At 64.6% G+C, this 111,755-nt stretch carries 107 protein-coding genes, 1 tRNA gene and 2 pseudogenes (2 of these 110 only partly in view); 48 read left to right on the top strand and 62 right to left on the bottom strand.

Going from position 1 to position 111,755, the window contains the following annotated elements:
* Positions 1-103, top strand: partial view of an XRE family transcriptional regulator gene (locus FJ950_RS30190; RefSeq protein WP_015314988.1) — the end only. Its footprint begins 179 nt before the window's first position; the window shows 103 of its 282 coding nt (coding positions 180-282); the start codon falls outside the window, past its left edge; its stop codon occupies positions 101-103.
* A gap of 18 nt (positions 104-121) precedes the next feature.
* Here the strand turns inward: FJ950_RS30190 and FJ950_RS20920 are convergent, their stop codons facing one another.
* A complete protein-coding gene (locus FJ950_RS20920; protein WP_015314987.1) occupies positions 122-328 on the bottom strand; it encodes a DUF1737 domain-containing protein in 207 nt (68 codons plus the stop codon).
* Positions 329-365: 37 nt separating this feature from the next.
* The gene (locus FJ950_RS20915) at positions 366-1,253 is read right to left on the bottom strand and encodes a CoA ester lyase (RefSeq protein WP_140618286.1); all 888 of its coding nucleotides are present in this window, start codon (positions 1,251-1,253) and stop codon (positions 366-368) included.
* Positions 1,254-1,538: 285 nt separating this feature from the next.
* Between FJ950_RS20915 and FJ950_RS20910 the strand changes: the two genes are divergently transcribed.
* Genes FJ950_RS20910 through FJ950_RS20895 form a run of 4 tightly spaced genes read left to right on the top strand, consistent with a single transcriptional unit; the run spans position 1,539 to position 6,571 of the window.
* The gene (locus tag FJ950_RS20910) at positions 1,539-3,074 is read left to right on the top strand and encodes a DUF4173 domain-containing protein (protein WP_140618284.1); all 1,536 of its coding nucleotides are present in this window, start codon (positions 1,539-1,541) and stop codon (positions 3,072-3,074) included.
* Between the two features lie 3 nt (positions 3,075-3,077).
* Entirely contained in the window at positions 3,078-3,770 is a 693-nt protein-coding gene (locus tag FJ950_RS20905) for a response regulator transcription factor (RefSeq protein ID WP_140618283.1), read from the top strand.
* On the top strand, positions 3,761-5,377 hold the full coding sequence (locus FJ950_RS20900; RefSeq protein WP_140618281.1) for an ATP-binding protein: 1,617 nt from the start codon (positions 3,761-3,763) through the stop codon (positions 5,375-5,377). The genes FJ950_RS20905 and FJ950_RS20900 overlap by 10 nt, the downstream gene beginning before the upstream one ends.
* Before the next feature lie 27 nt (positions 5,378-5,404).
* Positions 5,405-6,571, top strand: coding sequence for an FAD-binding oxidoreductase (locus FJ950_RS20895; protein WP_015314982.1), 1,167 nt, complete (start codon positions 5,405-5,407; stop codon positions 6,569-6,571).
* 232 nt (positions 6,572-6,803) lie between these two features.
* On the opposite strand, the gene FJ950_RS20890 is transcribed toward FJ950_RS20895, so the two are convergent.
* The 5 genes and pseudogenes from FJ950_RS20890 to FJ950_RS20870 all read right to left on the bottom strand — a co-directional run bounded on the left by FJ950_RS20890 (position 6,804) and on the right by FJ950_RS20870 (position 9,453).
* A complete protein-coding gene (locus FJ950_RS20890; protein ID WP_140618280.1) occupies positions 6,804-7,535 on the bottom strand; it encodes a DUF72 domain-containing protein in 732 nt (243 codons plus the stop codon).
* 71 nt (positions 7,536-7,606) lie between these two features.
* Positions 7,607-8,095, bottom strand: a complete 489-nt coding sequence (locus tag FJ950_RS20885) for an SRPBCC domain-containing protein (protein ID WP_140618278.1) — start codon at positions 8,093-8,095, stop codon at positions 7,607-7,609.
* A gap of 41 nt (positions 8,096-8,136) precedes the next feature.
* Positions 8,137-8,583, bottom strand: a pseudogene (locus FJ950_RS20880) (SRPBCC family protein).
* Complete coding sequence (locus FJ950_RS20875; RefSeq protein ID WP_015314978.1) at positions 8,583-8,900, bottom strand: metalloregulator ArsR/SmtB family transcription factor; 318 nt, start codon at positions 8,898-8,900, stop codon at positions 8,583-8,585. Before FJ950_RS20875 ends, FJ950_RS20880 begins: the two are co-directional and overlap by 1 nt.
* Before the next feature lie 82 nt (positions 8,901-8,982).
* A complete protein-coding gene (locus FJ950_RS20870; protein ID WP_140618277.1) occupies positions 8,983-9,453 on the bottom strand; it encodes a GNAT family N-acetyltransferase in 471 nt (156 codons plus the stop codon).
* Positions 9,454-9,607: 154 nt separating this feature from the next.
* On the opposite strand from FJ950_RS20870, the gene leuD reads away from it, so the two are divergent.
* The 6 genes from leuD (at position 9,608) to leuB (ending at position 14,521) form a co-directional block, all read left to right on the top strand.
* Entirely contained in the window at positions 9,608-10,213 is a 606-nt protein-coding gene (gene leuD / locus FJ950_RS20865) for a 3-isopropylmalate dehydratase small subunit (RefSeq protein WP_015314976.1), read from the top strand.
* 50 nt (positions 10,214-10,263) lie between these two features.
* The gene (locus tag FJ950_RS20860; protein WP_015314975.1) at positions 10,264-11,199 is read left to right on the top strand and encodes a hypothetical protein; all 936 of its coding nucleotides are present in this window, start codon (positions 10,264-10,266) and stop codon (positions 11,197-11,199) included.
* A gap of 159 nt (positions 11,200-11,358) precedes the next feature.
* Complete coding sequence (locus FJ950_RS20855; RefSeq protein ID WP_140618275.1) at positions 11,359-12,363, top strand: L,D-transpeptidase; 1,005 nt, start codon at positions 11,359-11,361, stop codon at positions 12,361-12,363.
* Positions 12,364-12,487: 124 nt separating this feature from the next.
* Positions 12,488-12,871 carry a RidA family protein gene (locus tag FJ950_RS20850; RefSeq protein WP_140618274.1) on the top strand — a complete coding sequence of 128 codons (384 nt, stop codon included), beginning with the start codon at positions 12,488-12,490 and terminating at the stop codon, positions 12,869-12,871.
* A gap of 13 nt (positions 12,872-12,884) precedes the next feature.
* Positions 12,885-13,235, top strand: a complete 351-nt coding sequence (locus tag FJ950_RS20845) for a VOC family protein (protein WP_015314972.1) — start codon at positions 12,885-12,887, stop codon at positions 13,233-13,235.
* A 182-nt stretch (positions 13,236-13,417) separates the two neighbouring features.
* Positions 13,418-14,521: a 3-isopropylmalate dehydrogenase gene (gene leuB, locus FJ950_RS20840; protein ID WP_140618272.1), complete on the top strand. Its 1,104-nt coding sequence runs from the start codon at positions 13,418-13,420 to the stop codon at positions 14,519-14,521.
* Here leuB and FJ950_RS20835 read toward each other — a convergent pair whose 3' ends face one another.
* From FJ950_RS20835 to FJ950_RS20820, 4 genes are all read right to left on the bottom strand, one after another.
* Positions 14,522-14,971: a MarR family winged helix-turn-helix transcriptional regulator gene (locus FJ950_RS20835; protein WP_015314970.1), complete on the bottom strand. Its 450-nt coding sequence runs from the start codon at positions 14,969-14,971 to the stop codon at positions 14,522-14,524.
* On the bottom strand, positions 14,964-15,392 hold the full coding sequence (locus FJ950_RS20830; RefSeq protein ID WP_015314969.1) for a polyketide cyclase: 429 nt from the start codon (positions 15,390-15,392) through the stop codon (positions 14,964-14,966). Before FJ950_RS20830 ends, FJ950_RS20835 begins: the two co-directional genes overlap by 8 nt.
* Before the next feature lie 138 nt (positions 15,393-15,530).
* Positions 15,531-16,259, bottom strand: a complete 729-nt coding sequence (locus FJ950_RS20825; RefSeq protein ID WP_140618271.1) for a DUF805 domain-containing protein — start codon at positions 16,257-16,259, stop codon at positions 15,531-15,533.
* 215 nt (positions 16,260-16,474) lie between these two features.
* A complete protein-coding gene (locus FJ950_RS20820; protein WP_140618269.1) occupies positions 16,475-18,343 on the bottom strand; it encodes a DEAD/DEAH box helicase in 1,869 nt (622 codons plus the stop codon).
* A gap of 458 nt (positions 18,344-18,801) precedes the next feature.
* On the opposite strand from FJ950_RS20820, the gene FJ950_RS20810 reads away from it, so the two are divergent.
* Positions 18,802-19,836, top strand: a complete 1,035-nt coding sequence (locus FJ950_RS20810; protein ID WP_023774477.1) for an aspartate-semialdehyde dehydrogenase — start codon at positions 18,802-18,804, stop codon at positions 19,834-19,836.
* 217 nt (positions 19,837-20,053) lie between these two features.
* Here FJ950_RS20810 and FJ950_RS20805 read toward each other — a convergent pair whose 3' ends face one another.
* Positions 20,054-20,461 carry an ACT domain-containing protein gene (locus FJ950_RS20805; RefSeq protein ID WP_140618266.1) on the bottom strand — a complete coding sequence of 136 codons (408 nt, stop codon included), beginning with the start codon at positions 20,459-20,461 and terminating at the stop codon, positions 20,054-20,056.
* A gap of 172 nt (positions 20,462-20,633) precedes the next feature.
* On the opposite strand from FJ950_RS20805, the gene FJ950_RS20800 reads away from it, so the two are divergent.
* The 3 genes from FJ950_RS20800 to FJ950_RS20790 all read left to right on the top strand — a co-directional run bounded on the left by FJ950_RS20800 (position 20,634) and on the right by FJ950_RS20790 (position 22,495).
* Complete coding sequence (locus FJ950_RS20800; protein ID WP_140618264.1) at positions 20,634-21,539, top strand: bestrophin family ion channel; 906 nt, start codon at positions 20,634-20,636, stop codon at positions 21,537-21,539.
* Positions 21,540-21,641: 102 nt separating this feature from the next.
* Positions 21,642-22,052 carry a DoxX family protein gene (locus tag FJ950_RS20795; RefSeq protein ID WP_140618262.1) on the top strand — a complete coding sequence of 137 codons (411 nt, stop codon included), beginning with the start codon at positions 21,642-21,644 and terminating at the stop codon, positions 22,050-22,052.
* Positions 22,053-22,231: 179 nt separating this feature from the next.
* On the top strand, positions 22,232-22,495 hold the full coding sequence (locus tag FJ950_RS20790) for a YMGG-like glycine zipper-containing protein (protein ID WP_015314961.1): 264 nt from the start codon (positions 22,232-22,234) through the stop codon (positions 22,493-22,495).
* Between the two features lie 108 nt (positions 22,496-22,603).
* On the opposite strand, the pseudogene FJ950_RS20785 reads toward FJ950_RS20790, so the two are convergent.
* A pseudogene (locus tag FJ950_RS20785) lies at positions 22,604-23,358 on the bottom strand (acyl-CoA thioester hydrolase/BAAT C-terminal domain-containing protein).
* On the opposite strand from FJ950_RS20785, the gene FJ950_RS29860 reads away from it, so the two are divergent.
* A complete protein-coding gene (locus FJ950_RS29860; protein WP_246681360.1) occupies positions 23,260-23,484 on the top strand; it encodes a hypothetical protein in 225 nt (74 codons plus the stop codon). The pseudogene FJ950_RS20785 and the gene FJ950_RS29860 overlap by 99 nt on opposite strands.
* Before the next feature lie 90 nt (positions 23,485-23,574).
* Here FJ950_RS29860 and rpsP read toward each other — a convergent pair whose 3' ends face one another.
* The 6 genes from rpsP to FJ950_RS20755 form a co-directional block, all read right to left on the bottom strand.
* A complete protein-coding gene (gene rpsP, locus FJ950_RS20780; RefSeq protein WP_023774471.1) occupies positions 23,575-23,976 on the bottom strand; it encodes a 30S ribosomal protein S16 in 402 nt (133 codons plus the stop codon).
* Positions 23,977-24,024: 48 nt separating this feature from the next.
* Entirely contained in the window at positions 24,025-24,351 is a 327-nt protein-coding gene (locus FJ950_RS20775) for a chorismate mutase (protein WP_015314959.1), read from the bottom strand.
* Between the two features lie 7 nt (positions 24,352-24,358).
* A complete protein-coding gene (gene ffh, locus FJ950_RS20770) occupies positions 24,359-25,960 on the bottom strand; it encodes a signal recognition particle protein (RefSeq protein ID WP_140618261.1) in 1,602 nt (533 codons plus the stop codon).
* 294 nt (positions 25,961-26,254) lie between these two features.
* Entirely contained in the window at positions 26,255-27,211 is a 957-nt protein-coding gene (locus FJ950_RS20765; protein WP_140618259.1) for a type II CAAX endopeptidase family protein, read from the bottom strand.
* 178 nt (positions 27,212-27,389) lie between these two features.
* Positions 27,390-27,989: a DUF1236 domain-containing protein gene (locus FJ950_RS20760; RefSeq protein WP_015314956.1), complete on the bottom strand. Its 600-nt coding sequence runs from the start codon at positions 27,987-27,989 to the stop codon at positions 27,390-27,392.
* A 62-nt stretch (positions 27,990-28,051) separates the two neighbouring features.
* A complete protein-coding gene (locus FJ950_RS20755) occupies positions 28,052-29,149 on the bottom strand; it encodes a putative zinc-binding metallopeptidase (protein ID WP_140618257.1) in 1,098 nt (365 codons plus the stop codon).
* A gap of 331 nt (positions 29,150-29,480) precedes the next feature.
* Here FJ950_RS20755 and FJ950_RS20750 point away from each other — a divergent pair, with 331 nt between their 5' ends.
* Positions 29,481-30,278, top strand: coding sequence for a lytic transglycosylase domain-containing protein (locus tag FJ950_RS20750; protein ID WP_015314954.1), 798 nt, complete (start codon positions 29,481-29,483; stop codon positions 30,276-30,278).
* Between the two features lie 48 nt (positions 30,279-30,326).
* Here FJ950_RS20750 and FJ950_RS20745 read toward each other — a convergent pair whose 3' ends face one another.
* Together FJ950_RS20745 and FJ950_RS20740 are read right to left on the bottom strand one after the other, a co-directional pair.
* Positions 30,327-30,848 (bottom strand): hypothetical protein, encoded by a 522-nt coding sequence (locus FJ950_RS20745; RefSeq protein WP_140618256.1) that lies wholly within the window; start codon positions 30,846-30,848, stop codon positions 30,327-30,329.
* Positions 30,849-30,853: 5 nt separating this feature from the next.
* Positions 30,854-32,077: an argininosuccinate synthase gene (locus FJ950_RS20740; RefSeq protein ID WP_140618254.1), complete on the bottom strand. Its 1,224-nt coding sequence runs from the start codon at positions 32,075-32,077 to the stop codon at positions 30,854-30,856.
* A 325-nt stretch (positions 32,078-32,402) separates the two neighbouring features.
* On the opposite strand from FJ950_RS20740, the gene FJ950_RS20735 reads away from it, so the two are divergent.
* Positions 32,403-33,044 (top strand): LysE family translocator, encoded by a 642-nt coding sequence (locus FJ950_RS20735; protein ID WP_015314951.1) that lies wholly within the window; start codon positions 32,403-32,405, stop codon positions 33,042-33,044.
* Here the strand turns inward: FJ950_RS20735 and FJ950_RS20730 are convergent.
* The 3 genes from FJ950_RS20730 to rlmN are packed head-to-tail and all read right to left on the bottom strand — an operon-like array spanning position 33,016 to position 35,167.
* The gene (locus FJ950_RS20730; RefSeq protein ID WP_140618252.1) at positions 33,016-33,489 is read right to left on the bottom strand and encodes a hypothetical protein; all 474 of its coding nucleotides are present in this window, start codon (positions 33,487-33,489) and stop codon (positions 33,016-33,018) included. The genes FJ950_RS20735 and FJ950_RS20730 overlap by 29 nt on opposite strands.
* Positions 33,486-33,935, bottom strand: a complete 450-nt coding sequence (locus FJ950_RS20725; RefSeq protein WP_140618250.1) for a hypothetical protein — start codon at positions 33,933-33,935, stop codon at positions 33,486-33,488. Before FJ950_RS20725 ends, FJ950_RS20730 begins: the two co-directional genes overlap by 4 nt.
* On the bottom strand, positions 33,932-35,167 hold the full coding sequence (gene rlmN, locus FJ950_RS20720; protein ID WP_140618248.1) for a 23S rRNA (adenine(2503)-C(2))-methyltransferase RlmN: 1,236 nt from the start codon (positions 35,165-35,167) through the stop codon (positions 33,932-33,934). Before rlmN ends, FJ950_RS20725 begins: the two co-directional genes overlap by 4 nt.
* Before the next feature lie 278 nt (positions 35,168-35,445).
* On the opposite strand from rlmN, the gene FJ950_RS20715 reads away from it, so the two are divergent.
* A complete protein-coding gene (locus tag FJ950_RS20715) occupies positions 35,446-35,745 on the top strand; it encodes a hypothetical protein (protein WP_140618246.1) in 300 nt (99 codons plus the stop codon).
* A gap of 81 nt (positions 35,746-35,826) precedes the next feature.
* Here FJ950_RS20715 and FJ950_RS20710 read toward each other — a convergent pair whose 3' ends face one another.
* Positions 35,827-36,384 (bottom strand): DUF305 domain-containing protein, encoded by a 558-nt coding sequence (locus FJ950_RS20710; RefSeq protein ID WP_015314946.1) that lies wholly within the window; start codon positions 36,382-36,384, stop codon positions 35,827-35,829.
* 126 nt (positions 36,385-36,510) lie between these two features.
* Here FJ950_RS20710 and FJ950_RS20705 point away from each other — a divergent pair, with 126 nt between their 5' ends.
* Positions 36,511-37,866 (top strand): chloride channel protein, encoded by a 1,356-nt coding sequence (locus FJ950_RS20705; RefSeq protein ID WP_140618244.1) that lies wholly within the window; start codon positions 36,511-36,513, stop codon positions 37,864-37,866.
* A gap of 54 nt (positions 37,867-37,920) precedes the next feature.
* Here FJ950_RS20705 and FJ950_RS20700 read toward each other — a convergent pair whose 3' ends face one another.
* From FJ950_RS20700 to FJ950_RS20690, 3 genes are all read right to left on the bottom strand, one after another.
* A complete protein-coding gene (locus FJ950_RS20700) occupies positions 37,921-38,424 on the bottom strand; it encodes an invasion associated locus B family protein (protein ID WP_015314944.1) in 504 nt (167 codons plus the stop codon).
* A 286-nt stretch (positions 38,425-38,710) separates the two neighbouring features.
* The gene (locus FJ950_RS20695) at positions 38,711-39,073 is read right to left on the bottom strand and encodes a YkvA family protein (protein WP_015314943.1); all 363 of its coding nucleotides are present in this window, start codon (positions 39,071-39,073) and stop codon (positions 38,711-38,713) included.
* A 138-nt stretch (positions 39,074-39,211) separates the two neighbouring features.
* Complete coding sequence (locus tag FJ950_RS20690) at positions 39,212-39,508, bottom strand: 4a-hydroxytetrahydrobiopterin dehydratase (RefSeq protein WP_015314942.1); 297 nt, start codon at positions 39,506-39,508, stop codon at positions 39,212-39,214.
* Between the two features lie 50 nt (positions 39,509-39,558).
* Here FJ950_RS20690 and FJ950_RS20685 point away from each other — a divergent pair, with 50 nt between their 5' ends.
* Positions 39,559-40,077 carry a low molecular weight protein-tyrosine-phosphatase gene (locus FJ950_RS20685; protein ID WP_015314941.1) on the top strand — a complete coding sequence of 173 codons (519 nt, stop codon included), beginning with the start codon at positions 39,559-39,561 and terminating at the stop codon, positions 40,075-40,077.
* Here FJ950_RS20685 and thpR read toward each other — a convergent pair.
* Together thpR and FJ950_RS20675 are read right to left on the bottom strand one after the other, a co-directional pair.
* The gene (gene thpR, locus FJ950_RS20680) at positions 39,981-40,577 is read right to left on the bottom strand and encodes an RNA 2',3'-cyclic phosphodiesterase (protein ID WP_140618242.1); all 597 of its coding nucleotides are present in this window, start codon (positions 40,575-40,577) and stop codon (positions 39,981-39,983) included. The two genes, FJ950_RS20685 and thpR, sit on opposite strands and share 97 nt — an antisense overlap.
* 139 nt (positions 40,578-40,716) lie before the next feature.
* Complete coding sequence (locus FJ950_RS20675) at positions 40,717-41,361, bottom strand: arylesterase (protein ID WP_015314939.1); 645 nt, start codon at positions 41,359-41,361, stop codon at positions 40,717-40,719.
* Between the two features lie 85 nt (positions 41,362-41,446).
* Here FJ950_RS20675 and FJ950_RS20670 point away from each other — a divergent pair, with 85 nt between their 5' ends.
* The 4 genes from FJ950_RS20670 (at position 41,447) to FJ950_RS20655 (ending at position 46,376) form a co-directional block, all read left to right on the top strand.
* On the top strand, positions 41,447-42,142 hold the full coding sequence (locus FJ950_RS20670) for an ABC transporter ATP-binding protein (RefSeq protein ID WP_140618240.1): 696 nt from the start codon (positions 41,447-41,449) through the stop codon (positions 42,140-42,142).
* Positions 42,142-44,691: an ABC transporter permease gene (locus FJ950_RS20665; protein ID WP_140618239.1), complete on the top strand. Its 2,550-nt coding sequence runs from the start codon at positions 42,142-42,144 to the stop codon at positions 44,689-44,691. The genes FJ950_RS20670 and FJ950_RS20665 overlap by 1 nt, the downstream gene beginning before the upstream one ends.
* A 227-nt stretch (positions 44,692-44,918) precedes the next feature.
* Positions 44,919-45,692, top strand: coding sequence for a Bax inhibitor-1/YccA family protein (locus FJ950_RS20660; RefSeq protein WP_015314936.1), 774 nt, complete (start codon positions 44,919-44,921; stop codon positions 45,690-45,692).
* A gap of 105 nt (positions 45,693-45,797) precedes the next feature.
* A complete protein-coding gene (locus FJ950_RS20655) occupies positions 45,798-46,376 on the top strand; it encodes a GNAT family N-acetyltransferase (RefSeq protein ID WP_140618237.1) in 579 nt (192 codons plus the stop codon).
* Between the two features lie 75 nt (positions 46,377-46,451).
* On the opposite strand, the gene FJ950_RS20650 is transcribed toward FJ950_RS20655, so the two are convergent.
* Complete coding sequence (locus tag FJ950_RS20650; RefSeq protein WP_015314934.1) at positions 46,452-46,832, bottom strand: DUF2794 domain-containing protein; 381 nt, start codon at positions 46,830-46,832, stop codon at positions 46,452-46,454.
* A 529-nt stretch (positions 46,833-47,361) separates the two neighbouring features.
* Here FJ950_RS20650 and FJ950_RS20645 point away from each other — a divergent pair.
* The 6 genes from FJ950_RS20645 to FJ950_RS20620 are packed head-to-tail and all read left to right on the top strand — an operon-like array spanning position 47,362 to position 53,327.
* Positions 47,362-48,021 (top strand): XRE family transcriptional regulator, encoded by a 660-nt coding sequence (locus FJ950_RS20645; RefSeq protein WP_015314933.1) that lies wholly within the window; start codon positions 47,362-47,364, stop codon positions 48,019-48,021.
* A 35-nt stretch (positions 48,022-48,056) separates the two neighbouring features.
* Positions 48,057-49,127, top strand: a complete 1,071-nt coding sequence (locus FJ950_RS20640) for an extracellular solute-binding protein (protein WP_181171355.1) — start codon at positions 48,057-48,059, stop codon at positions 49,125-49,127.
* A gap of 23 nt (positions 49,128-49,150) precedes the next feature.
* Positions 49,151-50,014 carry an ABC transporter permease gene (locus tag FJ950_RS20635; RefSeq protein WP_015314931.1) on the top strand — a complete coding sequence of 288 codons (864 nt, stop codon included), beginning with the start codon at positions 49,151-49,153 and terminating at the stop codon, positions 50,012-50,014.
* Positions 50,014-50,811 (top strand): ABC transporter permease, encoded by a 798-nt coding sequence (locus FJ950_RS20630; RefSeq protein WP_015314930.1) that lies wholly within the window; start codon positions 50,014-50,016, stop codon positions 50,809-50,811. The genes FJ950_RS20635 and FJ950_RS20630 overlap by 1 nt, the downstream gene beginning before the upstream one ends.
* Positions 50,808-51,920: an ABC transporter ATP-binding protein gene (locus tag FJ950_RS20625; protein ID WP_140618235.1), complete on the top strand. Its 1,113-nt coding sequence runs from the start codon at positions 50,808-50,810 to the stop codon at positions 51,918-51,920. Before FJ950_RS20630 ends, FJ950_RS20625 begins: the two co-directional genes overlap by 4 nt.
* A 21-nt stretch (positions 51,921-51,941) precedes the next feature.
* Complete coding sequence (locus FJ950_RS20620; RefSeq protein WP_140618233.1) at positions 51,942-53,327, top strand: FAD-binding oxidoreductase; 1,386 nt, start codon at positions 51,942-51,944, stop codon at positions 53,325-53,327.
* A gap of 58 nt (positions 53,328-53,385) precedes the next feature.
* Here FJ950_RS20620 and FJ950_RS20615 read toward each other — a convergent pair whose 3' ends face one another.
* Entirely contained in the window at positions 53,386-54,195 is an 810-nt protein-coding gene (locus FJ950_RS20615; RefSeq protein WP_140618231.1) for a thioredoxin family protein, read from the bottom strand.
* Between the two features lie 376 nt (positions 54,196-54,571).
* Complete coding sequence (acnA, locus tag FJ950_RS20610; RefSeq protein WP_015314926.1) at positions 54,572-57,262, bottom strand: aconitate hydratase AcnA; 2,691 nt, start codon at positions 57,260-57,262, stop codon at positions 54,572-54,574.
* Positions 57,263-57,547: 285 nt separating this feature from the next.
* Between acnA and ccmA the strand changes: the two genes are divergently transcribed.
* The 4 genes from ccmA (at position 57,548) to FJ950_RS20590 (ending at position 59,741) form a co-directional block, all read left to right on the top strand.
* The gene (gene ccmA, locus FJ950_RS20605; protein ID WP_015314925.1) at positions 57,548-58,156 is read left to right on the top strand and encodes a heme ABC exporter ATP-binding protein CcmA; all 609 of its coding nucleotides are present in this window, start codon (positions 57,548-57,550) and stop codon (positions 58,154-58,156) included.
* 49 nt (positions 58,157-58,205) lie between these two features.
* Complete coding sequence (gene ccmB, locus FJ950_RS20600; RefSeq protein WP_023774435.1) at positions 58,206-58,871, top strand: heme exporter protein CcmB; 666 nt, start codon at positions 58,206-58,208, stop codon at positions 58,869-58,871.
* 130 nt (positions 58,872-59,001) lie between these two features.
* Positions 59,002-59,169 carry a heme exporter protein CcmD gene (gene ccmD / locus FJ950_RS20595; RefSeq protein ID WP_015314923.1) on the top strand — a complete coding sequence of 56 codons (168 nt, stop codon included), beginning with the start codon at positions 59,002-59,004 and terminating at the stop codon, positions 59,167-59,169.
* Positions 59,166-59,741 carry a DsbE family thiol:disulfide interchange protein gene (locus tag FJ950_RS20590; RefSeq protein ID WP_015314922.1) on the top strand — a complete coding sequence of 192 codons (576 nt, stop codon included), beginning with the start codon at positions 59,166-59,168 and terminating at the stop codon, positions 59,739-59,741. The genes ccmD and FJ950_RS20590 overlap by 4 nt, the downstream gene beginning before the upstream one ends.
* Before the next feature lie 78 nt (positions 59,742-59,819).
* Here the strand turns inward: FJ950_RS20590 and FJ950_RS20585 are convergent, their stop codons facing one another.
* The 4 genes from FJ950_RS20585 to FJ950_RS20570 all read right to left on the bottom strand — a co-directional run bounded on the left by FJ950_RS20585 (position 59,820) and on the right by FJ950_RS20570 (position 62,536).
* Positions 59,820-60,059: a Trm112 family protein gene (locus FJ950_RS20585; protein ID WP_140618229.1), complete on the bottom strand. Its 240-nt coding sequence runs from the start codon at positions 60,057-60,059 to the stop codon at positions 59,820-59,822.
* Positions 60,060-60,162: 103 nt separating this feature from the next.
* A complete protein-coding gene (locus FJ950_RS20580) occupies positions 60,163-60,834 on the bottom strand; it encodes an LON peptidase substrate-binding domain-containing protein (RefSeq protein ID WP_015314920.1) in 672 nt (223 codons plus the stop codon).
* Positions 60,835-60,940: 106 nt separating this feature from the next.
* Complete coding sequence (gene trxA, locus FJ950_RS20575; RefSeq protein WP_140618228.1) at positions 60,941-61,954, bottom strand: thioredoxin; 1,014 nt, start codon at positions 61,952-61,954, stop codon at positions 60,941-60,943.
* Positions 61,955-62,038: 84 nt separating this feature from the next.
* A complete protein-coding gene (locus FJ950_RS20570; protein ID WP_015314918.1) occupies positions 62,039-62,536 on the bottom strand; it encodes a prolyl-tRNA synthetase associated domain-containing protein in 498 nt (165 codons plus the stop codon).
* Between the two features lie 211 nt (positions 62,537-62,747).
* Between FJ950_RS20570 and FJ950_RS20565 the strand changes: the two genes are divergently transcribed.
* Positions 62,748-62,822 (top strand) — tRNA-Gly (locus FJ950_RS20565).
* Positions 62,823-62,918: 96 nt separating this feature from the next.
* On the opposite strand, the gene FJ950_RS20560 is transcribed toward FJ950_RS20565, so the two are convergent.
* From FJ950_RS20560 to FJ950_RS20545, 3 genes are all read right to left on the bottom strand, one after another.
* Entirely contained in the window at positions 62,919-63,212 is a 294-nt protein-coding gene (locus FJ950_RS20560) for an adenylate cyclase (protein WP_210242362.1), read from the bottom strand.
* Between the two features lie 300 nt (positions 63,213-63,512).
* The gene (locus FJ950_RS20550; RefSeq protein WP_140618224.1) at positions 63,513-63,713 is read right to left on the bottom strand and encodes a DUF2934 domain-containing protein; all 201 of its coding nucleotides are present in this window, start codon (positions 63,711-63,713) and stop codon (positions 63,513-63,515) included.
* Between the two features lie 90 nt (positions 63,714-63,803).
* Positions 63,804-64,607: a SapC family protein gene (locus FJ950_RS20545; protein WP_140618222.1), complete on the bottom strand. Its 804-nt coding sequence runs from the start codon at positions 64,605-64,607 to the stop codon at positions 63,804-63,806.
* Positions 64,608-64,872: 265 nt separating this feature from the next.
* Between FJ950_RS20545 and FJ950_RS20540 the strand changes: the two genes are divergently transcribed.
* Together FJ950_RS20540 and FJ950_RS20535 are read left to right on the top strand one after the other, a co-directional pair.
* Complete coding sequence (locus tag FJ950_RS20540; protein WP_015314847.1) at positions 64,873-65,148, top strand: hypothetical protein; 276 nt, start codon at positions 64,873-64,875, stop codon at positions 65,146-65,148.
* A gap of 12 nt (positions 65,149-65,160) precedes the next feature.
* Complete coding sequence (locus tag FJ950_RS20535) at positions 65,161-65,745, top strand: 2OG-Fe(II) oxygenase (protein WP_140618220.1); 585 nt, start codon at positions 65,161-65,163, stop codon at positions 65,743-65,745.
* 3 nt (positions 65,746-65,748) lie between these two features.
* On the opposite strand, the gene FJ950_RS20530 is transcribed toward FJ950_RS20535, so the two are convergent.
* From FJ950_RS20530 to FJ950_RS20510, 5 genes are all read right to left on the bottom strand, one after another.
* Positions 65,749-66,261: a GNAT family N-acetyltransferase gene (locus FJ950_RS20530; RefSeq protein ID WP_140618218.1), complete on the bottom strand. Its 513-nt coding sequence runs from the start codon at positions 66,259-66,261 to the stop codon at positions 65,749-65,751.
* Between the two features lie 7 nt (positions 66,262-66,268).
* On the bottom strand, positions 66,269-66,796 hold the full coding sequence (locus tag FJ950_RS20525; protein WP_015314844.1) for a tail fiber protein: 528 nt from the start codon (positions 66,794-66,796) through the stop codon (positions 66,269-66,271).
* 11 nt (positions 66,797-66,807) lie between these two features.
* The gene (locus FJ950_RS20520; RefSeq protein ID WP_015314843.1) at positions 66,808-67,311 is read right to left on the bottom strand and encodes a tail fiber protein; all 504 of its coding nucleotides are present in this window, start codon (positions 67,309-67,311) and stop codon (positions 66,808-66,810) included.
* Positions 67,312-67,323: 12 nt separating this feature from the next.
* A complete protein-coding gene (locus FJ950_RS20515) occupies positions 67,324-67,836 on the bottom strand; it encodes a tail fiber protein (protein WP_140618217.1) in 513 nt (170 codons plus the stop codon).
* Positions 67,837-68,040: 204 nt separating this feature from the next.
* Positions 68,041-80,487 (bottom strand): hypothetical protein, encoded by a 12,447-nt coding sequence (locus tag FJ950_RS20510; RefSeq protein ID WP_140618215.1) that lies wholly within the window; start codon positions 80,485-80,487, stop codon positions 68,041-68,043.
* A gap of 328 nt (positions 80,488-80,815) precedes the next feature.
* Between FJ950_RS20510 and FJ950_RS20505 the strand changes: the two genes are divergently transcribed.
* Both FJ950_RS20505 and FJ950_RS20500 read left to right on the top strand, forming a co-directional pair.
* Positions 80,816-81,343 carry an invasion associated locus B family protein gene (locus FJ950_RS20505; RefSeq protein ID WP_246681356.1) on the top strand — a complete coding sequence of 176 codons (528 nt, stop codon included), beginning with the start codon at positions 80,816-80,818 and terminating at the stop codon, positions 81,341-81,343.
* 307 nt (positions 81,344-81,650) lie between these two features.
* On the top strand, positions 81,651-82,895 hold the full coding sequence (locus tag FJ950_RS20500; RefSeq protein ID WP_140618211.1) for a Xaa-Pro peptidase family protein: 1,245 nt from the start codon (positions 81,651-81,653) through the stop codon (positions 82,893-82,895).
* A gap of 281 nt (positions 82,896-83,176) precedes the next feature.
* On the opposite strand, the gene FJ950_RS20495 is transcribed toward FJ950_RS20500, so the two are convergent.
* The 5 genes from FJ950_RS20495 to FJ950_RS20465 all read right to left on the bottom strand — a co-directional run bounded on the left by FJ950_RS20495 (position 83,177) and on the right by FJ950_RS20465 (position 89,311).
* A complete protein-coding gene (locus FJ950_RS20495; RefSeq protein ID WP_140618209.1) occupies positions 83,177-84,613 on the bottom strand; it encodes an amidase in 1,437 nt (478 codons plus the stop codon).
* 349 nt (positions 84,614-84,962) lie between these two features.
* On the bottom strand, positions 84,963-86,054 hold the full coding sequence (locus FJ950_RS20485; RefSeq protein ID WP_140618207.1) for a Gfo/Idh/MocA family oxidoreductase: 1,092 nt from the start codon (positions 86,052-86,054) through the stop codon (positions 84,963-84,965).
* Between the two features lie 354 nt (positions 86,055-86,408).
* The gene (locus FJ950_RS20475; protein WP_140618206.1) at positions 86,409-87,572 is read right to left on the bottom strand and encodes an ABC transporter substrate-binding protein; all 1,164 of its coding nucleotides are present in this window, start codon (positions 87,570-87,572) and stop codon (positions 86,409-86,411) included.
* A gap of 72 nt (positions 87,573-87,644) precedes the next feature.
* Positions 87,645-88,487, bottom strand: coding sequence for an ABC transporter permease (locus FJ950_RS20470; RefSeq protein ID WP_140618204.1), 843 nt, complete (start codon positions 88,485-88,487; stop codon positions 87,645-87,647).
* Positions 88,484-89,311 carry an ABC transporter ATP-binding protein gene (locus FJ950_RS20465; RefSeq protein WP_140618202.1) on the bottom strand — a complete coding sequence of 276 codons (828 nt, stop codon included), beginning with the start codon at positions 89,309-89,311 and terminating at the stop codon, positions 88,484-88,486. Before FJ950_RS20465 ends, FJ950_RS20470 begins: the two co-directional genes overlap by 4 nt.
* Before the next feature lie 313 nt (positions 89,312-89,624).
* On the opposite strand from FJ950_RS20465, the gene FJ950_RS20460 reads away from it, so the two are divergent.
* Positions 89,625-90,563, top strand: coding sequence for a MurR/RpiR family transcriptional regulator (locus FJ950_RS20460; RefSeq protein ID WP_140618200.1), 939 nt, complete (start codon positions 89,625-89,627; stop codon positions 90,561-90,563).
* A gap of 114 nt (positions 90,564-90,677) precedes the next feature.
* A complete protein-coding gene (locus FJ950_RS20455; protein WP_140618199.1) occupies positions 90,678-92,468 on the top strand; it encodes an NAD(P)/FAD-dependent oxidoreductase in 1,791 nt (596 codons plus the stop codon).
* 207 nt (positions 92,469-92,675) lie between these two features.
* Here the strand turns inward: FJ950_RS20455 and FJ950_RS20450 are convergent, their stop codons facing one another.
* Both FJ950_RS20450 and FJ950_RS20445 read right to left on the bottom strand, forming a co-directional pair.
* On the bottom strand, positions 92,676-93,911 hold the full coding sequence (locus FJ950_RS20450; RefSeq protein ID WP_140618197.1) for an amidohydrolase/deacetylase family metallohydrolase: 1,236 nt from the start codon (positions 93,909-93,911) through the stop codon (positions 92,676-92,678).
* A 32-nt stretch (positions 93,912-93,943) separates the two neighbouring features.
* A complete protein-coding gene (locus tag FJ950_RS20445) occupies positions 93,944-94,309 on the bottom strand; it encodes a RidA family protein (RefSeq protein ID WP_140618195.1) in 366 nt (121 codons plus the stop codon).
* Between the two features lie 220 nt (positions 94,310-94,529).
* Here FJ950_RS20445 and FJ950_RS20440 point away from each other — a divergent pair, with 220 nt between their 5' ends.
* The gene (locus tag FJ950_RS20440; protein WP_140618193.1) at positions 94,530-95,015 is read left to right on the top strand and encodes a hypothetical protein; all 486 of its coding nucleotides are present in this window, start codon (positions 94,530-94,532) and stop codon (positions 95,013-95,015) included.
* A gap of 72 nt (positions 95,016-95,087) precedes the next feature.
* On the opposite strand, the gene FJ950_RS20435 is transcribed toward FJ950_RS20440, so the two are convergent.
* Positions 95,088-95,723 (bottom strand): isoprenylcysteine carboxylmethyltransferase family protein, encoded by a 636-nt coding sequence (locus FJ950_RS20435; RefSeq protein ID WP_140618191.1) that lies wholly within the window; start codon positions 95,721-95,723, stop codon positions 95,088-95,090.
* A gap of 245 nt (positions 95,724-95,968) precedes the next feature.
* Between FJ950_RS20435 and FJ950_RS20430 the strand changes: the two genes are divergently transcribed.
* The 3 genes from FJ950_RS20430 to FJ950_RS20420 all read left to right on the top strand — a co-directional run bounded on the left by FJ950_RS20430 (position 95,969) and on the right by FJ950_RS20420 (position 98,965).
* A complete protein-coding gene (locus FJ950_RS20430) occupies positions 95,969-96,760 on the top strand; it encodes a hypothetical protein (protein WP_140618189.1) in 792 nt (263 codons plus the stop codon).
* Between the two features lie 103 nt (positions 96,761-96,863).
* Positions 96,864-97,547, top strand: a complete 684-nt coding sequence (locus FJ950_RS20425; protein ID WP_140618187.1) for a winged helix-turn-helix domain-containing protein — start codon at positions 96,864-96,866, stop codon at positions 97,545-97,547.
* A gap of 47 nt (positions 97,548-97,594) precedes the next feature.
* Positions 97,595-98,965, top strand: a complete 1,371-nt coding sequence (locus FJ950_RS20420) for an ATP-binding protein (RefSeq protein WP_140618185.1) — start codon at positions 97,595-97,597, stop codon at positions 98,963-98,965.
* Positions 98,966-99,031: 66 nt separating this feature from the next.
* On the opposite strand, the gene FJ950_RS20415 is transcribed toward FJ950_RS20420, so the two are convergent.
* Positions 99,032-99,460 carry an Lrp/AsnC family transcriptional regulator gene (locus FJ950_RS20415; protein WP_140618184.1) on the bottom strand — a complete coding sequence of 143 codons (429 nt, stop codon included), beginning with the start codon at positions 99,458-99,460 and terminating at the stop codon, positions 99,032-99,034.
* A gap of 44 nt (positions 99,461-99,504) precedes the next feature.
* Here FJ950_RS20415 and FJ950_RS20410 point away from each other — a divergent pair, with 44 nt between their 5' ends.
* Complete coding sequence (locus FJ950_RS20410; RefSeq protein ID WP_348641174.1) at positions 99,505-100,686, top strand: saccharopine dehydrogenase family protein; 1,182 nt, start codon at positions 99,505-99,507, stop codon at positions 100,684-100,686.
* 292 nt (positions 100,687-100,978) lie between these two features.
* Here the strand turns inward: FJ950_RS20410 and lpdA are convergent, their stop codons facing one another.
* The 4 genes from lpdA to FJ950_RS20380 form a co-directional block, all read right to left on the bottom strand.
* Positions 100,979-102,376 (bottom strand): dihydrolipoyl dehydrogenase, encoded by a 1,398-nt coding sequence (gene lpdA / locus FJ950_RS20400; RefSeq protein WP_140618180.1) that lies wholly within the window; start codon positions 102,374-102,376, stop codon positions 100,979-100,981.
* Positions 102,377-102,649: 273 nt separating this feature from the next.
* Complete coding sequence (locus FJ950_RS20390; RefSeq protein WP_140618179.1) at positions 102,650-103,978, bottom strand: dihydrolipoamide acetyltransferase family protein; 1,329 nt, start codon at positions 103,976-103,978, stop codon at positions 102,650-102,652.
* 17 nt (positions 103,979-103,995) lie between these two features.
* Positions 103,996-105,009: an alpha-ketoacid dehydrogenase subunit beta gene (locus FJ950_RS20385; protein WP_140618177.1), complete on the bottom strand. Its 1,014-nt coding sequence runs from the start codon at positions 105,007-105,009 to the stop codon at positions 103,996-103,998.
* 3 nt (positions 105,010-105,012) lie between these two features.
* Positions 105,013-106,245 (bottom strand): 3-methyl-2-oxobutanoate dehydrogenase (2-methylpropanoyl-transferring) subunit alpha, encoded by a 1,233-nt coding sequence (locus FJ950_RS20380; RefSeq protein WP_140618175.1) that lies wholly within the window; start codon positions 106,243-106,245, stop codon positions 105,013-105,015.
* Between the two features lie 802 nt (positions 106,246-107,047).
* Here FJ950_RS20380 and holA point away from each other — a divergent pair.
* Complete coding sequence (holA, locus tag FJ950_RS20375; RefSeq protein ID WP_140618173.1) at positions 107,048-108,091, top strand: DNA polymerase III subunit delta; 1,044 nt, start codon at positions 107,048-107,050, stop codon at positions 108,089-108,091.
* 284 nt (positions 108,092-108,375) lie between these two features.
* On the opposite strand, the gene FJ950_RS20365 is transcribed toward holA, so the two are convergent.
* From FJ950_RS20365 to mnmG, 4 genes are all read right to left on the bottom strand, one after another.
* A complete protein-coding gene (locus FJ950_RS20365) occupies positions 108,376-109,260 on the bottom strand; it encodes a ParB/RepB/Spo0J family partition protein (protein ID WP_140618171.1) in 885 nt (294 codons plus the stop codon).
* Between the two features lie 67 nt (positions 109,261-109,327).
* The gene (locus FJ950_RS20360; protein ID WP_031251964.1) at positions 109,328-110,128 is read right to left on the bottom strand and encodes a ParA family protein; all 801 of its coding nucleotides are present in this window, start codon (positions 110,126-110,128) and stop codon (positions 109,328-109,330) included.
* A 54-nt stretch (positions 110,129-110,182) separates the two neighbouring features.
* The gene (rsmG, locus tag FJ950_RS20355) at positions 110,183-110,815 is read right to left on the bottom strand and encodes a 16S rRNA (guanine(527)-N(7))-methyltransferase RsmG (protein WP_140618169.1); all 633 of its coding nucleotides are present in this window, start codon (positions 110,813-110,815) and stop codon (positions 110,183-110,185) included.
* A protein-coding gene (gene mnmG, locus FJ950_RS20350) for a tRNA uridine-5-carboxymethylaminomethyl(34) synthesis enzyme MnmG (RefSeq protein ID WP_140618167.1) crosses the window boundary here: on the bottom strand, positions 110,812-111,755 show its 3' portion. The gene runs 940 nt beyond the window's last position; only the last 944 of its 1,884 coding nucleotides appear in the window; its start codon lies off the right edge, out of view; the stop codon is at positions 110,812-110,814. The genes rsmG and mnmG overlap by 4 nt, the downstream gene beginning before the upstream one ends.

Below are 111,755 nucleotides of genomic sequence, written 5' to 3'. Positions count from 1 at the left end.
CCTCCTGCGGGGCAGGATCACGAATTTCAGTCTGGACACGTTGATCAATCTTGCCGCGCTGGCCGGACTTACCGTGCGTCTTGATATTGTCGAGGCCGCCTGATGCTCTCCTTGCCAGCGGCTACCAGTCGCTGAGCTTCGTATCCGGCCCGTATTCCTGGCCATCGACATCCTTCACCACGGCCTGGCCGCAGCGCATGGTCTTGGTCTTCTTGTCGTAGGCGTAGGTCGGCGAGCCGAACAGGTGCCAGCCCTTGTTCAGCGCCGCCGTCACCTTATGGCAGAAGCTGGCGTCGTCCGGGGCGGTGAGAAAGCGGTAGAGTTTCATCGTCCAATTCCTGTCGTGTATCCCAAATCGGCGAATATCATGCGCCGATGGCGGCCGCTTTCGCCAGAAGTTTTTCAGCTTGCGCCAAGTGCAACCGCTCGACCATCCTGCCATTCAGCGCGATGACCCCCTTGCCACTGTTTTGCGCAAGCGCGAAGGCATCCTTCACCGCGCGCGCCTCGGCCAGCGCCTGCGCCGACGGGGCGAAGGCACGGTTGGCCGCCTCGACCTGCGATGGATGGATCAGCGTCTTGCCGTCGAAGCCCATGGCGGCGGCCTGCGTGCACTCACGCGCGAACGCATCCGGGTCGCGGAAATCGTTGAACACCCCATCGAGCATGTCGATCCCGCCGGCGCGTGCCGCCAGCAGCATCTGCATCAGCCATGGCAGCAGATAGGCGCGATCCGGCGTCGCCAGCACGCCGGTATCCTTGATCAGGTCATTCGTTCCGGCGATGAAACAATCCAGGCGCGAGGCGGGGTCGCGGCCGAGTTCGGCGATGGCGCCGATGTTGAGCATGGCCTTGGGCGTCTCGATCATCGCCCATAGTTTCACGCTGTCCGGGGCAAAATTATCGTCCAGCACATCGCCGACTTCGAGCACGTCACGCGGCGTGTCGACCTTCGGCAGCAGGATGCCGTCCGGCTCCGCCTTGGCCACGGCCGCAAGATCGTCAGTGCCCCATTCGCTGGACAGCGCATTGACGCGTACCACCATCTCGCGTCGCCGGCCATTGGCATCAGGGCGGTTGGCGAAAATGCCGGCCAGTTTTTCGCGCGCGGCGATCTTGTCGGCGGGGGCGACGGCGTCCTCGAGGTCGATGATGACGGCGTCGCAGGCAAGCTGCGCGATCTTGGCCAGCGCCTTGTCGTTGGAGGCCGGGACATAGAGCACGGAGCGGCGCGGGCGGTAGATTTCGGTCATGCCAGATCTATGCCGTGTGTGATTGGTCGAGGCAAGCCGCCAGCCCTGCACGAAAACTGCACGCGCCTGCCGAAAACCTCCTCCGATCCGCCGCATCGCTTTCCCGCAGGCCTGCGACACAGGCGGCATGCACAAGCGAGCAAAACCCCGTCTGCCTTACCGACTTCGCAGCGAAGGCTGGTGGCTGGTCGACCCGCAACGCGCCAACCCCGCTGCAATTCCCATCCCATTTGTCCGCAAGAGCCCGCCGCCATCGCGAAGGAACGCCATCAGGAAGATCAGGCCGTGACCTCTTTCTTCCGCGCCGCGCCAAGCTATTGCAGCCGCTTCGGCGTCGCCGTGCTGCTGGTCGCGCTCGCCGATTTCCTGTTCTACGGCCAGCCCGCCGGCATCACGGTTCTGCTGTTCGCCATCCTGATTGCCGCCGCGATGGTTGCCGTGCATCCCGCCGCCTTCAGCGACGGCAAGGTGTGGCTCAAGTCGGCCACCTTGCTTGTCGCGCTGTTGCCGCTCGCCGAGACTGTCAGTCCCTTGTCCGTCTCGGTCGCGCTTGCCGCGCTGGTGGCCTTCGCGCTTTCGCTGCGCGGCCGCCCGTGGCACGGCATGGCGCGAATTGCCGGCCAGATCGTGCTGTTCGGACTGGCGGCACCGGTCCGGTTCCTCGGCGATTTTCTCCAATGGCGAAGAGCGGCGCGGCGGTTCGGCGGACATCGCATAAGGCTGGCGGCAATCGCGGTCTGGGTAATGCCGCTGACGCTGGGCGCGGTCTTCGTCGCTTTGTTCGGCACTGCCAATCCGGTCATCGAATACTGGCTGTCGTTGATCGACATCTTCAAGCTGCTCGACCTGATCCAGCTGACGCGGATTGCCTTCTGGCTATTCGTGCTTGCCGGCGTCTGGGCCTTTCTGCGGCCACGCCTGCCGCGCTTTCAGCGCCGCATCGCCAGGCCAAATCACCCTCCTGCCGATGCCCAGCCAGCGGCCGACAGGCACGCCGTCGAGGATATCGTCTTCGGCAAGGCCGCCATCCTGCGCGCGTTGATCGTCTTCAACATTCTGTTTGCGCTGCAGAGCGGACTCGACGCCACCTATCTGTGGGGCGGGGTCGCGCTTCCCGATGGTTTGAGCTACGCCGCCTACGCGCATCGCGGCGCCTATCCCTTGATCGTCACCGCGCTGCTGGCCGCCGGCTTTGTCCTTGCGGCGCTGAGGCCCGGCAGCGAAACATCGGCCGACCCGCTCATCCGCCGGCTGGTCTATGCCTGGGTGGCGCAGAACATCATGCTGGTCGTCTCGTCGATCCTGCGGCTCGACCTCTATGTCGGCATCTATGCGCTGACCTACTGGCGCGTCGCCGCTTTCGTCTGGATGGGACTGGTGGCGGCCGGCCTTGCGCTGATCGTCGCCCGTATCGCGCTCGGAAAATCCAGTGAATGGCTGCTCTCCGCCAATCTTCTGACGTTATCCCTAACGCTTTATGCCTGCTGTTTCATCAACTTCGCAGCCATGATCGCCACCTACAATGTCGACCATTCCCTCGAAATGAGCGGACAAGGCATCCCGCTCGACGCCTGGTATCTCCGATCGCTCGGGCCGGACGCGTTTCCAGCGCTCGATCGCTTCTTCGATCCTCAGCGCGGGACGGCCAATGCCGGTGCCGTCGGCGAACTGGCAAGGTTGCGCGGTGTCGATGAAGGCTGGTATCGCGGCCTGCAGGAAAACTGGCGAAGCTGGAGCTTCCGCGACTGGCGCCTGCTTCGCTATCTCGACAACAGGCGGCCTATTGTTCCCAGCGCCGCGGAACCCGTGCCGGATCGCTAATCCATGCCGCATCACATCCTCGTCGCCGACGATGACCCGCATATCCGCGAAGTGATCTGCTTCGCGCTGGAAAAGGCCGGCATGAAAACGGCTGCCGTCTCCGATGGCGCCGCCGCCCTGCAAGCAATCGAACGAAGCACACCCGACCTTGTCGTGCTCGACATCGGCATGCCGGAGATGGACGGGCTGGAGGTCTGCCGGCGGCTGCGTCACACATCAGACGTGCCGGTGTTGTTCCTGTCCGCGCGCGACGAGGAGATCGACCGCATCCTCGGGCTCGAAATGGGTGGCGACGACTATGTCACCAAACCGTTCAGCCCGCGCGAACTCGTCGCCCGTGTCAACGTCATCCTGCGCCGCGCCCGTCCGGCGGCGCCGGAACCGGCCGACGACAGGCAGTTCGCGCAGGGAAAGCTCACCCTGGCGTCGGCCAGCCACGCGGCCGCCTTCGACGGCAAGCCGCTCGCCCTGACGGCGATCGAGTTCTCGATCCTGAAAGGGTTTCTGGCGCGGCCCACCCATGTGCTCGACCGCGACGCGGTGATGGCCAACGCCTATGCCGGCAAGATCCATGTCGCCGACCGCACCGTCGACAGCCATATCCGCAACATCCGGGCCAAGCTGGCGGCCGTGGGGTGCCCGGAGGTCATCGAGACCGTGCATGGCGTCGGCTTCCGGCTCGGCCGATGCGGCTGACGACATCAAGCAAATCGATTGGCAGCAAATGGATCGGCCGCAAATGGCGGCCACGCCTCGCCACGGTCGTCGTCGCCATCCTGATCCTGGTGATGGCCCTGCCGCTGGTCGGCCTGTTCTTCTTCCGCCTCTACGAGAACCAGCTGATCCGCCAGACCGAGGCGGAACTGATCGCGCAGGGAGCGGCCATCGCCGCCATCTATGCGCAGGAGGTGCGCGACGCCGGCATTTCGCCGGATAAGCTTGGCGCGCCTGTGCCGCCGGCCAATGGTTATGCGAGCCGAAGCGCCAACCCCGATTCGCCCTATCGGCCGATCGAGCCGCGGCTCGATCTCGCCTCGGACTACGTGCTTGCGACCCGGCCGGCGGGGACCCCTGCAACGGCCGATCCAGCTTTCGCCGCGATCGGCGCGCGGCTGGCGGGGATTCTCGATGCGACGCAGAAGACCACGCTCGCCGGCTTCCGGCTGCTCGATCCTCGGGGTGTGGTGATTGCCGGGCGCGACGAGACCGGGCAGTCGCTCGCCGGGGTCGAGGAGGTGCGCGCAGCACTTGCCGGGCGCTATGCCAGCGCGCTCCGGCTGCGCATCCCCAACCAGCCGGCGCCGCCGCTCTATTCGGTCAGCCGCGGCACCAAGGTGCGCGTCTTCGTCGCTTTGCCGGTGGCCGTCGACGGCAAGGTCGCCGGCGTGGTCTATGTCTCGCGGACGCCCAACAACATCATAAAACATCTCTATGGCGAACGCGGCAAGGTGACGGCGGCGGCGATCGCCATCCTAGGCGGCACGCTGCTCATCGGCCTCGTCTTCCTGCGCACCGTCAGCCGTCCGATCTACGCGCTGATCGACCGCACCCAGCGCATCGCCGCCGGCGAGCGCGACGCGATCCGGCCTCTCGACCACCATGGCACGCGAGAAATGGCGGAGCTTTCCGCCGCCTTTCTCGATATGGCCGAAAAACTGCAGGCGCGCTCGGACGCCATCCAGACCTTCGCCACCCATGTCTCGCATGAACTCAAATCGCCGCTGACGGCGATCCAGGGCGCGGCCGAACTGCTGCGCGATTCAGGCAGCGCGATGGGCGATGACGAGCGGCGGCGCTTCTCCGACAATATCGTCACCGATGCAGGGCGGCTCAACCTTTTGGTCCGGCGGCTGCTCGACCTGGCGCGGGCCGAAAACCTCGCACCCAGCGGCGAAAGCACCTCGGTCGGCGCGGCGCTGGCCTTGCTTCCCGTCGACACCAGGTTGGCGGTTGAAGTCAAGGCCGGTGGCGACCTGGCCTTGCGCATCTCGGCCGAGAACGCGGCGATCGTGCTTGCCAACCTCATCGACAATTCCGCCAGGCACGGCGCGACGCTGGTTTCGATCACCGCCGCAAGCGCCGGCGGCAAGGCGACCGTGCTGGTCAGCGACGACGGCGCCGGCATCTCGCCAAGCAACCAAGCGCGCATCTTCGAGCCGTTCTTCACCACGCGACGCGATACGGGCGGCACCGGCATGGGGCTTGGCATCGTGCTGGCCCTCCTGAAAGCGCATGATGGTACGATCCGGCTGGTTGACTCCGAGCGCGGCACGCGCTTCGAGATCACTTTGCCGGTCGCGTAGATTGCGGGCGGCGGATCGGAGAAAAAAGTGCGCTACGACATCGTCATTATCGGCGGGGCCATCGTCGGGTCCTCGATCGCCTACTATCTGCGCGAGGAAGGGTTTTCCGGCTCGATCGCGCTGATCGAGCGCGACCCGCAATTCGCCCATGCGGCGACGACGCTGTCCATGGCCTCGATCCGCCAGCAATTCTCCATTCCGCAAAACATCCGCCTGTCGCAGTTCACGCTAAAACTGTTCCGGCGGCTGAAGGAAGAATTCGGCACCGACGCCGATATCGGTTTTCGCGAGGGCGGCTATCTCATCCTTGCCGGCGAGGCCGGGCTGCCGATCCTGAAAGCCAACCACGAAGCGCAGGTCGCCGAGGGAGCCGACATCCTGCTCGAGGACGCCGACCAGCTGACGCGCCGCTTCCCCTGGCTGTCGGCCGAAGGCATCACCGCCGGCGCCTATGGCCGGACCGGCGAGGGCTGGTTCGACGCGCATGCGATGCTGATGCTGTTTCGCAAGGCGCTGCGGCAGAAGAAGATCGACTTCATCAGCGCGTCGGTCACCGGCGTCGAGCGGCAGGGTGACCGCGTCACCGGCGTCAGCCTCGACAATGGCGATCGGCTCGAGGCCGGCACCGTCATCAATGCCGCCGGGCCGAATGCCGGCAAGGTCGCCGCCCTTGCCCAGCTTTCGCTGCCGGTCGAGCCGCGCAAGCGCAACGTCTTCGTGTTCGACGCGCGGGACAAATTCACTGACATGCCATTATTGGTCGATCCCTCCGGCATCTATGTCAGGCCGGAAGGCTCGGTCTACCTCACCGGCGGCGCCGAACCGGAAGAGGGCGACGGTCCGGCCGACCCCGGGGACTTCGACGTCGACTGGCCGCTGTTCGAAGAGGTGATCTGGCCGGTGCTGGCAACCCGCATCCCGGCCTTCGAGGCGATCAAGGCGACGCGCGCCTGGGCCGGGCACTACGACTACAACACGCTGGATCAGAACGCCGTGATCGGCCCGCACCCGCAAGTGACGAATTTCCTGTTCGCCAACGGTTTCTCCGGCCATGGCCTGCAACAGGCGCCGGCGGTCGGCAAGGCGCTGGCCGAACTGATCGTGCATGGCGGCTACCGGACGATCGACTGCTCGGCATTTGGCTACGCGCGCGTCGCCGAAGGGCGGGCCTTCCGGGAATTGAATGTGATTTGAGTCAGGGGCTGCCTCGCGGGTTTGCCAGGCGCTCAGTTTCTTCGTCATTCCAGGGCGGAGCAGGAGCGAAGCGACGTCGCGGAGACCCTGGAATCCATGCCGTTACCGTTGTCGTAGTGTTCTAACGGCGCAGAACGAAGGGGGTGCCGATTGGCGCGTATTGTCGCGACAAGTCGACGTCGCGGCATGGATTCTAGGGTCTGCGCCGCGTCGCTGCGCTCCTTGCTTCGCCCTAGAATGACGAAGTCTGGGCCTTGAGCGCGTTGCCCAGCGCATTGCCTCCGGCCGTGTTGTCGAAGATTCCCCAGACCTCGGCACCCGAAGCGGCGGCGGCCTCGACTTGCCGGCTGAACCGGTCGAGACTGTCGGCATCGTAGTCGGAATAGTAGACGCGCGGCGCGCCGTGCCAGCGGAAATAGGCGATGCCGGGCCAGCCGCCCGGCATCGCCGCAGGTGGCACGGGAGCGGGATCGGCGGCAACGCGCGCGATCCGGCGATCGGCCAGAAGTGCTTCAGCACCTGCTTCGAACCAGCTGGGATGGCGCGGCTCGCAGACCACCCTGGTTTCGGTTCGGGTGCCCACCATGTCGAAGAAATCGCTCGCGACATCGGGCTCGAAGGGCAGGCTCGGCGGCAGCTGCACCAGAAGCACGCTGAGCTTTGCGCCGAGACCTTCGACCTCTTGGAGAAAGCTTTGCAAAGGGTCGTTGCAGTCCACGAGACGGCGCTCATGGGTGATCGCCTTCGGCATCTTGACGGCGAAGCGGAAATCCTGCGGCACGGCGCGTGCCCAGCGCTCATAGGTCTCGCGGCGGTGCGGCTTGTAGAAGGACGTGTCGATCTCGACGATCGGAAAGTGCCGGGCGTAGCGTTCGAGATGCGATCCCGGTTGCGGGAAATTATTCTTGTATCGTGTCGGAATGCCCCAGCCAGCCGTGCCTATGAAACATGCCTGTTTTCCCATGCAAGGGATGTGGACCAGAACAGGCGTGGGTCAAGGCGTGCGGAGGGGCGTGACGTCGCTCCGCACGCCGATCAGGCCGCAGCCAGCCTTCCAGCCTCGACATGCGCCTGCAGCCAGGCCAGCACCCGGGCCCAGTCCTCGGCATGTTCAGCCGCCGCCTCTTGCCGCCCGCCAAAGCCGCCATGGCAGATGGTGACGCGCGTGCCGTCGGCGATAGGCTCCAGCAGCCAGGCGACCCTGGTTTGCCGCCGGCCAAGCGTGGGATGGTCCCAGCCATGGGCCCACGTCTGCACGATCCGGCGCGGTGTTTCGATTTCGAGGAATTCGCCGCCGGCCGGCAGGTCCCTACCGCCGGCCGTGCGCACTACAACAGTCCAGCGGCCGCCGACGCGAAGGTCGGCCGACCAGTCGACCATCCGGTAGGTATCGGCTGACCCCCACCATTGCTCGGCTTCGCCGACCAGCGCCCCGAAGACGCGTTCGGGAGGCGCGCCGATCTCGGCCGATGCCATGATCGTCTCGCCATTGGTCATGCTCCGCACCCTGAGAGCGTGCATCATCGATGCCTCCACGTGAAATTTGTTCCGCTAGCGAAACGAGTTCAAGCTTTCGATGGCGGACGCTCGAATCCCTTGCCGGTCTCGAGCAGGCTCTTCAGGCTGGCCAGCACCAGCGGCCAGCCCTTGGCGACATTGCCGATCAGCCTGTGCGGGCCGTCCGCCTCATGGGTGACGGCAAGTTTCATCAGCTCGCCGTCGGGCTCGATGGTGAAGGTGCAGCGCGTGTAGCCGTCTTGCCTGATCTCGGGCATCCATTCATTGCGCCATTTGATGACCAGGCGTCGTGGCGGGTCGATCTCGAGAATCTCGCCACTGTCGGCGACACGGCCGTCCGGGAAGATCAGCTTCCAGCTGGAGCCCACTTTCCAATCGCTCTCCTAATAGGAGCAGAGGAAAAACTGCCGGTTGAACTCCGGGTCGGTCAACGCCTCCCAGAGTTTCTTCGGCGTGGTGCGGATATAGGTCACGTAAACGAAGCTGTTGCTCATCAGTCTTCCCTTTCGAGGCGTTTCTTCAGATCACTCAATGCATCAAGCCGGTGGCGCTCGAATTTGCCGATCCAGCGTTCGGCGATCTCATTGATCGGAACCGGGTTGAGGTAGTGCTCCTTCTCTCGGCCCCGGCGGATGGTGGTGACGAGGTTCGCCTCTTCCAGGATCGCCAGGTGCTTGGTCACCGCCTGGCGGGTCATGGCCATCTCCGCGCACAGCGCATTGAGCGTCTGTCCGTTCCTGGCATGGAGGCTGTCCAGCAATTGCCGGCGTGTCGGGTCGGCCAGGGCGCGAAAGACGGCATCCATGCTCATGGCTTTAATATGCAACCATCTGGTTGCATGTCAAGCGACAAGGTCGCTCACCGTTGACGATGGATGGATCACAGAGGAAAAGTCAGCGCTGGCGGGAGATCCAGAAGGCGTCGGGCACGCGCTTCATGCCGATGCGTTCATAGAATCCGACAGCGTCCGGCATGGAAATCAGGCTGATGGCGACCGACGGTCCGAGCTGCCGGGCCACCTCGTCCATCAGTCCCTTGCCGATGCCCAGGCCTTGCGCCTTGGCCGAGACGGCAAGATCGCTGATGTAGCAGACCCAGGAAAAGTCGGTCAGGCAGCGGGCAACGCCAATCAGCGGCCTGCCTCCCATGTCGAGACCGGCCATGTCGAGACCGGCCCTGTCGAGACGGGCCATGTCGAGACGGGCGGTCACGATCAGGCTGGCGCCCTCCAGCATCGCCTTCAGCCTTGCCTCGTCATCGACGGGCCGGACTTCGCCGAGACCGGATTCCACCAGCACGCGGCGGAATTCGGGAATGCCGAGCGCCAGTTCGCGCGCATAGAGAACGTGGGAGTTTTCCACCATTGGACCAGACTGCACCATCGGGCGGTGAATTCGAAGCTGTTTTGCACAGCGCCCTTGTGCCGGCGCGCACGAACAGTTGCCTTTTATTTGCCCGCGGCTTTGTGTAAACCGAGCCTCAGCAAATCCCCCCGCAACGAAAACACGGGCCAAAGCCATGGAAAAATTCACCAAGCTCACCGGCGTCGCCGCTCCCATGCCGATCGTCAATGTCGACACCGACATGATCATCCCGAAGGATTATCTCAAGACGATCAAGCGCACCGGGCTTGGCACCGGCCTCTTCGCCGAGATGCGCTACAAGGACGACGGTTCGGAAAATCCGGATTTCGTGCTCAACAAGCCCGCTTACCGCAAGGCGCAGATCCTGGTTGCCGGCGACAATTTCGGCTGCGGCTCGAGCAGGGAACACGCGCCATGGGCGCTGCTCGATTTCGGCATACGCTGCGTCATCTCGACCTCGTTCGCCGACATCTTCTACAACAACTGCTTCAAGAACGGCGTGCTGCCGATCACCGTCAGCCCCGAGGACCTGGAGAAGCTGATGGACGACGCATCGCGCGGCTCCAACGCCACCCTGTCGGTCGATCTCGAAGCCAAGGAAATCCGTGGCCCGGACGGCGGCGTGGTCACCTTCGACCTCGACGACTTCAAGCGGCACTGCCTGCTCAATGGGCTCGACGATATCGGCCTGACCATGGAAAAGGCAGGCGCCATCGCCTCGTTCGAGAAGAAGAACGCCGAACTGCGCCCCTGGGCCTGAGCGGCCGCCAGGACCGGCCCTTTCCGGGCCGGGTCGAGGGAGGGACAGTCATGAGACATCAGCTTCTTGCCGGCGTTTGCGGGCTGGCCTTGTTGCTGGCGCCCGCCGCGAGCGGGCTCGCGCAGACCCAGACGCCCGCCGCGCAACAGGCGCCGGCGGTGGAAAAGCCGGCCACCGATCAGGATGCGGGAGCCAACGCCGCCGACGCCGCCGATGACGACAAACAGGCGCCGGTGCCGTTCGAAGGCGGCCACCTCACCATCACGCAGCCGGAGCAGGACGGCGAGAAGGTGCTTGCTTATGACGGTAAGCAGCTGGCCAGCAATTACGATCTCTTCTTCGACAAGATTGTGGAGGTTGGCGGCATCAAGGTGGCCCTGTTCGATGTTGGCGATGGCGGCAATCAATGCGGCCCGGCGACGGTGATCGTCTGGAAGCCGGAAGGCGGCGCCATCCAGAGCACCAAGGTCGAGCAGGACGAGTGCGGAGCGCCGCCCGCGGGAGTGTCCGACAACGCCATCTATTTCGTGCCCTATCTCCTGCCGGGGGACCAGAAGCCGGCCCTGCAGTGGTCGCCGACGGATGGGCTGACGATTTCGGGCAATCTCACCTACATGCCCGAACCCGGCACCGACTGGAAAGACATCGATCCGGAAAAGTACCAGAACATCATCGACGCCTTCCACAATGAGGCTGTCTACAAGGAAGCCGAAAAGCTGCTCGGCAAGGACATGCCCGATATGGCGACCAGCCTGCTGGTCGGCGGCGGCACGGAAAAGACCGCGTCCGGCGCCTTCTTCGCCAGCGGCTGCGTGCCGCATGATTGCGGCGGCAATGACGGCTTCATGGCCGTCGACCCGGCCAAGCACCAGCTCTATTTCGCCCGCCGCGGCGACAATGGCCAACCGAACGCCTGGCCGGCGCTGGCGACATGGCCGGCCGATGTGAAGGAAGCGCTGGACAAGGCGCTGGGGTCGGCGAACTAGCCAGGGCATTTCCGGCGAAAGGGCGGCGCCTCCAGGGCTTTGCCCCTTTGTTTCGCGCAGGACCGCGTCAACCGCGATATTCGCTGGGACAAATGGAACCAGATCGGCCGCGCGGCGTCATAGAAGCAGTTTCGCGCGGCAGTGCCTGGAGTAACATCAATGGTCAGGCTCGTTCTTCTGGCGCTTGTTCTGTTCGCCCTCGCGGCTGGCGCCACAGAGGCGGCAAAGCTGGACGCAGCCGCCGTCAACAACGCCCAATTCACCGACGCCGCAACGAAGGGCGTCGACACGAGCGTGTTGAAGGCACAGGTCCTTCTGGATCGCGCGCGCTTCTCGCCTGGCCTGATTGACGGCCGCCAGGCGGAGAACTTCACCAAGGCGGTCCGGGCATTTCAGGCGGCCAACGCCCTGCCCGCCGATGGCAAGCTCAACCGGGAGACCTGGGACAAGCTGGTCGCAACCTCAACAGGCGCGGTTCTTGTGAACTACGAGCTGACGCGCAAGGACGTGCGTGGACCGTTTACCAAGCGCATTCCGGCCAGTATGGAAAGAATGGCTCGCCTGCGCAGGCTCGGCTACCGCAGTTCGCTGGAACGGATCGCGGAGCACTTCCACATCAGCGAACAATTGCTGCGCAGGCTCAACCCGGGCATCAGCTTCAGGAAGGCGGGCGCAAAGGTGCTGGTGCCGGCTATCGACCGAGGCGATCCGCCCTCAGCCATTGTCAGCGTCGAGGTCGACAAGGCCGCGCGCCAGGTTCGCGTTCTCGACAATTCCGGCAAAGTGGTTTCGGTCTACCCCGCCTCGATTGGAAGCGAAGAGAAGCCGGCGCCGAGCGGCGAGGCACAAGTCACACGCGTGGTCCACAATCCCACCTATCACTACGATCCCCGCTTCGCGTTCAAGGGCGTGAAGACCAAACGACCCTTCACCATCGCTGCCGGACCAAACAATCCTGTCGGATCGATCTGGATCGATCTGTCCATTGAAAGTTACGGCATTCACGGCACGCCCGAACCAGGCAAGATCGGGAAGACCTTTTCGCATGGCTGCATCAGACTGACCAATTGGGATGCCGAAGACCTCGCCCTTGAGGTGCACAAAGGCACAAAGGTTGTCTTCACTGGAGAAACGGCTGAATCGGCCGAGGGCCAACCCGGCTGAGGCATCGCGGGAAGAGGGCTGGCCCGTCGGGACCATAGATTCTGCACCGCCGATCCATCCGCATTGGCCCATGGCAGGATCGGGTTTTCGCTCCAAAGTAGCTGCAACAATGCGAGGCTTCCCCATGCGCAAGCTCATCTCAACCGGCTCGCCGTTCGAAAAGACCGCCGGCTATTCACGCGCCGTGGTGCAGGGCGACTGGTGCTTCGTGTCCGGGACGACCGGCTACGATTACGCCACCATGACGATGCCGGACAGTGTCGAGGCGCAGACGCGCAATTGCCTGGCGACGATCGGCAAGGCGTTGCAGGACGGCGGCTTCGAGATATCCGACGTGGTGCGCGCGCACTACTACATCACCGACCAGGCCTTCGTGGATGTCGTCTTCCCGATCCTTGGCGAGACATTCGGCGACATCAGGCCGGCGGCGACGATGATCGTCTGCCAGCTCAACAAGCCGGAAATGAAGATCGAGATCGAGGTGACGGCGCTGCGGCGTACCATGTGAGGAGACTTCCGCCATGAAGGTCCGGCGTATCGTGGCCAATATCGAAACGCCGGACGTGGCCGCGGCGAACCGTTTCTACCACGACGTGCTTGGCCTCGACATCCTGATGGATCAGGGCTGGATCGTAACCTACGGTTCCGAGGACATGATGGAGCTGCAGGTCAGCTTCATGACGCAAGGCGGGTCCGGTACGCCGGTGCCGGATCTGTCGATCGAGGTGGACGATGTCGATGCGGCATTCGAAGCCATGAAGGGCGCCGGCTTCGCCGTCGAATACGGGCCCGCCGATGAACCCTGGGGCGTGCGGCGCTTCTATGTGCGCGATCCGTTGGGCCGGCTGGTCAACATTCTCTCGCACCGGTGAGCGCATCTTCCGTGGCCACTAACTTGGACATGCCGGCGGGACAGCGGCGACAGGTCCTTCGTCCTCCCCTTGCGCTGCAACCGCTTGGCGTTTAGCAAGGCCGCGTCGCACAGCGCCGCGCGCCTCTTTGGCGCGCGAAGGACGCTGCAAACCGAAACGCATTCTTTCTGGGACGGCTCACCATGGCAACGAAGCATCTTTTCCTGCTCCCCGGCGACGGCATCGGCCCCGAGGCGATGGCCGAGGTCAAGAAGCTGATCTCGGCCATGAACGCAAAGCTCGGCAGTGGCTTCGTCATCGACGAGGGCCTGGTTGGCGGCTGCGCCTTCGATGCGCACGGTGCGGCGATTTCCGATGCCGACATGGAAAAGGCGATGGCTGCGGACGCGGTGCTGTTCGGCGCCGTCGGCGGACCGAAATGGGATGCCGTGCCTTACGAGGTGCGCCCCGAAGCCGGCCTGCTGCGCCTGCGCAAGGACATGGAGCTGTTCGCCAATCTCAGGCCCGCCATCTGCTATCCGGCGCTGGCCGCATCGTCCTCGCTGAAGCAGGAAGTCGTCGAAGGCCTCGACATCCTCATCGTGCGTGAGCTGACCGGCGGCGTCTATTTCGGCGAGCCCAAGCAGATCATCGATCTCGGCAACGGCCAGAAGCGCGGCATCGACACCCAGGTCTACGACACGTTCGAGATCGAGCGCATTTCGGGCGTCGCTTTCGAGCTCGCGCGGACCCGCAAGAACCATGTCACCTCGATGGAAAAGCGCAACGTCATGAAGTCGGGCGTGCTGTGGAACGAGGTCGTCACCCAGACCCACAAGGCACGCTATTCCGACGTCAAGCTCGACCACATGCTGGCCGATGCCGGCGGCATGCAGCTGGTGCGCTGGCCAAAGCAGTTCGACGTCATCGTCACCGACAATCTGTTCGGCGACATGCTGTCCGACATCGCCGCCATGCTGACCGGCTCGATCGGCATGCTGCCGTCGGCCTCGCTCGGCGCGCCTGACGCCAAGACCAAGAAGCGCAAGGCGCTGTACGAGCCGGTGCACGGTTCGGCACCCGACATTGCCGGCAAGGGCATCGCCAACCCGATCGCCATGATCGCCTCCTTCGCCATGTGCCTGCGCTATTCCTTCGGCATGGTCGACGAAGCCGACAAGCTTGAAGGCGCTATCGCCGCCGTGCTCGACCAGGGCCTGCGCACCAAGGATATTTTCTCACCCGGCATGACCGAGGTCGGCACGGTCGAAATGGGCGACGCGATCATCGCCAAGTTCCTGGGATAATCAGCGGATCTCGCCGGCAAGCTGCCGCAGCAGACCGACGAGCCGCGCCTCGTCCACCGGCTCGAAAAACGCTGAGTCGGCGGCCTCGACGGCGACGATCGCTTGCTGGGCGGCCGCCGCCCCGGCGGCGGTGACGCGGATCACCTTGGCCCGGGAGTCCCGGGAATCGGCTTCGCGTGCGATCAAACCCTTGGCCTCCAGCCGGGCGACGACGTCAGAGGTCATCTTCACCTCCGTGCCGGCCTGGGCGGCGAGCTGCACCTGGTTGGGCGGTTCGCCATTGCGGCCAAGCCACATCGCCGAGGCGAGCAGCACGAACTGGACATGCGTCAGGTCGAGCGGCGCCAGCGCCGCCGTCATGACGCGCTGCCAGCGCATGGTGGTTCGCCAGAGCAGTAAGCCGGGGCTCTCCGACGGCCCGCCCTTGAAGCGCGTGTCGAGTTCAGCCATGGTTCGCCAACGCCTCCGCCTGCTCGAACAACTTGGCCATCGACACGTCGAAATCGCCACTGATCTGGGGCCCGAGTTCCGGGCCGACCTCGGCGGCCGAAGGACCTGAGATATCGAGCCGGTGCGTCACCTGCGTGCCGCCTTCGACAGGCACCAGAGTGTGCCGGAACAGCAGCTTGGTGTCGCCGAACGAAGTTTCATCGGCATAGGTCACGTTTTCGACGAGATCGACGATGGTCGATTCGAACGTGTCCTGACCGACCGGCGTCACCGAGACGCGGGTCCCCTTGGCGAATGGCCCATGCAGCACGAAGGTATCGGAGCCTTCATAAGTCAGGCGGCCTTCATGCAAGGCCTTGAGCGCGTTCCAGATGGCTTGCGCAGGAAGGGGGGAAGTCGCGGTGTATTCATTGGTCCACATCGTCTTGCTCCATTCACCTATTTAATCTGCACACAGACTATCTGTGCGCGGATTAAATTGCAAGCGGAATCTTCGTCTGTGATACGACGATCGGCTGAACCGTCGTTCTTTGGAGTGACTTTTCGAGGGATCTGGCTCCTAAACCCTGACTCCCGCCGGTATCGGCCCCCACTGGTTTTCACGCGCCTGGGTCGGGATCAGCGCGAAGACCAAGATGATCAGGCTGCCGATGCTGGGGATCAGGATCACCAGATAGAGCCAGCCCGACAGGCCGATATCGTGCAGCCGGCGCACGGTCATGCCGAGGCCGGGCAGGAGCGTCGCCAGCAGGAAGGTGCCGCAGAGGCCGACCGTCACCACCGCCGAGACATCTGTGTCGAAATTGCCCATTTCGATATCGGTGAAGATGCCGATGCCGCCGACGATCAGCAGGCAGACCACCCAAAACAGGCAATAGCCCCAATATTCCTTGCGGCGGGCGCGGCCGGCGAAGTTGAAGTAGTTCTGCGTCAGTCCACGCCAGAAATAGCCCCAGAGATCACTGGGTTCCGCGGTTGCGCTCTCGCTGGATCGGCCGAAATGCTGCGCCCACCCGCCCGCTGTGGATGCGATGCCGGCTTGGGCCGGTGCCGCATCTATTGCTGCGCCAACCGTCGAGTTCACGGCCGGGCCTGCGGTGGTTTGGCCAGCGATCGAAAAGACGTCGCGCGCCTGGCCGCCGCCCGGCTGGAACTCGACCGCCGTCCCGTTGGGCATGGCGGTTTGCCGACGCAGGTTCTCGCGGGTGAAAGTGTAGCTGCTGCCGTCGGCTCCGGTGATGAAGCCGAAGCCCTGGTTCTCGTCATAGTGAAGCACTTCGCCGCGCATCCGCCCGCCCCTTATAGCCCGTTCCCTGCCAAGATGTGGCACAGGCCCAAGCCCATGGGCAAGCCGCCCATAGCTATGGCAGCCAAGCGTTCCGATGCCTGCCGTGCGTCCCTGGCCGGACACATCGCCAGGCAGCACCGGCCGACACTGGCGTCGGCAAGCTGGGCGGCGGCCATCCGGGCCGGCCTGAAGCAGAGCGCGGCCAGTCTGGATTCCTACGAAGGCCGCTTCTTCGTCTTCTTGTTTTTTGGCGGACCGGCGTTGTCGAATTTCGGCTTGCCCGGCTTCTTCGCCCACGGCTTTGCCTCATGCGTGGTGGCCGGACGCTGGTCGACTGAAGCCGGTGCGCGCTTCTCGAATTTGCGCTTCGGCGCGTTCGGGTCGAACGGCGCCTTGCCGCGATGCGGCTTCTTGTCCGGGCTCGGCGGCTGATAGCCGGCCCGCGACAGGTCCGGCGTGCCGTCCAGCCGCTTGACCACGATGTTGCCCTGCAATTTGCGGTCGGGACCGATCGCGGCGAGAAAGCGCTCCGCCCAGTCGGCGGCGATCTGCACGAACGTCTCTTCCGGCTGCATCTTGATGGCGCCGATCTCGCGCTTGGAAATGCTGCCGGCACGGCACAGCATCGGGATCAGCCAGCGCGGCTCGGCATTCTGGCGGCGCCCCACCGACAGCGAGAACCAGACGCTGTCGCCGAAATCGTCGCGGCGGCTGGGCGCCTCGTCGCGATGAGCGAACTTTTCGCCCGCCGCTCTTTCACGCGATGGCGTGAAAGGCGCGACGTCCATGAGATCCTCGGGCGCCGAGCGGCTGGCGCGGCATTGGCGCACGAAGGCGGCCGCCACCTGTTCGGCGCCATGCCGGCTAAGAAGCGCATCGATGAACTCGCGCTCGTCATCCTTGACCGGTTCGTCGAAAGCCGGGTCGGCAAGAATGCGCTCGTCGTCGCGCCGCATCACGTCGTCGGCCGAGGGCGGGCTCGCCCAGGTCGCCGTCAGCTTGGCGCTTTGCAGCAGCCGCTCGGTGCGCCTGCGGGCGCTGTTAGGCACGATCAGCGCGCTGACGCCCTTGCGCCCGGCACGTCCCGTGCGGCCGCTTCGGTGCAGCAGCGTTTCGGGATTGGTCGGCAGGTCGGCGTGGATCACCAGCTCGAGATTGGGCAGGTCGATGCCGCGCGCCGCGACGTCGGTGGCGATGCAGACTTTCGCGCGGCCGTCGCGCATCGCCTGCAGCGCGTGGCTGCGTTCGTTCTGGCTGAGTTCACCCGAGAGCGCCACGACGGAAAAATTGCGGTTGTTGAAGCGTGCGGTCAGATGGTTGACGGCGGCGCGCGTGTTGCAGAACACCAGCGCGTTCTTGGCCTCATAGAAGCGCAGCACGTTGATGATGGCGTTCTCGCGGTCGGCCTGGGCTACATTCAGCGCCCGATACTCGATGTCGAGATGCTGCTTTTCCTCGCCGGCGGCCGAGATGCGCACGGCATCGCGCTGATAGCCCTGTGCGAGCGTGGCGATGGAGCGCGGCACGGTGGCCGAGAACATCAGCGTCCGGCGCTCGGCCGGTGCGGCATCGAGGATGAATTCGAGGTCCTCGCGAAAGCCGAGGTCGAGCATCTCGTCGGCCTCGTCGAGAACCACGGCCTTCAGCGTCGACATGTCGAGCGAATGCCGCGTGATGTGGTCGCGCAGCCGGCCGGGCGTGCCGACGACGATATGGGCGCCGCGCTCCAGCGCGCGCCGTTCGGTGCGCATATCCATGCCGCCGACGCAGGACGCCACCGTGGCGCCGGTTGGCTCATAGAGCCATTCGAGCTCGCGCGTCACCTGCAGCGCCAGTTCGCGTGTCGGCGCCACCGCCAATGCCAGCGGGGCCGCTGCCGGGCCGAAACGTTCCGCGCCGTCGAGCAGCGTCGGCGCCATCGCAAGGCCGAAGGCGACGGTCTTGCCCGAGCCGGTCTGCGCCGACACCAGCGCGTCGGCCTGGCCGAGCTCCAGCACCGCCTTCTGCACCGGTGTCAGGTCGGAATAACCGCGTTTTTCCAGCGCTTGTGCCAGCGCGGGAACAATACCATCGAAGTTGGACATCTCGTTCTTTCGGAATTCAGGGTTCTGCGCTCATCATGGAGCACATGCCGGGGGGCTGGCGGCGCCAGCCAAACAATCTTGGCCGTTCGTACTTCCTGCCGCCCTTCTTGTACAGGGTGCCGTGAAGGCTATGCGGCGTACCGCCAATTGACTCCTGCCGCAAACCGCGTAAAAGCCCGCTTCGAACGGGATCGTTTTTCGATGCGCGGCCTTTTGATGGCTCTTCTTGCATTCGATGCCCCCAGCCTCAATGCGAACCATTGGGCCGGGCGCGTCTCTGCGTCGCCTCGTTCCGGCAAAACCCCATTCTTGGCCAAGAAAACCACCAAAACCACCACCAAAACGGTGTGATTCCCTTGGCCTAACCACCCTCTCCCGGGTCCGGCCCGGGGGACGGAACCCGCACTTGGCCGGCGGGTTTTCTCCAAAAACCAAGCGGAGAGGGACAGGAGATTTTTATGAGTTTCAAGGTTGCGATAGTCGGCGCCACGGGCAATGTGGGCCGGGAAATGCTCAACATCCTGGAAGAGCGCGGCTTTCCAGTGAGCGAAGTCGTGGCGCTCGCCTCGCGGCGCAGCATGGGCACGGAAGTGTCGTTCGGCGACCGCACGCTGAAGGTCAGGCCGCTCGACCAGTATGATTTTTCCGACACTGACATCTGCATCATGTCGGCCGGCGGCAATGTCTCCAAGGAATGGTCGCCGAAGATCGGCAAGCAGGGCTGCGTCGTCATCGATAATTCGTCGGCCTTCCGTTACGACCAGGACGTGCCGCTGATCGTGCCCGAGGTTAACCCGGACGCGATCTCGCTGTTCACACGCAAGAACATCATCGCCAACCCGAATTGCTCGACGGCGCAGCTCGTCGTGGCGCTGAAGCCGCTGCATGATTTCGCCACCATCAAGCGCGTCGTCGTCGCCACCTACCAGTCGGTGTCCGGCGCCGGCAAGGAAGGCATGGACGAGCTGTTCACGCAGACGCGTGCGGTGTTCGTCGCCGACAGCGTCGACGTCAAGAAGTTCACCAAGCGCATCGCCTTCAACGTCATCCCGCATATCGACGTCTTCCTCGATGACGGTTTTACCAAGGAAGAATGGAAGATGGTCGCCGAGACCAAGAAGATGCTCGATCCCAAGATCAAGCTGACGGCGACCTGCGTGCGCGTGCCGGTGTTCATCGGCCATTCGGAAGCGGTCAACATCGAGTTCGAGAAGCCGATCACCGCCGATGAGGCGCGCGACATCCTGCGTGATGCGCCGGGCTGCCAGGTCTTAGACAAGCGCGAGGATGGCGGCTACATCACGCCGCTGGAATCGGCCGGCGAGGACGCCACCTTCATCTCGCGCATCCGCGAGGATTCGACCATCGACAACGGCCTGTCGATGTGGATCGTCTCCGACAATCTGCGCAAGGGCGCGGCGCTGAACGCCGTGCAGATCGCCGAGCTCCTGGTAGAGCGCGGCCTTATCCAGCCGAAGAAGAAGGCGGCTTAATCCCGCTCACGGGCCGTATCGCCGCTGCCGCGGCTGGCCCTCCGCGAGGGCGCCGGACGACCGGCGGCCCGCCGTCGCGGGCTCGGCCTCCGGCCGTTGGCTCTCTTCACCCCGTCACCATACGGGGAGAAGGTGCCGGCGGGCGGATGAGGGGCGGCGCCGGCCTTGCTAATTTTGGCGCTGCCGACTCATGAGATTAGCCGCTCTGCCCCATTTTTCAGCCCGCGCTATTCCTGGCCAGTTCGCGCAGCACCGCCATCGCCTCCTCCGCCCGCCCAGCCGGCACGAACAGATGGTCGTGGTAAAAACCCGAGACCGGATTGACGCCCATGCCGGCGGCGGCGAGGCGCGCGGTGATGGCGGCGAGGAAGCCGACGGCTTCCAGCGATGAGTGGACGTTCAGCGTGATCATCCGGCAGCGGAACGAGGCGGTCAGTTCCGTGCTCCGGGCGGCTTCCTCCGTCACGATCAGCGTCGTGCCTTCGCGCTCCCGAAACGCCATGACCGGTTCGAGGCCTTCGGGCTGTGGAACGCCAGGCGGCAGCGTGGCGAAGACATAGATGCCATCGCGCAGTTCCGGCGTCATCGACGCCAACAGAGTGCTCAGATCGGTCTCGCCCGTCATTTTTTCTCGCCTGCATCGGGACGGCAGCAGCTTCTCAATATCCGCAAACAGCACACACCGGTAGTCGACACACGGACGACATGGCAATGTCGGCGGCGGCCGGGCTTGCATGACGGCCGCATCGCACAATACAGGAGCTGAGGGCCGACGCCGGTCCGTGAAAGGCTCCCGAATGATCGTTCGTCCGCGCCCCACCTTCCTGCAGCTGTTCTTCATCATGCGCGGTTCGGTGGTGCCACGCATCCTGCCGCAGATTTTCGGCTTCGCGATCTATTCGGCGGTCATCCTCGTCGTGGCACGCCGGTTCCAGCTCGATCTCGGCGTCTTCAACATCACGCCTTTCGGACTGGTGGGCGTGACCTTGTCGATCTATCTGTCGTTTCGCAACAACGCCGCCTATGATCGCTGGTGGGAGGCGCGCAAACTGTGGGGCGCGCTGGTCTTCGAAATCCGCAATCTGGCCCGCGCCACGACAAGCCTCATTCCCGATCGGGCCGAGCAGCGCGCCCTGCTGATGGAAGCGCTGGCCTTCTGTCATTTTCTGCGCGGCCAGTTGCGCAAGATCGACAGCGTCAAGGAGGTCCATGCCTTCATCGAGGCTGAAGCCGGGACGGCCGCTAGTTTCGCCAATCCGGCGGACGAGATGGTCAGGCGCATGGGCCGCCGTGCCAATGCGCAGCGCCGGGCTGGCGACCTCGACACGATCGGTTTCCGCATTCTGGATGAGAGGCTGGCGTCAATCACCGCCATCCAGGCCGGCTGCGAGCGGATCGCCGGCACGCCCTTACCCTTCGCCTACACGCTGCTGGTGCACCGCACGGCCTATATCGTGTGCCTGCTGCTGCCGATTGGCCTGATCTCGACCACCGGTTGGGCAACGCCATTGTTCACGGCGCTGATCGCCTACACTTTCTTCGGCCTCGACGCGCTTTCGGAAGAGCTTGAGGATCCGTTTGGCACCGAAGCCAACGACCTCGCGCTCGACGGCCTGTGCCGGGTCTGCGAAATCTCGGTGTTCGAGGCCTTGGGCGAGACGCCACCAAAGATGCTGTCGGCCGAAAAGTTCTATCTTTCGTAACGCCGCATCGTCAAAAATCCGAACATTTGTCGGATCGACGCCTCATGGAACGTCCTTGGTTCGACCCACCGAAAAAGGGGCTGACCATCAGGAGGACACCCAATGAGCATTTCTCAAACCGCGCCCGTCTCGGCTGGCGCCCTGTGGACCGGCCGGGCGCTCAGCGGCCTCATCGTCCTGTTCATGATCTTCGACGGCGCCATCAAGCTGCCGCCGCTCGACGTGGTCACCCAGACGATGGTGCCGCTTGGGTGGCCAGCCGATCCCAACGTCGCGCGCATGCTGGGCGTCATCGGCCTGGTCTCGACCGCGCTCTACGCGCTGCCGCGCACCTCCGTGCTCGGCGCCCTCCTGCTCACCGCCTATATGGGCGGCGCCATCGCCACCAATGCGCGCATCGGCAATCCGCTGTTCTCGCACATGCTGTTCGGCGTCTATCTCGGCATCATCCTATGGGGCGGCCTCTATCTGCGCGACCCCAGGGTTCGTGCGCTGATCCCGTTCAGCCGATAGCTGTTCCGAGCCAAGAACAGCGTCCACTTCGCCTGCACGCCATCGGGTGGCGATACCGCCGATGCGGTCTGTTTGGGCGAGCGGCGTCGCGATCTTCGTTCTCCTCGGGATCAAATTAGCCGTCTGAGAGTTAAGCACTTGGCGGCAAGACGGCGATCCGCGTGTGAGAGGAACGACAAATGAAGAAAATACTGACCATTCTGGTGCTGACGACGGCACTGGGTGCATGTTCGCAAACGGAAAAAGGGGCTGCCGTGGGCGGCCTGGGCGGTGCTGCGGTTGGCGCGGCCGTGGCCGGAGATCCGGTGCAGGGCGCTGTTGTCGGCGGTGCGGTCGGCGCCGTGGCCGGCGCGCTGATCGGCCATGCCAGCGAAAGCGGCCAATGCCGGTACCGCGATCGCCATGGTCGGGTCTATGTCGATCGCTGCCCAAGCGGTTATTGATCGGCCTCAGTCCAAACATGAAGAGCAAAACGGCGGGGTTTTTACCCGCCGTTTTCGATCGATGAATTGACCGCGACTCGCTTGAGACAGCCGCCGCCGCGAGCCGCGCTACAACAGATCCTGAATGTATCGCCAGGCGTCCCGTCCCAGATCCGCATCGGCGCGGTCATTGCCGCCATGCGCATGCGAGCTTGAGCGCGGGGTGGTTTCGCCAGGCAGGACGATGCGGTGGCCGGCGCCGGGGGCCGAAACCAGGCGCGTGGCCTTTCCGGCGTCTTGCCGACGCTGGACAATCGACGCGGCAAATTCCAGGGACGGCCACAGCGCGTCGTCGCCGCCCGCGATCAGCATGACCGTCGCCGAAATTTCCTCGACGGGAATGGCGGCCCTGTCGGCCTCCTCCTTGAAAGCGGTCAGGCAGTGTTCGAAAAGCCCTCGGTAGGACACGAGGCCATCGACGTAGCTTGCTTTCCAATTTGGGTCGGCTGGAACAAAGGGGCACGGCAGTCCCTTGAGTGTCCACGACGACCGCTCGGGCCAGCTGACGCCGTCGCGGCCCGGCCCGATGTTTCCCCAGACCACCGATGTCGGGCTGATCGCGACAACGGCGTCGATGCGCGGGTCATGCGCCGCCACGAGCAAGGCCGCCTCGGCACCTTTGGACGTGCCGACATAAACGATACGCCGGCATCCCAAACCGACAAGACGGTCGGTCGCGGCGAAAAAAATCTCCAGGGGGATTCGCATATGCCTGGGATCTGGTCTTGGCCGCCAAACCACCGGAGGGCAAGGGCAGAGACGCCCACATCGGCAAACAGCCTGGCGCGCCCGACGTCGACGCGGCCGCTCGATCCGCTCAGCACCACGACACCTGTCGTGGCCTCGGGGCATCGCAACAGGGTTCCGGCGACGAAGCCGGACAGGATTTCCTCCGCGACTGCCCGTTCGTCCATCCGATCCTCAGCCGGAAATCAGAAGCTTTCCAATGAAACAGCAAAGGGCAGGTGAGTGACAAATGCAAACAACAAAACGGCGGGCTTTTGACCCGCCGTTTTGTTCCCGCAATGAATAGGAAGCGATTACTCCGCGGTAGCGGCTTCCGCTTCGGCCGGTGCGGCAGCGGCCGAGGCGACGGCGGCAGCGGCGTCTTCCTGGGCCTTCTTCAGCAGGGCGGCGCGTTCCTGCGCCTTCTTGCCGGGCTCGGCCTTCTTCGGGTTGGAGCGGGCTTCGCGCTTGGCGAGGCCGGCCTCATCGAGGAAGCGCAGCACGCGGTCGGTCGGCTGGGCGCCGTGCGACAGCCAATGCTTGACGCGGTCGGCGTCGACCTTGATGCGCTCGCCGTCCTTCGGCAGCAGCGGGTTCCACGAGCCGAGCGACTCGATGAACCGGCCGTCGCGAGGCGAACGGGCGTCGGCAACGACGACGTGGTAGTAAGGACGCTTCTTCGAGCCCGCACGGGCCAGTCTGATCTTCAGTGCCATTTCTTTTCTCCTAAAAGCTCTGATTTCGTTTGATAAGTCAGGGTTTCTTCAACCCGTTTTCGTCACGCCGTTGGCAGCGGCGATCTGTTCGTGGTGCCGGATCACTTCGCGGACGACGAAGTTGAGGAATTTCTCCGCGAAATCCGGGTCGAGATGCGCGTCATGCGCCAGCTGGCGCAGGCGGGCGATCTGCTGCTGCTCGCGCGCCGGGTCGGCCGGCGGCAGGCCATGCTCGGCCTTCAGCACGCCAACCGCCTTGGTGCAGCGGAAGCGCTCGGCGAGCATGTGGATGAGGGCCGCGTCGATGTTGTCGATCGAGGCGCGGTAGCCGGCCAGGATGGTGCGGGCGTCGGCCATGTCCTTTTCTTCGTTCATAGCGTCCTCACTTTTTCTTGCCGAGACCGGGCAGGCCGCCACCGCCGCCAAGGCCGGGAAGCTTCATGCCGCCGGGCAGGCCGGGCAAGCCGCCGCCGGGAAGACCGCCGGGCAGGCCCTTCATGCCGCCGAGGCCGGCGGCCTGCGCCTGCTTCTGCAAGGCTTCGAGCTGCTTGGGGTCCATCTTCGACAGATCGGGCATGCCGCCGCCCATCATGCCGCCCATTCCGCCACCGGGCATCATGCCGCCGAGGCCCATCTTGGAGGCAAGGCCACCCATCATGCCACGCATCAGGCCACCGCCTTTGCCCTTGCCGCCCATCGCCTTCATCATGTCGGCCATGCCGCGATGCATCTTCAGGAGCTTGTTGATCTCGGCGGCATCGGTGCCGGAGCCAGCGGCGATGCGCTTCTTGCGCGAGTGCTTGAGAATGTCGGGATTGGCGCGCTCGGCCTTCGTCATTGAGGAGATGATGGCGAGCTGGCGACCGAACATCTTGTCGTCGAGGCCGGCGGCGGCCATTTGGTCCTTCATCTTGCCCATGCCGGGCATCATGCCCATGATGCCGCCCATGCCGCCCATCTTCGACATCTGCTGAAGCTGCTGGGCGAGGTCGTTCAGGTCGAACTTGCCCGACTGCATCTTCTTGGCCATCGCCGCCGCCTGCTCGGCATCGATGTTCTCGGCGGCTTTTTCGACCAGGCTGACGATGTCGCCCATGCCCAGGATGCGGTCGGCGATGCGCTTGGGGTGGAATTCCTCCAGCCCGTCCATCTTTTCGCCGGTGCCGATCAGCTTGATCGGCTTGCCGGTGACGGCGCGCATCGACAGCGCGGCACCGCCACGGCCGTCGCCGTCCATGCGGGTCAGCACCAGGCCGGTGATACCGACGCGCTCGTCGAAGCTCTTCGCCAGGTTGACGGCGTCCTGGCCGGTCAGCGAATCGGCGACCAGCAGGATCTCGTGCGGGCTCGACACCTTCTTGATGTCGGCCATCTCGACCATCAGCGGCTCGTCGATATGGGTGCGGCCGGCGGTGTCGAGGATGACGACGTCATGGCCGCCGAGCTTGGCCGCCTGCACGGCGCGCTTGGCGATATCGACCGGGTTCTGGCCTGCGATAACAGGCAGCGTCGCCACCTTGACCTGCTCGCCGAGCTGGCGCAGCTGCTCCTGCGCGGCCGGACGCCGCGTGTCGAGCGAGGCCATCAGGACCTTCTTGTTCTGCCGCTCGGTCAGCCGCTTGGCGATCTTGGCCGAAGTGGTGGTCTTGCCGGAGCCCTGCAGGCCGACCATCATGATGACGACCGGGGCCGGTGCGTTGAGGTCGATGGCGACACCCTCGGCGCCGAGCATGTCGACCAGCTCGTCATGGACGATCTTGACGACCATCTGCCCCGGCTTGATCGACTTCAGCACCGCGGCGCCGACGGCCTTCTCGCGCACCTTGTCGGTGAAGGATCGCACCACTTCCAACGCCACGTCGGCCTCGAGCAGCGCACGGCGCACCTCGCGCAGCGCTGCCGAGACATCAGCCTCCGACAGCGCGCCGCGGCCGGTCAGGCCGTTCAGGATGGAGCCAAGACGCTCCTGCAGCGATTCAAACATTCGTTTTCCTTTTCCCTGGCACCGGATGGTGCCCGAGAGGTAATGCGTTCGCGCCCAGTCTCCAAGCAAAAGCCAGTCCAAGCAAAAGCCCAAAACCAAAAAGCACCCGGGGGCGCACAGCGCTGCCGGGTGTTGGCCTCCAGGATCTGTTTACAGCACTCGGCCTCAAAGAGGTTTCGGCATCCTGGTCGGCTTGCTCGGAGGGATACTCGTCGCGGAATTGGTGGGCTGTAGACAGGAATTTGGCGCGAGAGTCAAGGCAAGGCCGGTGTTGCGATGTTTTCCGGGCAGCGATCAAGCAGCACCCACGGCGTTTGGAACCTCGGCCGTGACCTTCAGCGGCGAGCGCGGATGCAGCAGCAAGACAATCGTCAGCAGGCTGCAGGCAATACCGATGAGCGCAATGAGGATCGCATCCGATATCATCCAGCCCGGCCCTTCGAGCGGCTTTGCGGTGAACAAGGCGAAGGAATTGTAGCTCTCCTGATGCGAGATCAGCAGGAAGCCGGTGAGGTTGTTGCCAAGATGAGCGCCAAGGGCCGCGCCGAGATTGCCGGTGGCGTAGACCACGAGCGTCAGAAGCAGTGCGAAGGCAGCGATCGACACCAGCACGCTGGCGTTGATGGCGGCCGACGAACCGCCGCTCCAGTGCAGCGAGGTGAACAGCAGGCCGGGCAGCAGCGCCCAGACGCACGGGCTTCTGAACCGATTGGCCAGGCCACGCAGCAGGTAGCCGCGAAACAGCACCTCCTCCGACGAAGTCTGCAGCAAGGTGAGCGCGGCGATCGGGATCGCGAACAGCAGCCATGACGACAGGCTGATCGTGCCGCGCGCAATGCCGGGCTGCAGCAGATAGAACAGGATTTCGGACAAGGCCGAGGTGATCAGCACCGCGATCAGCCCCTTGAGGAAGTCCGGTCGCGCTACGCGGCGGCCGGCGCCAAGCAGCGCCGACAGCGGCTCGCCATGCACCCAGCGCATCACGATCCACAGGCCGATCCAGATCCCCGCGAAAGAGGCGAGCGCGCAGAGGATGCCGATGGGCGAGGCGAGAAAACCTTCAATGCCGTATGGCGAAGCCGCCGCCCCCTGCCAGGCGAAGTAAACATGGGTGCCACCGAACAGCACGGCCGCGGTGGTGGCGCCCCAGAACAGGACGACGATCAGCGTTCCCAGCAACAGGCGCGGCAAGGTCGTCCTGGCGGTCGGCGTGTTGCGATAGCGCTCGAAGGCAGTGTCGTCGATCGTCACGCTTGTCCTCGATCCCAATCCATCGCTGCTTGATCCAGCTGATGGTTTCGGGAACCGGAATCGATATCAGCAGGAATACGCGCACTCCGATTGCCCCGGAACGCAGGCGCGGGCCAGCCTGCCGCGGTCGCCAATCCAGGTTTCGCCGGCGGCCGCTTCGGCGACCGCCGGCATCGCGTCAACGCACGACGTACATGATGCGCCGTGTCTGCGGATCGATCAGCGCCCGCTGGCCGTTCACATAGACGTAGCGGTAGTTGTAGTCAGGAATTTCGCGCAGCTCGACCGTATCGGGCAGGGTCGCGCCGGTGACCACCTCGCCGTCGAGATAGACGGGGTCGAGGCGATGGGTGTCGACATAGGTCCGTACCGCGGCCGGCGGCGCTGGAAAGTCGCCAACCACCGGATCGCTGGAAATGATCGCACCGGTATAGTCGGTCGAATAGTTGCCGATGTCGTCCGGCGGCGAGACCACGGCAACGGCGGAGCGGCGCTGCGTCAGCACCACGCGGCTGCCGCCGAAATCGGCGGTGACGTAGTCGGAATAGACCCAGCCCTGGCCGCCAGCTTCGGCGATGGTGCACCATTTGCTGTTTTCGATGCAGCCGTTGAGCGTCGCCGACTGGCCTGCGGCGAGAACGCCAATGACAGGATATTGCGGGCCGGGACCGGCACGCACGTTGAGATCGGTGACTGCCGAGACAGCGGTATCGGCCAATGCCGCGCCCGACATTGCGGTCAGCATCCCGGCTATTGCGGGAAACAATAAGGATTTCATGGGTTCTCTCCGTTTCACAGTCCCTCGGCGGTGACAACGGGACAGCAGCGCATGCGTTCCGGCTAAAATGCGCGAGCCAACTCACGATTTGTTCCGGCCTCCATCGGCAAGCCGGTCAGAAGATCGTGTACGAACGCCAGTTTCCGCGCGGTCGCGTCCGAAATGACGAAGGGGTAGAGGTCGGGTAGGCCCATGCAGCGGTTGATCGAATTGGAGGCTTCCGACAGCACCAGCCAGCGGGCAAGGATCTTGTCGAAGGGCTCGGGTGTGTTGGCGGGCTCCGAGGGTGCTGCCTGCGGCTCGCCCCCGGTATCGCCCCGCGGCAGTTCGTTCGTCTCCACCGTCTCCAGCCGGCCGAGCGGGAAGTTCAGCGCATGGACCATCTCCAGCGTGTCGGTAATGTGCAGGTGGTGGGCCCAGGTCTCGGCCCAGTCCTCCCACGGATGCGAGGTGGCGTAGGCCGAGATGTGGTCTTGCTGCCAGTCGGGTGCCGCGCCATTGGCGTAATAAGCCTTCAGCGCCTGTTCGTAGTCGGCACGCTCGTCGCCGAACAAGGCGCGGAACGCTTCCAGCCTTTGCGGATCGTCGCGGATCAGGCGGTCCCAGTAATAGTGGCCGAGCTCGTGGCGGAAATGGCCGAGCAGCGTGCGGTAATTCTCACCCATCTGGACGCGACGTTTTTCGCGCTCGGCTGAATCGGCTTCGGCGACGTTCAGCGTGATCAGGCCGTTGTCGTGACCAGTGAGAATCCGTTCGCCGCCCGGGCCGCCGCCGATCGGATCGGCGAGGAAGTCGAAGGCCAGCCCGATCTCGTCCGTCGGGCTCTGCTTGGGCGCCACCGGCAGGCCGAAGGCGAGCAGCGAATAGATGGCGCGCTTCTTCGCCGCCTCGACGCGAATCCAGCGGCGGCGATTGCCATCGACCGAGAGATCCGGGATCAGCTGGTTCAGCACGCAGGCCCGGCAGAAGACCTGTCCCGGCTCGGCCATCCAGTTGCAGGCGCATTCATCGGCATTGGTGCACTGGATCGCGCCGTCGACGCCGGACAAGACAAAGCGCGCGCCCTCGGGATCATAGAGCACGAGACTGCTGCAGTTCAGGCACTGGGCATTCTCGAAATAGAGACGGTGGCCGCAATGCGGGCAGTCGAAAAGTTTCATCTCGGTCTCAATTCGTCAGAAGGGATGTATGATTCATCTGAAAGGGATGCATGATTCATAGGAAGGGATCATGGCGGCCCGTGCCCAAACGCGAACCACCGGCCGGTGTTCCGCGGTCCAGCGCGACTATTTTGCTTCGCCGGTCCAGGCGCGCCTGCCCCGGTCCATGGGCGGCATCAGCGTCTTTCATGCCTGACACTCGCCATAATAATCACTTGATCGTAGGCAAATTCCCCGGCATTCGCCAGCATCGCGCCACAGACGGTGACAAATGCGCGTTTCGCTGGCAAATTCGCAAACGGGACGTGAATCAGGCAACCAGGAGAACAACATGGCATTTCGTGCCAAGGGTAGGATTTTAGCGGCGGCGGTGGTGGCGGTGCTGGGGCTGGCAACCGGCGCGCAAGCGGCGGCCAGCTGCGGCAAGACCGGCGCCGGCTTCGACGCCTGGAAACAGGACTTCGCCGCCGAGGCCAAGTCCGAAGGTGTCGGGTCGAGGGGTCTGGCCGCTCTGGCCGGCGCGACCTACGCAACAAGGACGATCTCCGCCGACCGCGCCATCCACAAGGCTTTCAGCGGCTCGGTGGACGATTTCATGAAACGCCGCGGCGGGTCGGCGATCATCTCCAAGGGCCGTTCGCTGAAGAAGTCGAACGCAGCGCTGTTCAACCAGATTGAAGCCAACTACGGCGTGTCGCCGGGCGTGCTGCTCGCCATCTGGGGCATGGAAACCGGCTTCGGTGCTTCCATGGGCAACCAGAACACAGTCTCCGCCATTGTGACGCTTGCCTATGATTGCCGCCGGCCCGACTATTTTCACCCGCATGCCATCGCGGCCCTGAAGCTGGTTGATCGCGGAGCGTTGACCGCCTCGTCGGTCGGCGCCATGCATGGCGAGATCGGCCACACGCAGTTCCTGCCCGGAAATGTCTTGAAGTATGCGGTAGGCAGCGGAAACCTGCGCGACAAGGCGATCGCTTTGGCCTCCACCGCCAACTTCCTCAAGGGTCACGGCTGGCGGGCTGGCGCCAGCGCGCAGTCGAATATGGGCGCGATCGCCGGCTGGAATTCGGCAAGCGTCTATCAGCAGGCCATCGCCCGCATCGCCACCGCGATCGACGCTGATTGATCGATCCGCACGGCCATTGAACGAAAAACCCGGCCACCGCGCCGGGTTTCATTTCACGTCGAGCGCATAGGAACAGCCGGCCAGCGTCCTGCCGGGGTGGGACTCGACGGTCGAGACGTTGAGCGTGATGCGCGTGGCAAGGCTCACGCCGCCGGCGTCCTCGCTGCTTTCGGCCATGACCTTCTCGCCGAGGAACTTGTCCGGCGTCGAGACCGTCGCCGGGACGTCGAGCTGGCGGGCGAGGTCCGGCGCGGCGATGCCATCAAGCACGGCCATCGGCCCTGTCGCGGTAAAGACGATCGTCGCGGTCTCGCGCCCGAAGACATGGACCGGGGCCGACAATCGATACTGCCGCAGGAAGGGATTGCCGGAAGCGACCTCCTTCCAGCCAAGGGTCTGCGCCGCGTCCGGCTCACCGCCCAGCCAGAGGGCAAGACCATTATACGCCGGCAGATCGGCCCTGCATTCGATGAGGGCGGCGAGGTCCAGGGAGGTGGGCGCGAAGTCCCCAGCCATGACCGGCGCCGCCAGAAAGAGCAGCGGCACCGGGCATCGACCGAGACAGCGCATTCCGTCTAGCTGTTGCGGTTGCGCGCGGCCAATGTCCGCAGCCTCAGCGCATTGAGGCGGATGAAGCCGGCGGCGTCCTTCTGGTCATAGGCGCCACGGTCGTCCTCGAAGGTGACCAGCGCGTCGGAATAGAGCGTCTTCCCAGACTTGCGGCCGGTGACCATGACATTGCCCTTGTAGAGCTTCAGCCGCACCGTGCCTTCGACGTCTTCCTGGCTCTTGTCGATCATCGCCTGCAGCATCAGGCGCTCGGGCGAGAACCAGAAGCCGTTGTAGATGAGCTCCGCGTAGCGCGGCATGAACTCGTCCTTGAGGTGCGCGGCACCCCGGTCGAGCGTGATCGATTCGATGGCGCGATGGGCCACGATCAGGATGGTGCCGCCCGGCGTTTCATACACGCCTCGCGATTTCATGCCGACGAAACGGTTCTCGACCAGGTCGAGCCGGCCTACGCCATTGTCGCGGCCGAGATCGTTGAGCGCCGCCAGCATGGTGGCCGGCGACAGCTTCTTGCCGTTGAGCGCGACCGGGTCGCCCTTCAGGAATTCGATCTCGATCTCGGTGACGGCATCCGGCGCGTCCATCGGCGACACGGTGCGCTGGTGCACGAATTCCGGCGGCTCGCTCCATGGGTCTTCCAGCACCTTGCCCTCGGAGGACGAGTGCAGCAGATTTGCGTCGACGGAGAACGGTGCGTCGCCCCTCTTGTCCTTCGGCACCGGGATCTGGTGCTGTTCGGCGAAGTTCATCAGGTCGGTGCGCGATTTGAACGACCAGTCGCGCCACGGCGCGATGACCTTGATGTCGGGGTTGAGCGCATAGGCCGAAAGCTCGAAACGGACCTGGTCGTTGCCCTTGCCGGTGGCGCCATGCGCGATGGCGTCGGCGCCGGTTTCCCTGGCGATCTCGACCAGGTGCTTGGAGATCAGCGGCCGCGCGATCGAGGTGCCCAGGAGATAGGTGCCTTCATAGACGGTGTTGGCGCGGAACATAGGGAAGACGAAGTCGGCGACGAATTCCTCGCGTACGTCGACGACGCGGATGTCCTTGATCCCCATCATCTCGGCCTTGCGGCGCGCCGGCTCCAGTTCGCCGCCCTGGCCGAGATCGGCGGTGAAGGTGACGACTTCGGCGCCGAGTTCGGTCTGCAGCCATTTCAGAATGATGGATGTGTCGAGGCCGCCGGAATAGGCGAGCACGACCTTCTTGACGTCTTTGATCTTGGACATTTCTGCTCCGTCGAAAGGTGGACGCCTGAGGCAAGGCGTCACGGATTGTCGGAGCGCCTTTTAGCAGGAACGGCAAAGCGAGCAAGCGCACGCGGCGCAAGGTTGCTGATCCAGCGCGGCAGTACGACGCCGGGCTTGATCGGGAGGACCGATCCCGGGGCCATGCCGCCGGTTACCAGGCGCTCAAGACCGCCGCCTGTAAGCTGGCGAAATGTAAGCTGGCGAAACTGGCCGAACCGCTCCACTCCACCGGAGGACGCGCTGGCCCCATCTGGCGCCGGCGAGACGGGTCCTGTATAGCCGACGCGTTCCCCCGGGGCCTGCCATGTCCTTCATTCCCGACACCACCACGCTGATCCAGTTCGCCATCGCCACCGTGATCCTGGCGATCACGCCAGGCCCCGACATGACGCTGTTCGTGTCGCGCACGCTGAGCCAGGGCCGCGCCACCGGCTTTGCCTCGATGGCCGGCGCGCTGTGCGGCACGCTGATCCACACCACGCTGGTGGTGGTCGGCGTCTCGGCGCTGATCGTCGCCTCGCCGATGGCTTTTTTCGTGCTGAAGATCTTTGGCGCCGGCTATCTCGTCTTCCTCGCCTGGCAGGCGATCGCCAAGGGCTCGGCTTTCTCGCCGGAAAAGAAGACCGGCCCGCGGATTTCCTTGTTGCGCAGCTGGGCGGCGGGACTCGGCGTCAATTTGCTCAACCCGAAGATCATCCTGTTCTTCATGACCTTCCTGCCGCAATTCGTCTCCGCGCACGATCCGAACGCGCCGGGGAAGCTGTTCTTCCTCGGCTCCATGTTCATCGTGCTGTCGATCCCGGTGACGGTACCGATGGTGCTGGCGGCGGAAAAATTCTCGGCGGCGATGAAAGCCAGCCCCCGTGTGACGCGGGTGGTCGACTATCTCTTCGCCGGCGTGTTCTCGGCGTTCGCGCTCAAGATTCTGACGGCTCAGGCAAAGTAGAGACCTTCCGCCAGCTTCCCGCCCAGCGCCCGGCGGCAAGCCAATAGAAGATCCCACCGACCATGCCGCCACCGAGCACCGCCATGATGGCGCTGGCTTCGGTGACCGCGAAAGGGGAATCGCGGACATTGTCGACGAGGCCGAGGAAAACCCCCGCTACCACCGCGCCGGCGAGCGCGTAGAACAACCAGTCGCGCCGGCCGAGGATTTCGGCAATCAGGATGATGATCGCCGCCGGCATGAAGCCGAAATAGGCGACGAACAGGGCGACGAAGGGAATTGAAAAATAGAGCGATGCCGTTGCCGCCGGATGCGCTTGCGCCGGCGCGTAGCCGAGCGAGGCCAGGAACAGGATGTTGAGGAAGGCGCTCGCCGCCAGCGAGGCGATGGCATAACCGAATAGGATGATGGCGAAGCGCACGATGCAGGCGACGAGACGGTTCATCGGGGATCACTGCCCGTGAGACGACCGGAGCTGCGTCCGGCCAGAAGCCAGTAGACCCAGCCGGCGGCAATGCCGGCGGCGGCCAGAAAACCCAGGAAGCCCGGATTGAAAACGAAGCCTCCGGCGGAGCCCGGCACAAAAACACCAAAGGCGATCGACGTGACCGCGCCCGTGACGGCGAAGTAGAACCATCCTCGCAGCGCCAGCCGTTCGGCGACGAAGATCGCCGGGCCGACGATCAGCAGCGCGCAGATCGCCACGGTCAACACGGCGAGCGGGAAGGAGGCCAGCCAGTCGAATGTGAAAATGATCGACCAGTTGCCGTCCTCGATCCCTGCCAGAAGAACGATCAGCAGTACCGGCACCAGGATTGAGGTCAGCACGGCGGCGAGGTAGCCGACTGCGATCATGGCGAAGCGTGTGAGGCCGGCGGCGAGACGGCTCACACCTCGCCGTGCCCCGCGATCATCATGGCTTCCAGCGCCAGCCGGTCGACCTTGCGCATGCGTTCCGATTCCGACTTCAGCTGGCCGCAGGCGGCCAGGATGTCGCGGCCGCGTGGCGTGCGGATCGGCGAGGCATAGCCGGCATTGTTGATGTAGTCGGCGAACTTCTCGATCGTCTCCCAGTCCGAGCACTGGTAGTTGGTACCCGGCCACGGGTTGAACGGGATCAGGTTTATCTTGGCCGGAATCCCCTTGAGCAGCTTGATCAGCCCCTTGGCGTCCTCGATGGAATCGTTGACGTCCTTCAGCATCACATATTCGAAGGTGATGCGCTTGGCGTTGGAGAGGCCGGGATAGGCGCGGCAGGCGGCGATCAGCTCCTTCAGCGGATACTTCTTGTTGATCGGCACCAGAAGGTCGCGCAGATCGTCATTCGTCGCATGCAGCGAGATCGCCAGCATGACGCCGATCTCCTCGCCGGTGCGGAAAATCTCGGGCACGACGCCGGAGGTCGACAGCGTGATGCGACGCTTCGACAGGGACAGGCCGTCGCCGTCGGAGGCGATCAGCAGCGCCTTCTTCACCGCCTCGAAATTATAGAGCGGCTCGCCCATGCCCATCATGACGATGTTGGACACTTTCCGGCCCTCGGCCGGCACGATGGCGCCATCCGGCGTGTCGCGGTCGGGGAAGTCGCCGAGCCGGTCGCGCGCGGTGAGCAACTGCGCCAGGATTTCTTCCGCGGTCAGGTTGCGCACCAACTTCTGCGTGCCGGTGTGGCAGAACGAACAGGTCAGCGTGCAGCCGACCTGCGAGGAGATGCAGAGCGTGCCACGGCCTTCCTCGGGGATATAGACGGTCTCGATCTCGACCGGCCGGCCGGCGCCGCGGGGCGGAAAGCGGAACAGCCACTTTCGCGTGCCGTCGGCGGAAATCTGCTCCTCGACGATCTCGGGCCGGGCGACGGTGAAATGCTTGTCGAGTTCGGCGCGCAGATCCTTGGAGATGTTGAACATGCCGGCGAAGTCGGAAACGCCACGCACATACATCCAGTGCCAGAGCTGCTGGGCGCGCATCTTTGCCTGGCGCTCCGGCACGGTGCCGGATTCGACAAGAGCGGCGGCGAGTTCCGTCCGCGTGAGGCCGATCAGCGATGGCTTTTCGGTCCGCGCGGCACGGCCGCGCAAGGCGTCACGGGCGCCTTCGGCGGTAAGGTCGAGTGAAAGGGTCATGGTTGCACAGATATAAGCGGTTTGCGGCCGATTTCATCCATCGGCCCGATATGAAGCGCGGCGCATAGCACAGGTTGAGCGCGAAGTCATGCCGTGCACGCCAAACTGGGGTCCGCCGTCGGTGTCCCGATCGCCACCGTCCCCGTGAAGGACGATCGCCGCCGGGGGACGCGATGTCGTTGGCGGCGATCACTTAGTCGTGTTGGCGTAACGATCCCCATCGCGCCTTCGAACCCTGAATGGGGCAACTGTGCCCCTACAGAATGGGAGTATGCAGGATGAAATCGATCAAGCTCGCCGTCGTTGCCGGCTTCGCCGCTCTTTGCGCCTCGCAGGCGTTTGCCGAGGACACGATGGGCACCATGAGCATGATGAAAGGCGGGCAAGTGACGGCGATCATGCCCGACGGGCATATGGGCACCATGACGCCGGACGCGAAGATGGGCGCCGACATGATGAAGATGGCCAAGCCGATCAAGCACTGCATGATGATGATGACCGACGCCAAGGGCAAAGCCTACATGATCGACACCTCGACCAAGAAGACCCAGGCCGAATGTGAAAAAATGGCTATGTGACGATCCCGCAAGGATTTTCCCGCCGGCTTGGAGGCCGGCGGGGACGAGCGGCTTCCATATTCCGCGCGTCCATCCCCGCGCCTACCTGTCGATGGAGAGCGTATCGATCCCGGTGCTCTGGTCGGTTTCCGGCGGTGGCGGCGCGGCCCCGAGGGCTCGGTAGGACGGCAGGTCGGGAGCGCCGGCCGCCACGGGATTGGCGTCGAGCCGCGCGATCAGACGCTTCATTTGCGTGATCTCGCGCACCTGGGCGTCGATGATGCCGTCCGCCAGCTTTCGCACCTCCGGGTCGCGGATATGGGCGCGTTCGCTGGTCATGATCGCGATCGAGTGGTGCGGGATCATGGCCTTCATGTAAGAGACGTCGCTCACGGTTTCCTGGCTCCTGACCAGCCACAAGGCACCAGCGAATACCAGCATGCCGCCGATGACGATGCCGACATTCGCGGCCACGCTCTCGTACATCCCCCACATGAAGCCGATCATGACGATGGCCATGGCGGCGCCCATCACGATGGCCATCCACACCCGGGTCTGGCTGAAGAAAACATGATCCAGCGCATAGGTGTTCAGGTACATGAGCCCGTACATGAGGACCGTGGAAACCAGGATCATCGCGGCGAATCTGACATAGCTCATGACTGCGGGCTCCTTGTTCAAAGGGACACAACCGCGACGGTGGGCTTTTGATCCCGTCGATCGGCAGACTCACACTTGATCGGCGTCATGCCTGTGTTAGGGCTGGGTTTTCCCCCGAGGATAGACATGGCCGGCCAATCGCGAAAACACCCCATGCTGCGGCGTTCGCGCGCCATGTGGGCCTCGCGCCGCGTCTGGCAGCCACGTCTGGTGTTCTGGGCCGGTGCGATCTCGATCGGCTTGATCAGCGTGCTCTTTGCCGTGCTGGCCGACAAGGCGCAGGCGCTGTTTCATGTCGTGATCGGCAATGACGGCGGCTGGCGTTTCTATCTGCCGCTGGCCATCACGCCGCTCGGCTTTGTGCTGTGCGCCTGGCTGGCGCACGCCTTCTTCCCGGGCTCGCAAGGCAGCGGCATTCCGCAGGCGATCGCCGCCCGTCACCTGCGCGACGATGACGACCGCAGCCATATCCTGTCGCTCAGGCTGGTGGCGGGCAAGATCGCGCTCACCCTTGTCGGCCTGTTCTGCGGCGCTTCGATCGGCCGCGAGGGACCGACCGTGCAGGTCGGCGCGTCGCTGATGCTGCAGGCGGCGCGTTGGGGCGGCATGGCGCAGGCGCGCGGCCTGATCCTGGCCGGCTCGGCGGCGGGCATCGCGGCGGCGTTCAACACCCCGCTCGCCGGCATCGTCTTCGCCATCGAGGAAATGGGCCGCACCTATGAGGCGCGCACCAACGGGCTGGTGCTGACCGCGGTCATCCTGGCCGGCCTCGCCTCGCTCGGCGTGCTCGGCAACTACACGTATTTCGGCGTGTCCAAGGAGACGATCTCGTTTGCCGTCGACTGGCCGCTGGTGATCGCCTGCGGCGTCATCGGCGGCGGCTTTGGCGCCTTGTTCTCGTTGCTGGCGTTGAAGGCGACGCGGCGTATCCGACGCTGGAACGCGCTGCAGCCGCTGTGGCGCGCGCTGCTGGTGGCCGCGATCTGCGGACTGGCGGTCGCGGTGATCGGTATCGCCTCGGGCGGGCTGACCTTCGGCACCGGCTACGCGCAGGCGCGCAGCGCGGTCGAAGGCATGCCGCTGCCCTGGTTCTTCTTTGCCGAGAAATTCGCGGCCGGCCTGCTGTCGATGATCTCAGGCATTCCCGGCGGCATCTTCGCGCCCTCGCTGGCGGTCGGCGCCGGCATCGGCAGCTCGCTCGGCCTGATGTTCGGGAGCAGCGCGGGCGTCGCGGCCCTGCTCGGCATGGCGGGCTATTTCGCCGGCGTCGTGCAAGCGCCGATGACGGCTTTCGTCATCATCCTCGAAATGACCGGCAATCACGACAATGTCATCGGCCTGATGCTGGCTTCGATGCTGGGCTACGGCACGGCGCGGCTGATCTCGCACGAGCCGCTTTATCACGCCCTGTCGCGGGTGTTCATCGCCGAGGCGATCCGGCGGCGGCGGGCGGAGGCCGCACCGGAATCAGGGCTGGGCTGAAAAAGCAAAGGCCGGGCGTTACGGCCCGGCCTTCGGTTCAAAAACGAAGATAGCCTATTTGCACTTGGCGATCGAGGACAGCGCCGCCGAAATGCCCTTAAGCGAGAAGACATAGTTCGTGGGATTGCCGCGGCCCGACTTCGCCGACACCTTCATGTCGGTTCCGGTCTTCATCGCGGCGATCAGCACTGGCTCTTCCGCCGCGTTCTCGACCCAGGCCGATTTGCCGCGCGTGAACATCGAGAAGCTCTTCTTGTCGATGGTGACGGTGGCCTTGGAACCTTCCTGGAAATTGTAGCCGGCGATGAACTGAGGCTCATAGGACACTTGCTGGCCGGGCCGCTGGCTGACGAAGAAGAACATGTCGCCATGGTCGAGCGTCGGCGGCTGCTTGTCGGTCGGCACGGTCAGCACGTAGCAGACCTTGCCGCCCGAAGCCTGGTAGCTGTAGGTGCCCCAGGCATTGTGCTGGCCGATCTTGGTCGCCTGCTGCGCCAGCGCCGGCGCCGCCGAGGCCGCCAGGACCAGGCTCGAAACTAGTGCAATCAATCCGCGCATCGTTTTTCCCGTATTCCAAATGGTGCGGAGGCGGGCCGCGTGGCGTCCTGCCGTCGCTTCATTTTGATTTAATCTGGGTTACCAAACGGTGAATTTCCCAAGAGAAAAGGACCTTCACCCCAGGAAACCGCCGCCATTTCCGCGCCGCCGCCTTGTCAGCGACCGGCTCGGTGTCCCTTTGGCGACTTGGAGGCCACGAAAACGGCAAGAGTTTGACTTCTAACCCGCCGCTGAACGCCCCTGTCCAGCGGTCGAGCCGTCGCGGCGGGATTCGGCCGGCGGGACTTCAGCTCTTATCGGCGATGGCGTCCTTGGCGGCTTGCCGGTGCGCGGGCGTGATATGGGCGCTGACGGCGGTGATCGCGGCGGTCAGCACGGCGATGTCGTCGGTGAAGCCGAGACCGAAGATGAAGTCGGGGATGAGGTCGACCGGCAGGACGAAATAGCCGAGCGCGGCCACCAATATGCCCTTGGCGCGCAGCGGCGTCTTCTTGTCCATGGCGCAGTAATAGGCAGCGACGACATCTTCCATGAACGGAATCTGCCGAGCGGCCTTCCTGGCCGTGCGCCAGAACTTTTCGCGCACTTCGCCTTCGCCGGCCAGCTTGTCGCCAAAGCCGAAGAAATCAAAACCGGATTCTTGCGCCATCAATCTCTCCTTGCGGGCCTCATGCGCGTCTCAGCGCACGTCCGCCGATCAAAATGTGGTGAAAGCTTAACCCGGCTGCAAGATGCGGGCGCCGATTTGCCGGGTCCGCGCCGGGCCTGGACGTTGGACAGCCCGTGTTCAGCCGCCGAAATAGCGGTTCATCTTCTTCGCCAATTCGATGTCGAGCGCCGTCACGCCGCCGGCGTCATGCGTATTCAGGGTAACGCTGACGGTCTTGTAGACATTCGACCAATCGGGATGGTGGTCCATCTTCTCGGCGGTCAGCGCCACCCTGGTCATGAAGGCGAAGGCTTCGGAGAAATTGGCGAAGGTGAAGGTGCGGCCGATCGAGGCGCCGTCGTCCGCCAGTGCCCAGCCATCAAGCCCTGTGAGCGCTGCTTCGGCGGCCTCCCTGCCCAGTTTCTCTCTCGTCATGTCCGCTTCCCGTGCTATTGGGCTGAAGTCGTCACCATAGCGCCGGATCCATGATCGCGAAGCCCATAAATTCCATTCTTTTCGTCTGCCTCGGCAACATCTGCCGGTCGCCGCTGGCCGAAGGCATCCTTGGCGCCGTGCTGGCTGAGCGCGGATATGGCGGCGATATCGTGCTCGATTCGGCCGCGACCAGCGGCTGGGAGGTCGGCTCCGCTCCCGACCCGCGCTCGATCGCCATCGCGTCTCACCATGGCATCGACATCTCGCGGCAGCGGGCGCGCAAGATCATGCCGGAGGATTTTCACCGCTTCGACCTGATCTTCGGCATGGACCGGTCCAACGTCGCCGACCTGAAGGCGCTGGCGCCGGCGGCGGTGCGCGACCGTATCCACCTGTTCCTGGAATTCGCCGAGGGAAGGCCGCGCGATGTACCGGACCCCTACTATGAGGACCAGCAAGCGTTTGCCGAGGTCTATCGCATGATCCGCGAGGCGTCGGAGGTGCTGGCGACACGGCTGGCGGCACGCGTATCGACGCCGGACAGCGGCCATGCCTCCTCGACAATATAGGGGCCGCCACCCACCGAATCGCGCGACGACATCAGCACGAAACGGCCGATGCGGAACGGCAGCGTCGAGAAATTGCCGCGCGCCGACAGATATTGGGCGACGTCGAGCGGGCTCGAATTGCGCAGCCGCGCCAGCGTCACATGCGGCATGAACCTGCGCGGATCGGCGGGAATGCCGAGCCGCTGGCAGATGCGCTCGATTTCGGCCTGAAGAGCCGCCATATCGGGCGAGGGCGAAGCGCCGGCCCACACCGCATGCGGCTTCTTCTGGCCGAAAGCGCCGACACCGGACAAGGTCAGCGAGAAGGAAGGGCGATGCACCCGGTCGAGCGCGTTGGCGATCTCGTCGGCGACATGGCCCTGGACGTCGCCGATGAAGCGTAGCGTCAGATGGTAGTTTTCGACGTCGATCCAGCGGGCCCCGGGCAGGCCGCCCCGGAGCAGGGACAGCGAAAGGGCGGCATCACGCGGAATTTCGAGGGCGGTGAAAAGACGCGGCATGAAGAGCCTCCCTTCCTCGAATCGAAACTGTCATCCCTAGCGAATCATCGATAATCAAATGGAGCAAGTGGTTTGTTGGTCGCGGATGCAATCTACATGCAATCTAAAGCTTCCGCGGCGGAACCGGTTCCATCCGACGTCACGATCCGCCTGGCGCCGCCGCCATGGCCTTCTCGACGGTAGGCAGGATGCGTTCGACCATCAGGTCGACGCCGCGAGCACTCGGATGCAGGCCGTCCTCGAGCTGCAGGCCGGGCTGGCCGGCGACGCCGTCGAGGAAGAACGGGTAGAGCGGAACATCGTATTTGCCGGCCAGGTCGGCAAAGATGGCGTCGAAGGCGCTCTGGTAGTCGGCCCCGAGATTGGGCGCCGCCCGCATGCCGGCCAGCAGCACGGCAATCTTGCGCTCTTTGAGCCTGCCTAGCATCTCGTCCAGGTTCCGTTTCGTAATGTCGGGCGCGACGCCGCGCAGCATGTCGTTGGCGCCGAGTTCGAGGATCACCAGCTGCGTGCCCTCAGGCACCGACCAGTCGAGCCGCGCCAGGCCGCCGCTGGAGGTGTCGCCGGAGACGCCGGCATTGGCGACGATGACGTCATGGCCCTTGGCGCGAAGTGCTGCCTGCAATTTGTCGGTAAAGCCCTCGCCCGGGCCAAGGCCGTACCCCGCCATCAGGCTGTCACCGAAGCCGACGATCTTGAAAGGCGCGGCGCGCGCCGACGAAATGCCGCCGCAGATGGCGAGGAAAACGACCAGACCTGCGGCAAAGCGGCGTTTGAAAGACATGCGGCAGGCCCCATATGACAGAGAATTCTTCCGGCGATGGCTTCCGACAGGCAGAGCCTCCCTTTCCATATAGGACGCTTTCATTTTGACAGAAGCCGTCATCGCGCTGAAAGACGTATCCCTGACACTCGGCGAAGGCGCTTCGTCGGTTCATGTATTGAAGGGCGTCAGCCTCGACGTCGCGCGCGGCGAGGCGACGGGCATCGTCGGCCCGTCGGGGTCCGGCAAGTCGACATTGCTGATGGTGCTGGCCGGGCTGGAGCGGGTCGATTCCGGTACGGTGCGCATTACCGGCGAACTGCTCAACGGTAAAAGCGAGGACCAGATCGCTTCGTTTCGCGGCCGAAACATTGGCATCGTGTTCCAGTCCTTCCACCTCATCCCCAATATGACGGCGCTCGAAAATGTCGCCGTGCCGCTGGAACTGGCCGGCCACGCCGATCCCTTCTCGGTGGCGGAGCGGGAACTGGCGGCCGTCGGCCTCAGCGACCGCGTCACCCATTATCCCGGCGAGCTCTCCGGCGGCGAGCAGCAGCGCGTGGCGATCGCCCGGGCGCTGGCACCATCGCCGCGCATCCTGATCGCCGACGAGCCGACCGGCAATCTCGATCAGGCGACGGGGCGGCAGGTCGCCGATCTGCTGTTCGCCAAGGCCGCCGAACGCGGCATGACGCTGGTGCTGGTCACCCACGATCCGGCGCTCGCGGCGCGCTGCTCGCGCCAGGTTTCGATGCGCTCCGGCCGGATCGAGGCGCCGCCGCCGGTCAGGGTCACCGCCTGATGCCGCTGGCGCGGACCCTTAAGCTTGCCATCCGCTTCTCGCTGCGCGAGATGCGCGGCGGCCTGTCCGGCTTCCTCATCTTCCTCGCCTGCATCGCGCTCGGCGTGGCGGCTATCGGCGGCGTCAATTCGGTGGCCCGCTCCATCACCGCCGGTGTCGCCGATCAGGGCCAGACGCTGCTCGGCGGCGATCTTCGCTTCCAGATCAACCAGCGCGACGCCAGCCAGGCAGAACTTGGCTTTCTCGACGGGCTGGGCGTGGTTTCGCATACCGCCGGCATGCGCTCGATGGCGCGCCTGGCTGACGGATCCGACCAGGCGCTGGTCGAGGCCAAGGCTGTCGACGAGGCCTATCCGCTCTATGGCGCGCTGGAAACCGAACCGGTGCTGACGAAGCAGGAACTGTTCGGCAGGCAGTTCGGCGTTTTCGGCGCCGCGGCACCCGATCTCTTGTTCGAACGGCTGCATCTCAAGATCGGCGACCGGCTGAAGCTCGGCACCGCCACGTTCGAACTGCGCGCCAGGCTGGTGGCCGAGCCCGACGCGGTCTCCGACGGGTTCGGCTTCGCGCCAAGGCTGATGATCTCGACCGAGGGCCTGGCCGCCACCGGGCTGATCCAACCGGGCAGCCTGGTCGAGAACGCCTACAAGGTCCGGCTGCCCGCCGGTGCCGACGAGGCGCGGCTCAAGGCCATCCAGGACCGGGCGGCCAAGGATTTTCCGCAGGCCGGCTGGTCGATCCGCACGCGCAGCAACGCCGCACCGGCGCTATCCTCCAATATCGAACGCTTCTCCCAGTTCCTGACGCTGGTCGGGCTCACCGCGCTGGTGGTCGGCGGCGTCGGCGTCGCCAATGCGGTGCGCGCCTATCTCGACGGCAAGCGCGGCGTCATCGCCACCTTCAAGAGCCTGGGGGCGTCCGGCGGCTTCGTCTTTGCCGTCTACCTCGTGCAGATCCTGATCATCGCGGCACTTGGCATCGTGCTCGGCCTGGTGCTCGGGGCGCTGATGCCGTTCGCGGCGAGTGCCGCGCTTCAGTCGGTCATTCCGGTGCCGGCGCAGGGCGGCTTCTATCCCGGCGCGCTCGCCATGGCGGCCCTGTTCGGCCTGCTGGTGACGCTGGCCTTCGCGCTGTTGCCGCTCGGTCGCGCCCGTGACGTGCCGGCAACCGCGCTGTTCCGGGAGATGGGACTGGAAGGCCGGGGCCTGCCGCGCCCCGTCTATGTCGTTTGCGCGCTCGGCATCGCGCTTTTCCTGGCAGCGCTGGCGATCCTGTTTTCGGGCGACCAGCGCATCGCCTCGATCTTCGTCGGCGCCACCGTTTTTGCTTTCCTGGTGCTGCGTCTCGTCGGCGGACTGGTGCAATGGGCAGCCCGGAAAAGCCCGCGCGTGCGCTTTGTCGCGCTCAGGCTCGCCATCGGCAACATCCACCGGCCGGGGGCGCTGACGCCCTCGGTGGTGCTGTCGCTGGGGCTTGGGCTGACGCTCTTGGTGACACTGGCGCTGATTGACGGGAATCTCAGGCGCCAGATCTCCGGCAGCCTGCCGGAGCGGGCGCCGAACTTCTTCTTCGTCGACATCCAGGGCAGCGAAGTCGATGCGTTCTCCTCGCTGATGGCGAAGGAGGTGCCGCGGGGAACGCTGACCAAGGTGCCGATGCTGCGCGGCCGGGTCATGGCTCTCAACGGCGTCGATGTCGACAAGGTCAAGGTGCCTGCCGAGGGCGCCTGGGTGCTGAAGGGAGATCGCGGCCTGACCTATGACACCAGGCAGCCGGAAAACGCGACGCTGACAGAGGGCAAATGGTGGGCCGACAACTATGCCAGCGAGCCGCTGGTTTCGTTTTCCGACAAGGAAGGCAAGGAAATCGGGCTGAAGCTCGGCGACACAATCACCGTCAATGTGCTCGGCCGCAATGTCACCGCCCGCATCGCCAATTTCCGCCAGGTCGAGTGGGAGACGATGGGCATCAATTTCGTCATGGTGTTCTCGCCCAACACATTCGCCGGCGCCCCGCATGGCTGGATAGCCACGCTCACCGAAAAGAACGCCTCGGCGGCCGACGACGCGCGCGTCCTCAACGCCGTCACCCGCGCCTTCCCCGCCGTGACGACGGTGCGGGTCAAGGACGCACTCGACATCGTCAACCGGCTGGTCGGCCAGCTCGGCACGGCGATCCGGGCGGCGGCCGGCGTGGCGCTGATCGCCTCGGTTCTGGTGCTTGCCGGCGCGCTTGCCGCCGGCAACCGGGCGCGCATCCACGACGCTGTGGTGCTGAAGACGTTGGGCGCCACCCGGCGAACGCTGATCACGGCATTCTCTCTGGAATACATGCTGATCGGACTGGCCACCGCCATCTTCGCGCTCGCCGCCGGCAGCGCCGCCGCCTGGTTCGTGGTCGCACGCATCATGACGCTGCCATCGCATTTCATGCCCGAGGTGGCGGTGGCGACGATTGCCTTTTCGCTGGTGATCACGGTCGGCATCGGCCTTGCCGGCACCTGGCGGGTGCTCGGCCACAAGGCGGCACCCGTGCTGCGAAACCTCTGATTCGCCGGCGGGCGCCGCCTGCCCGGGTTAAATCTTGGTAAGAATGCCGTCCGAAACGGCCGGCGAAGCGGCATTTTGGCCTGTCACGAACCGTTACACCCGGTTACGGTCTTGTTCTTGACGCGAATAACCATCATATTCCGCGCAGGCATGCTGGAGCCCCCCAGCGGCGCCTGGGTCCGCAAGAGGCCCGACACCGGACGGGGCAGAAGCAACGAGGATTTCCAATGGCTGATCCCATTCGCAACTATCAGACGTCGGCGGTGCCCGGCGTCCGCGCCGACATCGACCAGGGTCTGCGCGCCTACATGATCAAGGTCTACAATCTGATGGGGCTTGGCCTGCTCATCACCGGCCTTGCCGCCGTCGGCACGATCATGCTGGCCACCACCACCGATCCGGCTTCGGCCGTCGCGACGCTGCCGAGCGGCGAGATGCTGACCTCGTTCGGCTACGCGATCTTCGGTTCGCCGCTGCGCTGGGTTGTCATGCTGGCTCCGCTGGCCGCCGTGTTCTTCCTGTCGTTCAGGATCCAGTCGATGAGCGTCGCCGCCGCGCAGACCACCTTCTGGGTCTATGCCGGTCTGGTCGGCCTGTCGCTGTCGTCGATCTTCCTGGTCTACACCACGGCCAGCATCTCGCAGACCTTCTTCGCCACCGCCGCGGCCTTCGGCGCGCTGTCGCTGTTCGGCTACACCACCAAGCGCGACCTGTCGGCGATGGGCTCGTTCCTGATCATGGGCGTGTTCGGCATCATCATCGCCTCGGTGATCAACATCTTCCTGCAGTCGTCGGCACTGACCTTCGCCGTCTCGGCGATCGGAGTGCTGGTCTTCGCCGGCCTCACCGCCTACGACACGCAGAAGATCAAGGAGATGTATTTCGAGGGCGACGCTTCCGATGTCGCGGGCCGCAAGGCCATCATGGGCGCACTGTCGCTCTACCTCGATTTCATCAACCTGTTCATGTTCCTGCTCCAGTTCATGGGCGACCGCCGCTAAGCGGTATTGGACCATCGACTCCTGGAAGGGCGGCCCAACGGCCGCCCTTTTCTTTTAAGCGGGCCTCTGCTGTTATCGAAAGCACAAAAGAGGCTTGCATAAAGAATGAGCAACATCGCGATCAGGCCGGCGACCCCGGCCGACCTCGACGCCATAACCGAAATCTACGCCGACGCGGTCGCCAACGGCACGGCGAGCTATGAACTGGAGCCGCCCAGTCGCACCGAGATGGGGACGCGATTCGCCGCACTCGCGGCCGGCGGCTTTCCCTATCTGGTGGCGGAAAAGGCAGGCGCCGTGCTTGGCTATGCCTATGCCGGCGCCTTCCGGCCGCGCCCGGCCTATCGCTTCATCGTCGAGGATTCGGTCTATGTCGCGCCTGACGCCAAGGGCCAGGGTGTCGGCCTGAAGCTGATGCAAAGCCTGGTCGCGGCGGTCGAGGCGGCGGGCTTTCGCCAGATCGTCGCGGTGATCGGCGATGGCCGCGCCGACAGCGCCTCGGTCAGGTTGCACGAGAAGCTCGGCTTCCGTCATTCCGGCCGCCTCGAAGGCTCCGGCTACAAGCACGGGCGCTGGTTGGACACGGTATTCATGCAGCTGTCGCTCAACGGCGGGGCATCGCTGCCACCTGATCCGGATTCGCTGCCGGAGCGGAAGTTCCGGAAGGGGGAACTGAAGAATTGAGGAACAGGACACGCGGCGCCTGACGTAAGCGCCCCTTTTCCTTCGTTCCTCAATTCTTCAGTTCGCAATTCACCCCTATACCAGCTTCAGCTTGCTGTCGAAGACGCCGAGCACGCGGCCAAGCTCCTGGCCGCGTTTGAGGATGCGCCCGCCCGCCGCGATGACGGCGAAGGCGCCTTGCTTGCGCGCCAGTTTCGGATCCTTGACGATCTGGAACAGCGGCACTTCGCTGGCACGGCGGAAGACGGAAAAGACAGCGCGGTCGGTGAGGTGATCGATGGCGTAGTCGCGCCATTCATTGGCCGCGACCATGCGTCCGTAAAGCCTGAGGATCTGGTCCAGTTCGCGCCGGTCGAAGCGGACCGGCTGGTCGAGGCGTGCGCTGCGCGCCTCGTGCAGCGGGATCAATATTGCGGATGCGTCTCCATCCCCCATCCCGCCGCCGTCATCGATCATGCCTGCCTCGATCCTTCAAAATGAATCTTTGCCAACCAAAGTTGGCCCCTTCGCATCGCAATTGCAAGAGCCGGAGAAGCGAAGGCAGCGGCGCGCCGTTTCCGTTGCGTCCAGTCACGTTTGTGAAACGCGTGTTGGAATTGGTGATGCTTCGCCACATTTCCGCCTTTTTTTATCCGCGCTCCTGCCCCAATGTCCGACGAATTTACCGGCGTTGCCTGAGACGGTTCGGTCCGGCACCGGCTCGTAAACCCCAAGCCCCCCGCCCACGGGTCTGCGTCGGATCGAACCAACCTCGGCCTTTTCCTCGGAAAAGCCAGGTGCGACGATCCCAAAACCTAAATGACCGACGTCAGAAGCAAGCTGACGTCGGTTTTTTCGTTTTTGGGCCTTGCACCCGGGACTGCGCGCCGACGGCATCGGCGTAGGGCCGAAAGCGGCCAATCCCGTGTGGCCATTCAATTCTGCCGACCGTGCTTGCCATTTTCCGTTCCACTTAATAGGGTGTTAAGTGAGAACGGAGACGACAATGCCACACGCATCGGGCTCCCCAGTAAAACAGTTGAATGGCGGCGCGGCCGTGCCGGAGGCCGGCGGCGTCGGCCCTCGTATCAAGGCATTGCGCATGGCGCGGCGCGTCTCGCTGCGCCAGCTTGCCGACATGACGGGCACCACGGCGAGCTTCATCAGCCAGCTCGAGCGCAATCTGTGCGGCGCCAACACCGGCACGCTGCTCAAGATCGCCGCCGCTCTCGATCTCGGCATCAACGATCTGTTCGAGGACAATGCCCGTCCCCTGCACAAGGTGCTGAGGCGCGAGGAGCGGCCGGTCGTTCCGGTCGGCCTTCAAGGCCGCAAGATGCTCCTGTCGCGGCGGCCGATCCATCAATTCGAAGTCTATGCCGGCCATTTCGAGGTTGGCGGCTCGACCGGCGACGAGACCTATGTGCATGGCGGCGAGCACGAAATGTTCATGGTGCTCAAGGGCACCGTCGAACTGACGCTTGCCGACGAGCGCCATCTGATGCGCGAGGGCGACAGCGTCGAATACGCAACCTCGGTGCCGCACCGGACCGTCAATGTCGGCGACACGCCGGCCGAGGTGCTCTGGATCATCGCGCCGCCGACGGCCGGCGCGCTCGAACTCGATCGATACAGGCCCGGAAACCGCTCGCATCCGGGTGAATGAAAACAATGCGAGTTCTGCAAATGGGAGAGATGATCATGAAACTGAGATTTGGACATGCGGCGGCCGTCGCCGTGCTTATGGCGGCGACCGCCGCGCTCGCGCAATCCAAGCCGGTGGCGGGAGAGGTCGCCGAAGGCTCGCTGAAGGGCAAGACGCTGACCCTCGTTTCCTATGGCGGCATCTACCAGGACGGCCAGGCGGCGGCACTCAAGGAGTTCGTCGACAAGTCCGGCGTCAAGCTGCTCAATGACGGCCCGACGGAGATCGCCAAACTGCAGGCGCAGGTCGAGTCCGGCAATGTGACCTGGGACGTCGTCGATACCGACGACCTGCCGCCCTATGTCTATTGCGGCAAGCTGTTCCAGAAGCTTGATCTGACGAAGCTCGACGTCTCGAAAATCCCGGAAGGCCAGGTCGGCGAATGCTCGGTGCCGGCGATGAACTACGGTGTCGTGCTGATGTACAACAAGGAAAAGTACGGGGATAATCCGCCCAAGAGCTGGGCCGACTTCTTCGATACCCAAAAATTCCCCGGCGTGCGTGGCATCGACGGCTCCGGCAGCCCGACCGGTGGCCTGCTGGAACAGGCTTTCAAGGTTGCCGGCGGCGATCCGAAGGCGATGACGGTGGCCGATATCGACAAGGCCATCGATGTGGTCCGCAAGCTCGGCCCCGACACGATCTTCTGGAAGACGGGTGCCGAATCGCAGCAGCTCGCCGAATCCGGCGAGGCCGACATGCTGATGATGTGGACGGGCCGCGCCATGACGGCGGTCAAGAACGGCGCCAAGTACGCACCCGCCTGGCAGGATTGGCTGGTGGTGATGGACCAGATGACGATTCCGGTCGGCGTCAAGGATACGGATGCGTCCTACGCGCTGCTCAATGCCTATCTGGGCAAGCATGCCCAGGAGATATTGGCGGAGAAGACCTCCTACACGCCGATCAACAACGACGCGCAGCCCAAGGTCGACGCTTCCGTCGCCGCCTACCTGACCAATACGCCTGAACGCCAGAAGCAGGGCTACAAGCAGAACTTCAAGTTCTGGGTCCCGAACTTTGCGGTGGCGCAGGAGAAGTGGTCGGCGCTGATGGCCGGCAACTGACCGGCTGACGGGAAGCAAGGGCCGTGAGCGCGTCCGAGCCAATCATTCCGGCCGCCGAAAGGCGCAGGGCATGGCGGCCGTTCGCGCTCGCGTTGCCGGCCCTGGTCCTGCTTTTCGCGGTGATCGGCTATCCGCTGCTGACCATCGTGCTGCGCAGCCTGTCGGAACCGGAGTGGGGAGCGCAGAACTATGTCTGGTTCTTCAGTGCGCCGATCAACCTTGTCGTGCTCCAGCGGACCTTCGTCATTTCGGCGTGGGTCACGCTGGTGTGCGTGGTTTGCGCTTATCCCTACGCCTATCTGATGACCGCGGTCGGGCCCCGCGTTCGGCTGGTGCTGCTTTTGTGTGTGCTGATCCCGTTTTGGGTGAGCGGCGTGGTGCGCACCTTGTCCTGGGTGATCCTGCTCCAGGATTCAGGCGTCATCAACTCGGTCCTGCGGTCGCTCGGGCTCGGTGGCGTCAGGCTGATCCGCACCCAGACGGGCGTGGTCATCGGCATGGCGCAGGTGCTTTTGCCGTTCATGATCCTGCCGCTCTATTCGGTCATGAAAGGCATCGATCTCAGGCTGATGCGCGCGGCGCAAAGCCTTGGCGCGCGGCCGTCCCGCGCCTTCTTCACCATCTACCTGCCGCTGTCGTTGCCGGGCGTCTATGCCGGGGCGATCATCGTCTTCATCCTGGCGCTCGGCTTCTACATCACGCCGGCTTTGCTGGGCGGTCCGCGTTCGACCATGCTGTCCACCCTGGTGCAGACACAGGTGCTCAGCCTGCTGCAATGGGGCCGTGGCGGCGCCATGGGCGTGGTGCTGCTGGTCACGACCTTCGTGCTGCTGGCGCTCGCCGCGCCCGTCATGCGGTCCCGGTACCGGGAAGCGGAGCGGCGCTGATGGAGATGAAGCCGCTCACCCGCGTCATCCTCGGCCTTGTCTGCCTGCTGGTGGCCATATGGCTGGTGGCCCCGACGCTGGTCGTGGTGCCGATGTCGTTCAACGAGAACAAGTCGCTGGCGTTTCCGCCGCAGGGCTTTTCCTGGCAATGGTACCAGAATTTCGCCACCAGCCCGGACTGGTCGAGCAGCTTCCTCAATTCGCTGAAGGTCGCCTCGATCGTTGCCGTGCTGGCAACCGTGCTCGGCACGCTTGCCGCCTTCGGCCTCGACCGCATGAAGGCGCGGCCGGCAAACCTGCTGCGCATGCTGATGTTGACACCGATGGTGGTGCCGGGCGTGGTGCTGGCCATCGGCATCTACGCGGTCTATCTCGATACGCGGCTTGTCGGCACGCTGCTCGGCTTCGTGCTCGCCCACACCATCCTTGCGCTGCCCTTTGTGCTGATTGCCGTCTCGGCCAATCTCGAAGTTTTCGACAGGCGGCTCGAGACAGCCGCGGCGAGCCTCGGCGCCAGCGCGCTCACCACCTTCCGCACGGTGACGCTGCCGCTGATTGCACCCGGCGTGCTGTCGGGCCTGCTGTTCGCCTTCGCCACCTCCTTCGATGAGATCGTCGTGTCGCTGTTCATCACCAATCCCTACCTCAAGACATTGCCGGTGCAGATCTTCGCTTCCATCACGCGCGACGCCGACCCGACGGTCGCGGCCGTCGGCACGATCCTGTTGTTTGCCACCACGATCCTGATCGGCGGCGGCATGCTTCTTCTTGGCCGCGAGCGGAAAGGACGCCAATGACCCCGGGGCAAGACAGCAGGGGCGCGGCGATCGATCTCAGGTCGATCAGCAAGGCCTATGGCAGCTTCAAGGCGCTGGACGGCGTGTCGCTGCACATCGAGGCCGGCGAGTTCATGACGCTGCTCGGACCAAGCGGCTCCGGCAAGACGACGACGCTCAACGTCGTCGCCGGCTTTACCGAGGCCAGTTCCGGCGCGCTGGAAGTGGGCGGCAAGAGCGTCGTCGGCGTGCCGGCGCACAAGCGCAACATCGGCGTCGTCTTCCAGCATTACGCGCTGTTTCCCCATATGACGGTGAGCCGCAACGTCGCCTATCCGCTCGCCTTGCGCGGCGTGGCGGGAGCCGAGCGCGAACGCCGCGTGCGCCAGGCGCTCGACATGGTCAAGATGGCGGATTTCGGCCATCGCTTCCCCAGCGAGCTTTCGGGCGGCCAGCAGCAGCGCGTGGCGCTGGCCCGCGCCATCGTCTTCGATCCGCCGCTGCTGTTGATGGACGAGCCGCTCGGCGCACTCGACAAGAAACTGCGCGAATGGCTGCAGCTCGAGATCAAGCGCATCCACCGCGAACTCGGCACCACTTTCGTCTATGTAACGCATGACCAGGAAGAGGCGCTGGTGCTGTCGGATCGCATCGCCGTGTTCAACCGGGGCCGCATCGAACAGATCGGTACCGGGCGCGAGCTGTATGATGAACCGGCGACGCTGTTCGTTGGCAAGTTTATCGGCGATTCCACCGTGCTGCGCGGGGCCGCCGCCACCTCGGGCCAGGAGACGGCGATCGAAATATCAGGCCAGACGGTGACAACCGCCAAGCGTCTCGCCAATGGCGGCAGGCCAGTCATGCTGCTGCGCCCCGAAAAGCTGGCGCTCGCCCGCCCTGGTGCTGGCGGCGACGGCCGCAACCGGCTCACGGGCCGTATCGGCGAAGCCATCTATCTCGGCTCCGGCTCAAAATACGAGGTCGACCTGGCCGACGGCTCGAAAGCCATCGTGCGCTCGACGCTGGAAGCAGACAGTTTCGCCATCGGAGACGAGGTCGAGGTGCTGTTCGCCGGCGCCGACGTGAAGCTGCTCGCCGACGACGACAAGGCTGACCTGACGCTCACCTGATTTCGGAACGGATTTCAAAAAATGCAAGCCAAGCACAATGGCGACGTGTCGTTCTGGTATGCCGATATCGGCGGCGTGCCGGCCTATCGGCCGTCCTTGCCCGGCGATATCGAGGCCGATGTCTGCATCGTCGGCGCCGGCTACACCGGCCTGTGGACCGCCTATTATCTGAAGAAGGCGCAGCCTGCGCTGCGCATCGCCATCGTCGAAAAAGAGTTCGCGGGCTTCGGCGCGTCGGGCCGCAATGGCGGCTGGCTCTCGGGCGGCTTCAGCTGGTCGCGCGAGAAATACGCAAAGACCTCCTCGCGCGGCGCGGTGATCGACATGCAGCGCGCCATGTTCGGCACGGTCGATGAGGTGATCGCGGTGACGGAAGCCGAAGGCATCGACGCCGATATTCGCCGCGTCGACAACATCACCGTCGCCACCAACGCGGCACAATTGCAGCGCGCCAAGGCCGAATACGAGGAGCTGCTGGGCTGGGAGATGCCGCCGGAGCGGCTGGCCTTCCTCGACGCGCGGGAGGCGCGCCAGCGCATCGCCATCGACAAGGTGCTGGGCGCCTTCGTGGTGCGCAACGTCGCGCGTGTCCAGCCGGCGAAGCTGGTGCAAGGCCTGGCCGCGGCTGTCGAGCGGCTTGGCGTGCCGATCTACGAGCAGACGCAGGTGCTGGCGATCGAGAAGGGCAAGGTCACCACCAGCAGAGGCATCGTGCGGGCAGGGAAGATCATCCGCGCCACCGAAGGCTTCACGGCTGGCATTCCCGGCTACGAGCGTCTCTGGCTGCCGCTGAACAGCGCCATCGTGGTGACCGAGAAGCTGCCGCAAGAACTGTGGGACCAGATCGGCTGGAACGGTTACGAGGTGTTGGGCGATGCCGCTCACACCTATTGCTACGCGCAGCGCACGCGCGAAGGCCGCATCGCCATGGGCGGCCGTGGCGTGCCCTACCGCTTCGGTTCGCGCACCGATGTGCGCGGCCGGACCCAGCAGGCGACCATCGACCAGTTGCACGAGGTGCTGACCAGGCTGTTGCCGCAGACCAAGGGCGTGCGTCTCGACCATGCCTGGTGCGGGACGCTTGGGGTGCCGCGCGACTGGTGCACCACTTCAGGCTTCGACCGGGAAAGCGGCATCGGCTGGGCCGGCGGCTATGTCGGGCTCGGGGTTTCCAGTTCCAACCTGTCAGGCCGCACCTTGCGCGACCTCGTGCTCGGCCACGACACCGAGTTGACCCGGCTGCCCTGGGTCAACCGCACGGTCAAGAAATGGGAACCGGAACCACTGCGCTGGCTCGGCGTGCATACAATGTACCAGCTCTATCGCATCGCCGACCGGCGTGAAGCAAACGGCCTGGACCGGACCTCGCGCCTTGCGGCCTTCGCCGATCGCCTGACCGGACACTGAAAGCATTCGAGCAGGATATGTAGCGGTTTCCGTCTGGAATTGCGCCGAGCCCGTGACCTTACAGCTTACGATCGAGGGAGGCCTCGGATCCCGGTTTGTGGATGAAAGCCGCACCCAGGATGGGGCCTGGCAGGCCATCCTTGCCGACCGACTGCAAAAGCACGGCGCAGCCGCCTTTCTTGGTGATCTCGCTCAGCGGCAATTCGTAGCGCTGCGCCTTGCCATGCCACATGCCGGCGGTCTGGATCCCGGTGACGGCGTTCCAATAGGTCATCTTGCGGCCGGAGTTCTCGCCCTGGCCGATCTTGACCGTCTGCGGCGCGTCGAAATAGACGATGACGACATGGGCGTCGTTCGGGCCGGCGCCGGCGTCACCTGCATCGATGATCACACGGTCGCCGGTGCGGCTGACCTTGATGGGCACACGCATGCCTTCGCCGGCACGGGCCATGCGGGCAAGCGCGCCGTCGACCTCACCGCGATTGGCGCCGTTGACATGCATGCGGCCGTTCAGGACGGCCTGCGGCGTATAGACCGAACGGCTGCTGAAATAGCGCATATAGTCATATTGCCGCTCGGTGTTTTCCTTGTGGCTCAGCGTGTCCTTCCAGCCGAGATAGTCCCAGTAATCGACGTGATAAGCGAGCGCGACAAGGTCTTGCCTTGTGGCGAGTTCGGCGAAGAACGCGTCCGCCGGCGGGCAGGAACTGCAGCCCTGGCTGGTGAACAGTTCGACCACGCCGAGCGGCCTGTCGGATTTTTCGGCCTGGGCCCTTTCGGGCTCGCTGGCATGCCCAGCGCCGGCAAAAGCCGAGAAGGCCAGCGCGAAGGCTGCCAGCCACAATGATCGTCGCGAGGCCATGACCATTCCAATTCCCGCCGGTGATGCCGGCTTTGTTCTGCTTTGCCGAAATATGTGGCAGAACGGGAAGTCAACGGGAAGTCACGTTGCGGTGAAATTTTACCGCTGCAATCGTGAGGTAAGGCCGCAATAGGAGCAGCCGCTGCATTTCAAGGCGTGGTTCGATTGAGCGGCGGCATCATCGCCATGCGGCAGGTTCTCCTCACCGCCATCGATCTCTATTGCGAACGCACCGGCCCTGGACTTTGGTCTGGGCCGGTCAATGCTTTGACGACCTTGCCTTCATCGCGGCAGGACTGTGCGGTATGCTGGTCTGCTGTGCCGCGGCAGGGGAGTAGTGAGTAGGGGCGTCCTCTGCATCCCACTCACTACTCACTGTTTTCTAAGCCGCCAGATCGCGCAGCACGTACTGCAAGATGCCGCCGTTCTTGAAGTAGTCGAGCTCATCCAGCGTATCGATGCGGCAGATGATCGGCACGTTCTTCACCGTGCCGTCGCCATAGGTGATCTTGGCGGTCATCGTCTGGCGCGGCTTGATGGCGCTCAATCCGTCGATCTCGACCAGCTCGTCGCCCTTGAGGTTGAGGGAAGCCCATGAGGTGCCTTCCTCGAAGACGAAGGGGATGACGCCCATGCCGACCAGGTTCGAACGATGGATGCGCTCGAAGGACTGGGCGATGACGGCACGGACACCGAGCAGGTTGGTGCCCTTTGCCGCCCAGTCGCGCGACGAGCCGTTGCCGTATTCGACGCCGGCGAAGATGACCAGCGGCACGCCTTCCTTCTTGTACTGCATCGCCGCGTCGTAGATCGATTCCTCTTCCTTGCTGGGATAGTGGATGGTGTAGCCGCCCTCGCGGCCGTTCTCGCCCAGCATGTGGTTGCGGATGCGGATGTTGGCGAAGGTGCCGCGCATCATCACCTCATGGTTGCCGCGCCGCGTGCCGTACTGGTTGAAGTCGGCGACGCCGACGCCATGGTCGGTGAGGTATTTGCCGGCCGGCGAGGCGGCCTTGATCGAACCCGCCGGCGAGATGTGGTCGGTGGTGATCTTGTCGCCGAACAGGCCGAGCACCCGGGCGCCCTTGATGTCGCCGATCTTGCCGAAACCCGTGGTCATGCCGGCGAAGTAGGGCGGGTTCTGCACATAGGTCGAATTGTTGTCCCAGGCATAGGTCTGGCCTTCCGGCGCCTTGACGTTCTGCCAGTACTCGTCGCCCTTGAAGACGTCGGCATATTTGCGGGCGAACAGCTCGCGGGTGACGTTCTTCTCGATGAACTCCTGGATCTCGGCCGAGCTCGGCCAGATATCCTTGAGATAGACCGGATTGCCGTTCCTGTCGTCGCCGAGCGGCTCCGTGGTCAGGTCCTTGGTCACGGTGCCGGCCAGCGCATGCGCCACGACCAGCGGCGGCGACGCCAGGTAGTTCGCCTGCACGTCGGGCGAGACGCGGCCTTCGAAGTTGCGGTTGCCGGAGAGCACCGCGGCGGCAATCAGGCCCTTGTCGTTGATGGTTTTTGAGATCGGCGCCGGCAGCGGGCCGGAATTGCCGATGCAGGTGGTGCAGCCGAAGCCGACCAGGTTGAAGCCGATCTGGTCGAGCTCCTTCTGCAGGCCCGACTTTTCCAGATATTCCGCCACCACCTGGCTGCCGGGGGCCAGCGAGGTCTTTACCCACGGCTTCTGCTTCAGGCCAAGGCGGTTGGCGTTGCGGGCAAGCAAGCCCGCGCCGATCAGCACTGATGGGTTCGAGGTGTTGGTGCAGGAGGTGATGGCGGCGATGACGACGTCGCCATGGCCAAGGTCATGGTCGGTGCCTTCGACGGCATAGCGTTTGGAGATTTCCGCCGCCTTCTTGTATTCGGTGTCCATCGCCTTGGCGAAGCCGGCGGGAATGCCTTCCAGCGCGACACGGCCCTCGGGGCGCTTGGGGCCGGCCATCGACGGCACGACGCTGTCCAGCTCCAGTTCGAGCAGGTCGGTGAAGACCGGGTCGGCGGAGCCGGCCTCGCGCCACATGCCTTGCGCCTTGGAATAGGCCTCGACCAGTGCGATGCGGTCCTCGCTGCGGCCCGACATTGTGAGATAGCGGATGGTTTCGGAATCGACCGGGAAGAAACCGCAGGTGGCGCCGTATTCGGGCGCCATGTTGCCGATGGTGGCGCGGTCGGCCAGCGTCATGTTGGACAGGCCGGGGCCGAAGAACTCGACGAACTTGCCGACGACGCCCTTCTTGCGCAGCATCTGGGTGACGGTCAGCACGAGGTCGGTGGCGGTGACGCCCTCCTTGAGCTTGCCGGTGAGGCGGAAGCCGATGACTTCCGGCAGCAGCATGGAGACCGGCTGGCCGAGCATGGCCGCCTCGGCCTCGATGCCGCCGACGCCCCAGCCGAGCACGCCAAGGCCGTTGATCATGGTGGTGTGCGAATCGGTGCCGACGCAGGTGTCGGGATAGGCGGTGGTTTCGCCGTCCTCGGTGTTGGTCCACACCACCTGGCCGAGATATTCGAGATTGACCTGGTGGCAGATGCCGGTGCCGGGCGGCACGACGCGGAAGTTGCGGAACGCCTGCTGGCCCCATTTCAGGAACTTGTAGCGCTCTTCGTTGCGCTCATATTCGAGCTCGACATTGCGGGCGAAGGCCATCGGCGTGCCGAACTCGTCGACGATGACGGAATGGTCGATGACGAGGTCGACCGGCACCAGCGGGTTGATCTTCTGCGGATCGCCGCCAAGCGAGGCCATGGCGTCGCGCATGGCGGCGAGGTCGACCACGGCCGGGACGCCGGTGAAATCCTGCATCAGCACGCGGGCCGGGCGATAGGCGATCTCGACGCCGGCGGTGCCCTTGTCGGTCAGCCAGCCTGCCACCGCCTGGATGCTCTCCTTGGTGACGGAGCGGCCGTCCTCGTTGCGCAGCAGGTTTTCCAGCAGCACCTTCATCGAATAGGGCAGCTGGGCAATGCCGGTGAGGCCGTTCTTCTCAGCCTCGACGAGGTCGAAATAGACATACTCGGCGTCGCCCGCTTTCAGCGTGCGGCGGCAATTGAAACTGTCGAGGGATTTTGACACGTGCGATCCGTCCTTGTCTGTTCAGCCTGAAAGGGAACGGACGCCGATGGCATGCAATCACGCGCAAAGGTGCGGGTACGGCCATTTCCGCTGTCCGTTCCCAAGCAACCCGAGCCGTTCAAGGCGGCGCGTGCGCTGGTTCGGCGCTAATTCTGTTCCCGCGCCGACCGCTGGCACGGATGCCCCGCATATAGAGAATTTTCTGGAATAGTTCTAGACAGTTGCTGAGCAAATTTGTGCGATGCGGCAGCGCTCGCGAAACATTGATTTCAGGGCAGGCGAGGGATGCGGCTTATCGCCGAAAATCTGGGCGGCGAACGCGGCGGCGAGCCGGTTTTCTCCGGCATCGGCTTTGTCCTCGATCAGGGCCGGGCCCTGGTCGTCACCGGGCCGAACGGTTCGGGCAAATCGACCTTGCTCAGGGTGGTCGCCGGCCTGCTGCCGAAAACCGAGGGCCGGCTGCTGCTCGAAGGCGGCGGCGACGAGTTCCCTTCGATCGGCTCGGCCTGCCACTATCTCGGCCACCAGAACGCGATGAAGACGGCGCTGAGCGTGACCGAGAATTTGCGCTTCTGGCGGGAGTTCCATGGCGAAGGCCGGCTCGATGTGGACGAGGCGCTGGAAACGGTCGGGCTCGGCGGCATCGGCCATTTGCCGTTCGGCTATCTCTCGACCGGGCAAAGACGCCGCGCGGCGATCGCGAAACTCTTGGTCAGCCATCGGCCGCTGTGGCTGCTCGATGAGCCGACGGCAGGGCTGGACAAGGCTTCGGAAGCGCGGTTTGCAGGGCTGATGCGCAGGCATTGCGAGGAAGGCGGGATGATCGTGGCGGCCACGCATCTGCCGCTGGGATTGGAAGGGGCGAAAGAGTTGGCGATGGGGGAGGCCTTTTGATGACTGCACCCTACGGCGCTCCCCTTCTTCAACAGGGGACCACATCGTAATGTGGTCCCTCTTCCTGCGCGACATCCGCCTCTCCATCCGCGCCGGCGGCGGCGCGCTGACGGGCGTCATCTTCTTCCTCGCCGTCATCGCCACCATCCCTTTCGGCGTTGGGCCGGATCTCAAGCTGTTGGCCCGCATCGGTCCGGCGATCCTGTGGATCGGCGCGCTGCTTGCCTGCCTGCTCGGCCTCGACCGGCTGTTCCAGGCCGATCGCGAGGACGGTTCGCTCGATCTCCTGGTGCTCGGCAACGACCGGCATATGCTGGCGCTGACGGTGCTGGTGAAGTGCGTCGCGCATTGGGCGGGCAGCGTCCTGCCGCTGGTGGTCGCGGCCCCCCTGCTCGGCCTGTTCATGAACATGGAACCGTTGGCCATAGGCGCCACGGCGCTGACGCTGCTGGTCGGCACGCCGGCAATCACCTTCATCGGTGCCGTGGGCGCCGCGGTGGCGGTGGCGCTGCCGCGTGGCGGCCTCTTGATCTCGGTGCTGGTGCTGCCGCTGACCATACCGGTGCTGATCTTCGGCGTTTCGGCGAGCTATGGCGCGACGGCCAATCCCGATCCATTCCTGCAGCCCTTCCTCATTCTTGCCGCGCTGACGCTGTTTCTTGGTGTGCTGGGGCCGACCGCAGCGGCGCTGGCGCTGCGCCACGGCACCGATTGAGGCGCCAGAGGTCTGAAGGCTGCGGCGTGGCGACCGATTGCGAAGCCGCCGGCGCGCGGCTAAGGGAAGACATGATCGAACGAGGCGGAAAGACCCGGCTGGAACGAGACGCGGCGATGGAGCGGCGCGCATGAGCGCGCATGCGCTCTACGTCGCGGCGGCCTACACGATCACCGCCGTGGCACTGGCCGGGCTGATCGGCTGGATCCTCATCGACCAGCGGGCGCGCAAGCGCGAACTCGCCGAACTCGAGGCGGCCGGCGTGCGCCGCCGTTCCGACAAGGCAGCCAAGTCATGAGCACAGGGACGGAAACGCCGGCCCGTCGCCGCCTGTTCGTATTTTTGCCGCTGCTGGTCTTCCTCGGACTGGCCGGACTGTTCCTGTCGCAGCTGTTGTCGGGACGCGATGTCTCGGAAGTGCCGTCGGCGCTCATCGGCCTGCCGGCGCCACAAACCAACTTGCCGCCCCTGGAGGGCAGCAATCTGCCCGGGCTCGATTCGAAAGCCTTCGCCGGCAAGGTCACGCTGGTCAACGTGTTTGCGTCCTGGTGCGCACCATGTCGGGAAGAGCACCCAGTGCTGCTGGCGCTGGCGCAGGACAAAAGGTTCGCGATGGCGGCGCTGAATTACAAGGACCGGCCGGAAAACGCCCGCCGCTTCCTCGGCGACCTTGGCAATCCGTTCCAGGCAATCGGCGTCGACGAAGCCGGCCGCACGGCGATCGACTGGGGTGTCTATGGCGTGCCGGAAACCTTCGTCATCGGCAAGGATGGCAAGATAGCCTACAAGCATGTCGGCCCGCTGACGCCAGAGTCCGCCAGGGAGCTTCTGCTGCCGCAGATCGACAAGGCACTGGCCAGGCCGAGCTGAGGCGACGTCGCGAAGACCTGATGTCCCTTGGTTTGTACACGTATATGGTTGAAGCGGAGCGGATGGCTCCGCGCCACCTCAATTCGGCCCACCTGGCCGTGGCGGCGACAGCACATCCTCGGCCGAGAGCACCCGCGCTTCCGAGGGCAGCATGATCGGGATGCCGTCGCGCACCGGATAAGCGAGCTTGGCGACCCGCGAAACCAGCTCGCCGCGCTCGGGGTCCCAGGCCAGCGGCCCCTTGGTCAGCGGGCAGGCCAGGAGTTCGAGCAGCTTCGGGTCAACATTGGTCTTCTTTCCATCGCGCCCATCCGCCATTGGGTCCTCTTCCGGTTTCACGCCCAGCCTGTCAGCCAGGATGCAGGATCTGTCGAGATCGGTCGGGCCGTCATTTGCGGGCCGGCTGGATATCGACGCATTCCTACTGCAGGCTCGAGCCAAAATCCTCATTCTCCCGCGCCAGCGTCATCTCGGTGATGGCGATCAGCGTTTCGGCCCTGGTTTTCAGGTCCGCGGCCTCGAGCAATGCCTGCTTCTCGGCCGGTCCGTAGGGGGCCATCATCGACAGCGCGTTGACCAGCATGGCGTTTTCGGCGCGGCTGACGCTCTCCCAGTCGGCTTCCAGGTCATTGGCCTGCAGATAGGCGCGAAAGGCTCTGAGCAGCGCCGGCCGGTCGATTTCATCAGCCGCCTGCTCTTCGTCGAGATCGGCGAGGAAGGGCGCCGGCTTCGCCTGGCGGAACGGCGTCTTGACCGTCAGCTCGTGGGCGACGCGGAACCGGCACACGCCTTGCAGCGAGATCAGGTAGCGGCCGTCGCCGGTCTCGGAAAAGGCGATGATGCGACCGATGCAGCCGACGTTGCAAAGCTCCGGCTCGCCATCCTCGCGCAATGCGCCATTGAGGCCGGGCTGGATGACGCCGACGAGCCGCGAGCCGGCGACGGCCTCGTCCACCATCTGCAGGTAGCGCGGCTCGAAGATGTTGAGCGGCATGCGGCCGCCCGGCAGGAGCAGCGCGCCTTCGAGCGGAAAGAGCGGGATCGTCGATGGCAGATCCTTGGCGAGCCGGTAATGCGCGTTTCCCGCTTGCACCTCGTTCCTCCGATCGCTTCCCTTGCGAAGCGTCAATCCTGCCTTGTCCTATCTGGCGCACAGGCCTGGCGCCACAAGCCCTTGCGACAAAACAACCGTAACCGGCTCAGGAAAACAGCAATGCCGACAATTTGCGGCGCGCGGCAAGCGTCGCCTCGTCGGTCATGCCCCAGGCCTCGAACAGCTGCAGCAACTGCGTCCTGGCGCCATCCTCGTTCCAGCTCCGGTCGGCCTTGATGATGGCCAGCAGATTGTCGGCGGCCGCCGTGCGATCGCCCATGGCGTTCTGGATCATCGCCAGGTCGAAACGGGCCTGATGGTCCTTGGGATTTTCCGCGAGCCGCCGCTCGAACTCGGCCGGATTGCCCAGCGCCGCCGCCTGCGCGGCCAGCGCGATCTTGGCGCGCAGGGCAGCCAGCGGCGGTGCGTCTTTCTTGGCCTCCGGCGCCGTTGCCAGGAGCGCCTCAGCACCCTCGGTGTCGCCGGCCTCGAACAGCAGGTCGCCCAGCCCGCCAATCGCCTCGACCGTTTCCGGCGCCTGCGCCAGGATGGCATCGTAGATGTCGGCCGCGGTCTGCATGTCGCCGGCGTCGCGCGCCTCCGCCGCCGCAGCCAGGGCCTCGGCCACCGGCGGCGCGCCATTGCCCTTGCCGCCGACCTTGGTGATGAATTCGTTGATCTGGCTCTCGGGGATGGCGCCCATGAAGCCGTCGACCGGCTGGCCGTCCTTGAAGGCGATGACCGCCGGAATCGACTGGATGCCGAGCTGGCCGGCGATCGAGGGATGGTCGTCGATGTTCATCTTGACCAGCTTGACCCTGCCGCCGGCGGCCTTGACCGCCTTTTCCAGCTGCGGGGTGAGCTGCTTGCAAGGTCCGCACCACGGCGCCCAGAAGTCGACCAGCACCGGCTGGCGGCGCGATTCCTGGATGACGTCGGCGGCAAAGGCCGCGGTCGTCGTGTCCTTGATGACGTCGCCTGTGGTGGTGGGGCTGGCGGCTGGGGGCGCGGACGTCTCACCGAATCCGGCTTTGGGCTCGGTTCCGCCATACTGCACCGTGGTGGCATACTGGCCGCCCTTGTTTCCGAATGATCCGCCAAACGGATTGTTGTCGCTCATCTCGTCACCCTTTCGGTCGCGCGGCCGGCCCGTGGCCCGGCGCCCTGTCTCAATTGGAAATCGGCTTTGCCACCCATGTGGCGATCATGCCGAGACTTTCAAGATAGCAGCATCATGCCCGGTTGCCTCGACGAATCTGATGAGATCGGCGGCCGCGATCGATGTCGTCGCCTCGTTGGTCAGGGGATGCGCATTGATGACGGAATGGTCCATCAGATCCTTGTCGAGCACCAGTTTGACCCGGTTTTCCCTGTCGTTGACGATGCCGAACACCGTGACCGCCCCCGGCGTGACCCCCAGAAGCTCCATCAGCATTTCCGGCTTGCCGAACGAAACCCGGCTGGCGGCGCCGATCAGCTGGTGTATCTGCTTGAGATCGACGACCGCGTCCTCGCCGACGGTGACCAGGAAGAAATTGTCCTTCTTGTCCTTCAGGAACAGGTTCTTGGTGTGCCCGCCGGCGATTTCGCCGCGCAGCGCCTGCGAATCGGCAACCGTATAGAGCGGCGGGTGGCGTATCGTCGAAACCGCGATGCCGAGTTCGGCAAGAAAGGCCATCAGGTCAGCTTCGGTCTTCGGCATGGGTCTCTTCTTCGTCGGTTTCTCGGCCTTGCCGTTTACGGCCAATGAGGCGGCCGACACAAGACCGTCGCGCCAGCGGCGATGAAATCGGCGCGTCGCGGGCGGTTTGCCGGCATCGCTCGGAAGGTTGCAAAAAGCCTGCTATTTCCCTGTTGCAATCGCCGCGGTCTTCAGCCATATAGGCCCGGCTTGCGGCCAAGACGCCGTGTGAGCGGGTGTAGCTCAGGGGTAGAGCACAACCTTGCCAAGGTTGGGGTCGAGCGTTCGAATCGCTTCACCCGCTCCAGTTTCCTCCAGGGAATCAAGCATCGAAAAGCCGCGGTTCGCCGCGGCTTTTTCGTTTTTGGCGGATTGAACCTCGACCGCCCCCAAGAGCCGGATGTCACTTATGGGACTGCTGGAAGCCGGCAACGTCGTACTGAGATACGCTGTTCGGGTTCTTGGAGTTCTGCGGCTGGGTGCCTGCGTAGTGTGTTCCCGCATTTCCGTCCGGATTGAAGGCCGAACCCGGCGCGGTGCTGGCATTGCCAGGCGTAACACTTCCTGTCTGAGCGGTGCCGATCGTTTGATCGGGTTGACCTTTCGTCCCCGTTACCGAGTGGACGTTGGCTGCCGAGGCCAGGCCGGCGGAGGTCATCAGCAAGCCCAGCACCACGGGGATAAGGTGATGTTTCATCATTGTTCTCCCAAAATCGGTTTGATTTCAGGGCGCTCGCGGTCTCAGGAGCACCCGGCGAACAAAGACTGAAACGCTTTTCGGACGCCGTTCATCCCGAGCATCACGAATCCGTGATGTCGGGCGCTGCCGGCGTGGCCTGTCGCACAGGCGCCCTCCGTTGGGTGCACGGGAAATTCCTGCGCCGCTCGACTGGGCTACTGACCCATCCCGAACTTGTATGTGACGCGGGCCATGACGGCATCCACTTTGGCGTCGGTCCGATACGTCTCTGGGTTCGCTCCGATTGTGCCATCAGCGTCAGTGTTTGGTACCCGCGCTGTCGCCAGCGGCATCCGCGCCTGGTTGCTTTCGTCCGGCGGTCAGCCGGCCGGACTCGAACTCCTCGACCGCCTTGTCCCAGCAGGCCTTCTCACGGTCGGGCATCAAGCCTTCCCGTTCCCAGAGTTCGCGGGCCCGCTTGCTGATATGCGCGACACGTTCTTCCTGGCTGATCACCATGGCCGTCTTCCTTCCCTGAGGAAGCAACCGGACAGCGCCTGAAATGTTCCAATTTGGATGTCGTCGACCTCGGCAGGTCCGGCGATGCCGTCAGGCACTCTTCGCGGTGTCCGCCTTGCGAAGCGACGCCTGGTGCACCAGCGAGGTCCAGCTGTTGGTCGAGGCGAGGTGGCAATAGAGCAGGCCGAGCGCGCCGGACTTTCTGAGGTCGAGGAAGGCCTCGTCGCTCAATTTGTTGAAGGCCGCCTCATCGATCACCTGGAAGTCGGTGAGGTTGAGCACTTCGCCGCCTTCCAGCGTCACCTTGCTCTGGCGCGGCGAAAACAGACCGTGCGCGTCGATCTTGTCGACCATCTCGCGGGTGGCCCTGAAATCGATCTGGAACTGGTTGCAGAAGGCGAGCGCCTGCCTGGTCGCCTCGGTCGGTTCGTTGCCGCCGAAGAATGGCAGCACCTTGTCGTCGCGGAAGGGCGCCATCAGCTGGTCGACGACACGGTCGCTCGCCCGGTCGACGCACAGCGTCAGCCGGCCGGCCGAGGTCGGATCCTCGGCCAGGATGAAAGGGTAGCGGCGGACATAGGCCGGGATGTAGTGCGGCGCGTTCCACTTGCCGTCGGCATCGACGAACAGGTTCTCGTCCTGGCGAACGCCGGTGATGATGACGGGCGCCTTGGCGGCGCCGATGAAGACGATCGGATAGGAGCGCATCGCCGCCGGCATCTCCGACGCCACCACCGGGATGGCGTGCGCCGAGCGCGCGAAGGAAAAGTCGCTGCGCGCGGTCAACCCCAGCGAGCCGTGCCGCGCCGGATTGAGCGCCTCCGGCCTGGAGTAGAAAAGCGGCAATGCTTCGCCCGCCGGTGCCGTTTCCGTTTTCACGCCGCTGTCAGCCATCGTTTCGTTCCTCTCCCGCACGCCGGTCGCGGCGGCTCGCCCATGGGTGACCCAGCACCAGCCGGGATCTGTTCCTGCATACTGATCCTCGATTTGGATATGATCATGCGCAAGATGAAGCAAATGCTCTACAGCGTTCTTCACTGCCGCAAAAGCAGTACCATGGTTTGCAGCGCAATGCGGCAGAGGTCGCCGATGGCTCTAGACAGCTTGCCGCGAAGTGGCGACATTGCCGCGGACTTCAAAACAGGTTGAGGCGGACAAGATGGTTTCGGCAGCGGATTTCGAGCGGGCGGCGGGGTCGGTTTTCACGGTGTCGGCCGGTGGAAGGCGGTTTTCGCTCGAGCTGACCCAGGTCCGGCGCATCGAGGCCAGCCCGCGAGACGGCGGCGGCTTCACATTGCTGTTCAAGGGACCAGGCGACGTAAGGCTACCGCAGGCCATCTATCACTTCACCGGTGACACAATTGCCGACGACATTTTCATCGTGCCGGTTTCGGTCGATGCGTCGGGCTATCACTATGAGGCCGTGTTCAACTGAGCCCGGCTTGAAATGGTCGACTATCTCATTGTCCCGGAAGCGCTGGACAAAGCGGCATGCGACGCTCTGTGCGCCGAAATTCGCGGCGCCGCCGGCCGGGATGCAGGCCTGCTCGGCCGTTCCGACCAGAAGCCGGCATGGCCGCGGGTGCGCCGGAGCAGGCGCGCCGAGGTTTCAGCAGCCACCGAGGCGCGGGTAAGCGGCTTGCTGGCTGAACAGAAGGCGGCCCTGGAACGGCACTTTGGCGTCGTACTCGGCGCGTTTGAGAAACCCCAGTTCCTGCACTACCAGGAGGGCGATTTCTTCGTGCCGCACCAGGACGGCAACACGCCGCTCATTCATGACGAATCGCGCTTCCGAAAAATCTCGGCGGTGATCTTTCTCAATAGGCAATCCGACGATCCTTTGCCGGATAACTACGCGGGCGGCTCGCTGGTCCTGCACGGGCCCTATAGCGGTCCGGACCTGCGCATCGCCATGCAGGCATTGCCGGGCTCGCTGATCGCGTTTCGTTCGGAAACGACACACGAAGTCACCCCGGTCACGCGCGGTGAGCGGTTCAGCATCGTGTCGTGGTATCGTGGCACATCATCGTAACCGCTACGACGGCGGTCGCAACATCAGGTCGTAGACGCCCTTGTCCTCGGCGACCGTGAAGCCCAGCCGCAGATAGAGCCGCATGGCCGGGTTGTGCTTTTCTACATGGATCGACACCGCCTTGCCGGGGGCGCCCGCCTCGTCGATCAGGTCGGCGAGCAGCGCCTTGCCGAACCCTTTGCCGCGAAAGGCGGGCAGGAAGGTGATGTCGATGATGCGATGCTCGCTTGGCCAGCGTTCGATATAGAGGCGGCCGATGTCGCTGCCTTCATACATCATCACCAGCCAGTCGGCGTTGGGATAATATTTTTGGTAGTGCGCGTGCTGCGCCTGGAACTGCATGTCCAGAAACGCCGCCTTCTGCGCCTCGTTCCACGAGGTGAGAGTCAGTTCCTCGGCACGGGTCGAGGCATAAACCCGCGCCAGGAACGGCAGATCGATTTCCGTCATAGGGCGAAATATTAGGCCAAGGCCGGCCGCGCGTACCCAGCCGGCCGGTTTGCTAACAGGATTCATCGACACGTCAGGGACGTGGAGGGAACACGCCCTGCAGCGCGATGTTGAAGTAGCAGGTGAGATAGGGCTGCATGTTGTTGTGCGGCTGACTGGCGCCGGCCGGCGCCAGTGCGTTGCTGTTCAAAGGGACCAGACCGGCGTTGGTTGTCGTCTGGAACGCGGCTCCGCCTATGGAGGTCGCCAACGTGATGTTGGGCGTCAGTGTCCCTTGTGTGCCATCTTCGACCGTGCCTCGCATCGTATGGTTGTGCGAGGGAATCTCGGACTGGAGCAGAGTGATCGTCTCCGATCCGCCGCTCTCGCCAAGGTCATGCAACGACAGGCCTGGCCCCTGGCCGGGGTGCATCGGCGCGCTGCCCTGCAAATCGGGCAAGGCGAAATTGGATCTGCCATCGCCGCCATAGGTGGTGCCAAGCAGCGAGAACAGCGCCGTGTTCTGCGACAGCGGCAGCAACTGTCCATCGCACCAGGCCCAGCCCTTTGGGGCAAAATTGAACGGAAAGATGCGGATTTCGGCAACGAACGGGTCGGCCATGACGGTCCCTCTCAGGTAGGTGATGGAAAAATGCCGAACAGTGAGATGATGAAGTTGATGCAGAGATAGGGCTGGAAGTTGCTGTGGGGCTGGCTGCCGCCCACTGACGAAATAGCCGGTGCTGCCATGTTGGCGTCTGCCGTCTCCGACGCGTAGAGCCTCACTAAGGTCGAGCTTGCAAGCACATTGTTTTGTGGTGCTGCTTGCGATCCGTTGCCGGCATTTCCGAGAAAAGCGTGTGTGTGCGCGGGGATCTGGGAGATCGTCAGGGTAATCTCTTCGGCGCCGCCAGTCTCGGCGAGGACAAAGCCATTGCCCTGATGAATTGGGAGTCGGCCACGCGCATCGGGCAAGGCGAACGTGCTCTCGCCATCGCCGCCATAGGTGGTACCGATCAGCTGGAACAGCGTTTCGTTCTCCGAGATCGGCAGAAGCTGTCCCTCGCAGAGCATCCAGCCCGCCGGTGCGAAATTGCCGGCAAACATTCTGATTTCACCGATGTAAGGTTGTGCCATGATCGCGCTCCCTCAATTCGGCGACGGGAAAATGCCCTGCAGGGCGATGCAGAAGCTCAATGTCAGGAAGGGCTGCATGTTCAGATGCGCCTGGCCGCCGCCGACGCTGCTGACGCTTCCAGCGTTCAAGGCGGCCAGGTTGGCCGCGGGGCCGTAGATATTTCCCGGATCCTTCGCCAGGACATTGCCCGTGCCGCCGAAATTCGGATTGGTTGAGTTGCCCTGTGAACCAGACGCGTTGGCAACGTGCAGGTGGGTCGGGATTTCCGCGATCGAAAGTGTATGAGCCTGTTCGCCGCCGCGCTCGCCAAGCGTATGAGTGCTGCCGACATGGATCGGGACGCATCCGCGATAATCGGGCAAGGCGAAATTCACACGCCCATCGCCGCCGAATGTCGTGCCCAGTAGCGAGAATAGCCCTTGGTTCTGGTTGATGGGCAGGAGTTGCCCATTGCATAGCGCCCAACCTTTAGGCGCAAAGACGAAAGACATGATTCTGATTTCAGACAGAAATGGTTCTGCCAAAGTCCCCTCCCGCTGTTATCCCAGATTGCAATCACTCGCCCTGCAGGAATACTTCCCCACAGGTTACGCTCCGGTACTTAAACTTGTCTGCTAATCAGAAAACAAATATTGTAGCCCGCATTGAACAGTTGTTTTCACCGCTTTGCAAGTCGGTTTTTAGACTGCCCTGCCATAGCGCGAATTCACAGGAACACAACGTTACGCTCACGGCAGAGGGTTGGTCGACGGCAGCGGCGGCAGTCCGGCCGCCGAGAATGTCACCGTTCCAGAAATGCTGAACTTCGTCGGATCGTTTATGCCGTTGGCGTCATCCAGTTCCGTCGCGATGGAGGCGGCCGTGGGTGTACCCTGTGTAACTTTCACCGTCCCACCAGTCTGCTTTATGCGCACGAATTGGCCATTGCCGGCCTGGCCCGCTACGTTCGAGAAGGAATTGCCACTCAGATTGGCCCAGATGGTCGGGAATGGCCCGAAGCCAAGATCCTGGTTGTCCTGGATGGTGATGGCACGGCTGCCGTTCATATGATCGAAAATATTGTTGGTGATGGTGACATCGGTTTCACCGCCGCCTGTGGCTAGGCCAGTGAGACCGACATTGACGCTGATCCCGGGAGCCGTCGCGATCTGATAAATCTGATTGTTGGTGATCAGATACTTGCCGTTTATAGCGCCTTCGTTCTGGATGCTGATGCCGTTCCCGACAAGCGATCCAGAATTGGTTACCGCGTTGTTGCCAATGATGTTGCCGCTTATCTTGCCGTTCACTGTCCGGTTGAAGGGCCCATTGCCATTGTCGAAATGATTGATCGCGGTCGAACGCTGGCCGATGAACGTATTGTTCTCAATATCGAAGGTCAGCGACGTCGCTACGGGATCGGTAGAGACGTCGACGCCGGCATTGTTGTTCGTGAACGTCGCCCCGGAGACATTCACCGTCATGGCGGTGCCGCCCGAATTGCCGAAAACGCCAGTTCCCGTAATCTGATGCGTTGGGTCCGATAGGATATTGCCGGTGAAGCTGCCGCCCGTGACCGTCAGCCCCATCGTCGACGTTCCCGTGCCAAGGAAATTGACGAGATTGCCATGCTGCGAGCTGGCATTGCCATTGATGGCCAGACCGTTGGCCGAGATCGTGTTGTTGATAAGCTGCAGGTTGGTCAGCGTGCCCGACGCATTCGAGATTTGAATCTCGAACTCGTTGTTGTTGCTGATCACGGAATTGCTGATCGAGGTCGCATGAGCGCCGTTCGAGGCGGTTCCGGTCAGCTGCGTGATGTTTATGCCGGATTCGTCGGTCGCCGCATCGTTGCCGTTGCCGGAAATGTTTAGCCGGTTCAGCACGAAGCCGTTGATGCCCGAGCCGCCGATGCCGTCGCCCAGATTGTTGGTGAGGTTCATATAGGCGAGATGGACGTCCTGGGTCGAGGTCAGGCTGATGCCGTCGCCTGTCGAATTCTGGATGATGCCGCCGGAGCCGTTGTTCGCGCCGAGGCCATCGCCCGTCACCGTCAGCCCGCCGCTGGTCCCCGTATTGTTGAGCACGATGCCATTGGCGGCGCCGTTGGACGAAATGCTGCGGAAGGTCAGGCCCGCCCCGCCAATGGTCGTGTTGGCGACATTGAGCGCGGTGCCCGCGCCCGACGTGATTACGTTGCTGGTATTGGAGGCAATAACCGTGCCGCCGCCGGTTGCGTTGAAGCCGGTGGTGCCGCTGCTCGATGTGTTGATGGTCAGCGTGTTGGTGAAATTGATATTGGTGCCGTTGGTGCCGCCATTGCTCACCAGGTTGATGCCGTCGCTCGAGCCGCTCGACGACACGGCTCCGTCGAATGAGATCGTGCTGGCGCCGCCGCCGGTGCCGGTGTGGTTCTGGACGTCGATCGCGGTGGCGTTGGCGGTGTGTGTGATGGAGCCATTGTAGTCGATATTGGCCGAGCCGCCGCTGACGTTGAACGCCGTGCCCGATGCACCGCTCAGCGAGCCCGTGCCCAGGTTCACCGTGCCGGTGACATTCGCCAGGCTGACATTGTTGGCGCCGCCGCCTGATGTGGTCGAGGTGAAATTGATGCCGGCGGCGATGCCGTTGAGGTTGATCGCCTGGGCGACCGTCGTGCTGATCGAGCCGGTGGTGACATTGACCGTGCCGCCATTGATTGCGGTGAAGGCTGTGTTGCCGCTGCCCGTCGTGATGGTGAGGTTGGCGAAGCTGACGGTCGAGGCCTGGCCGCCATTGTTGATCGCGACGGCGGCGCCGGTGGCGTTGTTGTGGTTGACGGCACCGGTGAAGCTTACTGTGTCTGCTCCAGTCGCGCCCGAAATGAAAATGGCCCTGGCTCCAAAGCTCGACGTGACCGTGCCTGCAAAGCCGAAGCTGCCGCCGGAGCGGTTGGTGATGCTGACAGCGGTGCCGGCGGCGCTGGAGACCGAGCTCATGTTGTCGAAGCTGAACGCAGCATCGCCGCCGACCACGGACAAGCCGCCGCCGCCCGACGTGACGACTTTGGTGGCGGTGACCGTTCCGGAGGCAGCACCAAACTTGATGGCGGTGCCGGCCGCGCCCGTGGAGAAGAGGGAAAGATTGGTGAGCGTCGTCGTGCCGGTGGCGCCGGCGCCGAAGTCGATATCGGTGGCGGTGACGTTCCTGATCGTCAAGTTGCTGATCGTGGCGCCCGATGTCGCGCCGCTGATGCCGATCGCGGCATAGGCGAGGCCAAGGCCATCATCGCCATCGATTGTGAAGCCATCGATGATGTTGCCGCTGGTGGCAAGCGTGATGGCGGTGCTGCCATCGGTGGTCGTCAGCGTGGCGACGCCATTGGGCGTCTGGTCGATGATCGAGATGCTACTGCTGGCCAGCTGGATCGTCGACGGCACGGTCAGCGCCAGGTTGATGTTGCCGTTGCCGAAACCGCGCACCTGCTCGCCTATGGCAAGCGCCAGCGTGTCGTTGCCGTTGCTGCCGGCTGCAGTGATGACGCCGCCATCGTTGACCAGCACGATGATGTCGGTTGAAAGCGCCGCCGCTTCCGCCGTAGTCAGCGTCGCCAGGTTGTTCTGGTCCTTGCCGCTGCCGTCGCCGGTGGCGATGGCGCTGACGAAATAGATCTTGCCGATGCCGAAGCCGAGGCCGGGGCTGGCCTGGAAGTTCACGTCCTGGACATTGTAGGTGCCGAGCGTTGGTGCGCTGGAGGCGTCAATGCCGACATTGGCGCTGATGGTCGAACCCTTGTCGGTCGTCGATTCGCCGTCGCCATAGGTGAAGGCAAGGTTCGTCGTGCTGTTCAGGAATATGCCGGTGTTGGTACCGGCGATGCTGGAAAATGCGCCGCCGACCGCGGCGTCACCGAGGCGTACCGTCGATCCGCCGGTCGCGCCGCGCAGGTCGACGCCGATCGAGGAGCCCGCGCTCACGGCGGCATTGGTGACGTCGAAATCATTGGCGGTGATCGCCGCGTTGATGATCGCGCCATTCAGGTCGAAGGCAACGGCCGAGCCGCTGTTCAGGCCGATGCTCAGATCAGTGAAAGACAGTGCCGCGCCGAGCGTGCCGGACACATCGATGCCGCGCGAGGTTATGCCCTGCAGGTCGACCGTGCCAAGTGCGATGGCGCCGCCGGAGACGTTGTTCAGCGCGATGCCGGTAGCAGCGCCATTGGCCGAGACGCTGGAGAAATTCACGCCGCCAGCACCAACGGTCGTACCGCTGAGATCGAGTGCGGTTCCTGACCCGGTCGTGATCGTGTTGCCCGAGCCGGCGACACTGATCGTACCGCCCGTCGCGGCTATGCCGGCACCGGTGGTGGTGTCGACGGTCAGGCCGCCGGCAAAGCCGGTCGTGCCGCCGCTCTGGGTGATGCCGGCACCGCTCGTTGTGTCGATGTTGGCGAGGCCGGTGACGTTGAGCGTGCCGCTGGCCCAGCCGATGCCGCCGCCGGTCGTGTTGTTGACCGTCACCGTGTTGAAGTTGAACGTGCCGGTATTGGTATTGATGGCGTTGATGCCGGCGCCCGACGTGCCGGTGATGCTGGTGGCGCCGGTGACGGCGAAGGTGCCGGCAACACCGTCGAAGATGATGCCGCTGGCGCCGCCGGTGGCGGTGACGCTGCCGAGCGTCATGTGGACCGTCAGCGGGTCGAGATTGATGGCAGTGCCGTTCGTGGTGTCGACCGAGCCGCCCGAGCTGTTCAACGTGAAGGTCGTGCCACCCTTTTCGTTGACCAGCAGGCCCGTGTCGCCATTGTTGGCAATGCTGAAGGTGCCAAGATCGAGCGTGCCGCTGGTGTTGAGCAGGTTGAGGCCGTCGCCCTGCACGCGCGCACCGGTTGTGCCGACGGTGAGGGTGCCCGCGCTGACGGTGCCGCCGCCGCCCGTCGAGTCGAAAGTGGCACCGTTAAAAGCAATGCCGCCGCCGGTGCCGCCGATGACCGTATTGTTGGCAAACGACCGGATCGCGATCGTATTCTGAGTGGCGCTGACGCTCTGGCCGAGGAAATTGGCGGCAAGCGCGGTCCCTGTCGACTGCAGCGTATTGCCGTCGATCGAAAGCAGAAGCCTGTCGGCAGCCGGCGCGCCGCTGGTGGTGAAGTCGAGCGCCCTGCCCCCGGCGGCGATGTCGTTGTTCCTGAGGAAGAAGCTGGAGGCGCTCGCCACGCTGCCCGAGACGCCGGTGCCGCTGCCGGTGTTGCGGATGATCAGGTTCTCGATGCCGCCGGTGAGGACGCCGGTGCCGGTCGTCGCGAAATTGACCACCGAGGTGGCGGTGTTGCTCTGCAGGATCGGCCGCAGCGTATCGATGCCGCCCGGCGCCGAGATGATCGGCGAATTCTGCACCGTGGTGAAATGGAATGCCGCCGAGGCGCCGCTGCTGGTGTCGACACCGAGCTGCGAGACATCGACGGCCGCATCGCCGCTCTTGAAGGCTAGCAGCACCTGTCCGTCGTCGAGTTGGAACGAGGTGCCGCTCAGGTCGATCGTCTCCTGGCTGCCGGTGCCGTTCTTGTCGATCAGCACGATGACATTGGCCGTGGAATTCTGGGCGTTCGCATAGGTGCCTGGATTGAGCAGGCTGCCGTCGCCGAGAGCGCTGGCGTCGGCGGTGACATAGTAGACGCTGATCGCCGACAGGTTTGACGTGTCGCCGGAGAAATTGACGTCGTTGAAATTGTAGTCGCCCGCTGTCGGCAAGGTGTCGGTGGCGTGAATGACCTGGCCGCCGGTGGTGGCGATCGAAGATTCGGCCGGACCTGCCCCGTCGCCGAAGACCAGCTTGGCGTTGGTGGCGCTGGATAACTGGACGCCATAGCCGACATTCTCGATCTTCGAGGTCTGGCCGGCTGGGTTGTTGTTGGTCGTGTCGCCGAGCTGGATCGTGCCGGTGCCGGTCGTGTCGGCCATGTCGATGCCGATCGTGCCGGTGAAGCTGCCGCCGTCGACGTCGAAATCCCCAGCCGTGACGGTGCTGGTGCCGAGCGCGGCGCCGTTGAGGTCGAGGCCGATCGCGTTCGCCGCGCCGAGCCCGATGTTCAGGCTGGTGAAATTCAGCGTCGAGCCGAGCGTGCCGGAGATATCGACGCCATGCGAGGTGATGCCCAGCAAATTCGCGGCGCCAAGGCTGACGGTGCCGCCGGAAACATTGTTCAGCGCGATGCCGGTCGCCGCCCCGTTGACCGAGACGCTGTCGAAAGTCACGCCATCCGGGCCGACCGTCGCGCCGTCCAGGTCGAGCGCGGTGCCGGTCGTCGTGGTGATGGCGTTGCCGGTGCCGCCGACGCTGACCGTGCCCGGGCCGGTGGTGCTGGCGGTGAAGCCGGCGCCGCTCGAGGTGGTGATCTTGAGGTTGCCACCGGTGAAGGCCAGCGTACCCGTGCCTTCGCCCGGGCCGATGCTGGGGGCCTTGACGATGGCGCGGTTGGCGCCGCTGCTGGTGTTGAAGATCTTGGACGTGCCGGAGAAGGTGGCCGTTCCCTCGGATGATCCGTCAAACAGCACGCCAATGCCCTTGCCGGTATGATTGATCGTGCTTGAAATGTTGTAGGCGCCGTTGGCGTTGCCGGTGAAGGTGAAGGCCGCCGTCCCCGCCGCCGCCGCGTCCGTGGTCGAAACGACCGAACCGCTCAAATTGAGCTCGCTCCAATCGGCCACAGCCTGAACAACGCTGCCGGCGGTGACCTTGATCGAGCCGTTGTAGTTCAGCGTCGCGTGGACGAGATTGTTGCCGCCATCGAGGGCGATGGCCGAACCGGTGGTGCTTGTCGTCGCGCCGATGCTGGCAACGCCCCCATTGCCGCCGACATTGATGATCCCGCTCTGCAGGCCGGTCGTGACGATGCCGCCCTCACCCCCATCGATGGTCAGCGTGGATCCGGCGACATTCGCGATATTTATGGTGCCGACCTGTGGGCCGCCAATGTCGAATCCTCTGAAGCTGACGTCGAGATCTATGTCTCCTGTGAAATTGACCGCCCCGGTACCAGTTAGGCCGGACAGCGAGGCGCCCGCGTAGCCGGTGTCCCTGAGCCCGCCGATGTTGACATCGCCGTTAAGGACGGCGGCCTGCAGCAACACGCCGGCGTCTGTCGATACCGCCGCGATGCTGTCAAAAGTAATGCCGTCAGCGCCGACATTGGCGCCGAACACCACCAACCCGTCCGCGCCGGAATTGATCTTGTTGCCGCTGCCGGTGACCGTGACGGAGCCTGAAGTGAAATCGCCAAGCGCGGCGAAGCCCATGCCGCCTGTCGTCGTTATGTCCAGGCCGCCATTGGTGAAGTTGATGGCGGAGTTCGTGTTGGGGCTCGGCGTGCCGGACGGGTATCCACCGGGGAAGCCGATGTTGACGCCGTCGGTCGCGCCCGAGCTGATCTGCTTGGTGGTGCCCGAGAAGGTGATCGTGGCCGAATCATTGCCGGCAATGAGGATGTTGCCGCCGTCGCCCGCATTGCCGTCGGTCAGATCACCCGACAGCGTCACCGAGCCGCCTGTCAGCTCCTGGATCGAGACCGCCGCACCGGTTCCGTTGCTGGCGATGGTGCCGCCATAGGATACGGTGGCGTTGCCGCCGCTGGCATTGGTCGCCGAGCCGATATTGAAGGCCGTGCCGGTGCCGGTGTTGGTCAGCGTGCCGGTGCCGAAAGCGGCCGTGCCGGCCAGGTTCTGCAGGTCGATGCCGCTGCCGGCGCTGAACGTCGCGCTGGTGGACGTGAAATGAATGTCGGCCGTGATGCTGTCGAGCGCCGCCGCTTGCGCGCCCGTGGCATTGATCGTTCCCGCGTCGACAGTGATCGTGCCGCCGTCGGTGGCGGTGAAGGCCGTCGCTCCATTGGTGGAAACGTCCAGGTCGGCGAAGGTGATTCCCGCGCCGCTGTTGTTGGCCAGCGATACACCATTGCCGCCGATGGTCGCCTTGTCGGTGAAATCGACAAGGCCGCCGGTGCGGTTGACGATCGAGACGCCGCCGCCGGTCAGCGTGCCGGCTGGCCCGCCATTGGGCAGGTTGCCGCGCGTGAGCGTGATGTTGCCGTCGCCGCCATCGGCGTCGAGCAGCGTCCCGGCGACGTTGATGTTGTTGTCGATGATCGAGACGTTGCTGGTGAGGCCGTCGACCTTGAACGCCGTCTGGCCAACGGCGACATTGCTGACCGTGACGCCCTGGATCGTGATGCCGCCGGTGTTGTCGAAGCCGGCCGCACTCTGGTCGATCAGGAAGACCGAGCCGCTGGCGCCAGTGAAGTCGAAGGCGGTGTTGCGCACCTGATTGCTGCCGAGCAGATGCATAGCGTCCGCGGTGCCGGTGACGACGCCCTCGTCGCCGGTAACGTTGCCGCCGGTGGCGCCGAGATTGCCCTGCACGTTCACCTGCTGGAAGGTGCCGGACACGGCGATGACGTTGCTGTTGCCGAAGCCGGTGATCGACTGGCCGGAATCGAGCGTGAACGGCGTTGCGCTGAGATCGACGGTGCCGACGAAGGCGAAGGTCTGCGTGCCGGTCATGAGATCGGCGTCGGCAAGCGAAATCGTGGTCACCGACTGGCTGAGGCCGTACGTGCCGACGGCGATAACGCCGCCCGACTGCGAGACCATCGTCACCGCGCCGACCGCCGAGGGCAGATTGGCGCTGCCGGTGAAGAACACGTCGTCGAAATCATAATTGCCGAGCGTCGGGTCGAGCCCGACCGTGTTGACGGTGTAGCCGCCGGGCGCGGCGCTGATCGAGGATTGCAGCCCATCGGATGAAGTGCCGTCGCCGAAGGTGAAATTGGCGTTGGCCGAAGTCAGCGTGCTGAGGCCGGACGACAAATCGACGCCGATATGGACGTCGCTGATGCTTGAGCCGCGCAGGAAGGTGATGGTCTTGTTGCCCGTCGTCGATGACAGGTCGATGCCGCGCGAGGTGGCCTCGCCGGTGCCGGTGATGGTGGTCACGCCGAAATCGGCCGTCGTCGACGAGCCGCTGAAGTCGATTGCCGTCTGGTTGGCGCCGGCGCCCATCGTCACACTGGTGGTGCCGAAGCTGACATCGGCGTTGGTGCTGCCGAAGTTGATGCCGGCGGTGTTGGCCGCCGAGCCCAGCGTCACATTGGTGGTGCCGAAAGTCACCGAACCGGAATTGCCTGAAATGTCGATGCCATTGCCGGTTGCACCCGACACGGTGACCGCGCCGAAGGTGGCGCTGCCGGCGACATTGGAGACCGACAGGCCGTTGCCGACCGCGTTGGTGATCGAAATTGGGGACGTGGCGTTGAAGGTCGCGGCCGCGCCCAAGCCTGCGATGATCGCGCCACCGCCGCCGCTGGCGGTCAGCGCCGAGTCGGTGAAGCTGATCGTGCCACCCGTCGGCGCGGTGGTCGAGCCGATGGCGAACAGGTTGCCCGCGCCGGTTGAGGTGACCGGACCAGTGAAGGCGACCGAGCCGCCGGTGATGCCGTCGACCCTGACGGCCGTGCCGGGCGCTGTCGCCGAGCTGTTGATGGTCGCGCCGATCGTGATCACCGCGCTGCCGCCGGAGACGACGACGCCATCGCCCGTGCCGGAATTGGTGATGGTGCCGCCAATGTCGATCGTGCCGGTGTTGTTGGTCAGGCTGGCATCGGCGCCGGCGATATTCGTCGTTACGAGGTTGCTGACGCCGACGGTTGCGGCGCTGTTCTGAACCAGGAAGCCGGAGCCTCCACCCACCACGGTGTCGACCTTGGTCGTGCCCTGGAAGGTGTATCTGCCGCTGGCGACATTGTCGAGACTGATGGCATCGCCGCTGATGCGATACAGGTCGACGCCACCGAAGTTGACGTTGCCGCCGCTGGTGTTGGAAATGGCGATGCCGGTCGAAACGCCGCCGCCCGAGCCATCCACGGTGACGCTGGAGAAGTTCAATCCGGCCAGGCCGATCGTCATGCCGGCGATCTGGATGCCCTTCTCGTCCGGCCCCAGGCCGGTCGCCACGGTATTGCTAGCCCCGTACACCGTCAGATTGCCGCCATTGACGGCGCTGAAGGCAAAGCCGCCATCGGCTGTCAGATCGAGACCGCCGACGAAAGCAATCGCGCCGCCGGCATTGCCGGTCAGGTCGATGGCGTTGGCCGCGCCGGTGCTGGCGGTGATCTTGCCGCCGAACCTGGCGAAGCCGCCGTTCATGGCGTTGATCTTGACCGCACTGGCAGCAGCGGTCTGGTTGATCGTGCCGTTGTAGATGAGATTCGGCGTCGAGGAATCGATGTTGAACGCCACGCCTGTCGTGCCGGCGATGGAGCTCGCCGCGTCAAAGGTCAGGGTCCCGGTGGTGCCGCCGGTGATGCTGACGCCCGAGCCGGCGCTGGCGATATCGAAATTGGTGAACGCGCCGGTACCGCTGAAATTGTCGAGCGACAGGCCTGTCGCGACATTGCTGATCGTAACGCCCTGCACCGCCAGGCCGGCAACACCCGTCCCGTTGATCGCCGCGCTGCTGCTGCCCGAAATGTTGAAATCCAGCAGCGAGTTGCCGTTGCCCAGCGTGACGACGTCGCCGGCGCCCGAATTGGTCAGCGTCGCCGCCCCGGTGCCGGGATCCGAAACGACCTGGTCGTGCTGGATGTTGGTCCCGGTGACGTTGATCGGCACGCCGCCGAGCGAGAAGGAGCGGCCATTGCCGAAGGACGCCAGCGTCTGGTCGTCGCTGAGCGAGAAGCCGCCCGACGCATTGATCGGCGTGTTGCCGGCGTCGTTGACCAGCACGAAGATCGCGTTGGCGTCGGTAATGCCGTCGGCGGTGCCGATCGACGCCAGGTCCGCAAGCGAGGAGCCGTCGCCAGAGCCCGAGGCTGCCGCGCCGACGAAGATCACGTTCTGGACGTCGAACAGCTGCGGGCCGCTGAACGTCGTCGAGCCGAAGGCATAGAGGCCGAGCGTCTGGTTCAGCCCACGCGCGTCGAGCGAGGCGGTGACGCCCGCGATCGAGCCGCCGCCGAAGCTGAATTGGGCATTGGCCGAGTGGGCCAGCGAGCCGGCGATGCCCAGCCGCACGCCCGTGTCGACGCCCGAAATGGTGCCGCCATTGGTGATGATGATCGAAGCGCCGCCGGTCGTGTCGGCGAGATCGATGCCGATCGAGCCGGCGCCCGATCCGCTGATGTTGGCCGAGAGCGCCGTGAAGGTCGTCTGGCTGCCGGAGAAGTCGAGGCCGGCATGGCCGAGACCGAGCCCGGAGATGACGATGTTGCCGGCAACCACCGCCGCGTTGACGCCGCTGAACGACATGCCGTCGCCGCCGGGCGCCGTGATGTTGATGTCGCCGAAGCGGATCGTTGCCGGCGAATCGGAAATGGCGATCGCCGGTCCCGTCGTGTTGGAGATCGTGGTGGCGCCGTTGACCGTGAAGCTGCCCGAGACATGGTCGAGCACGACGCCCGATGTGCCGCCGGTCTGCGAGATTGAATCCAACACCACATGCGCGGTGATCGGGTCGATGAAGATGCCGGCGCCGTCGTCGCCCAGCGCCGTGTTGCCCGACACCTGGCCGCCGGTGGTGGTGAAGCTGCCGCCGGCGGCGGTGCCCTTCACCGTTATGCCGGCATCCTGGTTGTCCTGAGCATTGAGGATGGCGAAGCTGTAGGTGCCCTTGCCCGTAATATCGAGGCCGTCGTCCTGGTTGCCCGACAGCAGCGTCGTGCCGGTGAAATTGTAGGTGCCGTCGCCTTCGATGTGCAGGCCGTCGAGGCCGTTGCCGGTGGCGGTGAAATTGGACGCGCTGACATTGGTCGAATTGCCGGTGAAGTCGGCGCCATTGCCGCCGGTGCCCGTTACCGTGACCTTGGTCAGCGTCGTGCCGGTGACGTTGTTGCCGAAAATGCCGTCGCCGCCGCCGGTGATGGTGATGCCGTTCAGCGTGTTGCCATTGCCCAGCGTGATGACGGGGTTGGCGACGTTGGTGCCCTGGATCGTGCCGTCGCTGCCGCCCAGGTTGAAGGTGGCGGTGCCGCCGCCGAAAAGCTTCGCGGTGACGCTTTCGCCGCCGCCGATGACCGTCTGGCCGGTGGCCAGCGTCACGCCCGCAGTGGTAAGGTTGCCATTGCCACCGAGCGCCACGACGAAGCCGCCGTTGCCGGCCTTGGTGACCGCATCGTCCAATGTCGTCGGGTCGGCCTGCGTGCCGGCGCCGGCTAGGCCGCCATCGGCGAAATAGAACTTTCCGAACGCGGCATTGGTGGCGGCGTTGATGGCGACGCGGGTCGTCGTGCCGCCGGTCTTGTCCTGGCTCTGGATGCGGACGCCGATATCGCCGCGCACCCGCTCGTTGACGCGCTTGCGCAAGCCTTCGCTGACCGGATAGACCGGATCCGCCCCGATGGCCGCGGTGCTGTCCGAGCCGCCGCCGGGATTGAACGGGATATTCAGCCGCACGCTGCCGGCGAACTGGGTGTCGTCGCGATTGTCGTTGCGCACCTCGCCGGTGAAGGTCAGCGACGTTCCGGTGCCGAAGACATCGCCGATCTCATATTCGATGCCAGCCTTGGCGCCGGTGACGCTGCCGTCATCACCGTGCGGATCCTCGAAATGATAGCCGCCAACGTCCAGTCGCAGCGAATGCTTGTCGGGCAGATTGAGCGGCACCTTCGCTCCAACCTCGCCCTCGATGCCCCAGGCCGCGTAGTCGCGATGGTCGAGCACCGAGATCTGCTCGATCAGCTGGTTGGAGACCATCGACAGGGTCGAGCTGGTCGAGTGGTCGGTCGAGTCGCCCTTGATCGGCACGAAGACGTTCACATGCGCGTCGAAATTCGGCGTGATCGCCTCGACGCCCAGCGTGCCCCCGGTGAACTGGGTGCCGCCGTAACTCTCGGCATTGAAATAGGCATAGCCGCCGAGCATCAGGTCCGGGTTGACGATGCGGCGGATGCCGAGGCCGATATCCTGGCCGAAGGCGTCCTTGAAATCGTGCTTGGCCCGCACATCCAGGAACAGCACCGATTCGGCGCTCTGCTTGATCGGGATGAAGCCTTCGAGCGCGGCGTTGCCGCCATTGTTGTCGGCGCCGATGATGGCCCGGACCTGCGGCTGCCAGAGCCCGGCATCGTCGCCATAGGCGGCCACGCCCGAGAGCGCTAGCGCCAGCGACGTAAGCGCCGTCGTCTTCCAGAGCTGCCTTGCAATGCTCGAACGGCGATAACCGGCGCGCATGTGGAACCCCTCCCCACGCGCCGCCATCTCACCAACTTGCCGAGACTTCTCGGTAGTTCCCATCCCTGGCGAGTCCTTCTGGGACTACACGTCCCGCGTGCTGATGTTTAATGGAAATCTAGTGTATAGCGAGTCCCCAGTGATCAAACTGCTGCTGTGGCCTACCAAACTGCTTCCCTGTGGTAATATGGACACAGTAGATTTGCCGGCTTGCTTCGGTGGATTCCTGGCTTTCAGGCTGGATTGGAGTGCTGTATCAAGCCCTACTGCGGGAAATACCGGTGGGGCCTAAAAGAACATGAGAGTTGTTTTAGCTGTAGCTAATACTTTGAGCTTCGCCGCAGGTATTGGTGCCCTGTGGCTCATCCTGTCGGGCGCCGGACCCGCACTTGCCGAGGAAGCCGCCAAGCCCCAACCGGCCCAGTCAAAGCCGGCCGACGCCAATCCCTGGGCGGTCAACTGCTCCAGCGGCTCGGCGAGCGCCGAACTTCAATGCCAGGTGTCTCAGAACCTGACCGAGGCGAAGACAGGACAGCGCGTGCTTACGGTGACCGTTCGCCGCGACAACGGCAATGGCAGCCTCGCCATGCTGCTCGCCTTGCCGCACGGCCTCTTCCTGCCGTCCGGCGCCAGCTACCAGATCGACCAGGGACAGAAGACGACCATCGCCATCCAGACCAGCGACCAGAACGGCGCCTATGCCGCCACGCCGCTGCCGCCGGACCTCGTCAAGGCGATGAAGTCGGGAACCAATCTGAACATCGGCATGGAGTCCGTCACCCGCAAGCCGGTCACCATCCCGGTGTCGCTGGCCGGCTTCACCGCCGCCCTGACCAAGCTGGAACCGATCAAGTAGCGGGTCGCCGGCAACCGTGGCCGACATCCTATCCCTTCGTCATCCACGGGCGGAGCAGCCGCGGCGCGGCGTCGCGGAGACCCGAGGATCCATGCCGCGACCGTGCTGGCGGGTGCAGCGGAGCAGATTCTGGACCGTGGATCCTAGGGTCTGCGCTGCGTCGCTGCGCTCCTTGCTCCGCTTAGGATGACGAAGTCGTGGGCGTCTCCGCTCCGCACTCAAGGTATCAGTGCGTCAATACGAGCAACCGTCTTGATTGTCCGCACCTGCGATGCTCCGTTGTCGCTTCGGACATCCGGAGAAACACATGACGGGTTTTGTCGACCGGCAGCGCGCCACGCAGTTGATGCAACGCGCTGGCATCGCGGCGCTGGTGCTCTCAGCGCCCGAGGCCTTCCATTATGCGACCGGCGCTTCGATCGGTCCGGCCGGACTGTTCCGGCGCGCCGGCGCCGGCTTCGTCGTCGTCACGGCCAGGCAGGATCTGCCGATCGGCGTCGTGGTCGCCGACTTCAATGCCACGCAACTGCGGACCGCCGCGCCCGAGATGGTCGTGCGCTCGCACCCGATCTGGATCGAAGCAGCGCCGGTCGAGACAGGAGCTGCCGGGCTGCCCCTGCAGGAGCGTATCGAGGCTGGCCTGGCTTCGCTCGGCCGCGCGCCGGATTTCGCGCGTCCCGCCACCTTCGACCTCGCCGGCTCGGTGCGACAGCTGCAGGCAATCCTCGCCGATTTCGGGCTGGAGCGCGCCACGCTCGGCCTCGACCTCGACTTCATTCCCGCCGCCGATTTTGCCGCCATCCAGGCGCTGCTGCCGGATAGCCCTGTTGTGGACGGCTCGCTTGTGCTGGACCGGCTGCGCGCGCTCAAGTCGCAGCGCGAGATCGACCTGCTGCGGCAAGGCATCATCCTGTCGGAAGCCGGCCTGGAGCGGCTGCAGGTCGATGCCATGGCCGGGATGCGCCAGAGCGATCTCGTCGCGCTCTACCGGCAGGGCGTAGCCACGGCGGCGGCCGGCTTGTCCCACCCGGTCATCACGGCCGAATATGTGACGCTGGGCGCCCGGGCCAAGGGCGCCGACGCCAGGGCCGTGGCGGGCGATCCGCTGAAATGCGACATGGTCTGTACGGTCGGTGGCTACGCCTCCGACATGTCGCGCAACTTCACCTTCGGCCCGCCTTCGGCTGATCAGGCCGAACTGCACGCCATTGCCGAGCGCGCCTTCGACGATGGGCTGGCCGAGCTTGTTCCCGGGAACACGCTTGCCCATGTCCACCGCGTCGCCACCGACAGCCTGGCGCGCCAAGGCCTGCGCTCCTACCGCCGCGGCCACTTCGGCCACGGCGTCGGGCAGTCGGTCTTTTCCGAGCAATGGCCGTTCATATCGGCCGGCAGCGAGGTCGTGATCGAGGCCGGCATGGTGCTGGCCTTCGAAATCCCGCTCTATATCGACGGCCTCGCCAGCTTCAACCTCGAGGACCAGTTCCTGATCACGCCGGATGGGCCGGTCGCGATGAACCGGCTGCCGCGGCGGCTGGAGGTGATTGGGTAGTAGGAGGCTTGAGATCTGCACCTCCGGAAATTGGCTGAGGTTCCCTCCACCTTCGTCATCCACGGGCGGAGCAGGAGCGAAGCTCCGTCGCGGAGACCCGAGGATCCATGCCGTGACCTTTCCGTGGGGTGCAGCGGAGCAGAATTTTGGACCGCCGGGAACGCTTTGATGTCGCGGCATGGATCCTGGGGTCTGCGCTGCGTCGCTGCGCTCCTTGCTACGCCCCAGGATGACGACGGGAAAGGTTTTGCCGTCCAGCGATCAAACCTCCGTACAGGTCCCTAAGCGCTCACCGCCGGCCGCTTGTCCCTCCATGGCATTTCCTGTTCCAGCTGCGCCGACGCCGCCAGCACCGTCGCCTCGTCGCCGTAGCGGCCGACCAGTTGCACGCCGACCGGCACGCCGCCGTGCGACCAGCCGAGCGGCAGCGAGATCGCCGGCTGGCCGGAGATGTTGAAGGGGAAGGCAAAGACGGCATCCGTCCATTTGGCGTTGTAGCGGTCGATGTCGGTCTCCGACATGTCGTAATAGCCGAACGGCCGCGGCAGTTGCGTCAAGGTCGGCGTGACGAAGAGATCATAGGCCTTGAGGTCGCCGACAATATCGCGGCCGACCTGCCGGAGCTGCTCGACATCGGAGATGTGCCTGACCCCGCTGGTGGCGCGGCCGCGCTCGATGATCGCCCAGGTCACCGCCTCGACATCGCCTGGCGTCACCCGCCGGCCGATCACCGTTTCCAGGGAGTCGAAGGTCGCCGCCGTCTGGACGCAGGTCATGTTGGTGTAGGTTGCCCATACGCCATTGGCATCGAGCGGCATGTCGTGCTCCTCGACATCATGCCCCAACCGCTCGAATGCGGCCACGGTCGCCAGCACCGCCGCCTTCACCTCCGGATCGATGGCGGTGCCGTTGGGCGGCGTGACGGTGAAGCCGATGCGCAGGTTTTTCGGCGCACGCGCCGACAGGCTGAGCCAGGAGGCATCCGGCACCGGCGGCGTATAGGGCTCGCCGGGCAGCGCACCGGCCACCGCATCGAGATAGGCCGCCGTGTCGCGCACCGTGCGCGAGCAGCAGAGGAAGTAGGCACCGCCATACCAATAGTCGCCGAACGGGGCCAGGCTGACGCGGCCGCGCGATGGTTTCAGGCCCACGATCCCGCAGCAGGAGGCGGGGATGCGAATCGAGCCGGCGCCGTCGCTGGCCTCCGCGATCGGCACCATGCGCGAGGCGACAGCCGAGGCCGCGCCGCCGCTCGAGCCGCCTGGCGTGATGCCTTCCTTCCACGGGTTTTTCGTCGTGCCGTAGAGTTTTGGTTCCGTCGTGATCGACCAGCCGTTTTCGGGCGCGTTCGACTTGCCGACCAGCACCAGTCCCGCCGCCTTCATGCGGCGAACGACTTCGGTGTCGAAATCGGCGACGACATCTCTGAGGTAGAAGCAGGAATTGGTGTTGGGCGCACCCGTCCAGGACGAGGCCAGTTCCTTGAGCAGGAATGGTACGCCGGCAAAGGGTGCCGATCTGTCGACCGTCGCGGCCTGTGCGCGCGCCATGTCATAGAGGCGATGGACGACCGCGTTGAGCGACGGATTCAACCGCTCGACCAGCGTGATCGCCGCCTCGACCAGTTCCGCCGGCGAAACCTGGCCGCCGCGGACCAGCGCGGCGAGGCCAAGCGCATCGGACTCGGCATAGGTTTTCAAAAGACTGTCGGTGACCATGTCTCTCCTCCCGATCCTTCTGTCCTCAACGTCGCTCGTCGAGGCGACCGAGCTACCGCTTCTGTCATTTGCTAATGTTGGCACCGCCCCTCATCCGCCTGCCGGCACCTTCTCCCCGTAGAGTGACGGGCAGAAGGGGGACTGCCGCAACCTCGGCGCCATTCCTGTGACGTTAGGAAGTTGGCGCAGTCGTCGGTGACAGCGTCTTTCTCCCCGTCACTCTACGGGGAGAAATGCCCGGCAGGGCAATGAGGGGCAGCGCAAACCTGAGATAACTGTCCTGCAGCGGCTCCAATCTCGCCAATGTTCTTCTTGCGCCGCCGCCTCCAGCGCCAGCAACCGGATAGCATCAGGCCAGCTCGACCGTCCGTCCCAGCTCGATGCTCTGTTCGGCCGCGAGCACGATGCGCAGGCTGTTGACCGCCGCGTCCATCTGCTCGGTCAGATCGAGGTCCTCGCTTATGGCGCGCAGGAAGAACGCCTGCTCGCGGTCGCAAAGTTCCTGGTGGCCGGGCTCGTCCTCCATGCTGACGATCTCGTCGGGCTTTTTGAAATTCTTGTCGCCGTCGACGGCCGCATAATGGATCTTCAGCGCGTCGGTCTTGGTGTGGCGGTCGATGTCGGCGGAGTTCGACACTTCGGCCAACTCGGCCGCGCTGCTCGCCTGCTGGCCGGCGACGATCGAAACCGCGCCTTTCGGGCCGACGACATCCTTCACGAAGTAGGCCGTCTCGCTCATCATCGGACCCCAGCCGGCCTCGTACCAGCCGACCGAGCCGTCATCGAAGGTGACATGCAAATGGCCGTAATTCTGCTTGTCGGCTTCGGCCCATAGTTTGGCGCCGATGCCATGCACGCGCACCGGCTTGGCGCCGGTCAGCTGGCACATGACGTCGACATAATGCACGCCGCAATCGACGATCGGGATCAGCGAATCGATCAGGTTCTTGTGCCAGTGCCAGGCGCTGCCGCTGCTTTGCTGGTTGAGGTTGAGCCGCATGACCAGCGGCTTGCCCAGCGTCTTGCCAACCTCGATGAACTTGATCCAGGAAGGGTGGACGCGCAGGATGTAGCCGAGCACCAGCTTGCGGTTTGTCGCCCGCGCAGCCGCCACCACCTTTTCGGCGTCCTCGATGTTGGTGGCCAAAGGCTTTTCCATGAATACGTGGCAGTTCGCCGCGATCGCCTTCAGCGCGTATTCGGCATGGGTGTTCGGCCAGCTGTTGATCGAGACCGCGTCCGGCCTGGTCTCCCCCAGCGCCAGGTCGAAATCCTCGTAGAGCGGATAACCGGCGAGTTCGGCCGGGATTTTCGTGTTGCTCTTGATCGAGCGGCTCATGATGCCGCTGATCTCAAACCCCTCCGAGCGATGATAGGCACTGGCGTGCGACGCACCCATATTGCCAAGACCCACCACCAGTACTTTCACCTTGTCGGCCACCGTTATCTCCCAGGTTCTGGATTGAATTGTGCGCGGCGACCGGTTGCCGCGTGTTTATCCGGACAATCACCTCAGGTCAGCGCCGCCGCTCGTTGCCCGGCCCTTTCCTCTCCCCCGTCGATCGGGGGAGAGGTGTCGAGCGAAGCTCGACGGAGTGGGGGTCGACCTTCGCCGCCCGCCTGAGGTTACTTCGCCAGATTGTGCCTGTCCCGCAGCGACTGCGCGTTTAGCGACCGCCTTCCCCCACTCCGTCGCCGCTTCGCGGCGCCACCTCTCCCCCCTCCGGAGGGAGAGGAAAGGAGCCAAGGCAGGGCAATGAGGAGTGGCGTCGTCATGGCCTTCGCTTGCGCGCCTCTACTTCACCGCCGAATCGAACAGGTGCGCCTTGATCTTCTCGACATCGAGCGCGGCAAAGCCTTCCGACAGTTTGACGCCGTCTGCGTCGGCCTTGACCTTGGCCTTGTCGAAGTCGTTGGCGGCCGGGATCAGGTCGTTGCTGCAGACATCCTCGGCCTTAACCGGGTTGGTGATCTGGCCGATCTTGTGGATCTCGTCGAAGAAGCCCTGCCAGCTCGCCATGTCGTGCGAACCCCAGCCGCCGCGCTTGTCCATGTCGCCGCGGAAGACGTTGATCTGCTGCAGGATCGAGGTGGTGCCGAGCTCCGGTCCGAGGTTCTTGGCCAGGGTCGGGAACTGCTCGAACACCGCTTCGACCGCCGCGCGCGGATTTTGATAGCCGAACTCAAGGCCCATCGCCCAGCCGCGCAGGTATTTTTCCAGGAACGCCTTCTTGTCGGGATCCTCGAGATCGGCGGCGCGCACGACGAAGGTGTTGGCCGGCAGTTTCGAGTTCTTCACGCCGAGCCAGTATTCGAAATCGAGACCCTTGGCGATCCATTCGGCGCGCAGCCCTTCCCATGACAGCGCCGCGTCGCCTTGGCCGCCGGCAAGCGCGGTGCCCCAGGTCGGCCAGCCGGCCTCGACATACTTGACCTTCTTGATGTCGACGCCTTGCGCGGCAAGCAGCGGATCGGTGATCGACTGCCAGGCTGCGGAACCAAGCAGGATGGTCTTGCCTTCGAGCTTCTTCAGGTCGTTCGAGCCCTCGCCCTTGCGGAAAGCGATGCTGAACGTGTCGCGCGCGCCCATATGGAACACCGACTTCAGCTTCATGCCGTTCTGGATGGCGAAGGAGAACACGCCGGGCGAGGGAAAGCCCATATCGGCCTGGCCGACATCGACGAACTTCACCGTCGCCGTGCCGTCGGACGGTCCCGGCTGCATGTCGGTGTCCAGCCCGTCGAAATAGCCGGCCTTCTTGGCCGCCCAGTATGGGTAGTCGTCGAGCACTTCGAGCGTGCCGCGCGGCGAGATCCAGGTGAATTTTCCATAGGCCTCGGCCCTCGCCCGGAGGCCGGTGGCGCCGAGCGCGGTCGCCGTCACCAGCCCGGCGCCGGTCACCTGCAGGAAGATGCGGCGGCTCATCCCCGCCTGCTGGATGAAATTGTCCTTGGTCATGGCATTCCCCTTTTTTGTTTGATGTCAGTCTGCCTTGCCGCCCGCCTCCCGGGCGTGGTCATTGCTTCTGCGTCAAGCCTCCCAGCTCGCCCATTTCTTGCCGATGAGGAAGAACAGCACATAGATCAGAATGCCGAGCATCGACAGGATCAGCACCACGGCGAAGAATTGCGGCATCTGGATCATCGACGAATAGGTGGTGAGCCGGTTGCCGAGGCCGAAGCCACCGCCGACCATCTCGGCGCCGACGGCGGTGAGCAGGCCGAAGATGGCGCCGATCATCAGCCCGACCAGGATCATCGGCAGCGCCATCGGCGCGCGGATCTTCCAGAAGATTTGCAAGGTGCTGGCGCCATAGGACCGCGCAAGCGCGATCTTGGCGCTGTCGACGCGACGAAAGCCGGTGGCGGCATTGATCATCACCATCGGCCCGGCGGCCAGGGCCACCGCTATGATGCGCGGCGTGTAGCCGAAACCGAAACGCAGGATGAGCAGCGGCACCAGCGCCAGCATCGGCGTGGTGACCAGCAGCAATATATACGGCGCGACGATCTTTTCCGCGAACGGGAACTGGGTGATGACGGCGGCCAGCACCAGACCGACGGCGGCGCCGATGGCAAAGCCGGACACCAGCTCGACCAGCGTATAGCCGAGATGCGGCGCGATCAGCGGAAACTCGTCGAACAGCGCATAGGCGATCGAGCTCGGCGGCGGCATGATATAGAGCGGCACATGGAACAGCCGTAGCGCCAGTTCGATGCCGCCAATGATGATGACGGCGACGGCGAGAATGGCCGCCACCTCCTTGCCCGACTTGATGCCGGGGCCGCTGGCGAAGGCCGAGAGGTTGGTCAGGCTGACGTCTTGCCCATCGCCTGACTTCGACTTCGAAAATTCGGGAATGGCGTCGCTCACGGCCTGATCCTCACGATCTCGGCGCTCGGGCGCTCCGGCGCCTTCGGTCTGGTGCGCTCTCCGACAATGTCCATCTTGATCCGGTTGGTGAGGTCGAACACCTCCTTCGTCGCCATGATCTCCAGCGAGCGCGGCCGCGGGAACGGCACGCGGTATTCCTTGGCGACGCGGCCCGGCCGCGCGCTCAGCACCACGACGCGGTCGGAGAGGAAAATCGCTTCCTCGATCGAGTGGGTGATGAAGACGATGGTGGTCTTGGTGTCGAGCCAGATCTCCTCGACCAGCCGGTTCATCTCCTCGCGGGTAAAACTGTCGAGCGCGCCGAACGGCTCGTCCATCAAAAGCACCGAGGGTTTCAGCGCCAGCGCCCGCACGATGGCCGCGCGCTGCTGCATGCCGCCCGAAAGCTCGCGCGGGAATTTGCCGCCGAAACCGTCGAGGCCGACGCGGTTAAGCAGATGCGCGATCCAGGCGCGGTCCGGTTTTTCGCCCTTGATCTCGAAGGGGAAGCGGATGTTGGCGTCGAGATTGCGCCAGGGCAGGAGGTTGGCTTCCTGGAAGACAATGCCGATATCGGGATGCGGCCCGGAAATCTCTTTGCCGTCGAGCTTGATCGCGCCGCTTGTCAGGCCGTGCAGCCCCGACATCGACCACAAAAGCGTGGTCTTGCCGCAACCGGACGGGCCGACGATCGAGACGATTTCATTGGCTCTGACGTCGAGGCTGCAGCGGTCCAGCGCCAAGAGGTCGCCGGACGCCGTGTGATAGATCTTGGTCGCTGCCTGCACGCCAAGCTTCGGCGTTGTTATCTCGCCCGCGTTCATCCGCCCCTCGGAGATTGCGTGATGATCCAAAGGTCATCAGACTGTCAAAAATCAGTGTGTAACTATCCTACTTTGCTGTCAAGCGTCGACGGCGGCGAGCATGGGACGAGAACCGACTGCTAGGCATAACTATCTGTATTGACGTGGTATTCTTTGCCTTGAAATTCGTGTTGCTTTCCTACATGATTTGGCAGGCGCACACGCGGATGCCTTGACGGCACGCATCGGTTGCAGCGCCGTCCTGCGCATGGAACGACAGCGTGCAAACATGATAAGAGGTCAGGTCGAAAACGGGCTAGGGAACACCGCCTTCATGACCAAAGCTGCCAGCCATCCGATCGCGGACGAAGAGGGAACCGGGGGCGAACCCGTCCGGCGCATTCCCGACATCATCTCGCTGGTCAAGGATTGCTACGGCGAATTGCGCCCGGCCGAACGCCGCGTCGCCGATGTCGTGCTCGAGAATGTCAAATATGCCGTCGATGCCTCCAACGCGGCGCTGGCTCAGCGCGCCGGCGTCAGCGAACCGACGGTGACCCGGTTCTGCCGCGCCATCGGCTGCGAGGGCGTGCGCGACTTCAAGCTGAAGCTGGCGCAGAGCCTCGTCGTCGGCGCGCTCTACCTGGACACGTCGCCGGCCAGGGAGAGCGACGCCGCCCTGCCGTTCTGGAACGCGGTGTTCGGCGAAGCGCGCCGGGCGTTGCAGGAAGCCGAGCGGCAGCTCGATCCGGGTGAGCTGGAAAAGGCCGCCGAGCTGATCGCCCGGGCCCGCCAGGTCACCGTATTCGGGCTCGGCGGCAGCTCTTCGGCGCTGGCGCAGGAAACTCAGTACCGGCTGTTTCGTTATGGCATCTCGATCAGCGCCCAGTGCGACCCCTATTTGATGCGCATGACCGCCTCGACGCTGAAGCCCGGCGACCTGGTGATCGCCATCTCGGCGACCGGGCGCACGCGCGAGGTGATCGAGGCCGTCGAACTCGCCAAGCACTACCGTGCCAACGCGATCGCCGTGACGGCGCCCGATACCGAGCTCGCCCGCGCCTGCGACGTCAGGCTGACGGTTGCCGTGCCCGAATATCCCGATACGCTGAAGCCGACGGCCTCGCGCTTCGCCTTCCTGGCGATGATCGACCTCCTGGCGGTGGCGTCGGCCTACAAGCTCGACGGCCCGGCCCGCGAGACCGTGCGCCGCATCAAATACAACGCCCAGATCCACCGCACGGGCAAGGAAATGGAGCCGCTGGGAGACTAATCCTTCTCCCCATCACTATACGGGGAGAAGGTGCCGGCAGGCGGATGAGGGGCAGCGCCGAGTTCGACAGTTGCCGTCCCGCTATACAGATTGGACGCATACAAGAGGGAAGAAATGCCCGAAATGTCACCATCCAAACAGGCGGCCGCATGGCTTGGCTCGTTTTCGCAGGCGCTTGAATCCGGCGACGTGTCAGCCGCAAGCAACCTGTTCGTCGACGATTGCTATTGGCGCGACCTGCTGGCCTTCACCTGGAACGTCACGACGATGGAAGGCCGCGAGGCCATCGCCGACATGCTGAGGTCGACGCTGGCGACCACGAAGCCTGCCGCGTGGCAGCTCACCGGCGAGGCAACCTCGGATGAAGGCACGATCGAGGCCTGGTTCACCTTCGAGACGGCGGCGGCCACGGGCCAAGGCATCATGCGGCTGCGCGATGGCCGCTGCCGTACCCTGTTCACGGCGATGACCGACTTGAAGGGACACGAGGAGCGCAAGGGCGCGGCGCGACCGCTGGGCGTGCGCCACAAGGCGGACCCGGAACGCGAGACCTGGTCGGAGGCGCGGGCACGCGAGGCGCGCGAACTCGGCGTAACGGAGCAACCCTATTGCCTGGTCATCGGCGGTGGCCAGGGTGGCATCATGCTCGGCGCACGGCTGCGGCAGCTCGGCGTGCCGACCATCGTCATCGAGAAGAACGCACGGCCGGGCGATTCCTGGCGCAACCGCTACCGCACGCTCGTGCTGCACGATCCGGTCTGGTACGACCATCTGCCCTACATACCGTTCCCCGACAACTGGCCCGTCTTCACGCCCAAGGACAAGATGGGCGACTGGCTGGAAATGTACACGCGCGTCATGGAGCTGAATTACTGGGTCGCCACCAGGTGCCTCAGCGCCAGCTACGACGAGGCGGAGAAAGAATGGACCGTGGTGGTCGACCGCGTCGGGCAGCGCATCACGCTGAAGCCGAAGCACATCGTCTTCGCCACCGGCGCCTACGGTCCGCCGCGCAAGATCGATCTGCCGGGTTCCGACCAGTTCAAGGGCGAGCTGCTGCACTCGAGCCAGTATGCCAGCGGCGAGAAATTCCGCGGCAAGAAGGTCGCCGTCATCGGCGCGGCCAGTTCCGGCCACGACGTCTGCGTCGATCTCTGGGAGAGCGGCGCCGACGTCACCATGATCCAGCGCTCGCCGACCACGGTGGTCAAGTCGGACACGCTGATGCAGGTCGGCTTCGAGATCTTCTCCGAGGACGCGCTGGCGCGCGGCATCACCACCGAGAAGGCCGACATGATCGTCGCCTCGACGCCGTTCGCGCTGGTGCCCAAGGGCCAGCGCGCGCTCTACGACGTCATCCGCGCGCGCGACGCCGAATTCTACGAGCGTCTGGCCGCCTCCGGCTTCGCGCTCGATTTCGGCGACGACGAGACCGGCCTGCTGATGAAGGCCTACCGCACCGGCTCCGGCTACTACATCGATGTCGGCGCCTCGGACCTGATCATCGACGGCAAAGTCGGCATCCGCAGCGGCGTCGCGATAAAATCGCTGACGGCGAAAGGCATCCTGTTCGAGGACGGCAGCGAGCTCGAGGCCGACGCCATCGTCGCCTGCACCGGCTACCAGTCGATGAACGAGAATGTGGCGGCGCTGGTCTCGCGCGAGGTCGCCGACAAGGTCGGCCCCTGCTGGGGCCTAGGCTCCGGCGTCAAGGGCGACCCCGGCCCCTGGCAAGGCGAATTGCGCAACATGTGGAAGCCGACGGCGCAGGAAGCACTGTGGTTCCACGGCGGCAATCTCGCGCTGTCGCGCTTCTATTCGAAATATGTCGCGCTGCAGATCAAGGCACGGATGGAAGGGATCGAGACGCCGGTTTATGGGGCGGTCAGCAACGCCGGGCGGTAAGGCGGAAGCATGCTTCGGCGAGAGGTCGATCCCCACTCCGTCGAGCTTCGCTCGACACCTCTCCCCCGATCGACGGGGGAGAGGAAAGGCGCAAGTTCACCGGCCTTGGCTCCCTTCCTCTCCCTCCGGAGGGGGGAGAGGTGCTCGGCGAAGCCGAGACGGAGTGGGGGAAGCCGCTCGTCAATCGCGCAGCCGTCTCGATATCGGCTAATCGTGCCGGTGTCCGAAATGCCTGGCTGCCACCTCGACATGCGTATGGTTTGCATGGGCCACGAAGCGCTCGGTCTCGCCGACATCGTCGACCGCCTCGTTCGGCCACCAAATGCCGCCGACGACGATGCCTTCCGACACCAGCCGCTGGTCGGCGACCAGCGAGGCGCCGACCGCGTCGACGAAGGTGAAGCGGCCTAACCGCTGCCGCAGCACGGCCACGTCGCCGGCGGTGCCGATCGTCAGCGTGCCGAGGTCCGGCCGCGCGATCGCCCGCGCCGGCGCCTGCGTCGCGGCACGCAGAACCTCGACCAGCGGCATGCCGAGGGCCATCAGCTTCGACATGCAGACCAGTATGTCGAAGGCCGGCCCGTCGACGCAGTAGAGATGTACGTCGCTCGAGATGACGTCGGGCGCCAGCCCTTCGGCCAGCATGGCGCGGGCGACCTCGAAGTCGAACGAACCCATGCCATGGCCGAGATCGAAGATGACGCCGCGCTCGCGCGCCAGCCGCATGTCGGGCCGCACCGTGCCGGAGGCGAACACCGGCGCATTGGGGAAGGGCCGGAAGCAGTGGGTGAGGATGTCGCCCCGGCGCAGGCGCGGCAGCACTTCGGAGCGGCCGGGCGGCGGCTCGTCTATATGCGCCATCAGCGGCAGGCCGGCCTTGTCGGCGGCCTCCAGCGCCAGGTCGACCGGCGCGATGCCGCTTGTGCCGCCGGCATGCTTGCCGGACCGCACCTTGACGCCGACGACGACGTCGGCGTGCTCGCGCACCGCCGCCACCACCTCGCGCGGCTCGCAGAGACGGAGATCGCTGCATTCGCCGACCGACACCGTCTGCGAGAAGCCGAAAATGCCGGCAAAGGAAATGTTGACATAGGCCAGGATGCGCACCTTCGAACGCTCCATGACATGGCGGCGAAAGCCCAGGAAATTGCCCGCGCCCGCGCTGCCGGCGTCGATGAAGGTGGTGGTGCCGCTCTTGGCGGCGAGCCTGTCGGCGTCGACACCGAGCGAAGTGCCGCCCCAATAGACGTGGCTGTGCAGATCGACCAGGCCGGGCGCGACGATGCAACCGGTGGCGTCCACCACCTGGGCGGCGCTGGTCGCGGGGATGTCGGCGTCGATCGCGGCGACGCGGCCACTGGCGATGGCGACATCGCGCGGCGCATCGATGCCGGCCGCCGGGTCGATCAGCCGTCCGCCCTTCACGAGGAGGTCGAATTGCATTGTTGGAACCTCCGATTGCCCGAATTGCCGTCTCAGGCCGGTCTGTAGGCGACGGCCTCGACTTCGATCTTGATGTCGATCATCAGCCGCGATTCGACCGTGGTGCGGGCTGGCGGGTTCTTCGGAAAATGCCTGGCGTAGACAGCGTTGAAGGCGCCGAAGTCACGCGCGTCCTCGAGCCAGACGGTGGTCTTGACCACGTCGTCCATCGTGCAGCCGGCGAGCGCCAATGCGGCCTTCACATTGGCGAGCACCTGCTCGGTCTGCTCCGTGATGCCGCCCTTGACCACGATGCCGTCGCCGCCGACCGGAACCTGGCCCGAGACAAAGACGAAGTCGCCGGCCCGCACGGCGGGCGACAGCGGCACGTGGGATGTTCCGAAAGTCTGCTTGGGCAAGGGACGGCCTCCTCCGATGACATGGCCGGACACCGAGGTGGCGCCCGCTTTGGACGAGATTTACCGCGATCGCGGCAATCCCGATAGAGGCCCTTGTTGGAAAGCAACATTGTTCGAAATCCGTGTTGCTTTATTACAGATGCGCTTGCATCGTGCGCGTTGCCGGACGGGCTCGACGCCACGACGGACAGACGCCCTCGCTAAACCGGAGACCCCGACAATGACCTTCGACAAGAACCCGTTCCCTCCCGGCGACGCAGACCGTCACGCGCTGTGGGAGATGCTGGTGCGGCGCGACATCGACGCCTTCATCGGCCAGGACTGGGCCATGGTCGAGAACGATTTCATCGCCGAAAGCTTCTTCGGCATGCATGCGCATTTCCTGGCCAATGCCGATGCCTGGCGGCTGCAATTCCCGCGGCTGGAGATTTACCGCGACGAGTGGCTGCGCCAGGCCAAGGAAACGGCGGCGACCAAATTCGCCGAGCCGCTGCGCGAGGCGCTGTTTCGCGTTACCAATCTGCGCGACATCGATGTCGACGGCGACCGCGCCGTGCTGCACAAGAAGTTCGACGGCAGCGTCGCCAAGGCGGATGGCAGCGTCGACCGGCTGAAATGGCAGACACTGTATTTCTGCCGAAAGGTCGGCGCGAGCTGGAAGATTGCCGGCTTCGTCGGCTACATGCCTTATCCGCTGGGAAGCTAGTTTCGATTTCCATGAATGGCCATCGACAGTCGCGATGGCCGATCAGCCGCGCAAATTCCCGTGGCGAGCTGCTCAGTACAGCGTGATGAAGGCCGGGAACAGCACGCCTGTCTCCCTGAAATACTCGATCAGCTCGATGGCCGGGAAGATGGCGAGGAAATAGAGCCCGTCGAAAAAGGTGCGCCTCAGCGCCCGGGTCGAGAACCGCAGCTCGTCATTGTCGTGGTAGAGCAGCGGGTTTGGCCAGAACCGGGGCGTCGCCTTGATGTAGGCGCTGTAGGCCGGGCCGAACTTGCCCAGGAGATATTCGGCCTCCCTGCGCGCCGTGACACGGAAGATCAGGAAGCTGGCGACGCCAAGCGCGGCGGCGGCCACCACCGAGCCGTAGAGCAGGCCGATGCCGACCGCGCCGACCGTCGAGAAGAAGTAGAGCGGGTTCTGGCTCATCGAGAATGGTCCCGTCGAGACCAGTTCTTCATTCTTCTTGCCGCCGACATAGAGGATGCTCCACAGCCGGCCGGCGACGCAGGCGAGCACCAGGCAGAAGCCGAGGAATTCGAGCGTCTCGTGCCCGTTCGAGCCTTCGCTGAGCGCCGGTTTGGTCAGGAACAAGAGCAGCACCGCCAGCGCCGCCGCGACGCGGATGAATATCAGCCGCTTGCGCTGGTCGAAAGCCTGTGAAACCGGCTTGAGGGAAGCGTAGGTCATTTTCGCGTTTTCCTGGGCACTCTAGTGCAGGCCCGGCCACTGGGGCACGCCATTGATGGCGGATACAAGGCGCTCACTCTCTATCAGCGCATCGGGAGGCATTCGTAAAGGCCTTTTGGGCCAGCCACCGCCATCCTTACGAATTTGTATGGCGCCGGACAGGCTGGTGAGAAGTCGCTTGCCTATCATCCGAATGCCGGATCGCTTCCGCCGCCGGCGCAACCATCGGCATCGGGACATCAGCCATGCTCGCACCCCACACACCCCCCGCACCGAGCCAAAACAGGGTGCCGGACGCCACCCTCGATTTCTGGCTGGTCAAGCTGATGGCGGTGACCATTGGCGAGACGGCGGCGGACTATCTCGCCGTCAACCTCGGCCTCGGCTTGACCGTCACCTCGCTGATCATGACCGGCGTGCTGGTCGTCGCCCTCGCCCTGCAGTTCGCGCACAAACGCTACGTGCCGTGGGCCTACTGGCTGGTGGTGGTGCTGATCAGCGTCGTCGGCACGTTGATCACCGACAACCTCGTCGACAATTTCGGCGTGCGCCTGCAGACCACGACGATTGCCTTTTCCGTTGTGCTCGCGGCGACATTCGCGGTCTGGTACGCGAGCGAGCGCACGCTCTCGATCCACACCATCTTCACCACCAGGCGCGAGATCTTCTACTGGCTGGCGATCCTCTTCACCTTCTCGCTCGGCACCGCGGCCGGCGACCTCGTCGCCGAGACCTTCGACATGGGCTACCTAGCCACCGGCCTGCTGTTCGGCGGCGTCATCGCGCTCATCGCGCTCGCCTGGTATCTCATCCATCTGGATGCCATCCTGGCCTTCTGGCTCGCCTATATACTGACGCGTCCGCTGGGCGCCTCCTTCGGCGATTGGCTGTCGCAGCCAGCCGAATATGGCGGCCTCGGTTTTGGCACCACCTACACCAGCCTGATCTTCCTCGGCTGCATCATCGCGCTCGTTCTCTACATGACGCTCAGGAATAATGCCGATGAAATGGACGACATGCTGCTGGACTCGGAGTGAACCGCGGTCGGACGCCGCAAGGCCTGGCCAGTTGGCGACGATCCTAGGAACGGACCCGAGCCGGTGATAGCCTGTCGCCGATACCGGCAGCCAGGGAACAGCGATGCGGCTACTTCTCGTCGAGGACGACCACAGGACGGCGGACTATATCGTGCGCGGCCTGACCGAGGCCGGCCATGTCTGCGACCTCCTGCGCAATGGTCATGACGGGCTTTTCGCCGCGACCGGCGGCGGCTACGACGTGATCGTCGCCGACCGGATGATCCCGGGCCTCGACGGCCTGTCGATGGTCAAGGCCGTCCGCGCCGCCGGCGTGCGCACGCCGGCGATCTTCCTCACCTCCGTCGGCGGCATCGACGACCGCGTCGAGGGGCTCGAGGCCGGCGGCGACGACTATCTGGTCAAGCCCTTCGCTTTTTCGGAACTGCTTGCGCGCATCAATGCGCTCGGCCGGCGGCCAGCCGCGCAGGAGCAGAAGACCGTTCTGCGGGTCGCCGACCTCGAAATGGACCTGATCATGCGGCGCGTCGTCAGGCAGGGCCAGCCGATCGAGCTGCAGCCGAGGGAGTTCAGCCTGCTCGAGGTGCTGATGCGCGGCGAGGGCCGCGTCATCACCCGCACCATGCTGCTGGAGCGGGTCTGGGATTTCCACTTCGACCCCAAGACCAGCGTCGTCGAGACCCATATCAGCCGCTTGCGGACCAAGGTCGACAAGCCGTTCGGTACCCAGCTCATCCACACCATCCGCAACACCGGCTACAGCCTGCACGCGCCGCTCTCCCAGTGATCGCGACCTTCCGATGACCGCGAACTTCCCATGACGGCGACTTTCCGATGACCGTGACCCGGACCCGCCTGCTGCGCAGCACGCCATTCCGGCTTGCCCTGACGTTCGCCTTCCTGTTCATGCTGGCCTTCGTGCTGGCGGGCGCCATCGTCTACCAGATGATGAGCGCCGACCTTGCCGAGCAGCTCGACGACACCATCAGCGAGACCTATGCCGTCATCGCCGCGACCTATGCCGACAAGGATCTCAGGGAGTTGGTGGAGACCGTCGAAAACCACTCCGCGCGCAGCCCTGGGAAGGAGCAGCTCTTTTCGCTGACCGACGCCGCCGGCAACCGTATTGCGGGCAACTTCACCGCGGCGGGGCTTCCCGACGGTTTCTCGATGTTCGGCGCCGAAATGCCGGGCCTGCCGCCGGACACCGAATACCGGGCCTATTCCGGTCCGGTCGGCGCCAACACTTTGACCATCGCCTTCAGCCTCTCCGAGACCGAGGAGCTGGAAACGATCATGCTGATGAGCTTCGGCTGGGCGACGCTGATCATCACCGGCCTGGCCGTCGCCGGCGGCGCCCTGCTCGCCTCGCGCGTCCAGCGCCGTCTCGACGGCATTGCCGCCACGATGGTCGACGTTTCGCATGGCCGCCTCGACACCCGCATCCCGCTGACCGGCAAGGACGATGACATCGACATCGTCTCCAGCCAGATCAACGCCGCGCTCGACCGGCTGTCGGCGCTGGTCGAGGGCATGAAGCAGGTCAGCGCCGACATCGCGCATGATTTGAAGACGCCGCTCAACCGCCTGCAGATGATCCTGGAGAGCGCCGCCGACAAGGCCGCACGGCGCCAGGACGTCTCCGACGATCTGGCTGACGCGCGCGCCGAGGGCCATCAGATCAACGAGACCTTCGATGCGTTGCTGCGCATCGCCCAGATCGAGGCCGGCGCGCGCAAGGCGCGCTTCACCGATGTCGCTCTCGGCGAGATCCTCGAGACCATCGCCGAGATCTACGCCGGCGTGGCCGAGGACGACGGCAAGGTGCTGTCGGCTGCGGAACTGGACAAGACCACGGACCGCATTCATGGCGACCGTGAACTGCTGACGCAGATGTTCGCCAACCTGGTCGAGAATGCGCTACGCCATTGTCCGCCCGGCACATCCATCCAACTCTCGGTGACGCGCCGGGACGACCGCGTGCTTGCCGGCGTCGCCGACAATGGCCCCGGCATTCCCGCCGACGAGCGCGAAAAAGTGTTTCAGCGTCTCTACCGGCTGGACCACAGCCGCTCGACCCCCGGCAGCGGCCTCGGCCTCAGCCTTGTCAGGGCCATCGCCGAGCTGCACGGCGCGACCATTGCACTCGAGGACCGCCGGCCGGGGCTGGCCGTGGTGGTGAGTTTTCCCCTGGTGATGGATTAGCTTCGGAAGTTAGCGAAAGCCGGCGTCGCGGCCATCTCCCCCGCAAGGGGGGAGATGGCCGTAACGTCACCTGTCGATCCGTGTCGACAAAATAATCGACGACGATGTCCGCTCGACCCCCTCCATGGCGCCGATCTGGTCGAGCAGCGTGTCGAGGTCGCGGATCGATGGCGCGTCGACGATGACGATCATGTCGAAACTGCCGCTGACGGAGTGCAGCGTCCTGACCGGCGGCAGCGCCTGCAGGCTGCGCACCACCTTGTCGGCGAGCTTCGGCGTGACGGTGAGCAGCACATGCGCCCTGACCAGCCCCTGCTCATAGTCCGGCGCCAGCCGGACGCCATAGCCGGTGATGATGCCGCGCTGCTCCAGCCGCTCGATCCGGCTTTGCACCGTTGTGCGCGACACGCCGAGCCGCCGCGCCAGTTCGGCCGTCGAGGCGCGCGCGTTGGCGCGCAGCAGCGAGAGCAGGGCTTGTTCGGCATCACTGAGCATTTCGACGAAGCCCTTCGGCAGATCGGTAAAAGATAGGGTTCACTTTGCAGAATTCCACGCTTCCTTTCGACAGGCAAGCTGCGATGGTTTTTGGGAAACGCAGATCGCAGGGGAATTTGAACATGAACAAAATCATTATCGTCGGGGCCGGCAAAATCGGCTCGACCATCGCCGAAATGCTTGCCGCGACGGGCGACTATCAGGTCACTCTCCTCGACCGCTCGGCGGCGCAGCTCGCCGCGGCGGAAGTCCCTGTCGGTGTCGAGACGCTGGAACTCGACATCGCGGCGCCCGGTGCGCTGGAAGCCGCGCTCGCCGGCAAGTTCGCGGTGCTGAGCGCCGCCCCCTTCCACCTCACCACGCGCATCGCCGAGGCGGCGGCCAGCGCCGGCGTGCATTATCTCGATCTCACCGAGGACGTCGTCTCGACCAGGCGGGTCAAGGAGCTGGCCCGTACCGCCAAGAGCGCCTTCATCCCGCAATGCGGGCTGGCGCCCGGCTTCATCTCGATCGTCGCCAATGATCTCGCCAGCCGCTTCGACACGCTGGAAAGCGTGCGCATGCGCGTCGGCGCGCTGCCGCAATACCCGTCCAACGCGCTGAACTACAATCTGACCTGGAGCACCGACGGCGTCATCAACGAATATTGCGAGCCTTGCGAGGCGATCGTCGAGGGCGAGCTGGTCGAAGTGCCGCCGCTGGAGGAGCGCGAGGAGTTTTCGCTCGACGGCGTCACCTACGAGGCGTTCAACACCTCCGGTGGACTGGGTACCTTGGCCGAGACGCTGAAGGGCAAGGTACGCACGCTGAACTACCGCACCATCCGCTATCCCGGCCACGCCGCGATCATGAAGGCGCTGCTCAACGACCTTGGGCTGCGCCACCGCCGCGACGTGCTGAAGGACATTTTCGAAAGCGCCCTGCCGGCGACGCTGCAGGACGTGGTCATCGTCTTCGTCACCGTCTCGGGCCGCAGGAACGGCCGCCTGCTGCAGGAGACCTACGCCAATAAGATCTATTCCCGGCGCATCGGCCGGACGGTGCGCAGCGCCATCCAGATCACCACCGCGTCGGGCATCTGCGCCGTGCTCGACATGCTGGCTGACGGATCGCTGCCGGCGACCGGCTTCGTCAAGCAGGAGGAAATCGCGCTCGATGCCTTCCTCGCCAACCGCTTCGGCCGCGCCTATGCCCAGCATGAAATGGTAAGCCGGCTGGCGGGGTGAGCGCCGGCGCCTTTCCTCTCCCCCGTCGACCGGGGGAGAGGTGTCGAGCGAAGCTCGACGGAGTGGGGGTCGACCTGGCTCGGGCTTGTTATTTCAAGCCGGAGTGATGCCTCGTCCTGACTGATTGAGGCTTGTGATGAGTTTTCAGCGGCGGTGCGTCTGAGGACCGGCTTCCCCCACTCCGTCGCTGCTTCGCAGCGCCACCTCTCCCCCCTCCGGAGGGAGAGGAAAGGAGCCTGGGGCAATCGAGCAACTCCTCCCCCTTTACGCCTGACGCGGGAGAGGGGGAGCTCTAAATATGCAGCGCGTGGCCCAGCGCCTTGAGCGCGGCTTCCTGAAACCCTTCGCCTTGCGTCGGGTGCGCATGGATCGTCCCTGCGATGTCCTCCAACCTGGCGCCCATCTCCAGCGCCAGCCCAAACACCGCCGACAGTTCCGACACACCCTGACCGACGGCCTGGATGCCGAGCACTAGGTGATTGTCGGCGCGCGCCACGACGCGGACGAACCCGTCTTCGCCGAGCTTGGTCATGGCGCGGCCATTGGCGGCGAAGGGGAACAGGCCGATCTTGATCTCGCCGCCTTGCGCCTTGGCCTCTTCGGGCGACAGACCCGCCGTCACCAGCTCGGGATCGGTGAAGCAGACGGCCGGGATCGAGCGCTTGTCCCAGCCGCGCTTGTGGCCGGCGACGATCTCCGCGACCATTTCGCCTTGCGCCATCGCCCGGTGCGCCAGCATCGGCTCCCCGGTGACGTCACCGATGGCGAAGACGCCGCGCATCGAGGTCCGGCACTGGTCGTCGATCCGTATGAACTTTCCGGCCCTGTCGAGATCGATCTGGTCGAGTCCCCAGCCTTCCGTCACCGGCTTGCGGCCGACCGTCACCAGCACCTTGTCCGCCGCGACCTTGGTGCTCTTGCCATCCGATGTCTCGACCAGCAGGGCATCGCCGTCTGTCGATAGCCCTTTGGCCCTGGCGCCCAGCATCACCTCGACGCCGAGCGCGGAGAGCCGCTTGACGACAGGCCGGGTCAGCTCGGCGTCATACTGCGCCAGCACGCGCGGCAAGGCTTCGACCACGGTGACCCCCGCACCCATCTTGGCGAAGGCCATGCCGAGTTCGAGCCCGATATAGCCGCCACCGACGACAGCGAGTTTCCTGGGAACCTCACTCAGGGCCAGCGCGTCGGTGGACGAGATCACAGGCCCGCCGAAGGGAAGAAAAGACAACTCGACCGGCGCCGAGCCGGTGGCGATCACGATCGTCTCGGCCCGGATCACCTGGCTTCCGGTCTCGGTCTCGACCTCGACGGTCTTGCCATCGCGAAACCTCGCCCAGCCATGCACGGTCTTCACCCCGGCTTTCTTCAGCAGGCCGGCGACACCGCTGTTGAGCCGGCTGACGATCCCGTCCTTCCAGGCGATGGTCCTGGCCAGATCGAGCACCGGTGCGGTGACCGAAATGCCGAGCGGGCTGTTGCCGCCGGCCATGTGCGAGACCTTCTCGAACTCCTCGGCCGCATGGATCAGCGCCTTGGACGGGATGCAGCCGACATTGAGGCAGGTGCCGCCGGGCTTCGCAACCTCGACAATCACGGTGTCGACGCCGAGCTGCCCGGCGCGGATGGCGCAGACATAACCCCCCGGGCCCGCGCCGATGACCAGCAGCTTGCAGGAGATTTCCTTCATGTTGGCAGCTTCCTTGTCGTGAGAGCCGTCAACGTCCTCCCATCCAACCCAGCGCTGCCCCTCATCCGCCTGCCGGCACCTTCTCCCCGTATAGTGACGGGGAGAAGGGATTGGCCGCGATGTTGGCGCCCTCGTCTGCAACGCTGCCGATTGGCGAAACCATGGATAACGGCGTCTTTCTCCCCGTCACTATACGGGGAGAAATGCCCGGCAGGGCAATGAGGGGCGGCGCGGCGCCCGCCAATGGAAACTCGAGAACGCATCACATCTCCCTCAATCCACGAAAATCAGCGCCGGCGTCTCTAGCAGCGCCTTGATCCGCTGGATGAACACCGCCGCGTCCCAGCCATCGATGACGCGGTGGTCGAAGCTCGACGACAGGTTCATCATCTTGCGCGGGATGAACTGGGTGCCGTCCCAAACCGGCCGCACCATCATCTTGTTGACGCCGATGATCGCCACTTCGGGGTGGTTGATCACAGGCGTCGTCGCCACGCCACCCATGGCGCCGAGCGAGGTGATGGTGATGGTCGAGCCGGACAGCTCGTCCCGTGTCGCCGTGCCTGACTTCGCGGCCTCGGCCAGCCTGGCCACCTCGGTGGCACAGTCCCAGACGTCGCGCGCCTCGGCATGCTTGACGACAGGCACCACCAGGCCCGACGGTGTCTGCGCGGCAATGCCGATATGGATGCCGCCATGCTGGTGGATGATACCAGTCTCGTCGTCGAACAGGGAATTGAGCTGGGGCTGGTCCGCGATCGCCTTGACCATCGCCCGCATCAGGAACGGCAGCAAGGTCAGCTTCGGCCTCTCCGCGCCGCCCTTGGCAACACGCTTTTCCTTGTTGAGCGCGGCGCGCAATTCCTCGAGCGCCGTGACGTCGATCTCCTCGACATAGGTGATGTGCGGGATGCGCGACTTCGACAGCGTCATCTTCTCGGCGATCTTGCGCCGCAGGCCGACCAATTTGATGTCCTCGACGGTGTCGTCGCGGGCGAGGCCCGGCCCCCTGGCCGCTTGCGGCCCGCGCGCCAGGAACGCCTCCAAGTCCTCGTGGCCGATGCGGCCGACCGGACCGGTCCCCGCCACCTGCCTGAGATCGATGCCCGCCTCTTTCGCCCGCAAGCGGACAGCGGGGGAGGCCAACGGCTTTTCGCCTTCCGGACGCGGCGCGCCCGAAGCCGAGGAGCGCGTCACGGTTTTCGGCGCCGACGACGACGATGCGGGTTTCGCCGGTGTCTCGGCGGGTTTTGCCGGCTTGGGCGGCGAAGCGGCTTCGGGCTTCGGGCTCGGCAGCCTGACGGGCGGCTCGGCCCCGGTCGCCGGTTCAGCCTCCTTGCCGGGTTTCACATTGCCCTCGCCCGCCACTTTCAGCCGCACGATCGGTGAACCGATCGCCACCGTGTCGCCGATCTCGGCGCCCAGCCACAGGATTTCGCCATCGACGGGCGACGGGATTTCGACCGTCGCCTTGTCGGTCATCACGGCGGCGAGCACCGTGTCCTCGCGCACGATGTCGCCGATCTTGACATGCCATTCGACGAGCTCGGCCTCGGCGACACCCTCGCCGACATCGGGCAGCTTGATGATGTGTTCGCCCATCTCAGGCCTCCCCCACTCTAGGCTTCCAATGTTTCAAGCAAAGCGCGGCCGACACGCGCGGGACCGGGAAAATACTCCCACTCCTGCGCATGCGGATAGGGCGTGTCCCAGCCGGCGACGCGGACGACCGGCGCCTCCAAGTGATAGAAGCAGTTTTCCTGCACCAGCGCCGACAGTTCGGCGCCGAAGCCCGAGGTCAGCGTCGCCTCGTGCACGACGACGCAGCGCCCGGTCTTCTTCACCGAGGCCACGATCGTGTCGAGGTCGAGCGGCAGCAGCGTCCTCAGATCGATGATCTCGGCGTCGATGCCGGTCTCCTCGGCCGCCGCTTGGGCGACATAGACCATGGTGCCGTAGGCCAGCACCGTGACCGCCGCGCCGGCCCTGCGGATGGCGGCCTTGCCGAGCGGCACGGTGTAATGGCCGTCGGCGACCTCGCCGAGCTCATGCTTCGACCATGGCGTCACCGGCCGGTCGTGGTGCCCGTCGAACGGGCCGTTGTAGAGCCGCTTCGGCTCAAGGAAGATCACCGGATCGGGGTCCTCGATCGCCGCGATCAAAAGCCCCTTGGCGTCGTGCGGGTTGGACGGCACCACCGTCTTCAGGCCCGACACATGGGTGAACAGCGCTTCCGGGCTCTGGCTGTGCGTCTGGCCGCCGAAAATGCCGCCGCCGGTCGGCATGCGGACAACGATCGGGCAGGTGAAATCGCCATTCGAGCGGTAGCGCAGCCTTGCGGCTTCCTGCGTCAGCTGGTCGTAGGCCGGATACATGTAGTCGGCAAACTGAATTTCCACGCAGGGCTTCAAACCATAGGCGGCCATGCCGATGGCCGAGCCGACAATGCCGGATTCGTTGATCGGCGCGTCGAAGCAGCGGCTCTTGCCATATTTGGCCTGCAGCCCGTGGGTGACGCGAAAAACGCCGCCGAAGAAGCCGACGTCCTCGCCGAACACGACGACTTTGTCGTCGCGCTCCATCGACACGTCCATGGCGTCGCGGATGGCCTCGATCATGGTCCGTCTTGGCATGGCTCAGACTCCCGCCTGCTGGCGCTGGCGCCTGAGATGCGGCGGCATCTCGGCAAACACACCTTCGAACATCTCGCGCGTCGACGGCTTGCCGCCGGCATGCAGCGTGCCGTGGCTTTCCGCTTCCTTCTGCGCCGCGATCACCGTGTCGAGGATTTCGGCCTCGGCCTGCGCATGCCGTTCGTCCGACCAGACACCGAGCTTGATGAGATGGTTCTTCAGCCGCACGACCGGGTCGCCGAGCGGCCAGGCGTCGGACTCGGTCTTCGGCCGGTAGGCGGAGGGATCGTCCGAGCTCGAATGGGCGCCGGCGCGGTAGGTGACATATTCGACCAGCGTCGGCCCGAGGTTGTCCCGCGCCCTTGTCGCCGCCCATTTGGCCACCGCGTGCACGGCCAGATAGTCATTGCCGTCGACGCGCAGCGACGGGATGCCGAAGCCGAGCCCCCGGGCCGCGAATGTGCCCGAGCCGCCGCGCGCGATGCCCTGAAAAGTCGAGATTGCCCACTGGTTGTTGACGACATTGAGCACGACCGGCGCCTTGTAGGTGGAGGCGAACACCAGCGCCGAATGGAAATCGGATTCCGCCGTCGAGCCGTCGCCGATCCAGGCCGCGGCGATCCTGGAATCGTTGGAGATCGCCGACGCCATCGCCCAGCCGACCGCCTGGATGTACTGCGTGGCCAGATTGCCCGAGATCGAGAAAAAGCCGTGCTCCTTCGACGAATACATGATCGGCAGCTGACGGCCCTTCAGCGGATCGGCCTCGTTGGAATAGATCTGGTTCATCATCGTGACCATCGGATAGCCGTCGGCGATGAGCAGGCCGGCCTGGCGATAGGTCGGGAAATTCATGTCGCCGGGGCTGAGCGCCTTGCGGAAGGCGCAGCTCACCGCTTCCTCGCCGAGATGCTGCATGTAGAAGGAGGTCTTGCCCTGGCGCTGCGCCATCTGCATGCGCGCATCGAAGGTGCGCAGCGTCATCATGTTGCGCAGGCCTTCCAGCAATTCCTCGCTGGACAGCAGCCCGGCCCACGGACCGACGGCCTCGCCATTGCGGTTCAGCACCCGGATGATCGAAAAGGCCATGTCGCGGATGGTGCGCGGATCGACGTCGATGTCGGGGCGTGGCACGGAGCCGGCCTCGGCGATGGTCACATTGGAGAAATCAGGCGTCCCGCCCGGCCGCACTTCCGGCTCCGGAACGTGAAACCGCAACATCCCAGCATCGGCCATGACCTCGAGTCCTCCAATGTTGCCTGGCAGGGATATTTGCATATCCGCGCCGCCAGTGCGAATGCGTCGGGGGTATCGGTTCCGGCCGCGCCGGCCGATCCGGCCTCCCGCGTTCAAGATGAAGATATGTCCGCGAAATTTCTTGTCGATGTTGGGCGGCCGCGCGCAATTTGGCGCATGGTTGTGCCGTGTTTGTCGCCAGATAAGGTGATTGGCTGGCAAGACTTGGTTCCATGCCTCCCTTTTGTGCCTCCGCGAGCAGGGGAAAATTGGGGTTTCGCCAACCTTGCGCCCTTCCTGTCCTCCGTCGATCGGGGAGAGGTGGCGAGCGAAGCTCGACGGAGTGGGGGGCGACCTGGCTCGGGCGTTATCTCGAGCCGGGACGACGCCTCGCGCTGATGAGGCTCTGTGATGAGTGCCAGTGCCGGCGGATTTGAGGACCGGCTTCCCCCACTCCGTCCCGGCTTCGCCGGGCCACCTCTCCCCCCTCCGGAGGGAGAGGAAGGGCGCCAGGGTTGGCGAACTCGCACCCTCCTCTCCCCCGTCGATCGGGGGAGAGGTGTCGAGCGAAGCTCGACGGAGTGGGGGTCGACCTTTCGGCCCGATTGCCATTTGCCTGAGTTTTCTTGCCCGCCAAAGTGGCCCGTCTTGCCGCGGCTGCGCGTTGGCGAATGCCTTCCCCCACTCCGTCACCGCTACGCGGCGCCACCTCTCCCCCTCCGGAGGGAGAGGAATGGGCCAAGGTTGGCGATCCGAACCGGAAGACGTTCACTCCATCCCCGCATCATGCTAACCACCCTCCATGGCACAGAAGAAGGCATACGAGGTCGACGGTTGGCTGGCGCGGCCTGATCCGCGCATCTCGATCGTCCTGCTTTATGGCCCCGATCGCGGCCTTGTCTCCGAGCGGGCGAAGGCCTTTGCCGGAAAGACCGGCCTGCCGCTCGACGACCCGTTCTCGGTGGTCAGGCTCGAGGGTTCGGAGGTCGATCGCGACGAGGGCCGCCTGCTCGACGAGGCCCGCACCGTGCCGATGTTTTCCGACCGGCGGCTGCTCTGGGTGCGCAATGCCAGCGGCCAGAAGGCACTGGCCGACGACGTCAAGGCGCTGACGGCGGAGCCGGTGCGGGACGCCATCATTCTCATTGAAGCCGGCGATTTGAAGAAAGGCGTCGGGCTGCGCGCCGTGGTCGAGGGCGCGGACAATGCCATGGCGCTGCCTTGCTACGCCGATGAGGCCCGTGACATCGACACCGTCATCGACGACGAACTGCGCAAGGCCGGCATGGCGATGACGCTGGAGGCGCGGCAGGCGCTGCGCCGCAATCTCGGTGGCGACCGGCTGGCCTCGCGCGGTGAGATCGAAAAACTCGTCCTCTACGCCCACGGCCAGAAGGAGATCGGGCTGGAAGAGGTGAGAGCCATGTCCGGCGACGTGTCTGGCGCCTCTTACGACGATGCCGTCGACGCGCTGCTCGAAGGCAAGGTCGGCGACTTCGACACCGCTTTCACGCGCCACTGCCAGGGCGGCGGGCAGCCCTTCCAGGTGCTGTCCTCGGCGATGCGGCAGCTCCAGCAGATCCAGGTCATGCGCGGCCAGATGGAGACCGGCGGCCGCAACGCCGCTTCCGTCGTTGCCGCCGCGCGCCCGCCGGTCTTTTTCTCCAGGCGCAAGCTGGTGGAGAAGACCCTGGAGCGCTGGAACAGCGAAGCGCTCGGCCGCGCGCTGACCCGGTTGCATCAGGCCGTGCTGCAGACGCGGCGGCGCCCCGACCTGTCCGTCGCGCTCGCAAGGCAGGCGCTGCTCGGCATCGCGGTTGAAAGCGCGAGGCTGGGACAGCGGTAGAGAACTGGCCAATCTCCCCCCTTGTGGGATCCGGACCCTCCGTGCCAGCTGATTTCCGCCGGCGCTGCCCCTCACCTGCCTGCCGGCATCCTCTCCCGTGAACGGGGCGAGGGAACGCTCCTGTCGCTGCTTTCGTCAATCGCAAGCGTCGCAGAAAGGCGCCGGCGTCGCACACCCAGCCTCTTCTCCCCGTCTCTATACGGGGAGAAGGTCCCGGCAGGGGGATGAGGGGCGGCGCCGACCGCCGGGAGTAACGCTGTACCGCATAATTTGCCGGCTAAGCGTTAATCCTGCTTCAGCCGCCTGCACAGCTCGTCGAGCTGTTCCAGGCTGCGATAGGCGACCCGCAGCACCCCGCCCTTGCCCTTGTGGTCGACGGTGACGATCATGCCGGTCGTGTCGGTGAGCAGCTTTTCCAGCGCCAGCGTGTCGGCGTCCTTTTCGGCGGCAGGCGCGGCTGGCTTGGTGCCGTTGGAACTGGCGCCGGCCGGCATCTGCGCCAGCGCTTCGGCCTGGCGCACGGAAAGTCCCTCCTCGACGATGCGCTTGGCGAGGCCCGCCGGATCCTCCGCCGTCACCAGCGTGCGGGCGTGGCCCGCCGACAGCGCGCCGTCGACCAGCATGTCGCGGATCACGTCGGGAAGCTTCAACAATCTCAACGTGTTGGCGACATGGCTGCGGCTCTTGCCTATGACCTGGCCAAGATCGGCCTGGGTGTAGCCATGGTCGTCGATGAGCTGCTGGTAACCCTGTGCTTCTTCGACCGGATTGAGGTCGGCGCGCTGGACGTTCTCGATGATCGCCAGTTCCAGCGCGGTGCGATCGTTGACGTCGCGGATGATGACCGGGATCTCGGTCAGCCCGGCGCGCTGCGCCGCCCGCCAGCGCCTCTCGCCGGCAATGATCTCGTAGCGGCCGGCCTGCGTCGGCGAAGGCCGCGCCACGACCGGCTGCACCACGCCGTGTTCGCGGATCGACTGGGCAAGGTCGGTCAGTTCGGCATCGCCGAAATGCCGGCGCGGATTTTTCGGATTGGCGCTGATGAACTCGATCGGCACCTTGCCGTCGGCGCTCATGCCGGGCTTTTCCGGGGCCGCCGGGCGATCGATCTCGCCGATCAGTGCTGCCAGCCCGCGACCCAGTCTTTTCCTCGAGAGATCTTCGCTCATCTTTATTCCACGTCTATTTCAGATCGTTTCGGTATAGAATCGGCTGTTAAGTGTGCATCGGTTCTAATCAAGCAGCGCGCAATTTACGCTCGCGGCGGATCACTTCGGAGGCCAATTGCAGATAGGCCTGGCTGCCGGAGCATTTCAGATCATAGAGAATGGCCGGCTTGCCATAGGACGGGGCTTCGGACACCCGGACATTGCGCGGAATGATCGTCTCATAAACCTTGTCGCCCATATGCTCGCGCACGTCCTGCACCACCTGGTTGGCGAGATTGTTGCGACCGTCATACATGGTCAGCACGATGCCCTGGATGGTGAGGTCCGGATTGATCGAGCGACGCACCTGCTCGACGGTTTCGAGCAGCTGGCTGAGACCCTCCAGCGCGAAGAACTCGCATTGCAGCGGCACGAGAACGGAATCGGCCGCCGCCATTGAATTCAAGGTCAAAAGATTGAGTGAGGGCGGGCAATCGATCAGCACATAGCCGAAGGGCGCCCCACGCTCGGTCGCGGCGCGCAGCGCATTACGCAGCTTCAGCACCCGGTCCGGTGCCGAGGCGATCTCCATCTCGATGCCGAGCAGGTCCAGCGTCGAAGGCACGATGGAAAGGCCGGGCACCGCGGTCGGAATGGCGGCGGCTTCCAGATCCAGTTCGCCCGTCAGCACGTCATAGGACGAGACCGTCCGGTCCTTGCGGTCGATGCCGAGACCGGTGCTGGCATTGCCTTGCGGGTCGAGGTCGACGATCAGCACTTTCTCGCCGATTGCCGCCAGCGCTGTGGCCAAATTGATGGCGGTGGTGGTCTTGCCGACGCCGCCCTTCTGGTTGGCTACGGTGATGATTCGAGGGCCGTTCTTCATCATGGGTCTATGCCAGAAATTCATCTTTGGGTCGCCGAACACTCAGACCCGTCTCGGTCAGGCAGGTCGCACATTGGACAATTCGAGGATGACGCCGCTGGCGTCGGTCACGCTTGGATGTTCTACCAGATCGAAGGTCCACCGGTTAACGCTTTCTTGCACTTCGGCACGATAATCCCGGCCTTTGTGGAACAGCGCCCGCGCGCCCGAGGCCAGCCATGGGGCCGACAGGTCCAGCAGCACCGAAAGCGGTGCCAGCGCCCGTGCGGTGACGATTTCCGGCTTCGAAACAAGCACATGGCTGTCCTCGATGCGGCGCGCCACGACCCGCGCCGGCAGGCTGAACTGCCCGACGACGGTCTGCAGGAACGAAGCTTTCTTGCGGTTGCTTTCGACCAGATCGATGCTGGCGCCCGGGCGGTCGCCGAGCAGAAAGGCCATGACAAGCCCGGGAAATCCGCCACCAGAACCGATGTCGACCCAATGCATGGCATCGGGCTCTATCCCAGCAAGTTGCGCGCTGTCCAGGATGTGGCGCTGCCAGACATCGCCCGAGGTCGACTGCGCCACGAGATTGATGCTGCGGTTCCATTTCTGGAACATCGCTTCGAACGCCACCAGGCGATCGAATGTTTCACGTGAAACGGGGCCGGCGGCCTCCTGCAGGCGCTCGCGAGAGAAGGAACTCACGCCACATCCCTCTGCTCGGCTTTCTGCACCGATTCCCAATGGCGGACATGCGCGACGATGATCGCCAACGCCGCCGGCGTCATGCCTTCCATGCGCTGCGCCTCCGCGATGGAGCGCGGCCGCCGCGCCTGCATCTTCTGCTTCAGCTCATTGGACAGGCCGGGCACGCCGGCAAAATCTACGGTGTCCGGAATCAGCCGGCTCTCTTCACGCCGGATCTGCGCGACGTCGGTGCTCTGGCGATCCAGATAAACCGAATATTTCGCTTCCGTTTCGAGACGCTCCGCAGTCCTGGCATCGATATCGTGAAATTTCGGTTCAACCCCAGCCAGCCAAGCCACATCGACCCCGGGATAGGCCAGCAATTCAAAGCCGGACCGGCGTACGCCGTCGCGATTGATCTCCAAACCGTGCCGTGCCGCCTCGTTCGGCGTCATGGCCAGCGAAAGCGCCATCTGGCGCGCTTCATCCAGCCGCTGCATGACATCGCCATAACGCTGCATCCGCTCCGCCGAGGCGATCCCCAGTGTCTGCGCCAGCGGCGTCAGCCGCTCATCGGCATTGTCGGCGCGCAGCGAGAGCCGGAACTCGGCCCGTGAGGTGAACATCCGATAAGGTTCGCTGATGCCGCGACTGGTCAAATCGTCGACCATCACACCGATATAGGCCTGGGTGCGGCTGAGCACGATCGGTGCTCCGCCCGCCGCCCGCCGCGCCGCATTGAGGCCGGCGAGCAGGCCCTGGCCGGCGGCCTCTTCATAACCGGTCGTGCCGTTGATCTGCCCGGCCAGAAAAAGCCCGGCAACGCGCCTGGTTTCAAGTGTGGGATGCAGTTCGCGCGGATCGACATGATCATATTCGATGGCATAGCCAGGCTGCAGCATGGCCGCATGCTCCAAACCGGGAATAGTCTTCAATATCTCGAGCTGAACGTCTTCCG

The sequence above is a fragment of the Mesorhizobium sp. B2-3-14 genome (assembly GCF_006442175.1).
Taxonomy (GTDB): domain Bacteria; phylum Pseudomonadota; class Alphaproteobacteria; order Rhizobiales; family Rhizobiaceae; genus Mesorhizobium; species Mesorhizobium australicum.
The sequence above is the reverse complement of the archived record's forward strand: the minus strand, read 5'-3'. Positions and strand labels throughout refer to the sequence as shown.

Bases quoted from the DNA above. Each gene is read 5' to 3' on its own strand.
- FJ950_RS20805 (WP_140618266.1), bottom strand. From the start codon at position 20,461: ATGACGGGCGAGACCGATCTGAGCACTCTGTTGGCGTCGATGACGCCG.
- FJ950_RS20440 (WP_140618193.1), top strand. From the start codon at position 94,530: ATGACCTTCGACAAGAACCCGTTCCCTCCCGGCGACGCAGACCGTCAC.
- FJ950_RS20760 (WP_015314956.1), bottom strand. From the start codon at position 27,989: ATGAAATCCTTATTGTTTCCCGCAATAGCCGGGATGCTGACCGCAATG.
- FJ950_RS20435 (WP_140618191.1), bottom strand. From the start codon at position 95,723: ATGACCTACGCTTCCCTCAAGCCGGTTTCACAGGCTTTCGACCAGCGC.
- FJ950_RS20640 (WP_181171355.1), top strand. From the start codon at position 48,057: ATGAAACTGAGATTTGGACATGCGGCGGCCGTCGCCGTGCTTATGGCG.
- FJ950_RS20535 (WP_140618220.1), top strand. From the start codon at position 65,161: ATGGTCGACTATCTCATTGTCCCGGAAGCGCTGGACAAAGCGGCATGC.
- FJ950_RS20560 (WP_210242362.1), bottom strand. From the start codon at position 63,212: ATGAAACATCACCTTATCCCCGTGGTGCTGGGCTTGCTGATGACCTCC.
- FJ950_RS20530 (WP_140618218.1), bottom strand. From the start codon at position 66,261: ATGAATCCTGTTAGCAAACCGGCCGGCTGGGTACGCGCGGCCGGCCTT.
- FJ950_RS20630 (WP_015314930.1), top strand. From the start codon at position 50,014: ATGGAGATGAAGCCGCTCACCCGCGTCATCCTCGGCCTTGTCTGCCTG.
- FJ950_RS20715 (WP_140618246.1), top strand. From the start codon at position 35,446: ATGAAATCGATCAAGCTCGCCGTCGTTGCCGGCTTCGCCGCTCTTTGC.
- FJ950_RS20860 (WP_015314975.1), top strand. From the start codon at position 10,264: ATGAGACATCAGCTTCTTGCCGGCGTTTGCGGGCTGGCCTTGTTGCTG.
- ccmA (WP_015314925.1), top strand. From the start codon at position 57,548: ATGCGGCTTATCGCCGAAAATCTGGGCGGCGAACGCGGCGGCGAGCCG.
- FJ950_RS20855 (WP_140618275.1), top strand. From the start codon at position 11,359: ATGGTCAGGCTCGTTCTTCTGGCGCTTGTTCTGTTCGCCCTCGCGGCT.
- FJ950_RS20430 (WP_140618189.1), top strand. From the start codon at position 95,969: ATGCTCGCACCCCACACACCCCCCGCACCGAGCCAAAACAGGGTGCCG.
- FJ950_RS20800 (WP_140618264.1), top strand. From the start codon at position 20,634: ATGATCGTTCGTCCGCGCCCCACCTTCCTGCAGCTGTTCTTCATCATG.
- FJ950_RS20735 (WP_015314951.1), top strand. From the start codon at position 32,403: ATGTCCTTCATTCCCGACACCACCACGCTGATCCAGTTCGCCATCGCC.
- FJ950_RS20730 (WP_140618252.1), bottom strand. From the start codon at position 33,489: ATGAACCGTCTCGTCGCCTGCATCGTGCGCTTCGCCATCATCCTATTC.
- FJ950_RS20835 (WP_015314970.1), bottom strand. From the start codon at position 14,971: ATGGCTGAACTCGACACGCGCTTCAAGGGCGGGCCGTCGGAGAGCCCC.
- FJ950_RS20810 (WP_023774477.1), top strand. From the start codon at position 18,802: ATGAGTTTCAAGGTTGCGATAGTCGGCGCCACGGGCAATGTGGGCCGG.
- trxA (WP_140618228.1), bottom strand. From the start codon at position 61,954: ATGAGCGACAACAATCCGTTTGGCGGATCATTCGGAAACAAGGGCGGC.
- FJ950_RS20845 (WP_015314972.1), top strand. From the start codon at position 12,885: ATGAAGGTCCGGCGTATCGTGGCCAATATCGAAACGCCGGACGTGGCC.
- FJ950_RS20540 (WP_015314847.1), top strand. From the start codon at position 64,873: ATGGTTTCGGCAGCGGATTTCGAGCGGGCGGCGGGGTCGGTTTTCACG.
- FJ950_RS20695 (WP_015314943.1), bottom strand. From the start codon at position 39,073: ATGGCGCAAGAATCCGGTTTTGATTTCTTCGGCTTTGGCGACAAGCTG.
- FJ950_RS20690 (WP_015314942.1), bottom strand. From the start codon at position 39,508: ATGACGAGAGAGAAACTGGGCAGGGAGGCCGCCGAAGCAGCGCTCACA.
- FJ950_RS20755 (WP_140618257.1), bottom strand. From the start codon at position 29,149: ATGAAACTTTTCGACTGCCCGCATTGCGGCCACCGTCTCTATTTCGAG.
- lpdA (WP_140618180.1), bottom strand. From the start codon at position 102,376: ATGAAGGAAATCTCCTGCAAGCTGCTGGTCATCGGCGCGGGCCCGGGG.
- thpR (WP_140618242.1), bottom strand. From the start codon at position 40,577: ATGCCGCGTCTTTTCACCGCCCTCGAAATTCCGCGTGATGCCGCCCTT.
- FJ950_RS20900 (WP_140618281.1), top strand. From the start codon at position 3,761: ATGCGGCTGACGACATCAAGCAAATCGATTGGCAGCAAATGGATCGGC.
- FJ950_RS20455 (WP_140618199.1), top strand. From the start codon at position 90,678: ATGCCCGAAATGTCACCATCCAAACAGGCGGCCGCATGGCTTGGCTCG.
- FJ950_RS20390 (WP_140618179.1), bottom strand. From the start codon at position 103,978: ATGGGCGAACACATCATCAAGCTGCCCGATGTCGGCGAGGGTGTCGCC.
- ccmD (WP_015314923.1), top strand. From the start codon at position 59,002: ATGAGCGCGCATGCGCTCTACGTCGCGGCGGCCTACACGATCACCGCC.
- FJ950_RS20825 (WP_140618271.1), bottom strand. From the start codon at position 16,259: ATGCGCGGCGAAGTGCTTCACTATGACGAGAACCAGGGCTTCGGCTTC.
- FJ950_RS20745 (WP_140618256.1), bottom strand. From the start codon at position 30,848: ATGCGCTGTCTCGGTCGATGCCCGGTGCCGCTGCTCTTTCTGGCGGCG.
- FJ950_RS20665 (WP_140618239.1), top strand. From the start codon at position 42,142: ATGCCGCTGGCGCGGACCCTTAAGCTTGCCATCCGCTTCTCGCTGCGC.
- FJ950_RS20425 (WP_140618187.1), top strand. From the start codon at position 96,864: ATGCGGCTACTTCTCGTCGAGGACGACCACAGGACGGCGGACTATATC.
- FJ950_RS20775 (WP_015314959.1), bottom strand. From the start codon at position 24,351: ATGAACGAAGAAAAGGACATGGCCGACGCCCGCACCATCCTGGCCGGC.
- ccmB (WP_023774435.1), top strand. From the start codon at position 58,206: ATGTGGTCCCTCTTCCTGCGCGACATCCGCCTCTCCATCCGCGCCGGC.
- FJ950_RS20380 (WP_140618175.1), bottom strand. From the start codon at position 106,245: ATGGCCGATGCTGGGATGTTGCGGTTTCACGTTCCGGAGCCGGAAGTG.
- FJ950_RS20870 (WP_140618277.1), bottom strand. From the start codon at position 9,453: ATGGTGGAAAACTCCCACGTTCTCTATGCGCGCGAACTGGCGCTCGGC.
- FJ950_RS20450 (WP_140618197.1), bottom strand. From the start codon at position 93,911: ATGCAATTCGACCTCCTCGTGAAGGGCGGACGGCTGATCGACCCGGCG.
- leuD (WP_015314976.1), top strand. From the start codon at position 9,608: ATGGAAAAATTCACCAAGCTCACCGGCGTCGCCGCTCCCATGCCGATC.
- leuB (WP_140618272.1), top strand. From the start codon at position 13,418: ATGGCAACGAAGCATCTTTTCCTGCTCCCCGGCGACGGCATCGGCCCC.
- FJ950_RS20685 (WP_015314941.1), top strand. From the start codon at position 39,559: ATGATCGCGAAGCCCATAAATTCCATTCTTTTCGTCTGCCTCGGCAAC.
- FJ950_RS20420 (WP_140618185.1), top strand. From the start codon at position 97,595: ATGACCGTGACCCGGACCCGCCTGCTGCGCAGCACGCCATTCCGGCTT.
- FJ950_RS20915 (WP_140618286.1), bottom strand. From the start codon at position 1,253: ATGACCGAAATCTACCGCCCGCGCCGCTCCGTGCTCTATGTCCCGGCC.
- FJ950_RS20570 (WP_015314918.1), bottom strand. From the start codon at position 62,536: ATGCCGAAGACCGAAGCTGACCTGATGGCCTTTCTTGCCGAACTCGGC.
- FJ950_RS20385 (WP_140618177.1), bottom strand. From the start codon at position 105,009: ATGCCAAGACGGACCATGATCGAGGCCATCCGCGACGCCATGGACGTG.
- FJ950_RS20550 (WP_140618224.1), bottom strand. From the start codon at position 63,713: ATGGTGATCAGCCAGGAAGAACGTGTCGCGCATATCAGCAAGCGGGCC.
- FJ950_RS20590 (WP_015314922.1), top strand. From the start codon at position 59,166: ATGAGCACAGGGACGGAAACGCCGGCCCGTCGCCGCCTGTTCGTATTT.
- FJ950_RS20500 (WP_140618211.1), top strand. From the start codon at position 81,651: ATGACGGGTTTTGTCGACCGGCAGCGCGCCACGCAGTTGATGCAACGC.
- FJ950_RS20795 (WP_140618262.1), top strand. From the start codon at position 21,642: ATGAGCATTTCTCAAACCGCGCCCGTCTCGGCTGGCGCCCTGTGGACC.
- FJ950_RS20920 (WP_015314987.1), bottom strand. From the start codon at position 328: ATGAAACTCTACCGCTTTCTCACCGCCCCGGACGACGCCAGCTTCTGC.
- FJ950_RS20465 (WP_140618202.1), bottom strand. From the start codon at position 89,311: ATGAACGCGGGCGAGATAACAACGCCGAAGCTTGGCGTGCAGGCAGCG.
- ffh (WP_140618261.1), bottom strand. From the start codon at position 25,960: ATGTTTGAATCGCTGCAGGAGCGTCTTGGCTCCATCCTGAACGGCCTG.
- FJ950_RS20625 (WP_140618235.1), top strand. From the start codon at position 50,808: ATGACCCCGGGGCAAGACAGCAGGGGCGCGGCGATCGATCTCAGGTCG.
- FJ950_RS20885 (WP_140618278.1), bottom strand. From the start codon at position 8,095: ATGATGCACGCTCTCAGGGTGCGGAGCATGACCAATGGCGAGACGATC.
- FJ950_RS20830 (WP_015314969.1), bottom strand. From the start codon at position 15,392: ATGTGGACCAATGAATACACCGCGACTTCCCCCCTTCCTGCGCAAGCC.
- FJ950_RS20850 (WP_140618274.1), top strand. From the start codon at position 12,488: ATGCGCAAGCTCATCTCAACCGGCTCGCCGTTCGAAAAGACCGCCGGC.
- FJ950_RS20415 (WP_140618184.1), bottom strand. From the start codon at position 99,460: ATGCTCAGTGATGCCGAACAAGCCCTGCTCTCGCTGCTGCGCGCCAAC.
- FJ950_RS20700 (WP_015314944.1), bottom strand. From the start codon at position 38,424: ATGCGCGGATTGATTGCACTAGTTTCGAGCCTGGTCCTGGCGGCCTCG.
- FJ950_RS20710 (WP_015314946.1), bottom strand. From the start codon at position 36,384: ATGAGCTATGTCAGATTCGCCGCGATGATCCTGGTTTCCACGGTCCTC.
- FJ950_RS20645 (WP_015314933.1), top strand. From the start codon at position 47,362: ATGCCACACGCATCGGGCTCCCCAGTAAAACAGTTGAATGGCGGCGCG.
- FJ950_RS20820 (WP_140618269.1), bottom strand. From the start codon at position 18,343: ATGTCCAACTTCGATGGTATTGTTCCCGCGCTGGCACAAGCGCTGGAA.
- FJ950_RS20615 (WP_140618231.1), bottom strand. From the start codon at position 54,195: ATGGTCATGGCCTCGCGACGATCATTGTGGCTGGCAGCCTTCGCGCTG.
- FJ950_RS20675 (WP_015314939.1), bottom strand. From the start codon at position 41,361: ATGTCTTTCAAACGCCGCTTTGCCGCAGGTCTGGTCGTTTTCCTCGCC.
- FJ950_RS20620 (WP_140618233.1), top strand. From the start codon at position 51,942: ATGCAAGCCAAGCACAATGGCGACGTGTCGTTCTGGTATGCCGATATC.
- FJ950_RS20495 (WP_140618209.1), bottom strand. From the start codon at position 84,613: ATGGTCACCGACAGTCTTTTGAAAACCTATGCCGAGTCCGATGCGCTT.
- FJ950_RS20740 (WP_140618254.1), bottom strand. From the start codon at position 32,077: ATGTCCAAGATCAAAGACGTCAAGAAGGTCGTGCTCGCCTATTCCGGC.
- FJ950_RS20545 (WP_140618222.1), bottom strand. From the start codon at position 64,607: ATGGCTGACAGCGGCGTGAAAACGGAAACGGCACCGGCGGGCGAAGCA.
- FJ950_RS20510 (WP_140618215.1), bottom strand. From the start codon at position 80,487: ATGCGCGCCGGTTATCGCCGTTCGAGCATTGCAAGGCAGCTCTGGAAG.
- FJ950_RS20360 (WP_031251964.1), bottom strand. From the start codon at position 110,128: ATGATGAAGAACGGCCCTCGAATCATCACCGTAGCCAACCAGAAGGGC.
- FJ950_RS20890 (WP_140618280.1), bottom strand. From the start codon at position 7,535: ATGGGAAAACAGGCATGTTTCATAGGCACGGCTGGCTGGGGCATTCCG.
- FJ950_RS20520 (WP_015314843.1), bottom strand. From the start codon at position 67,311: ATGGCACAACCTTACATCGGTGAAATCAGAATGTTTGCCGGCAATTTC.
- FJ950_RS20705 (WP_140618244.1), top strand. From the start codon at position 36,511: ATGGCCGGCCAATCGCGAAAACACCCCATGCTGCGGCGTTCGCGCGCC.
- FJ950_RS20790 (WP_015314961.1), top strand. From the start codon at position 22,232: ATGAAGAAAATACTGACCATTCTGGTGCTGACGACGGCACTGGGTGCA.
- FJ950_RS20525 (WP_015314844.1), bottom strand. From the start codon at position 66,796: ATGGCCGACCCGTTCGTTGCCGAAATCCGCATCTTTCCGTTCAATTTT.
- FJ950_RS20475 (WP_140618206.1), bottom strand. From the start codon at position 87,572: ATGACCAAGGACAATTTCATCCAGCAGGCGGGGATGAGCCGCCGCATC.
- FJ950_RS20875 (WP_015314978.1), bottom strand. From the start codon at position 8,900: ATGAGCATGGATGCCGTCTTTCGCGCCCTGGCCGACCCGACACGCCGG.
- rpsP (WP_023774471.1), bottom strand. From the start codon at position 23,976: ATGGCACTGAAGATCAGACTGGCCCGTGCGGGCTCGAAGAAGCGTCCT.
- FJ950_RS20650 (WP_015314934.1), bottom strand. From the start codon at position 46,832: ATGATCGATGACGGCGGCGGGATGGGGGATGGAGACGCATCCGCAATA.
- FJ950_RS20365 (WP_140618171.1), bottom strand. From the start codon at position 109,260: ATGAGCGAAGATCTCTCGAGGAAAAGACTGGGTCGCGGGCTGGCAGCA.
- rlmN (WP_140618248.1), bottom strand. From the start codon at position 35,167: ATGACCCTTTCACTCGACCTTACCGCCGAAGGCGCCCGTGACGCCTTG.
- FJ950_RS20585 (WP_140618229.1), bottom strand. From the start codon at position 60,059: ATGGCGGATGGGCGCGATGGAAAGAAGACCAATGTTGACCCGAAGCTG.
- FJ950_RS20660 (WP_015314936.1), top strand. From the start codon at position 44,919: ATGGCTGATCCCATTCGCAACTATCAGACGTCGGCGGTGCCCGGCGTC.
- FJ950_RS20655 (WP_140618237.1), top strand. From the start codon at position 45,798: ATGAGCAACATCGCGATCAGGCCGGCGACCCCGGCCGACCTCGACGCC.
- FJ950_RS20460 (WP_140618200.1), top strand. From the start codon at position 89,625: ATGACCAAAGCTGCCAGCCATCCGATCGCGGACGAAGAGGGAACCGGG.
- holA (WP_140618173.1), top strand. From the start codon at position 107,048: ATGGCACAGAAGAAGGCATACGAGGTCGACGGTTGGCTGGCGCGGCCT.
- FJ950_RS20750 (WP_015314954.1), top strand. From the start codon at position 29,481: ATGGCATTTCGTGCCAAGGGTAGGATTTTAGCGGCGGCGGTGGTGGCG.
- FJ950_RS20905 (WP_140618283.1), top strand. From the start codon at position 3,078: ATGCCGCATCACATCCTCGTCGCCGACGATGACCCGCATATCCGCGAA.